The following is a 115,343-nucleotide window of genomic DNA, read 5'->3' as shown; positions in this document are numbered from 1 at the left end:
GGTGTAGTAGGGCGCAGCTTAGTGGAGCGAAGTTAAGGAAAAACACATAACGTTTTAACGGTACTATTGATGTTAGCTTTGGATATTTTGTTTTATATAACCTAAGTTGTAATATGTCTTTTATTGTTATCTAAAGTAGGATAAATAAATGAAGAAAATTTTAATAAAATTAGGAAAATTCTTTATTAAATGGATACTTTTTATTATTTTTTTGCAATTTTCTATGCATTTTGTTATATCTTTTTTTAAATATTTTTTAGGTATTGATTTGGTATGAATCCTTTAATTCCCTATTTGTTATTACAAGCTTTAAGAGGTTCTTTTCTAAATTTCTCTGGGTATATTGTACCTCTTTTTTTAGTTCCTTTTATAATTTCTAAAATTATAGGTGAAAGTGAAGAAAAAGTTTTTTTACGTTTGTATGATAAAAATAAGTATATTAAGTATTTTTTTGGTGCTATGACCCATGAAGAATATGCTGAATATGAAAAATTTCTTAAATCAACTAAAGTTAAAGGTACTCTTGGAACTGCGCTAAAGGACATTTTAGATTATTTAGATAATTTAGATAAATCTGTATTTTCTCTTTTTTCATCTGTTCCTGTTTTTTCTGCGGATGTTGCCGAAAAGGCTTTAGTTCCTTCAGTTCCTCCTGTTACTATTCCTTTTGGGGAAGGTTTACTTTCTTTTCAAGGTTATTCTTTACATGGTGAACCTTCTATAACTCGTCAATATACTAAGGGATATGATTGGGTTAATTCGAAGTTGACTCCTGTTTATGAAACTGTTTCATATGATATTAATGGTTGGAATAAAGGTTATTCTAAGAATTGGTCGGGTTCTTTATTGCCTGTGTCTTATAACCCGATTTCAACTTTATATACTGCTTTACTTAAAGAGTTAGAGTATATTAAGTTATGTCTTGATAATAATGATTTTCCTTATCATGCTTCTAGTTTTTCTTTAGGTTCTAAATCAGTAGGAGTTTATAAAGGAAAATTACTTGTTTTTTCTGGTTTGGTTTCTAATGTTCCTCCTCTTGATCTTTCTATTCCTAAAAATGTTCAAGTTGCAGAATTAAAAAAGATATATTCTTTTTTATACAATTCTTCTTCTGAGAATTGGGTTAAAGTTATTTTTAAGGTTATTGAACCTTCTGAACCTAAGGAAGTTGTTTTTCCTAAAAAACATGTTCCTAAAACAAATTTTATTAGTAAAGGGTCTTTTGTAAAAAAAGCTTTGGAACAATTTTATACCGACCATTCTTATGATACTGTTTATGATGGAGGTAGTAAATTATCTGAGATGGTTTCTAGGCGTGTTTTGTCCGCTACTCGTGAGTATAGTCGCCTTTATGGTTCGTCTTTGGCTTTAGCTTCTGCGGGATTACAAGTTAGAGGAGGGCGACAAAACATTAGGGAAAATACATTAGTTTCTCCTGTTCCTTATATTACGTCGCCTAATATTTCTATTCCTTTGGAATCTGATGTTCCTATTAGTTCTTCTAGATCTTTTTGTCCTCCTATTCCATTTAGTATTCCTTTTTCTATTAATCCCGTTAAACCTGTAACTGTTCCTTTTCCATCTATTACTATTCCACAGTACAAACCGTATAATTTGCCTGCGGAGAAGTATTTTTATTTGGTGCATCCTGTAACGGGTGTTATTACGCCGGTTGTTTCTACTACTGTTGCACATGCTTTAGCAATTCCCGCCCCGCGTATTGTAGAGGGTAAGAATAGAAGTGCATACGGTAGGGCGTATATGGCATATGCTAAGGCTACACGTCTTGTTTTTGGTGTTCATCAAGAAATTGATGAGATTGTTAAGCGTTTTTATGATGCTTTACCTAAAAAACTTACACGTTGGAAAGGTAAAGATGGTAAGTGGAGGAGGCGAGAAATTAGTATTCCTAATATGATTGATGCTGTCGTTAGGGATTTTGACAAGGTTGATTTTGTTAGTGTTTGCGAAAATACTATCAATGATGAGTTTACTGACTGTTTTATTGGTCTTTTTGGAACGATGGCTAAAAAAGTATCTAAAAGTGCGGGTTATACTTTTCCTTTAGGTCTTGATACTGGCAATTATTTTTATAAAAAATTTGCTGGACGTTCTAAACCTTTGAGTTCCGAACATATGATTGAGGAACTTGATAAAGCTTTTAAGGAAACTACTGGTAGTGAAAAGGGTTTTTTGGCATCTGTTAAAGGTTTTTGGAGTAAACAAGCAAAATCTGTAGGTATTTCTGAAATGTTCCGTTCTTTGCTTTATGATAGAGCTGTTAAAGATGTTCGTAGTGAACAAGGGCACATTGTTTTAAAAAAGGGTGATTTTATTGTTGATAATAAACAAGTTTTGAAAAGTGCTTTAAAACAAACGACAAACGGTATTCTTCTTGGATCAGATGGTACTGTTTTTGATGAAGAGATGTTTAATTCTAATTTTAGAGACCGTAAACTTAAAGTTAGTACGTACGGTACTCCGCTTACTATGGAAATTGTAGGACATTAGATTTTTATTCATTGTTATATGTTAATATTTATGTTATGACACATATAAATTTTTAAGTTAAAAATCGCTGAATAAGTATTATGGAACTTCTCAATGATGCGTTCGATACAAGGTATTCCTCGCATTTTTGAAAATAATTTCAATTTTTCCTTGTTCAAACAAGTAATAGTATTATTCACCTTAATAATATCCCAAACAATCCAACAAGCTAATCCAAAATAAAAAGATAAGAATAACCCATAGAAATAATTAATAAACATATTTACTCTCCATATCTAAAGTCAGGTTTTTCTATATAACCAGGAACGTCTTTACGTTTAACACCCTTAGGAACAACAGTAGTACCCTTAGCAGGAAAAGCCCAAAGAGCCCCAGCATAAGGCTTATAAAGCAAAGGATCATACTGAGCATCAAAACCTTTTAACCTATCCTCATAAACCTTCTTTTCATGTCCATCCAACATAATTTCCCCAGCAGTTCCAGTAATAGTCTTTTCAATAGGAGCAACAGTAGCCGAGTCTTTCGGTTTAACCTCATTAGTTGTAGGGTCTATAGAATAATATTTATAATCAAACGATAACCGTTTTTGTTCATCAGAAGATACAACACGAGATTTAAATTGTATATCGGCTAAACCATCATAAAAGAAAGAATGGCCAGAATCCATAAATAAAGAAGCTATATCTTCAGAAGATGCATAAGCACTTTTACCAAAATTCACAGAATTACCCACAAAAGAATAGGGGTCTTTTTCATCAGAAACACTAACAAACTGTTCACCATTCCTATAAAGGTCTGCAAAATCAATCATATATTCAGAATCTCTACCAGAATAAACACCCTTATTTTTTTCAAAAATTCTAACAGAATGATTATAATCAGAACGTAAAACATCAGGTTGAAATAAATTCAAATCACTCATATAAGAAGTGAACGTTCCCAATTGGTCTTTAGCATATACCTTCGGTCTTAAAACCATTAATGACAAAACAAATCCAGGATGATTAAGATATTTACGCTTACGCCGATAACAAAGCATACTATTATAATCAAATTTTAAATTACTGACATATTTACCCGTAGAAATATCGTAATGGTCTCTAGGCATCTGATAAGAACGATGAAAACCTAACAATTCAGGAGGGTAGGGTTCACGTAATTTAACCTTTTCTTCTTTAATACGTTCAATATCAAATCCAAAGTAACGCATATAATCACTAAAAGAAAAAGCCGTTGAACCTTCCGCATAAAGCTTTTCCCAAGTCTTATATTGTTCACTTTCAGCGGTTTCCTCAACAGATTGCTCAATTTCTTCATCAGGTAAAAAATCTTGAATGTATCCTTTACTTTGAACATGGCAAATTGGCAAACCTTTATAAGTATACTTATCCCATGAAACCGCAACATTATTTTCACGGGGTCTAAAATATGTTTCCGTTACGGATTTTAGACAACGCTTAATATAATTAATTCCCGAACGATGATAATAATTAAGTTTTTTCCCAGATTCCACAGATTCGCAATAGCTATCTACATTATTAATAGTTGAGTCTGAAGAAAACTTAGCTAAATCAAGGTACATATCATCAAAAGAAATCAAAGGAATATAAAAACAATAAAATTCATGCCAAAAACCACTTAAAGAGTTTTTTAAACGAGATGAAACAAGTTTCAGATTAACATTAACCTTTTCAACAGTTTCACCACCAAAAACAGGGGCTAAACAAACAGGCTGTAATTGAAAAGGACTAAAAGCACCTCTAATAGGAAACTTAGGATGACGACGATATTTAGCAGAACCCCTAAAGGCATTAACAATACCTCTACTGTTATCCGTTCTAACAGTCTTTTTAACAGTTTCATTTTCAGACATTTATTTACTTTCTGATAAAGAAAAACCAGTATCAAAATCGATAACTTCGCATTTGAAACGTTTCTCAATTCTTGACAACTGGTTTTCGACAACACGTAATCTTTTAGATACAAAATCTAATTCAAGCTTGAATTCGTCTAAAAGGTTCATAAAAGCACGATTATTTTTATCATGACTGATAAATAAATCACTTAAAGTGCGATAAAGATTATGTTCCAAACTTTCATCAGAAGACTTCAAAAAAGTATCAATCTCAGAAGAGAGATTAATAAGATATTTTACGTCTTTCTTGATATTTTTAGATAAAACACGAAGATCCATTACTAAAAAATTCCCTTAAAACCGTGATTTAGTATATTTACGTTTAGAACTAACATTAACAACTTGACTTCCAGCAGGAAGTTGCAAAATAAGACCTTGTTGACCTACATTCTTCTTTCTGTAAACACGGTTTCCACTTCTTACAGAACGGTTTTTAAGAGTTTTAGATTTGTAATAATACCAACGACCGTTTTTCATGAATCCAGTAAAACGATTACGAGGTTTAGCAGAACCAGGGTAATTACCACGAGTGTAATAATTACTACCACCAGAATAATTACTACGACCAAAATTACTACGACCGAAATTACTACGACCGAAATTACTACGGGCGTAAGTTCTTTTTCTTCGAAAAACCATTAGTTTTTTTCCTTTTCTTCAACATGTTCTGTATTTTTTTCTTTTTGGTGATTAATCACCAACCGTTTTGTTTGCAGATGTTCAACAAAACGTTCCCATATGTAGTTTAAGTTTCGTTTATGTCTAATTTCGACATACACGATATAAACTAACGTAACCAAATCAATTAATGTTTGATAACCCATAACAATATATCCAATGTTCCATAATACTTAATACCACTCAATTGATTTTTTTGTTTCTTCACGGAAGCATAGGGGGCTTGTGGTCGGGTGTAAGCCGACAACTGTAAGCCGTCCACAGACCCCTTTAGGATTTCTTTTAATTGTTTTGGGTGTGTTGGAATTGTGCAGATAAAATTAGCGAAGCGAAGTACTTGATATATATATGCACAACTGACACCTTTTTATTTAGGTGTTAATTTTTAATGGAAATTGATTCTCGTTTTTCTAAATTAATGTCTCTTTGGGATTATGGTTATACTTTTAAATATGTTGCACTTGATCACGTTAGTCTTTTTTATGAAGCCATTGAATCTTTGGCGGAAAATATTTTGGTTTCCCCTCCTGATTATGGTGATGATAGTGTTTTAGAACATTGTTATTCTTCTAAATATGGAAATCATGAATTTTCTTATTATTGGATATTTTTAAAAAGAATTTATTATTATTTTTTAAATATTCGTATGAATAAGCGTGAAAATCGGGAATATGTTTCTATCTATGATATGCCTGAATTGTCAACTGTTTTTGTTTATTTTAATTTACCAGAATCATTTTATGAGCCTTTTAATCTTTATTCTAAAGGTTTTTATGGTTATTATCCTTTTCTTAGAATTAATGACCGTCTTATAAAAGAAATTTATGGTGATTCTGTTTGTCGTCGTAGTAATTATAGGTTTATTGATAAAGATTTATTTTTAAAACTTTATGCTAAAATAAAAGTTTCTGATTTTTATAGATATGAAAAAAATCATTCTTGTTTTTGTTTGGATTTTTCTGGTGGTTGTTGTAATCCAGTTGTATTAGTTATGGTTTATACTGATATAGTTGTTATTTTTGATATTGGATATAAATATAATTATTTTTTTTATATTTTGGCTCGTTGTCGTCGTTGTTCTGTTTGTTGTAAGAGTAGGGGCATGTTTTGGCTTCGTCGTGCTCAAACTGAGGTTATGCGTTCTTCTCGGACATGGTTTATTACTTTAACTTTTAGCCCATCAAACCATATAAAAAATTATGCCCTTACTATTGGGCAATATGTTGAAAGTTTATCTATTGAAGACCGTAATTTTTTTTACGGTAAAAAAAAGTATGGAACTATTATTGAAGATATAAGGAGTCTTAATATTTCGGATGTTGATTTAAAGTTTCGTTTACTATGTAAAGGATTCGGTGATAAGATTGTTTTATTTTTAAAGCGTCTTCGAAAGAATACATCTAAAAAATTTCGTTATTTTATTGTTTTTGAAAAACACAAAAGCGGTAATCCTCATGCACATATGCTAATTCATCAGAAATCAGGGGAAGAGTTATTAAAAAAGGCAGAAATTCAAGAAGAATGGATTAGAGAGGGTTTTTCTCATGTTCGTCTTTTAAGAGAGGATTTGAATACTGCCCGTTATGTGTGTAAATATCTTCTGAAAGAAGATTCAAAAGGCATTAGAGTAAGAGCGTCCTTTTGTTACGGTTCTATGAAATAGATTCGTCCTAGGGGCAACCTAGGCTTGTACGGACGGCGTACGTACCGTACTGGACTGGTGTGTAGCCACAACACCAGTTGTCATTGACTTACCCCCAGGGTGTTGGGCGAAGCGTAAAGGAAGTGTAGTGAAGCCAAGTTTAAGTTTGCGAAGCAAGGGGAAACACATAACGTTTTAAAAGGGTGAAAAAACAAATGAAATTTATTAAAAATATTTTTATGGGAATTATTGAAATTATTTTTTTATTTTTATTTGCGGTATTATTGAAAATATAATTCGTGATTTTTTAAAATATTTTTTTAATATTGATTTAGGTTTTGGTTATTTTTTTTGGTTTCCTATTTTTATATTTTCTTCTCTGGGATATTTAGGCAATTTTTTTTCTTTTATAAGGCGTATTTTTTGGAAAATTAGATTTCGTTATGATTTTCTAAAAATGTATTTTATTGTCAGAATGTTTTTTAGAAAACTTCTTTTAGAGCTTAAATATTCTGATGATTTTAACAATCTTTGGAAAATTATTGGTAATTTCCGTTATTATAGTATGCTTGTTTTTTTGTTTTTTTGTTTTTGTTTTTTAATTGGTGTTATGTCATATGAATTCTTCATTTATAAATTTTTTGTCTAAACAAGATAAAAGAAATAAAAATTATGTATATTTCTATTTAGCTTGTGCTGTTTCTGCATATGCGGTTTCTAAAGCTATGGGTTTAGATGAGGGTAAGATTTTTGCACATCTTATATCTGGTGGTAAATCTATTAAGTATTATAATAAGGCTATGACGGAAGAAGATTATGAAAAGCATACTCGTTATATAGAATCATGGGAAGGTAAGGGAGTTATTGATTATTATTTACCTTTATTAATAAAGGATATAATATCTTATTTAGGTAGTTTAGCTAAATTATCATCTGCTTCTACAGATTCTTCTACGGATGTTCCTGAAAAGGATTTAGTTCCTGAAAAGGATTTAGTTCCTGCAATTCCTCCCGTTACTATTCCTTTTGGGGAAGATTTACTTTCTGTTCAAGGCTTTTATTTTCATGGTGAATCTTCTTTGACTAATGAATATATTTATGATTATGTTTGGGTTGGTTCGAAACTGACTCCTGTTTATAAAACTATATCGTATCATATTAATGGTTGGAGTGAGTTTTATGATAAAATGTTTTCGGGTTCTTTGTTTATTGCTTCTTATAATCCGATGACAACTTTATCTACTGCTTTAGTTAAAGCATTAGAATATATTAAGGCATGCCTTGATAAGGATGAATTTCCTTTTGGTGCTCATGGTTTTTCTTTAGGGCAGAAATCATCATTTTGGAAAGATCATATATTAATTTTAGGTGGTTTGCTTCCCTATGTTCCGCCTTATAATTTTTCAATACCTATATCTGAGCAACTTAAAGAAATAAAAAAGAAATATTCTTTTTTATATAGTTCTCCTGCTGATAGTTGGATTAAAGTTATATCTAAGCCTAAGGAAACTATTTTCCCTAAACGATACATACCTAAAACAAAACGTATTAGTAAACAAGCTTTTGTTAATAAAGCTTTAGAGCAATTTTATACCGATCATTCTTATGACACTGTTTATGATGGAGGTAGTAAATTATCTGAAATGGCTTCTAGGCGTGTTTTGTCTGCTAATCGTGAGTATAGCCGCCTTTATGGTGCTTCTTTGGCTTTAGCTTCTGCGGGATTACAAGTTAGAGGAGGGCGACAAAACATTAGGGAAAATACATTAGTTCCTCCTGTTCCTTATATTACGTCGCCTAATATTTCTATTCCTTTGGAATCTGATGTTCCTATTAGTTCTTCTAGATCTCTTTGCTCTCCTATCCCGTCTACAATTCCCTTTTCTATTAATCCTGTTAAACCTGTAACTGTTCCTTTTCCATCTATTACTATTCCACAGTACAAGCCTTATAATTTACCTGCAGAGAAGTATTTTTATTTGGTGCATCCTGTAACGGGTGTTATTACGCCGGTTATTTCTACTACTGTTGCACATGCTTTAGCAATTCCCGCCCCGCGTATTTTAGAGGGTAAGAATAGAAGTGCATACGGTATGGCGTATATGGCATATGCTAAGGCTACACGTCTTGTTTTTGGTGTTCATCAAGAAATTGATGAGATTGTTAAGCGTTTTTATGATGCTTTACCTAAAAAAATTACACGTTGGAAAGGTAAAGATGGTAAGTGGAGGAGGCGAGAGATTAGTATTCCTAATATGATTGATGTTGTCGTTAGGAATTTTGACAAGGTTGATTTTGTTAGTGTTTGCGAAAATACTATCAATGATGAGTTTACTGACCGTTTTATCGGTTTTTTTGGAACGATGGCTAAAAAAGTATCTAAAAGTGCGGGTTATACTTTTCCTTTAGGTCTTGATACTGGCAATTATTTTTATAAAAAATTTGCTGGGCGTTCTAAACCTTTGAGTTCCGAACATATGATTGAGGAACTTGATAGAGCTTTTAAGGGAACTACTGGTAGTGAAAAAGGTTTCTTGGCATCTGTTAAAGATTTTTGGAAGAAACAATCAAAATCTGTTGGTATTTCTGAAATGTTCCGTTCTTTGCTTTATGATAGAGCTGTTAAAGATGTTCGTAGTGAACAAGGACACATTGTTTTAAAAAAGGGTGATTTTATTGTTGATAATAAACAAGTTTTGAAAAGTGCTTTAAAACAAACAACAAGCGGTATTCTTCTTGGTTCTGATGGTACTGTTTTTGATGAAGAGATGTTTAATTCTAATTTTAGAGATCGTAGACTTAAAGTTAGTACGTATGGGACTCCGCTTACTATGGAAATTGTAGGACATTAGATTTTTATTTATTGTTATATGTTAATATTTATGTTATGAGATATATAGATTTTTGGTTTAAAGGTCGCTGAATAAGTATTATGGAACTTCTTAATGACGCATCGGAAATAGGATATTCCTCGAACTTTTGAAAATAATTTCAATCTTTTCTTGTTCAAACAAGTCATAGTATTATTCAGCTTAATGATATCCCAAAGAATCCAACAAGCCAATCCAAGATAACAAAATAAAACTAAACCAGACAAATAACCAATAAACATATTTATTCTCCATATCTAAAGATAGGTTTTTCTATATAACCAGGAACGTCTTTACGTTTAACACCCTTAGGAATAATAGTAGTTCCTTTCTCAGGAAAAGACCAAAGACAACCAATAGTAGGTTTGTAATGAATAGGATTGTACTCAGATTCAAGACCTCTTACCCTTTCTTCATAAACCCTTTTTTCATGTTCCTCCAACATAGTCGCAACGGCAGACTTAGGTTCGTCAGGCTTAGCAACGAAAGGCTTAATAACCAAAGGCTTAGCAACGGAAGAATTAACAGAACTAGTTGCATCTTTAAGTTTAACCTCGCCAGTTGTAGGGTCTAAAGAATGATATTTATAATCAAAAGACAAACGTTTCTGTTCATCAGAAGATACAACACGAGATTTAAATTGTATGTCTGCTAAACCGTCATAATGAAAAGAGTGACCATCATCCATAAATAACGAAGCTATATCTTCAGAAGAAGCATAAGCACTTTTACCAAAATTAACAGCATTACCGACAAAATTATAAGGGTCTTTCTCATCAGAAACACTAACAAACTGTTCCCCGTTCCGATAAAGGTCTGCAAAATCAATCATATATTCCGAATCTCTACCCGAATAAACACCCTTGTTTTTTTCAAAAACTTTAACGGAATGATGATAATCAGAACGCAAAACATCAGGCTGAAATAAATTTAAATCACTCATATAGGAAGTAAGCGTTCCCAATTGGTCTTTAGCATATACCTTTGGTCTTAAAACCATTAATGACAAAACAAATCCAGGATGATTAAGATATTTACGCTTACGACGATAACAAAGCATATGGTTATAATCAAACTTTAAATTACTGACATATTTACCCGTAGAAATATCATAATGATCTCTAGGCATCTGATAAGAACGATGAAAACCTAATAATTCAGGGGGGTAGGGTTCACGCAATTTAATCTTTTCTTCTTTAATACGTTCAATATCAAATCCGAAATAACGCATATAATCGCTAAAAGAAAAAGATGTTGAACCCTCAGCATAAAGCTTTTCCCAAGTCTTATATTGTTCGCTTTCAGCGGTTTCCTCAACAGATTGCTCAATTTCTTCATCAGGTAAAAAATCTTGAATGTATCCTTTACTTTGCACATGGCAAATTGGCAAGCCTCTATAAGTATACTTATCCCATGAAACCGCAACATTATTCTCACGTGGTCTAAAATATGTTTCCGTTACGGATTTCAAACAACGCTTAATATAATTAATCCCAGAACGATGATAATAATTAAGTTTACTACCAGATGATACAGATTCAGAATAGGTATCTACATTATTAATAACCGAATCTGAAGAAAACTTCGCTAAATCAAGGTACATATCATCAAAAGAAATCAAAGGGACATAAAAAACATAGAATTCATGCCAAAAACCACTTAAAGAATTTTTTAAACGAGTTGAAACAAGTTTCAAATTAACAGAAACCTTTTCAACAGTTTCACCACCAAAAACAGGGGCTAAACAAACAGGCTGTAATTGAAAAGGGCTAAAAGCACCTCTAATAGGAAACTTAGGATGACGTCGATATTTAGCAGAACCCCTAAAGGCATGAACAATACCTTTACTGTTATCCGTTCTAACAGTCTTTTTAATAGTCTCATTCTCAGACATTTATTTACTTTCTAATAAAGAAAAACCAGTATCAAAATCGATAACTTCGCATTTGGAACGTTTCTCAATTCTTGATAACTGGTTTTCAACAACACGTAATCTTTTAGATACAAAATCTAATTTAATTTTGAATTCGTCTAAAAGGTTCATAAAAGCACGATGACTTTTATCATGACTGACAAATAAATCATTTAAGGTGCGATAAAGATTATGTTCCAAACTTTCATCAGAAGACTTCAAAAAAGCATCAATCTCAGAAGAGAGATTAACAAGATATTTTACGTCTTTCTTTATGTTTTTAGATAAAACACGAAGATCCATTAATAAAAAACTCCCTTAAAACCGTGATTTAGTGTATTTACGTCTAGTATTAACATTGACAACTTGAGTTCCAGAGGGAAGTTGTAGAACAAGACCTTGTTGACCTACATTTTTCTTTTTATAAACACGGTTTCCACTTCTTACAGAACGATTTTTAAGAGTTTTAGATTTATAATAATACCAACGTCCGTTTTTCATAAATCCAGTAAAACGGTTGCGGGGCTTACTATAACGAGAGTAATTACTACGACCGAAATTACTACGAGCATAAGCATAAGTTCTTTTTCTTCGAAAAACCATTTAGTTTTTTTCCTTTTCTTCAACATGTTTTATTTTTGTAGATTTTTCTTCTTGGTGATTAATGACCAACCGTTTTGTTTGCAGATGTTCAACAAAACGTTCCCATATGTAGTTTAAACTTCGTTTATGTTTAATCTCGACATAAACGATGTAAACTAACGTAACCAAATCAATTAATGTTTGATAACCCATAACAATATATCCAATGTTCCATAATACTTATTATGCGACAAAAGAATATTGGCGATATTCTGTAATATCACTCTCCAATCTCTATCTTTGGAGAAATAATTTCTTTAGCAATTTTCAGACAAAACCTTTTTCAATGTAATATAAACAAATGCAATTGAACAAAATTTATACCTTGATGGTATAAAAAACGTGAGTAAAGTTTACACCTCTCATTAATATAAAAAAGGCGTTTAGCTTCTAATTCCATGCAATGAATTGTTCTTTTGACATTTTCAAGATGCAAATCAGATAGTTTTTCTATATTCGTTCAAAAAGCTAAAATATTTTTTTATAAATTAATCTAGTTTTTATATTGTTCAATTTCACGTATCGCATCTTGAAAAATATGACAACTAATGTCGTCATCTATCTTTTGGGAAATAATCTCTTTGGCATATTCTATAGAAAAATATGCTAATTTAATATAAAAAAGGCGTTTAGCTTCTAATTCCATGCAATGAATTGTTCTTTTGACATTTTCAAGATGCAAATCAGATAGTTTTTCTATATTTTTACAATTATCATCTTTAATAAGCTTTGCCTTTTGTTCAGCGACGACAATAATTTCACGAACATCTGTTCCTATCTTACTATACTTTTCTTTGTACTGCACCAAAACGTTTTCCGCTTCCTCACGTAAACGTCGTGCTTCAAAAAGTTCGTCACGAATGCGATCAGCACGTGCATCTAGAAAATACAATACTTTTGCAGGAACTCGCAAATATATTAATAAGAGGATGAAAGCAACAAGAGACGTAAAAACTAAAAAAGTCTCATCAAAATGCATCTACGCCTTCCCTTCCCTTATTTTAATTTTCTTCATTGCAACATCTATATCTACATCTGATATAGAAATGCCCATCAGCTTGTGAATCAAATCCTTGGTAATCCCTTCTGATACAGATTGCAGTTCCTTTAATGATTTTTCTTGGGTAGATTCTATTTTTCTTTGCGCAACTGATATTTCATGCAATAAATCTTTTTCGAACATTTTTCTTTTGCATTCTAAATTCTGTTCGGCATCAATGATAGCTTTTTGGACAATTTCCTTTGCATTTGTACGGGCAATTGCCAACGCTTCTTCATAAGATGCAGTCATCGAATTTAGTTCCATAACGGCAGCCTCCATTTTACTCTGATCAGATGAGATTTGATTATGACGCAATATCATACCAAAAGCTAATCGAGGCAAAACAAAGCGATGCATTATCCAGTAAAAAATACCAAAAATAACGACAAGCCAAAAGAACTGCGATAAAAATGTACTCGTATCAAAGGGAGGAAATTTACTAGAAAAATCAGAAGATGTAGCCATAGAATGATCTTATTGAACGAATGATAGATAAAAATTATTCAAAGAATACCTCTAATGATCTGATGATTTGCTATCCCTAGCATATAGCCAGAAGACAGCAGATATCAATCAAAAAAATATACCTTTAAATCACAAAAAGAAGAAGTATTACTATGAGAAGTAAAAATATTCCTAATGATTCAGCAACTGCAGCAAAGACTAAAACGCGCGCCTGCTGATCCGCTGCCGCAGATGGATTGCGCAAAGCCCCCGATAAGTAACTAGAAAAAATATTACCAATGGCAAGTGCAACAAATCCCATTCCTAAGCACGCCATACCGATCGCAATATATTTTGCTGCTCCAGAATAATAAGAAATCGCTATACGAGCTGCTTCTGTTTCCATTATTATAGTCTCCTCATGAACCGATTATAGTAAAATATAAATGATTTTTTCAAAATCATTTCCTTAGATTTCAATGCTGATCATCTTGATATACATCACCGATATATAGACACGTCAACATCAGAAAAATATAGGCCTGCATAAATGCAACAAAAAATTCAAGCCCTGTTATAGCAACATTCACAAATACTGGCAAAAGTGAAAAAACCATCCCTAACATACCCAAAGATAGAATAGAAAAATAAAATCCAGCGAATACTTTTAACATAATATGCCCTGCCATGATATTTGAAAATAAACGCAAAGACAAACTAATTGGGCGCGAAAAAAAAGAAGCAATTTCTACAAAACAAACCAGTGGTCGCATGACCATAGGTATTCCAGAAGGAAGAAATAGTTTTAAAAAACCCCAACCATTTACATAAAATCCAGATATGATAACAACCAAAATTACTAAAAGTGCAAAAGTTGTTGTTATAACAATCTGACTTGTAAACGAGAAAAGATACGGAAACATACCCAATAAATTAGCGGTTGTTAAAAAAAGAAAAAGTGAAAAAACAAAAGAAAAAAAACTCTTAGATCGAGGTCCGGCAGAATTACACAAGGTTGACATGACAAACTGATACGTAATTTCTAAAACAGATTGCAAACGCGTAGGACAAATTCGATATTTACGCACAGCCATAAAAGAAAAAGTCAATATAATTAACGAACTAATAAGCATTGAAAGAGAAGAATTTGTGAAAGAAAAATCAATACCACCAATTTCAATCGGAATGATTTTATGCACAACGAATTGACCCATGGGAGATTTAGACATGAACTATATTCTTCCTTAAAGCTATCGTAAAATCAAATCAACGCTAAATTAACATACAATAAAAAATAAGCACAGTTGAGCAAAAAAAATCTATATAAAAAAATATTACTAAGAAAGCTTACCTTCTGCAGGATAAATAAAAAAAACCAAGATGTCTACATAAAATACTTATATCAAACCTTATATTTTGTCATAAAACAAACAACAACACTAATAAATTTACTTTTTTAAATACTTATTTATATTTCATCAAAATCAAGAAATCATACTCTATAAAAAATATTTCATTGTATGTTATACAATAGTTTAAAATCTAAAAAATCCAATCATGTTGCCTTAGGATTCCCTTATAACAAATAATCCAAAAACTTTCATGTTCAGTGGCATCAATATTATGGCTGTGAAAGCCTCCAAAAAGATTCTGATTCATTGGAAAAAATACCCCTATACATAATTTAATCCTAGTCGAAGAAGACCTTATCTTGTTCCAAATATTAAATTCCAAGCAAACAAACAATCAATTTCACCTACAACTATATTTAAGGAAAAAGGTCAAGAGATTAATTGCGTCATAAGTGAAAAAATTAAGAAAAAAAAGATAATTTAAATGTATCATTGTTTATCAATTAAGAGGTAACTATATATTTTTTCAAAATAAAATACTTTTTTTATAGGATAAAACCAACTGCATAATAAAACATTAATCTCTCAGGAAAAAATAAGCAATCATACGCTCCATCCTCAAAAATAAAGCATTTTAGACATTAATCAAAGAGAATCATTTTTCAGTATTTTACAAGATCTCCCTTATCAAAGAGTCTCATCGCTTATCATAAATTTCCAGGGATTTTGTCATAAATAGAGTTTGAATAATTCTTTTAATTTATAAAGAAGAATAGCTGATCACGTTATGCAATGCTTTTAAAAAAGCATCAATATCTTCCTGAGTAGTGGTATCGCCACAAGAAATGCGCAAAGCACCTTGCGATGTATCATAGCCCATCGCCGCTAATACATGATTTTTTTTAAGCTTTCCAGATGAACATGCGGATCCAGCAGAGACAGAAATGCCTTCAAGATCAAGAGCAATTTGTAAAACTTCTGCTTTTAGAAAGGGTATACTAAAACAACAGGTATTCGAAATGCGTTGCTCATCTGCGCCATAGATCATAATATTTGGAATTAAGTCTTTTAAGCCTCTTTCCAAATAATCTCGTAGGGAAGTAATACGAAAAGAACGTTCTTGTATATCTTCGTTCATTTTCTGTGCTGCGGCAGCAAATCCACAAATAGCCGCATAATTTTCTGTTCCTGCACGATGCCCTTTTTCTTGATCCCCTCCCCGTAAAAGAGGAGAAGGTAACAAAATATCTTCTCGAAAAACAAGTGCTCCCGCTCCTATAGGCGCCCCCAGCTTATGTGACGATATAATGAGAAAATCAGCGCCTATTTCTTCTATAGAAAGAGCAATCCGTCCCGCTGCTTGTACGGCATCAACAACTAAAATTCCATCATATTGTTTCACTATTTGTGCAACATCGTGAATCGGCTGAATCACTCCTGTTTCATTGTTAACAAGCATAACAGCAATCATAGGTAGACCACATGCAGAATCTCTCTTATCTAAACAATCAGCCAATGCCTGAATATCAACTATTCCTTTTGATAAAACGGGTATTTCATGAATATGATTAGAAGAAAATTGCCCCCCCGCATAAACAGCAGGATGCTCTATAGCCGACACATAAAGAGAATCTATTTGAATCTTTTGGGATCCCTTGTAAAAGTGGGGTGTTAATACCCAATTCGCCGATTCTGTAGCACTACTTGTAAAAATAACATGATCAGATTTTGCCCCACAAAAATCAGCTATTATACGACGCGATTCTTCAATCTGAAGACGCGTCTTCTGCCCTTCTCTATGAATAGATGAAGGATTACCATGAAAATATAAGGCTTTGATAAAAGATTCTCGCGCAACATCAAGAACAGGCGCTGTGGCATTCCAATCAAGATAAACTCTTTTTAACAATTTTTTCTCTTTTTTGCATAAATATTATTTACAACCAATTGAAAAACAGATATTAGGTACTCTTGTGTCGTTGCTATTACCGTCTTCTATAGTATATAATAAAGAAATTAGTATCAAGTCCAATCGTTTTTTGTTAGCTTTGTTGTTGATTTAATCCTTAAAACGCTATTGGATTGATTTTAGTTCCTAACTTCTTTCTTAGAAAAGTGCTATTACATCATGCCAGAAGTAGTTTTTAATGGCCCATCAGGCCGTTTAGAAGGACGTTATCAACCTTCTACAAATCCACATGCTCCTATTGCATTGATCCTTCATCCTCATCCACGATTCGGTGGATCAATGAATGATAATATCGTTTACCAGTTATTCTATCTCTTCCAAAAAAGAGGATTTGTCTCATTGAGATTTAATTTTCGAGGTATCGGAAGAAGTGAAGGAGAATTCGATTATGGTGACGGAGAATTGTCCGATGCAGCAGCAGCTTTAGATTGGGTTCAATCTCTCAATCCAGAAAGTAAAAGTTGTTGGATTGCCGGTTATTCTTTCGGAGCATGGATTTCTATGCAGCTTTTGATGCGACGCCCCGAAGTCAATGGCTTTATATCTGTATCTCCCCAACCTAGGAACTATGACTTTTCTTTCTTGGCTCCATGTCCCTCTTCCGGCCTTATTATTAATGGAAGCGATGATACGGTTGCAGCAGCCTCTGACATCAAAGAATTAGTAAATAAGATTATGAATCAAAAAGGAATTTCTATAACCCATAAAGTTATTCCGAATGCCAATCATTTTTTTGTCGATAAAATTGATGAATTGATGAGTGAATGCACTCAATATCTTGATCAATCTTTAAACAAAACAATGGCTTTGCAAAAACCTGCTAAGCAACTGCGCTGAAGTAGTCATTTTTTTAAAAAACAAACAATTATTGACAAAGGTGGAAAGCTATCATTTTTTATGAGGGCTGACTAAACAATTTTCTGAATGTCAAAAACTTTCATAATGATTTTTTTCGTACATTGAAGCAATGCAAGACGATTATTTCTAACTTCCTGATCTTCTACATTAACCATTACATTATCAAAAAAGCTTTCAATAGGTTCATGTAAAGAAAACAAGAGATCTCCAATCCGATGATAGGCATTATTATGCATGCTGTCCTTTATATGGAGGTCGAGATCAGAGATCACAGTATACAGCTTTTTTTCAGCCTCTAAAGAAAATTTCTGAGGAGCGATAGGTAATATTTCCCTTCCTTTTTTTTCTTCTATAGCTAAAATCTGGAGAATACGTTTAGCGGAAAAGAGAAAATTTTTTCCTTTTTCACTATTAAAAAACTCATTTAAATACTTGATAAGATCAACAATAACTAAAAGATTGTCATTTTCAGGTTGTAATATTGCTTCGATGAGATCATGACGGATACCGATTTCACGCAAATATAATTTTAAACGAACATGAAAAAATAGAATGAGATTTTGGTCTTCCACAAACTGCGATAGAGGGATATGAATTTTATTCTCTAATATAATACGAATAATACCAAGAGCCGCTCTGCGCAATGCATAAGGATCTTGCGAACCACTAGGCTTTTCATTAATCGCCCAAAAATTGATGAGAGTGTCCAGCTTATCTGCTAAAGATAAAGTAATTGATATTTTATCCGTTGGAACAGTTTCTAGCGGACCACGTGGTTTAAGATGTTCTTCAATAGCTAAAACGATGGTTTCATTTTGTAAATTCGCATATTCTTTACCTATTTTCCCTTGTAATTCTGGGAATTCCCTCACAATATCCGTACAAAGATCTGCTTTTAATAGCACCGCTGCACGATCTACCAAAGCAATATCAACCCCTATTAATTGCGCTATCTTTTTTCCTAATAATCTTATGCGTGATACTCGTTCTCCTTGCGTTCCTATTTTAGCATGGAATACCACATTCAACGCATCAAGTTTTGCCATACGTTGATCTAACGGTTTGGATAAATCAAGATTAAACTTGAGCGCTGATTCTTTTAAAGAATCTATATCAGGCAAATTTTCTTGGTCGCGTTTCCAAAAATGCAAAGCATCTTCTAAACGAGCAGCAACCACCTTGCTATTCCCTTGTACGATTGCTATTCCACCATCAGAAGCTTGAATGTTAGAAACAAGTATAAAACGATTCGCAAGCTTACCCTGACGAGTACGTGTAACAAAACACTTCTGATTGGTCTTAATAGTCAAACGAATCAGTTCCTCTGGAAGACAAAGATACTTTTCATCGAACGAACCAATCAGAACCTGAACCCACTCAACAAGACCTACAATTTCTTCTAAAAGCCCATCATCTTCTACTAACTCTACTCCATTAACAGAGGATAAAAGACGTGCATCACGAAGAATGGTATTGCGACGATGTTCCGGATCAAGCAATACCTTTGCTTTTTCTAAACCACTTATATAGCTATCAAGACATTTAACTTTGATAGGTTGCGGTGCATGGAAACGATGGCCATAAGTAATATTTCCACAAGGTATTCCTTTCAGATTAAGATCAATTATTGTGCTTTTCCCTTCTTTGGAAAAAAGGACACATAAAATGGATTGTAATGGTCTGATCCACGAAAAATCACTGACAGGAGAATTATTGGTACTCCAACGCATTGATTTAGGCCAAGGAACATTTTGAATAGCGATAGGCACTATCTCTTTTATAATATCTTCTGCTAAACGCTTTGGTTTTTTAATAACTGCTAGGTAAAGATCTCCTTTTTTAGGATCTTTTTTAATTTTACAATCAGAAATTTTTTTTAATCCCGTGGAATGTAAAAACCCTTCAATAGCTTTTTGACTTGCCCCAACTCTTGGACCTAATCTTTCTTCAATCTTTTCAGGAGAAGATGGAGTTAAACCTTTAAGGTACACAAATAAACGACGCGGTGTCCAATATTGACGTATACTCTCATAGCTTAAGCCATATTCTTTCAATAAACGGGTAACGTTTTTACCTAAATCCTCAGTAGCTTTGCGCTGCATACGCGCTGGGATTTCTTCAGAATAAATTTCAAGTAAAAAACCAAGCATCATCGATTACTATTCTTTAGGATTACAAATTATTCATACGTTTAAATACACAATATATATCAAACGTTTACAGGATTTCCTATACAGATTTCTTTTATTCTAAAAGTATATGACGATTAAAACAAGGTACAAAAGCAATAGAATCCACTATTCCTTATCATTACATAAATATCTATTTATCTTATTGTAAGATAAGCTCGTTATACTGAAAAATTTGAAATCCACCCCGTCCTAAAGGACGAGGATTCCTACAGTGTTTAGATTATTGCCTAACTCACCTCAGTGGGTTCCTGCTTCACTGGAAAGCTTAATTGTGCTTCCTCCATAGGCAAATACGGCATTGCCCTGCCGCTAAAATGTTACGAGCAGCGTTGATATCAACATTTTTGGTATATCCGCACTCCTGACACACGCTATTAATCCGTTTAATTTTAACATTTAATTTACTCCTAACCTTTTCTTCTCTTAGCTTTAGTTAATTTATACACAGATAGCTCCTCTTAGCGACGGAAGGAGTAACAAATAACAAATTCTGAGTGACAAAAGACTGATACTTAAATAAACTAATACCATATGATTTAATAACTTTATCCCCCAATGGTTTTATGCTTCTATATTTCAAACTCATACAGATGTCTTTTACGTCAGTAACCACGTCCTCTAATTCTCTAGGAGAGGGGTATTTGGTTAACGGACCAATCTGATATTCGGTTTTTACTATTCCATCGGGTTTATTAACCCCCACGACTCGAGGATTAGCAGAAAATACACATCCAGATATAATGCTTGCCGAAAGAAGTACTACTAATACGTTTAATCTTAACATTTAATTTGCTCCTAATATATAAAAATCAACGTAAAAGTGTATCACTATAGTATTAACTTTTTTGAGTCTAGCCCTTAGCGTACATGCCCACTGTTGTATTTAACGCCGTAGCTCCAAGCCCACCATTTATTAGCATCAGCTGCATCCGTATTCTTTTGATACCAATTATACTCTGTGAGAAAACGACTGACGGTTTGTTGTCTTGAAACCCTTTCTCGATTGATATCTTTGTAAACATCCATATACCGCTGTCCTACCTAAATATCAGCAGAGACACCTGACAGACCTGACATCTCCGATTTCATCCGAAACAGTCCTGCTTCTAGTATGCCCTCTCTTTTAGCCCTCTCCATTCTCTCAAGATGCAAAAACCCAGCCCTTTTGACGTTCTCCTCCGCCAATGAGGATCGGTATCTATCCGCTTCTGCCCTTTGTGTTCCCTCTTTGTATTGAGAAATAGCGGTCGTTACGCCTGCGGTAAACTTAGCCCACTTTGCCCAGTCGACCATTCCTTAATCCTCCGTTGCTAGATGAGCTGTTATAGAAGTCAAACAAAACGGTGATGGCGATGTTTGACGTATAGTCAACTCCGAGTCAATACCGCAGGAATCCTGCATGAATACTTCAAATTCTCCGATTTTCGGCGCACCTTGTAACTGCTCCACACAAACCCAAGAATTGTCTTTTCCTATACGAATCTCAAGGTTTGCGGTATTAATAACTCTTAATGAAACCTTAAAGACACGACGCTTCTTGCCACTTAACCCACCGAAAGGTTCTCCGATATCAATACGAGGAATAGTAACATATCTATTCACTGGTAAATCTGTTTTTCTTCCATATTCAGCATGAGGGACGTCTAATCCTGACAGGGCATCTGGTCGACTAGTATCTGAAATTCTACCAGAATAAGAGCCGAAGACCCTCTCTCCTATAAATTTATCTATTTCCTCTCGGGCCGCAGGTCTCGGGGTAGACGGAGAAGCTGTATAAGATGTCCAAATTCAAAAGTGATGGGGGGCAGTCGGTTTGCGTTTTATCCAGCTTTTGGAGTCTTTAAGATCGTCAAATCGTTTTGAAATAGCATCAGGAAGATCATAGCTTGGCTGTTTGTTTTCTTCCTTAGTATAATCTAAGGACAGTGAAGTATCATCCGCCTCTTTTTCTGTAACTTTAGAAATACTTGAAAGCGGTCTAAGCCTTTCAACGTCCTTGAAGACATTGGAAATCCTCTCATCATCAGATAGGGGCGGCTCCTCCCACAAATCAGCGTGTTTGGCTTCCTCCTTTTAGGCTTCTTTTAGTTCTTCATTTTAACCCTTCACCGTCGTCAGGATCGGTCTTTTCGGCATTACGGAGTTCTTCTACTCTTGCCTTGGCCGTCTTTGTAGATTGGGTAAGTGCTTCCTTTTTTTCATTTGTCTCTTATGGACAAGCTCATGAGTTATAGAGTTTTTAAAATCAATTAAAAACATCTCGTATAGCTCAGTGAAACATGGATCTAAAGCCTCAGCACTAATATAGTTCTTCTCTAATCCATCACTAATTACACCGCTTTCTCCTAAAGATTATCCAGCAAAAGAAAGAAAATAGGAAGTCGGAGATAAAAGCCACCCGCTACCCTCAACTGTAGGAAAGGATCGGAAAAAAAGAGAACCGTCATTACTATAATCCCGCCCAATACGATTACGCAATTCGTTATCGTATTGTCTGACTTTGTTATTAATAACGCCTAATTCAGACCGTACAAGATTATTTCTAGTCTCACACTGACTGCGAACGCTATCATCTTTAGGTAATTTGTTAACAAGAACACGAGCTTCAGCAAGGAAATTATTCAGACCTATTGCTTTTTCTCTTTGTGCCCTTACGGCAAGATCAACTGCATGGTCCTTTTTTATGCCATCGCTTTTCTCAACCTTTTTAATCAAATCTTCCGTGCTCTTCGCAAGGTCTCTAAGAGTTATAACAATTTTACGATAAGAAATCTATGATATAAAAATATCAAAACATACTTCCATAAGCTTTTGTATTCGTGCATTAAGATATTTGGTACCCGGTGAGGGACTCGAACCCTCACGCTTTCGCGTTTGGACCTAAACCAAGTGTGTCTACCATTTCCACCAACCGGGCATGAAAAATATTAGTATGCTGTATTCTCATATTCCATTGATAATTTATTGAATAATTAATCACACAATACTTTCATTGAATCGTTTATAATGTATAAGCCTATAATGCTACAATTATGTTTGATCTACAAAGAGGATTTTAGTCTAAAAGTAGATTACTTGTTTTGTCAACGATTGCAATATAAAATAAAAGCTTATGCCTTCATCATTTCTGATAAAGGCCCATAATATTGTTTATATCAATGAAAAATCTAAAATATGGTCGTATCATCAATTATACGATGATCAACAAATTCTCCTAAACGCTTGATCTCCCATTCTAAGACAATTCCTGTTTTTTTTAGAACTTTTTTGCGAACTAATTCGCCAAGATATTCAAGATCATATCCTGTTGCATTGCCTGTGTTTATCATAAAATTACAGTGCAACTCTGATATTTTTGCCCCACCAAATTCTAATCCACGACACTGGGATTCTTCTATTAATTTCCATGCAGAATGGCCCATAGGATTTTTAAAAGTAGATCCTCCGGTTTTCTCTTTGATTGGTTGTACCGTTTGACGATGAACAGATACCGTAGAGATGGCAGATCGAATAACATCTTGAGATTCTGGAAATCCCTTTAAAAAAACATGAGTAATGATATAATCTTTTGGAAGGAGTGAATGACGATACTGGTATCCCATTTTATTTTGCGGGATAATGTGTTGATTGCCCATACGATCCATGGCATGCACTTCTACAACACATTGAGAAGTTTCACAATTATTAGCGCCAGCATTCATATATACTGCACCCCCGATAGATCCTGGGATGCCATAAAAAAAATGCAACCCCCCAATACCATGGTGCATAGCCCAGTTAGCTAGAAATTTTCCTGAACAACTAGCCCCTACAACAATTTCACAATCACTTTTCATTTCAATTTGGCTAAAGCCAGAATGCGACAATCGTAAAACAACGCCTTTAATACCAGCATCACGCACTAAAATATTAGAACCAAGGCCTACGATTGTTATGGTAATATCGTTTGGTAAAAGTGTTAGAAAATATTTTAAATCATGAATATCTTTGGGCTGAAACATGAATTCCGCATTACCACCTGTACGAAACCATGTCACCTGTTTCATTGGAAAATTTTCCTGAAATTTTCCTCTTAATTGTTGAACTCGTTTTCTAAAAGAGACGAGATATTCTTTCATGAGTCACATCATACATACATTTTTTTGTTCGGTAACTAACTCTAGTTCTCCGATCAAAGAAGCTGCCCATTGGGTGATATTTCCCGCCCCGAAGAAGATAATAAAATCACCCGGCTCTACAATATCTAATATTTTGGAAACGAGATGATCAAAAGAATCCAAGTAATATGCTTCAGGATGTCCACTTTCTTTAATTTTTTGCACCAATTCCTGAGAAGAAAACCCTGATATAACTTTTTCTCCAGCAGCATAAACAGGAGAAATCAGTACAGTATCAGAATCAACAAAACATTTGGAAAATTGATCGAAAAGCGTCGAAAGGCGGGTATAACGATGCGGTTGATGAATGGCGATAACCTTGCCAGGACAAATTTGACGAACGGCAGAAAGAACAGCACTAATTTCTACTGGATGATGACCATAATCGTCAAAAATATGCACATCATTCCAAATTCCAATGAGAGTAAACCTTCTCTTGATACCAGAAAATCCCGCCAAACCTTTTGCAATATCTTCAGATGACAAGCCTAATCTATGAGCTATAGCAATAGCAGCAGAAGCATTAGAAATATTGTAATTGCCAATCAATGGTAAAACAAGATCTTTAATTTCTATAGGGGTTGGGGTCAAACTACCCTGAAGAGTAACATCAAAGATCGAACGACCTGAATATTTTCTGATATTAGAATAGCAAACGTCAGCTTGAGGATGTTGACCATATGTAATGATTTTACGATTTTGAATCCGCGCAACAAGAGAAAGAATTTCTGGATGATCTAGACAAACCACTGCGAAACCATAAAAAGGAACATTATCAATAAACTTATAGAAAGCAGCACGAATAGCATCAAAATCGCTATAATAATCCAAGTGCTCTGGATCAATGTTCGTAACGACTACAATATCTGAAGGTAATTTTATAAACGTGCCATCTGATTCATCCGCCTCAACAACAATCCACTCACCTGTTCCTATACGGGCATTGGTTCCGTAAGAATTGACAATCCCCCCGTTAATCACTGTTGGATCTAAATTGCCCTGTTCGAGTAATGCTGCGATTAATGAAGTCGTTGTCGTTTTGCCATGTGTTCCACTCACTGATATAGACTTGCGAGCACGCATGAGTCCTGCAAGCATTTCAGAGCGATATATTATGGGAATATTTCTTTCACGTGCCGCAACACATTCAACATTGTCTTTATCAATCGCCGTAGAAACCACAAGAATTTCGGCATTACCAATGTTTTCTTCTTTATGACCAATGGAAACTTTAATACCTTGTTTATGAAGTCTTTGAACATTAGGGCCAAGGATTACATCTGATCCTTGCACTTGATAGCCTGTATTGTGCAAAACCTCAGCGATACCACTCATCCCTATTCCACCTATCCCTACAAAATGTATAGGACCAACCCCATGTGGAATTAGCATGTGTATTTCCTTCCTAAACTAGATACACTCTCTTTGCGAGCAAGTTGTTCAACCAAATCTGATAGCAATAAAACAGCCTTGTATTTTCCTTTCATAGAAACTTGTTTAGCCATCTGAACTAAACTCTCTGGGTTTTTCATAGCAGAAGAAATCTCATTAGCCAATCGTTCGGGAGAAAGAAAATTTTGTGTTATAACTTTAGCTCCTCCTCCTTCTTGTAAAAACCAAGCATTATGCAATTGATCTTGGTTAATAGAATGTGGATAAGGAATAAGAATTACTGGACGTCCTATAACAGCTATCTCAGACACCGTCAAAGCTCCTGATCGACATATCAACAAATTTGCTTCAAAAATGTATTTTTCTATGTCTTTAAAAAAAGAAGAAATATGTGCTTTCAATCCTAGATCATCATATATTTTTTGTACTATTTCTTTTTCATCTTCTTTCACTTGTTGTGTAATAATGAGTCTTTGACGTTGTTCTTTTGGTATCAGAGCGATGCTCTTAGGAATAATATCTGAAAAAACCTTTGCTCCCTGACTCCCTCCAAATATCAACAAACGAAAAGGTTGATTAGAATAACTTGCCTGATAAGGAATATTAGCCATTTTGATAAATGCATTGCGTACAGGATTTCCTGTTATAATAATTTTATGTGATAACAATCCTTTTTTAGAAGATAACAGACCTCCTGCAATAACTTTAACTCCCCAAGATAAGAGACGATTTGCTCTTCCCATTACAGCATTTTGTTCATGAATCATAGAGGGTATTTGCAATATTATTCCTGCCAACATAGGAGAGAGAGTATGATACCCTCCAAAACCAACAATGACTTTAGGTTTGAGTTTTCTTATCAGACGTAAAGAAACGATGAATCCTTTCCACAACGCCATTAAAGAACGAAAAATTACAACAGGATTAGATAATCTAATCTGAGAAGAAGGAACGACATATATTTCCTCTGGAGAAAAATCTTCAACAAAACATTGAGCACGATGATCTATTGCTAAATAAACAGGATATCCTCTTTTTTTTAATTCATGAGACAATGCTACTGCAGGGAATACATGTCCTCCGGTTCCACCCGCCACTAATAATATGGCATTTTTTTTTGCAAGATTATAATCATATTTTGTCATACTTACGATCCTGCAATATGACTATAATTTTGATCTTTTTGATAAGCGCGCTTTTCGGGACGACGACACATCAATGCCAATAGATAACCCATTGTAACACACATTCCCAAGATAGAAGATCCACCATATGAAATAGCAGGCATTGTCATACCTTTAGTCGGAAGAAGATGTAAGTTAACACCAATATTAATAAAGGCTTGAAGAGCTATCTGCAACGCAAGACCAAATATAGAAATACGAATAAAATCATCTGATTCAGTTAAAGAATAGAGAAATGCACGTATCACCACAAAAGCAAAAATACATAAAATAACAATACAAAATAGTATACCAAATTCTTCAGCAGCTACAGAAAAAACAAAATCCGTATGGCTATCAGGAATAATACGTTTTATAACCCCTTCCCCTGGTCCCTTACCAAACCATCCACCGTTAATGATGGCATCACGTGAACTATCCGATTGAAAAGAATCCCCTATTCCTGTCATAAAATGATTAATACGAATAGAGACATGAGGCATCGTTTGATAGGCCATAAATAAAATGATTGCTCCTACAAAAGCAAATACAATAATCCATAACCATGAAATACCTGTAATAAAAAACATACAAGCCCATATAGAAAATACTAGAACACTTTGACCAAAATCAGGTTGAGCGATTAATAGAGATATCACAATTCCAAATAATATCAGAGAGAAAATATTCCCTGGTATTTCTGGATGGCACATTTGTTCTGCAAAAAACCAAGCACATACGATAATGAAAGAAGGCTTCATCAATTCAGAAGGCTGAATTGATGTTCCTGCAATATATAACCAACGTTTAGCACCTTTAATTTCCATTCCCCAGAACAACGTTAATACCATGGCAATTAATGCCACCAAAAGCAAAATAAATGCTGTGTTCTTTACTTTTTGTGGTGAAAAAAATGAAAAAGATATCATAGTGATGATGGATGGAACAAGAAAAAGAGCGTGTCTTTTGACAAAATAAAAGCTCCCTAATCCCAATTTTTCTGCCACAGCAGGCGATGCCGCAAAAGATAACATCAATCCCAAGCCTAACAAAAGTAAAAATGCCACGAGAGAAAACCAATCTACGATCCAAAACCATTCCGATAGAATTCCTCTTTCAGATCGTTTTACCATGGAAATTTCCTTTCTTCCTCTATATCTACAAGCATTTGTATATTCTTTATCTCAGAAACCTGTGACATAAAAGAAAATCCTCGCTCTTTAAAATTTTTATATTGATCAAAACTTGCACATCCTGGAGAAAATAATACAACCGAAGGAATTGTTGTATTAACTACATCACGAACAACGCTTGTAAGAGCTTGATCAAGGGTTTGAAAAACATCACATTCTACTTTTTCTCTTAGATGATGGGCAAATATAGTCGCAGAATCACCTATAAAATAGGCTTTTGCTACTTTGGACAAAAAAGGAAAAATAATTGAAAAATCATCAGACTTAGATAAACCGCCTCCAATCCAATAAATTACACGTTTTTCATTTAAAAATGCATGCATAACAGAATGCAGATTCGTTGCCTTAGAATCATTAATAAAAATAACCTGTCCTAATTGCGCTATCTTCTGTAAACGATGTGTCAAACCGTTAAATGAAGATATAGCTCTCTTGATCTCATCTATTTTTAAACCTAATCGCATACAAACCGCAATAGATGCGGCTACATTGTGCATATTATATCTCCTGTCTTCTTGAGATAAAGCAAATATAGTTTTTGATGTCGAAGAACATTTAATATGGGATCCATCAATATAAAAATCAGAATCTGATGGCATAGGTTGAGATGATATTCTCGTCATTGAATGTCCTGCAGTAGCCATATCAGATGCGACTGTCTTACATAAATCATCATTCATACAAATGACAGCATGTTGGCTCTTTGCAACGAGCTTTTTTTTAATCCTAGCATAATTTTCCAAAGTATTATGTCGATCAAGATGATCAATAGAAACATTTAAAAGCACCCCAATTGAAGGATCAATCGTTGGAGTTAAATCTATTTGATAAGAAGAACACTCAATCACATAAAAACGATGGGAAGAAAAATCTGCAAGATTTAAAATCGGATTACCAATATTGCCACCTAATTGCACATCATAACCATTTTGGTTCAAAATATGAGAAATCAACATAACAGTAGATGATTTACCATTAGTGCCAGTAACAGCTATAAAAGGAGAATGAAACGTAGAAAAACGCCTTTCACGCACAAATAATTCAATATCTCCAATAATTTCAACATTAAATTGATTGGCTAGTTTAACACACCAATGAGCCTTATCCCCAGTAAGAGGAATACTCGGAGATACAATAAGAGATGAAATCTTTGACCATTGAATAGTTCGAAAATCAACGATTTCTATGCCCATATCTTTTGCTTGTGTCAAAGAATGAGAATGATCATCCCAAGCAATGACATGTGCACCTGAATTCTTCAGAGCGCCGACAACAGATAATCCTGAACGGCCTAATCCTAAAACAGCAATCAAGCGATTTCGAAAATTTTTTAAGTTCATAAAAAAACTAACGCATTTTCAATGTTAATAATCCAACGACCGCTAATATAATAGCAAAAATCCAGAAACGGATAATTATTTGACTTTCAGCCCATCCTTTTTTTTCAAAATGATGATGAATAGGAGCCATTAGAAAAAATCGCCTTCCAGTCATCTTAAAATATAATATTTGAATAATGACAGAGAGTATTTCAACAACGAATACCCCTCCGATGATAATCATAACAACCTCATGTTTAGTCGAAACTGCGATTCCTCCAATTAATGCACCTAAAGCAAGCGAACCCGTATCTCCCATAAAAACAGAAGCTGGTGGAGCATTAAACCATAGAAATCCTAATCCTGCGCCAATTAGAGCGCTGATAATGACAACTAATTCGCCCACTCCCGGAACAAAACTGATCTGTAAATAATGTGAAAAAACAATATTCCCAGCGACATAAGTGATAATAGAAAACGCAGCAGATGCAATCATAACTAGCACAATAGCCAGACTATCAAGGCCATCTGTCAGATTAACAGCATTAGCAGTCGCAACAATAACCAAAGCAGCAAAAGGAATAAAAAACATTCCTATATCCAATATAAAATCCTTAAAAAAAGGAAATGTTATAGAGGTCGTCGTTTCTACATTAAAGAGTGAAGATTTCGAATAAAACAGCAAAGCACAAACAGCAAAAGTAGCAAGAACAAGCTCTACAGCAATCCTTATTTTCCACGATAGTCCCTTTTTATCCCCTGTTTTAATTTTCATATAGTCATCACAAAAGCCGACCAAACCAAAGCCTATAGTTAAGAACAAAATGACTTTGACGTGCAGAGAGGACATATCAGCCCATAAAAGAGATGATCCTATAATGCCAACCAAAATCATTATCCCTCCCATAGTAGGGACACCTATTTTTTTAGCATGTATTGGTAAATCGGAAACTCGAGCAGGCTGCCCTTTTTCTCCTTGGAACGAATGGAGCAAATCAATAATCTTAGGACCAATAGCAAGAACAATAAAAACAGAGCTTAAAAATGCTGCACTTGATCTAAAGGTAATATATTTAAAAATATTGAGAATCACGTGATATTCTGAAAAATCAGCCAATCGGATAAACATTTTAACCCCTTGGGTATCTTTATAAAAATTTGCTTATAAAGGTCTTACTGAATAAGTGTAAATTCCTCAAGCAATAATTCGACAAGAGAATGAAATCCACAAGAATGAGAAGATTTTATAACTATGACATCTCCATCAATAAGCGATGATTGGATGAATAAAAGAAAATCATCTATCCTTTCACGGTAATGAACATGCATATCCTTGGGCAACGCATTTTTTAATGCTAGAACGTGAACACCACTCAACCAAACATGTGAAATATTGTATGAACATAATATTTCTGCAAGGTCAATATGAAAGGATTCCGCTCGTTCTCCCATTTCAGACATATCACCGAGTACAGCAATCCGACGCCCTTTTCCATGCGGAGATATTTGAGACAAAACAGATATTGCTGCCCTCATAGAAGTGGGATTAGCATTATAACTCTCATCAATCAGAGTAAAAAAACCTTCTTTCAATGCACAACGATAACGCTTCCCTCTTCCTTTTTGAGGATAAAAAAGAGAAATGTCCTGTATAGCCTTCTCAATAGAAGCATCAAGAAGTGATACAATGCCTAATGTTGCTAGAATATTTTGAGCCATATGACGTCCAACTGCATGGTGAACAACTTCTGCTGATTTCCCTTGCAATTGCACTCTCATCCTAGATTCTTCAGAACATTGCTCTAAGGTCAGTAGCCGGAAATCAGCATCAATAGATTCGCCAAAAGTATAAACGTTGTATATTCCTAACAAATGAGATTTTTCTTTAAGAAATTCAAAAAAAGAATCATCACGATTGAGAAGGACAGTCCCTGTTTTTTCTAATCCCTCAAAAATTTCTGATTTGGCAGATGCAATTTCTTCTATTCCTGAAAAGTTTCCTAAGTGCGCAGGAGCGATCGTAGTAATCATAGCAATATGAGGACGAACCAAATGCGTTAAAAAACGAATCTCACCTAAATGGCTCATACCTAATTCAAAAATTCCAAATTCAGCATCAGCAGGCATCTGTGCCAATGTTAAGGGAACGCCTATATGATTATTATAGGAAGCAATACTAACATGGATTTTCCCTGCAGAAGACAAAGCTAATTTAAGCATTTCTTTGGCGGTGGTTTTGCCAACAGAGCCAGTAATAGCAATAATTTTTGCCTGAGAGCGAAGACGCGCTGCCGAAGCAAGTTTATTAAGAGCAGATAAAACATCTTCTACTACAAAAACCGGAACAGACAATGGTCCTATAGATGCCATCATCTCTGCATTAATAACCACGAGACACGCGCTCTTTTGAACTGCATGCAATACAAAATCATGGCCATCATAATGATCGCCCTTGATAGCAAAAAACGCTTCTTTCGGAGCAATTGAACGACTATCTATTGAAATACCCTGTACGAAATCTTCGGGAACTTCTCCAAGAGCCTTTCCTTGTATAGCATGGAGTAAATCATGAAATGTCCATAGATTACTCATGGAAATTTTCTCAAAATTTCACGTATTACATCGCAATCAACAGACATTTTTATTTTTCCGTTGTGGATAATTTGCACAGTCTCATGCCCTTTTCCAGCTACGACCAATACATCTTCTTTATTTAACATAGATATAGCAATCCGTATTGCTTCTTGCCGATTTCCTTCTTCAATAAAACCAGGAAAACCATTAATAATTTCAGCGCGAATAGCTTGAGGATTTTCAGAACGTGGATTATCATCAGTAACAATAGATAAATCGGCTAATTCCAAAGCAATTTTCCCCATTATTTTGCGCTTTCCTCGATCACGATCTCCGCCGCAACCAAAAACCACAATAATACGACCTGATGTAATATTGCGAAGATTACGTAAAACCATCTCAAGAGAATTAGGGGTATGAGCATAATCAACATAAATTCTTCCGCCTTTAGAATTATTGCCAATAAATTCAAATCTCCCAGGGATAACATTAACTTTTTCTAAGTACTCAATAACAACGGGAACGTCTATTCCTGTTGCAATACACAATCCTGCAGAAACTAATGCATTAGAGACTTGAAATGCTCCTTGCAAAGGGAAAAGAAAATCAAAATCCTTCCCTTCAACAGATATACTGACTTGTTGTTTGTCATTTATTTGAGTCAGATTTTTAAGACGGATGAATGTTCCTTTATAGCCCACTGATAACACACGACAACCAGCATTGTGAGCACGTTCCATCACTTTATTTGACCAAGAATCATCATCATTATTGCAAATAACTGCTGGAGATCCCTTAGGCAATAATTCTTCGAAAAGACGCATTTTAGCATTAAAATAAGCCTGTTGCGTTTTATGATAATCGATATGATCTCGTCCAAAATTAGTAAAAGATCCTGCAATAAATTTTATACCATCTAACCTATGTTGATCCAACCCATGACTTGATGCCTCAATAGACACATGTGTTGTGCCTTGAGAAGCAAGATATGCTAATGCTTGAGCAATATAAACAGGAGAAGGAGTGGTTAAGCGATTATCTTCTCTTTGAAGGGAGGGCATTAAACTAATTGGACCAATTTGAAAGGATGATAAACCAGCATGTTGACTAATCTGTTGTACAAAAGAAGCGACGGAGGTCTTGCCAGATGTTCCTGTAACAGCAAATATTTTTTCAGGATGTTTTCCATATAATCTCGCTGCTACAAGAGATAAAAATCGTCTTGTATTGTCAACCACAAGGATTGGAATATCCGCCTTCACAACATGTGAAAAATCCTGCGATTGATGCATAGAAGAAACGACAATAACCCCAGCACCTTGCGCTACCGCTTGTGGAATAAAGAAATGGCCGTCTTCTTGATTTCCAACAATTGCAACAAACATCCATCCCACTTGAATATGGCGACTATCCGATGAAATATCATGAATTCTACGTTCTCTTAATTGTATTGGAAAACGCGATAATTGATTTATAAGTTCTGGAAAATCCTTATATATCAGGTCTTGTAATTTCAATAATATCTTCCCTTAAAAAATTGAGATTAAAATAATTTGATCGCTTTTCGGATTATATTATCTAAACTATCATGTCATGGAAGTATTATTTTAAAAAAGTAGGTTTGACACCAAGCATAGAAGCCGACCGACGAATAATATCCCCTACCATAGGAGCAACATTTATGCCAGCCGTAAGCTGATTCTGTTCTTTTATTTTTGGAGAATCCATAAAACTCAACACAACATATTGAGGATTACTCGCAGGAAAAGTAGCAAGAAAGGTATTAAAATTCAATTCATTTGAATAGCGATTTCCGATAACTTTCTGAGCCGTACCAGTTTTCCCCCCAACCTCAAATCCTGGAACAAATGCCCGCTTTCCCGAACCACTCATAACACCTTCACGTAATAAAGAACGCATCGTTTCTACTGTCTTCTTTTTAAGAATTATACGAGATTTTTTCTCCGCCTCTTCACGACTACGAACCATAAAGGTCGGCGGAATCAACTGACCACCGTTAATCAGAGCGGCAGCAGCAACGGCGGTTTGCAAAGGAGTGGTCGAAAGACCATGCCCAAAAGAAATCGTCAATGAATGCACTCTCTTCCATTTTGATGGATAAGAAGGAGCTTTAATTTCAGGCAATTCTGTTTCTAGTTTAGTCAACAAACCTAATTTATGCAAAAAATTTTTATGTTCTTCAATACCAATAGCATCTGCAATTCTAGCAGCTCCAATATTAGAAGAATATCGAAAAATTTCTGCAATAGTGAGCATACGACTGTGCGGATGAAAGTCATTGATAAAATATTTCCCTTGCTGAATAGGATAACGCGTATCAAAACTATCTTTGACGGTAAACAAACCGCTATCAATGGCCATAGCGATAGTAAATGCCTTAAAAATAGATCCCATTTCAAAGATTCCGTAAGAAACACGATTTAACCACCCCTCTTTTCCCCCTTTCACTGCTTCATGCGGATCATGGTCAGGAATAGAAACCATAGAAATAATTTCTCCGGTAGAAACATTGATAATCACTGTTCCAGCAGATTCTGCCTTATATTTTTGCATATTTTCAACTAAGGATTGATGGACTATATTTTGAATACGTAAATCAAGGGATAATCTAATAGGAGGCAGGTTTTTTTCACCCTTCTCTATTGTGGATCTACTCGTCAAACCTTGCATATCAATAAATTTTTCAATACCTGAAATACCATGATTATCAATATCAACATAGCCGACAACATGTAACGTATGAGAAGATGCGGGATAGAAACGACGTTTTTCAATGCGAAAACCTAATCCTGGAAGCCCAAAGTTTAAAATACGCTTCTGCTGTTGAGGGGACAATTGACGACGCAGCCATTGAAATTTTGTTTTAGACAATAATTTACGACGAATTACTTTGATATCAAGATTAGGTAATACCACCTGCAGCTTTTTTATAATTTCATCAGCAGAAATAACCTTATGTGGCTCAGCATAAAGAGAAAAAGTACGTATGTCCGTTGCCAATATTTCTCCATTTCTATCGATAATATCAGGGCGTGATGTTCCATACTCTTCCACATTCGTCAAATGAATGATCGGTTCAAGTTGAAGATTTCCATATTGAATCAAGCGGATTGCAAAAATAATATATATTATAATGCAAAAGACAATAGTTATGCCAATTCGATTTTTGCTTTGCGCAATAACCTTTTTACGTCTTTTATGAAAGCGCCTCTGTCTATTTTCCATATTCTTAATTTGAATATTTTCACCATTAGATGTCGTATTCATAGAAAAAAACGCTTGAAATCGTGATAGTATGATAAAAGGAAAAATCATTCTAAAATTATACAGCTCCTGTATCATGACATCAGAGAAAATGAATTCATTATTTGTGAATGATCTTTTTTTGATATGGCACATTTTTTAATTTATTTTTGGGTAAATTAAAACGATTTTCATTTAAAAAAAATCGTCTTTTCAACTTTGACAAATCATCATAAGAAATCAAATTAACGGGATTAGTAGGTTGTAATTGCAATTCTTTTTGATAAAAAATAACCAAATCTTTGATGTGATCGGGCTGCACTAATAATGCCCATTGAGCTTTAAGTAAATCGATATAATCTTGTTCTAACAATATTTTACTTTCCAAACTTCTGAGAAGTTCTCTTTTGTTCTCCGTTTGCTGTTTGATGGAATATGTCATGGTGATAGAAACAAGAACAATGACGATCATGAATAAATCAAAATTTTTCAACATATCTCCCCCTAAATTGAGAAAGAGCAGGCAAATGAGCTAAATATTCGAAAGAAAGATCTTTCATTGGTTGTGCTGAAGTGCGAATGCCAACACGTAATTTTGCAGAACGTGCTCGTCTGTTTTTCGCAATATCACTTTGAGTTGGTATCACAACTTTCTTGGTTAAAGATTGAAAGACTGCAGGATGTATATGAGAAGGAATCATATGTCGTACAGCAGTTACTTTTCCAGAACGACTAGCAAAAAATTTTTTAACAAGACGATCTTCTAAAGAATGAAAAGAAACAACTATTAGCACCCCCCCATCTTTAAGCGCTTTTTCTGCAGATAATAATCCTTTCTCTAATTCTCTTATCTCATCATTCACAAATATACGAAGCGCTTGAAATGAACGTGTTGCAGGATGAATACGATTATTATTACGTATATATACGGTATTCTGGATCAAAGAAGATAAATCTTCTGTCGTTTGGAAAGGAAGATGTTTACGACGTTTTACAATAGCATGAGCAATACGAGAGGCTTGTTTTTCCTCTCCTAAAATTCCTAAAATACGGATAAGATCTTTGACATCGGCATGATTAACAACATCAGATGCCGATACACCAGAACATGACATACGCATATCTAAAGGTCCATGTTTTTGAAAAGAAAAGCCTCGATCGCCACAATCAATCTGCATAGAAGATACCCCTAGATCAAAGACAATACCATCAACTCCGTTATCAGGGACATAATCTTTTAATCGAGAAAAAGTTGCTTCGAAGAGAGAAATTTTTTTTTTAATATAATCTTTCATGATTTCTTGTCCAGCCGCCACTGCTAACGGATCACGATCCAAGGCAATAACGCTAGATCCCATTTGACAAAAAGAATGGCTATAACCGCCAGCACCAAATGTTGCATCTACGATAATTTTTCCTGGAGATGGCTTAAGCAACGCAATCACTTCTTCTAGAAGAACAGGAATATGACCATTTGTTGTACTGTCAATAGGGGAAGATGTTTCTTTTAAATATCTAGATTTCATCGTATATTCCTTTTTGTCTTTTATTTTTGGGAAAATTGAAGACAGTATTCATTTCTATATTTTTCCTGTAAATTTTTAAAAGTATCCGGATTCCATAATTGAAAATAATTACCTCTTCCCACAAAAGTAACTTCATTTTCAATACCCGTGAAACTACGGATAAAATCTGTCATCATGATTCTTCCTTCTGAGTCCATTTTTAAAAAAACCCCTCCTCCATGGACTAACAAAGATAATTGGTTGTATTGAATTGAAAGAGGATCATATTCTTCTATTTTTCTCTCAAAACGCTCAAGAAAATCACTGTTTCCAACGCTAATAGAAGGAAAGAAAAAATCTTGAAAGCAGTATAAATCACAAATACATCGCTTTGTTAAAATCGTTCGAAAAAACGAAGGGATAGAAACGCGTCCTTTTGAATCAATTTTTTTCGTCGCGTTTGATAAAAAACGGCTCACATACACCATATTTATATACCATTGTTAAAACAATCCAAACTAGCCTGCATATAAAAAAGCCAAGTATGGGATAACATGGGAAAATTTGGGCGTCAATGGGATAATGATGTGCTGTAGACTGAATAACAAAGAGAAAAAACATTATAGTAAAAAAAGTTATAGCACAACTATAACGAATGAATAAGATTGATCCGAAATCGTCTTTATTTGTTCTAGATAAAAAGTTGTTTCTTATTTTGGGGTTAGACTACGGTTTTACGGTCTATCTCTACTAACACTGAAGAAATATGATGCAACTCACTAGTATGCACTATTCAACGTCATCAGCATTGTTAATCATGTGGTAATTTGGTATTGTTAGAATGGATAATTTTTTCAAGTATTTCTTAATTCTTTGATCAGATAAGTCCCCATAGGGTCTTTGAATTTATGGATCTCAAAGTAATATTTTATAAATAAGCGAAATCTCTACGCTTTTTTAAACAATCGCAACAATAAAAATAGTAAATTTTATAAAAACACTAAACTAGTATGAATGGCATAAGAATAACTTTAAAAAAAATAATTCTTATAGATTCGAGTCAAATGCTTTTCATTATCTTTCATTAAAAAGATGAGAAAAGAGAATAAAAAAAATATTATGTTAAAGTTATATAGTCTGCCTATCCCGATGACTAGAGAGGCGTTTGGTTGGATATCAAATTCATCAAGACAGACAGATCGATAATGTTAATAAAGCACAAAACTTGCATGAAGCATGCTTCTCTAAAATATCCTATTCCTCTTTCGTAATATAAAATAACTCCAATAATAATCATTCTCATTACAAATTATTGATGTCATAGGTTTGTATTTTACATTACCAATAAATAATGCGTCTATTATTCATCATAAATACTAAATCCATCGTTCCAAACAGATGATATATTTCTCTCTAACCTATCGATTACCGGTGCAATATCTTTATAGGATTGAATTTCGTAATATCTGTCTGGATGACGAGTACATTGTATTAAATCTCGCTTAGTATCAGGATCTGGAGAAATTCCTAAAGAATATACTGTAATTTCTTCCTGTGGATTTTTACCCATATTTTTACCCATTAAGGTACAACCATGCTTCATCTTAAAATACTCTGCACTATTTTTTCGATCCGAGATCTGATTGCCTGCTGCTATAATAAGCATAAATTTCTTTTGTATTACACCGCGCCTAAAACAGGGATCAGCAGGAGTTAATCTATTAGAATGGAGTTCAGCCCCAGCAAACAAATCCAAAATATAATTGGAAGGTTTCATATCCCATATGGTAGAGTATTGTTTTACATAAATATCCCTAAAACTATATAGGAAAGTAGTACTAAAAGGAAGTTTATAAGAAAAAATTCCCTCGGACCAATATACGATAGCGCTATAATGATAGGGAGCAATGCATAAATTATTCTCTTTAATTTTTGACAAAAACATTTTGAAGAACTGATTTCTTTTATTAAAATATTCTGTCTTCTTGAAATGTTCTGTCTTTAAGTCGCTTGGAAGTAAATCCTGCGAAACCGTGAATTGTGTTGTGAATAATGATGGTGGTATCCACTCACCAGTCCATGTAAACGGAACAACCATGAGAGCAACATTCTTTTTATATAAAGAAGATTTTCTCTGACTAATATTGAAATCCTTTTTAGGATTCATCGCCATATGAAGAATTAAACTTTTTAGCTGAATATTCTTATGCAATTCTATATTGATATGGAATTGTTGGGGATAAAAAGATCTTTCTGTGATCGAGACCGTAGATTGATTAACAATTAATTTTATCTGCTCTTCAGTTAACAAGGTTCCTTTATAGTTTGAATCAAGAAAATATCCAATCCGCTTTTTTATTAACATCTCCCTCTGCTTTATTGTTCCGACAGATAATTCATTTGGATTATTATGAAGCGCATAATCAATAGAGCTTTGCAACATATTGCGGACTCTTATCATGTCCGTATAATCCCTCATAATATCCATGATCGTCAAAAAAGAAGAAAGTAAAACTGCTGAAACAATGAGAAAAGAGCCGTTAGTACAATGATTAAGACGTGAAAAGACTGATAAAAAATTTCTATAATAAAACATGTATTTCCTGAAAAAATAAAAATAAAATAAAAATAAAAATAAAAATAAAATAAAAATAAAAATAAAATAAAAATAAAAATAAAAAATAATACGCCATTACTAATATACTAATTATCATTTAAATTAAATAGCATATGAATAAAAAACGAACTATTATGGGAATTAAAAGAAAACTAATGTGCTATTATGAAAATAACAAAGTAACGGATGTAAATATTATTTCGCGAATGGATTTAATATAATTGGTCGGTGATTATTGAAAAAATAGCCACGCTCTCTGTACAATCCCATTCATTATTGAACAAACTATTTTATCTTCTGACTGTAGATTATAGACTTTGTTATTGTGGTCTCGTAGCGCCAAAATGGCTCTTTTTCTTTTTCTTTTGAGGGGTAAAAAGGTATTTCATATCTTGACAGAACAAATCTTAATGAATACTATTTCGTTCTAGGATCTTTATTCGTTGTTGATCTGATACAGAAGTAGATGCGGTGTTATCTGTAATTTTTCTTGTGATCTTTCTTGCAATTTCGGGTTATTGGTCTTTGGAAAAATTTTGGTTTTGGTTTTGGTTTCGAAAGGAAATAGTTAGTGTCTAATAAGGGTTTGAGGGGTTCAATTAAGTGGTATGATGCTAATAAAGGATACGGTTTTATTACTTCCGCTTCCGCTGGTGAGAAAGATGTTTTTTTGCATAGATCTGCCGTTATGAGTGCTGGATTACCTGATGTAAGAGAAGGACAAGAGGTTATTTATGATTTCGTGGAAAATGAGACTACAGGAAAATTTTCTGCAGAAAACATTAAACTAGTATAACCTTTCCTTTTGGGGATTTTACATAGTTATAGGATTAATGCTTATATCTTCTGTACGGTCGTTTGTACTATCATTGTTTACAATTTATGAGAAAATTCTTTGGTAAAACGGGAATTTTCTCTTTACTATCATTTTTTATATTTTTTATTTAAAAGAGCGCTATCCCCCTTCCTCATAAGAAAAAATTATTTCATACAGTGGTATTTTCTTTGATCATTCCAATATCCCTTTTACTACGGGTACTTTTTGTTAAATGAATGAGCAATATGCGGGCTAATCTAGTTGCGTGTAGCAAAAAAATATATCAAGAATCAAGAACCATTCATTAGTCTTTTTGGATATGCTATTTGATATTTTGTACAATATTATATCAACACAAGATGCTCATGTTACCCTTTATAGATGTTTTTTATTCGTATGAAAAACCATTCCTTCTTGTATTCAGTAAATAGATCTTCTATTGATGATAAGCGATTTTTGTTAAATATAGACCTTAAAAACAATCCATGGATAAATCGAACAAAAGAAAGGGTATGTCGCCAATGCCTTCAAATATAACTTTGACATTCCCTGATGGTTTAATTAAAAATTTCCCTGCCCATACAACAGGATATGATGTTGCCGAATCTATATCTAAGTCTATTGCAAAGAAAGCAATTGCTGTAGCGATCAATGGCACAATTTGCGACTTATCTGATACAATACAAACAGGATCAATTGAGATCATCACTCCTGAAGACCCTAGATCTCTCGTTGTCATACGCCATAGTTGTGCTCATATCATGGCTGAAGCAGTACAAAGCATTTGGCCAAAAACCCAAGTAGCAATCGGTCCCGTAATAGAAAATGGTTTTTATTATGATTTCAATAGAGAAGAACCTTTTAGTTCAGATGATTTTGCTAAAATAGAAAAGAAAATGCATGAGATTGTCACGAGAGATTCTCCTTTCTGTAAAAAACGCTTATCACGCGAACAAGCAAGAAAACTATTCGAATCTAAAAATGAAACCTATAAATTAGAAATTTTAGAAAAGATTCCTGCAGAACAAGATGTTACTATTTATAACCAAGGAGAATGGCTTGACCTCTGTCGTGGACCACACGTACAATCAACGGGACAAATCAAAAAATTTTTTAAATTAATGAAAGTAGCAGGCGCTTATTGGCGCGGAGATAACACCCGCCCTATGTTATCTCGTATTTATGGAACTGCATGGAATTCTCAGCAAGAACTGACACAGTATTTAGATTTTATTGTAGAATCTGAAAAACGTGATCATAGAAAAATAGCACGAGAAATGGATCTTTTTCATACTGCAGAAGATGGATCAGGTGTGATTTTTTGGCACCAGAAAGGCTGGAAAACATTTCAAACCCTTATATCCTATATGCGAAGAAAGATCAAAGATGATTACGAAGAAATCAATACTCCTCAAGTATTAGACCAAAATCTATGGAAACAATCAGGGCATTGGGATTGGTATAGAGCCAACATGTTTGCTGTCCAATGTGCTGACGAAACAATAAAAGATCTTCGTTCATTTGCGCTTAAACCTATGAATTGCCCTGGACATGTCGAAATATTTAAGCATGGATTAAAATCTTACCGTGAACTTCCTGTCCGCTTAGCAGAATTTGGTTCTGTGTACCGCAACGAACCCTCTGGCTCACTGCATGGATTAATGCGTGTACGTGGATTTACACAAGATGATGCACACGTATTCTGCACTAAAGAACAGATGTTTGAAGAATGCCTGAAAATTCATAATCTCATAGTTTCCATTTACAAAGACTTTGGATTTGAGAATATTACAGTCAAACTTTCTACTCGCCCAGAAAAACGTGTTGGATCCGATGCATTATGGGATGATGCAGAGAGTATTATGCAAACTGTTCTTAATACCATTAAGACTTCGTCTCAAAGCAAAATCAATACGGGCATTCTTCCTGGTGAAGGAGCATTTTACGGCCCAAAATTTGAATATATCCTCAAAGATGCTATTGGTCGTGAGTGGCAATGTGGAACGACACAAATTGACTTTAACCTTCCTCATCGATTCAATGCATTTTATATTAACTCTCAATCCGAAAAATGCCATCCCGTTATGATTCATCGGGCTGTATTCGGTTCAATTGAGCGGTTTATTGGTATCATGATTGAAAATTTTAAAGGACATCTACCCTTATGGCTTTCTCCAGTGCAAGCCGTTGTCACAACAATTACTTCTTCTTCCATTGAATATGCACAAGAAGTTACCGCTCTTTTGAAAAGTAATGATTTATCCATTGAAACAGATTTCCGAAATGAAAAAATAAATTATAAAATTCGAGAACATTCTTCCAAAAAAATACCCCTTATCATAATTTGCGGAGATAAGGAAACTCAGGAACGCTCTATAGTAATACGTCGTCTTGGATCAAAAACCTCTCAATCGCTTAACATTTTAGATGCTGTACAAATGATCACACAAGAATCTCTCCCACCGGATATGATAAAAAAATAACACTATAAAATTGACTGTTGTAAAACAAACTCGATTTTTTAAATCAGAATATTTTAGAAAATTTTACCCTTTTCAATTTTTTGGGAGCATTCCTTTTTTAATATCCTTCCCTTTATTCCTTAGTTTAAAGAAAATTTTATATAAAAAATATCAAAATAGAAATCTAGTTATAGTCATTATAAAATTTTAAAAAAATAAGGATTTTCTCTTGTCAATACATCTTAAAATAGCAATAGCACAACTTAATCCCACTGTAGGAGATGTTTCCGGCAATATCGCTAAAGCACGCCAAGCGCGCGAAGAAGCAAATCGTCAAGGAGCAGATCTTATTATATTTACAGAACTCTTTATATCAGGATATCCAGCAGAAGATTTAATTCTCAAAGAATCTTTTATACAAGCATGTTATGATGGAATGCTTACTTTAAAAGATGATACACGTGATAATGGAGCTGGAATCATCATCGGTTTTCCTCGTCAAGATCAAGAAGGAATTTTTAATTCAGTGGCAATCCTTGATGCTGGGAAAATCGTTTCTATTCGAGATAAAATTCATTTGCCAAACTATAATGAATTTCATGAAAAACGTACTTTTATATCAGGGAATACAAATGATATTGTCGTATTCAGAGACAATCCAATAGGCATTCTTATCTGCGAAGACATCTGGAAAAATTCTAATATTTGTAGGCATCTAAAGAAACAAGGTGCAAAAATTCTTTTAACGCTCAATGCCTCTCCTTATTGTCGTAATAAATTAAAAACACGCCATGAAATAATCAGTACACAAATTTCTCACGTGAATATCCCTATAGTTTACGTAAATCAAGTAGGCGGACAAGATGAATTGATATTTGATGGAGCAAGTTTTTGCTTCAATGGTGACCGTCAATTAGCATTTCAAATGAAACATTTTGAAGAACAAAACTTGATTACTCAATGGTATTATGACAAAAAATCCAGCAGTTTGAATTGTATAAGTGATTACAGTCAATCAAAAATATATATTTTCCCTACAGAAGAGGAAACAGACTATAACGCCTGTGTTGTTGGTTTACGTGATTATGTCAAAAAAAATAATTTTCATAAGGTCATCATTGGTCTTTCAGGTGGCATTGATTCTGCTTTATGTGCAACAATAGCAGTTGATGCCTTAGGGAAAGAAAATGTACAAACCATCATGCTTCCCTATAAATATACATCCAATGAAAGCTTAGAAGATGCCGCTGCTTGCGCAAAATCATTAGATTGCCGATATGATGTTCTTCCTATCCATGATCTCGTTGATCATTTTTTTTCTATCATGTCACAATTTTTGCAAGAAGAGCCTAGCGGTATTGTAGCAGAGAACATACAAAGCCGTATCAGGGGCAATATTTTAATGACACTCTCTAATAAATCAGAGGCAATGTTACTCACAACTAATAATAAATCCGAGATATCTATTGGATATGGAACATTATACGGCGATATGAGTGGTGGATTTAATCCACTTAAAGACCTTTATAAAACAAAAGTATATAAATTAGCATATTGGCGTAATGCGCATTGTATCCCTTGTGGTTTAGGACCATTTAAAGAAGTCATCCCTCCTAGAATTTTAGAGAAAGCCCCTTCTGCTGAGTTGCGACCTAACCAAATAGATGAAGATTCCTTACCTCCCTATGCTATTTTAGATAATATTATTGAGGATATAGTTGAAAATAAGGAATCTCTTAAAAATACAAAGAAAAAATACAGTACGGAGACAATACGTTATATAGAAAACCTTTTATATCGCTCTGAATACAAACGTCGACAATCTCCTCCAGGAACTAAAATAACATCCAAAAGTTTTGGTCGCGACCGTCTATATCCTATTAGCAATAAATTTCGTGATCAAAATTATGAATAAATCAAAAATTTGTTATTACCTCAGGCACCTTATTATATAATAATCTTGGATACTAATATTAACTTTCCAATCCAAATTTAATCCTCATCACCTATGGACTTGATTTTATAATAAAAAATAAATAAAATAGCCCGAATAATAATTTTCAATTTATATACGTTCGTCTTCAAACCCCTTTAAATGGACAATCAAAAATATAACTGAGAGATCAATCCTCCTATTCAATATAAAAAAGAAGGATAATTTATATGATTCCTATTAATGAAATAATACAAGATATTGAAATAATAGAGGATGTACAAAATAGATATCATTATTTAATAGAATTAGGTAAAAAACTCCCCTCTTTCCCAAAAGAACATATGATAGAAGAAAACATAGTACGAGGATGTGCAAACACAATCTGGATGACTATAGATCTAAAGAACAAAGAAGATAAGGATCCCTCCATCTTCTTGAATACTGCTTCAGATTCTCATATCGTAAGTGGATTACTCTATATCCTCAAAAGTATTTACGATGGCAAGAAAGTTTCCGAAACAATCACAATAGATTACTTGGAAATATTTCAACGTCTTGGACTTATTGAACATTTATCCCAAAAACGCACAGATGGATTACACGTTATAGTTCAAAAAATAAAAGATTTAACAAAAGAATATTCAAATAATAATTATCAAATGGTTTAATAACGTTTTGTTCAATAATGATTACAGTCTTTTATGTCGAATATCAGCAAAATAATTCCAATAAACGCTATATAAGATATTATTAAATCTTATGAACATTCGTAATCATTTAAAAAAAGGATAAACTTAATTCCTTGACATTATACTTTTAACAACAGTCTCTTTTAAAGACTACATCTCCTTAGAATGTTTTTCATTATAATATTGTTCAAGATCAGCACGTTTTATTTCGACTGATTGCCCACATCCACAAGCAGAAACCTGGTTAGGATTATGAAAAACAAATCCTGAGTGCAATTTTTCTATCTTAAAATCAATTTCCATACCAAGAATATAAAGAAGCGCAGAAGGATCAATCCAAACTTTTACACCATCTTTTTCTACAAGATCATCCTCATTAAAAGGCTCAGTCACTAAATCAACCATATATTCTAAACCAGCACATCCACCTTTTTTAAGAGAAATACGAATCCCTTGAGCTGTTCCCTGGGAATTTTTTACAATATCTTTTACTCGGGATACCGCAGCCTCAGTCATAGTTACTACGTCATTGGATATCATAGCAGTCACCCCTTAAGATCTAAAACGATTTCCTATTTATATTCATCAATAATAACAAACAACATATTGCAATCAATGTTTAATAATAACCTGTCGCAATTTGTGCTTCTTCTGACATTAGATCTGGAGTCCAAGGAGGATCAAAAGTTATCGAAACTTCTACACCTGATATTCCTTCGACTGTACCAACAGCATTTTCAATCCACTTAGGCATATCCCCTGCTACAGGACAAGCAGGCGCAGTAAGAGTCATCAAAATTTTCACCATGTAATCATCCTCAACATCAACCTTATAGATAAGACCAAGTTCAAATATATCACAAGGTATTTCAGGATCATATACTGTTTTTAAAGCCGCAATAATATCATTCGAAATTCTCTCTAACTCTTCTGGAGGAATAGAAGATTCCGCGGTTACTTGGACTGTATCAGAAACAGTTTTTTCAGTATTAGTAGTTTTATTTGTCATAATCATAATTTTTTCAGTATCAGCAGTTTTTTTGTCAATATCAGCAAATGATCAAGAAAAAAATGATTTGCTTTTTTTTAAAGATTCAATAAATACGTCAGATTCTTCGTAAGTATTATACATTGCAAGCGAAGCACGACACAAATAATCCACTCCTAAAAATTTTAATAAAGGATTAGCACAACTCTTCCCCGCACGAGTAGCAATACCTTCTCCATCTAAAAAAAGAGAAAGGTCATGTGGATAAATATTATCTAACTTGAAGGACATAATAGGAGAATCTTCTACCGAATCATTGACTAATTGTAACCCATCTACTTCTTTTAAGCGAGCTCTAGTATATCGCGCAAGTTCTCTTTCATATGAAAAAATAAATTTTCGACCTATTTTTTCTATATAATCTAATGCAATACCCAATGCAATTGCTTGAGCAATAGGCGGAGTCCCTGGCTCAAATCGATAGGGCAAATCAGCATAAGTAACTGTATCCTGCGTGACATCAGAAATCATCTCACCACCACCCATAAAAGGTTCCATTTCATTGAGACGAGACTCTTTGCCATACAATGCCCCTATACCAGAAGGACCATAAAGCTTATGTCCTGTTATAACATACCAATCACAATTGATATCTTGAACATCAACAAAGTTATGAACAGCTCCCTGACTTCCATCAATCAAAACAGGAATATTACGTTCTTGCGCAATACGACAAATCTCTTTGATTGGAACAATTGTACCCAATATGTTCGACATATGCGTAATGGCAATAAGTTTAGTACGTTCTGTCAAACATTTTTTAAATTCATCAATCTTCAAAAATCCTTGGTTATCAATAGGAGCCCATACGAGACGAGCACCACAACGTTGGCGTAAGAAATGCCAAGGAACAATATTCGAATGATGCTCCATCACCGACAAAACAATTTCATCTCCTGCAGAAATATGCTTAAGACCCCATCCATAAGAAACGAGATTAATTGATTCAGTCGCAGATCGTGTAAAAATAATCTCTTTTACAGAAGAAGCATTGATAAAACAACGAACTTTATCTCGCGCTTCCTCATACTTATCTGTCACTACATTAGCCATGTAATGCAGTCCACGGTGTATGTTCGCATACTCATAACTATAAGTATGAATTATAGAATCAATTACATCCTGAGGTTTCTGAGCAGAAGCAGCATTATCAAAATAGATCAAAGGTTTGTTTCTAATATAACGATTTAATATAGGGAAATTTTTTCTGATAAGATTTACATCAAAAGTCATATTATACCTTATTATTAAGAGTTTTTATCTATCCAAAGAAGAACAATAATTAACGTAAGTAGTTTATTTAAAATAACTTTTTGTAAATTTTTTCCTTATCTCCTAATAGAATAGGATCGCGCTTTATATCACATTATAACTAATTTCTCAACAATAGAAAGATTTTAGTCATGGACAATTTATCTTTAGAAAAAGTAAAAACATTCAAGATAACCACATTGCTCCGCTTAAAAAGAATTATGAAAAACTAATCCGTACATTTGATACGGACTTTAAGACAATTAAAGAAAGCATAGCAAATCGAGATGCATAGCCTGATAGTGAAGTATTTGTATCGGCCCAAACCCAATATGGCTACGACTAAAGATGAAGTCACATAGCGCTGAAATTCTGTTCTCTCCTGCTTCTCTACAATAGGTATACAGCTAACGCTTGCTTAATTATTTTTGAGACTTCTTTAAGCAAAAGAGTGTTCGCTTGTTGTGCATAACGATCACCAACCTTGGATACCAAATCACTCGTAAGTATTTTATTTAACTTAAATTTAGGTCATTTTTTATCTTATAATTAATTAGTGAACACAACTTAATACTTAATTTAAGAAAAATCATTATAAATGTTAAAGTAGAAATTAAATAAGATAAAAATCATAAAGATTGAATTATGAATATTTAATGATTAATTTCATCTTTTGTAATCGCAATAGTAGCAACAACTGTAATGTTGAGTAGTTGTAACTCGAATGATCAGAAATCTAATGAAGCTCTTAAGCTCATTAAAGAGGCTACAGCATTAGCTAAATTAATCAAAAAAAATCACTAGCTAAAGGTGATCCAGGACCAATGGAACCTCAAGGAAAAAAAGGGGATAAAGGAGACAAAGGATTTTCATAGATCTAAAGGAAAAAAAGGAGAAAAAAAATCGATTCCAGCATTTACGTTCCCACTCCATTCCGAGAGTTATATCATTCGAAAGCTTAAAGCCCTTTGAGTTTTTACGCCTTATATCCCCGCTCTGAAGCGGAGTTTTACGGCGAATTTCGATACAAATTATAAGGATTAAATGATGCATATTCAAAGATTAAGTTCGTCTTCTGTAATAGCAATGGTAGCAACAACTGTAATGTTGAGTGGTTGTAACTGCAATGATCAGAAATCTAATGAAATTCTTAAGCGCGCTCAAGAGGCTAAAGAATCCGCTGAATTGATCCTAAAAAACCTACCAACTAAAAGTGATCCAGGACCAATGGGGCCTCAAGGAAAGCAAGGGGAAAGAGGACCTAAAGGAGACAAAGGAGACAAAGGAGACAAAGGAGACAAAGGAGACAGAGGAGACAGAGGAGATAGTATATTATAATCGCAAACTTAAAGCCCTTTGAGGTTTTGCGTCTTATCTCCCCACTCTAAAGCGGAGTTTTACGACAAACTTCGATATAAATTATAAGGATTGAATTATGAATATTCAAAGATTAAGTTCGTCTTCTGTAATAGCAATGGTAGCAACAACTGTAATGTTGAGTAGTTGTAACTCGAATGATCAGAAATCTAATGAAGCTCTTACGCTCGCTCAAGAAGCTAAAAAAATCGTTGAATTGGCCCTAAAAAAACTACCACCTAAAGGTGATCCAGGTCCAATGGGGCCTCAAGGAAAAGAAGGGGAAACAGGACCTAAAGGAGACAAAGGAGACAAAGGAGACAAAGGAGACAAAGGATACAAAGGAGACAAAGGATACAAAGGAGAAAAACCATGGAGATCTTAAAGCCCTTTGAGGTTTTGCGCCTTATCTCCCCGCCCTGAAGCGGAGTTTTACGGTGAATTTCAATACAAATCATAAGGATTAAATTATGAATATTTAATGATTAATTTTGTCTTTTGTAATCGCAATAGTAGCAACAACTGTAATGTTGAGTGGTTGTAACTGGAATGATCAGAAATCTAATGAAGCTCTTAAGCTCATTAAAGAGGCTACAGCATTAGCTGAATTAATCAAAAAATCACTAGCTAAAGGTGATCCAGGACCAAGGGGACACAGGACCTCAGGGAACAAATGGGATACCAGGAGGAAAAGGAGAAGTAGGACCTAAGGAAGATAAAGGAGATTCTTCCAATTTTGACGACATGAGCTTTGAACTTTAGCTTATCGGAATATCTGTTTGAGTTGGAACTACGTTGATCCAGCGTTTTAATTGAGATCTTTTCCTATTCAATGAATTGTGCGTGTATTGCTATAATATTCCCTTTGCTACTGTGTCTCAAATACAAAGAGAATAAAGCGAAGAGCAAAGCGGGTTGCAGAAGCTAAAACAAAAGAGCTTATCACTTGTGCAACCAAGTATTCCTGTAATCCTATGCATTCCTCAGAAAATTAGAATCTTGACCAAATTTTCCCCCGTAATCCCATATTCAATCCAAGTCATCGATGAAAATTTGATATTACAAACACTTAGAAATAACACTCCTTAGATCACTGAGTGCATCTCCACGGGTTGAATAACCGGCGTTGAGATGTAATTAGCGTGCGAAAACCTGTATTACGCACCATAGATCATCATACGTAGACGATAAAAAAAACGGTAAAAAAAAAGTGGAATCATATCGCAATCGCCATCCTATCAACACCATGGTAAGATTGGCGTTAGAGTTAATACTGTTTCTTGGATTACGGCGTTCAAATGTAATGGCAGTCGAGAAAAAGCATATTTAAAAACAAAGTTGTATCAGTTCGCACTAAAAAAACAAAGAAGATAATTGATGTCCCTATTTTTGATTATTTGCAAAAAAGATTGGATGTGTAGGAACAGATGGTGATACTTTCTTGACCTCTTCTTACGGCAAACCTTTCTCTTCTGCTGAATCTTTCGGCAATTGGTTTAGAGAAAAATTCTTAAAAGCCAAACTATAAAATGAATGTAAAGCACATGGATTAAAAAAAGCAGGAGCAACAATAGCAGTCAATGCAAGAGAAACTCCTTATGAATTTATGACAATGTATGGATGATCTAAAATAGAAATGGCTGATTTATACACGAAAAAAGTTAACGTGAGAAAAATCGCCTATAAAACTGCTAAAATGATCTCAGATGGCACACAAAAAGGTTAGGCAGTATATTCTTAAGTATTAGATTCTACTTATTTTTATTGTGGCACTAATTTTTTCTAACTTAGGTTAAATAGTTGAATATAATTTATTATTTTTATCCATCCAAGAAGACAAAAGTTTTTCTATAGAAATCTGCAATACTTCATCATTTAAATCTGATATAACTTCAGATATAAAAGCATGAGAAAGCATACTATACGCTTCATTTTTTGGAATATTACGCGTCATAAGATAATACAAATGATCTTGATTAATGTTAGAAACGGTTGCTCCATGACCACATTGTACATCATCTGCAAAAATTTCCAATTCTGGCTTTACAAAAAAATTCCCCTCATTGGAAAATAAAAGAGTATTAGAAGCCATAGTTGCATTACTACCCTGCGATTCGGGGGATACACACACCGCTCCCTGAAAAATACCTGTAGACTTTTCCAAAACAATACTACGAACTATAGATGTAGAACTCGTATTAGGTACTTTGTGACGTAGAAACATCGACAAGTCGCCATGCGTTTGACCCTTTAGTAAATTAATCCCTCGCAACATAAAACGAGATTCTTCACCCTCAACATCTATGGATAATTCTCTTCTAGATAGACCTTGCCCCATATTAATAAAAAAGACTTTTAATAAAGCATTTTGTTCTAGAACAACTCGTAACTGCCCTAAATGAGTATCTTCCACATCTTGATCTAACACAATAATCCATGTAATATCTGCACCTTTGCCAACTTTTATATCTGCAATGGACGATACTAATGATGGTTGATTTGTAAGAGATGTATAACGTTCAATAATCGTTGCCTTAGAGTTAACACCAAAACTAATTGGATAACGCAGATGCCTTTGTTCACCACGCTGTACAGATTGCAATTCAAGAGGTACATCCAATTGACATTCATCCGGAATAACAACCTTATAACCATCCTGAACCAAAATCCCATTAATGTACCCAATGGCATCATGTTCATCAATCGGCTCTAAACAAAGAGATTTCTCATCTTTATCCTCTATATAAGAAAAAGGAAAAACCTTGATACCTTTTTCTTGTAAAGCGCTTAATAATGGCTGAGAACCAATAGATAATTTAATGCTTTCTGCAACAAGACACTCACACTCTTCTTTTATAAGAGAGCTCTCATCCGTATTGACAGGAAATATTTTTAGAAGATTTTTTAAATCAGTATAATGCCAATTTTCAATTTTTTTGTTGGTAAAAGCCCTCGATCACGAAAATCACACAACAAACGCTTTCGAAAAGCGGAAACCGATTGGTTTCGAAAATATTCCTCACAAACCTTCTCACAAGCCTGAAGCAACATAGTCTCTACTGTTGTTATATTACCCATAATTACCCTTTGATATTTGTGCCCGAACGTACCTCTTCTATTAATTTAGCATAACCATTCATTTCAAGATCAAGCACAATACTAAAATCTCCAGTTTTTACAATTCTACCATCATAAAGAACATGAACAGTATCCGGTTTGATATAATCTAAAAGGCGCTGGTAATGCGTGATAATTAAAAAAGAACGATTCTGCGAACGTAAAGAATTCACCCCTTGAGCTGCTACTTTCAAAGCATCAATATCAAGACCTGAATCCGTCTCATCAAGAATACATAAACTGGGTTCTAGAAGATGCATTTGCAAAATTTCAGATATCTTTTTCTCTCCACCAGAAAAACCTAAATTAAGCGGGCGTTTTAACATATCCATGTTAATCCCCAAATCACCTGCTATTTTTCGCACCTTACGAATAAAATCAGGCACTAAAATATCTTCTTCATTACGCGCTTTACGTTGTTCATTTAAGGCGGATTTTAGAAACTGCATCGTGACGATACCAGGTATCTCCACAGGATATTGAAAAGCCAAGAAAATTCCTTTTGAAGCTCTTTCTGAAATACTCCAATCTAAGATACTCTCACCTTTATAAAGAATATCTCCAGCCGTTACCTCATAACTTTTATGCCCTGATACAACATAAGCAAGCGTCGATTTTCCAGATCCATTCGGACCCATAATAGCTACTACCTCACCAGGATCAACTTTTAGATTAAGCCCTCGAATAATCTCAGTATCCGTTTCTATAATTTTTGCATGAAGGTTGATTATTTCAAACATATTTTTTCACTTTACTTAATGATTACCAGACAAAACATCAACATCACACTACAGCTTACCCAACTGATCCTTCTAACGAAATATCTATCAATTTCTGGGCTTCTACAGCAAACTCCATAGGTAACTTTTGCAATACTTCTTTTACAAATCCATTTATAATCAGCGCTATAGCTGCTTCTTCGGGAATACCCCGTTGGAGACAATAAAACAAGTGATCGTCAGATATTTTTGAAGTCGTTGCTTCATGCTCTAAATTACAGGAAGAATTTTTTGCTTCAATATAAGGAACGGTATGAGCCCCACAATTATTGCCAATTAACAAACTATCACACTGCGTAAAATTACGAGAATGCGTAGCACCGCGATGCACCGATACTTTCCCACGATATGTATTGTTAGAAAAACCAGCTGAAATTCCTTTAGAAACAATACGACTCGTCGTATTCTTAGCAAGATGCAACATCTTAGTTCCACTATCTATCTGCTGGAAACCATTAGAAATCGCAATTGAATAAAACTCTCCACAAGAGTACTCACCACGTAACAGACAAGAAGGATACTTCCACGTAATAGCTGAACCAGTCTCCAGCTGAGTCCACGATATCTTAGATCTTATGCCACGACAATCTCCACGTTTGGTCACAAAATTATAAATACCACCTTTTCCTTGTGAATCTCCTGGATACCAATTTTGCACGGTAGAGTATTTAATCTCAGCATCATCAAGCGCAACTAACTCGACAACAGCAGCATGTAATTGATTTTCATCACGTTTCGGCGCTGTGCATCCCTCTAGATAAGAAACATACGAACCCTCATCCGCAATAATCAAAGTGCGCTCAAATTGACCAGTCTCTCTTTCGTTAATACGAAAGTAAGTTGAAAGTTCCATCGGACATCTAATCCCTTTTGGGATATAGACAAAAGAACCATCAGTAAAGACCGCTGAATTTAAGGCAGCATAAAAATTATCTGCTACCGGAACAACCGAACTTAAATATTTTTTAACAAGATCTGAATGCTCATGAATTGCCTCTGAAATTGGCATAAAAATAATCCCAGATTTCTTTAATTCTTCCTTAAAAGTTGTCACAATTGAAACAGAATCAAAAATTGCATCAACAGCCACTTTAGAAGTTTGAACTCCAGCCAACGCTTCTTGTTCATGCAAAGGAATTCCTAATTTATCATACATTCTTAGCAATTCAGGATCAACTTCATCAAGAGATCGCGGTCCAACAAAACTTTTAGGCGAAGAGTAGTAGTACAAACTGTTAAAATCAATGGGAGGATAATGAACACGCGCCCAAGAAGGCTCTTTCATCTTCAACCAACGTCGGTACGCAGATAACCTCCATTCCAACATCCATTCTGGCTCATTCTTCTTTGCTGAAATAAAACGAATGACATCTTCGTTAAGCCCCCTAGGAGATCTTTCAACTTCAATATTTGTCTCAAAACCATACTTATATTGATCAACTTCAATATCGCGTACTTGGTCTATTGTTTTTTGCACTGCTATCACGATGACACCTATACCCGTTTGAGAATATATTTTAATATACAAGGACTGATTTAAAGAAGAATAATCTCTAATACTGGAGTCAGTTATATACTCTATTATTCACTTCATCAACAAGTTAAATAAATTAAGGCTTTTATTTTCTTTAGTCTTAGAATGCATTGTTTATTGATATAAAACCATTTAATAGTCTTTTTATGATTGATAAAACATATAAAGATGCAAAAATATTCTTATAAATCAATAATAAAGAAGAACTATTTCTCATTTTGAAACAAAAAACAGTAGTATTACAATCATTGAGATGTTTTGTTCTTTATCAAAAAAGGAGAAAAAATCTGCTTTATTTGCTTAAATATTTTTTTTAATACCTTCTTCTATCAAATAGCTCGGATGATACATTGTAACCAATTCTTCCGTCGCAGTCGGATGCACTGCCATACACCGATCAAAATCTTCTTTGACACATCCCGATTTTAAACAAATACCTAGCACCTGAATAATTTCACTCGATTCACTCCCAAGTATATGCACTCCCAAAACCTTACGATTATCTGCATTAACAATAATCTTCATTATTGTATGCTCAAAACGCTTTGAAAGAAAAGATTTTATAGGAAAGAATTTCGTCTTATAAATCTCTAATCTAGGAAATTGATGCGTAGCCTCCTCTTCTGTCAATCCAACAGAAGAAATTTCCGGTTGAGAGAAAACTGCAGTCGGAATCAAATCATAGTCGGGAGATGTAGGATTATCTTTAAATACTGTCTCAACAAAACAAGCCGCAGCATGAATAGCAACAGGTGTGAGTTGTGCTTGACCACTAATATCACCAAATGCAAAAATGGAATCAATATTTGTACGAGAATAACGATCGGTGACAATGAAACCATTCGCATCCATTGCTACTCCCAGTTTATCAAGCCCTATATCCATAGTCCGAGGCTTACGACCAACTGCAAGCATTACCTGATCAGTCATTATAATTTCTTCAGATTCTAAAATACTTTTTAAATGTCCCGATTCACTAAAAACACTTTTAGGTGTATTATTGCTAATAATCCGAATGCCCTTAGAATTCATAATCTCCGTCAATCCTTGACGCATATCCACATCAAATCTAGAAAGAATACTATTACCACGCGTTACTAATGTTGTTTTTGATCCTAAAGCATTAAAAATACAAGCAAACTCAACGGCAATATACCCTCCACCTACAATCAAAATAGATTGAGGTAAACTCTCTAAAGAAAAAACTTCCTCTGATGTTATACATAAATTGCAACCTTCAAAATCCATACGATCAGGAGATCCACCAGTTGCAACAACAATGTACTGAGCTGTAATAGTACGATCTACATTTGCAAGATACACTTCATGAGGAGAAGAAAGAATAGCCCTACTCTTTAATATTTCCACTCCTGCAGAATCTAAACGATCATGATAGAACGATTCAAGCCGAGATAATTCTTTATCTTGCTCAGCAATAAGTGATGGCCAATCAAAACTCTGATAACCAACACTCCACCCAAAACCCTTGGAATCTTCAAAGTGGTCGGAATATTGCGATGCATAAAACATCAATTTTTTAGGAACACAACCCCTGATGACACAAGTTCCACCAACACGATATTCCTCGCAAATAGCTACTTTCTTCCCAAGCTGAGCTGCCAAACGAGCAGAACGTACACCTGAAGATCCAGCTCCTATTACAATAAGGTCATATTCATAAAGCACACCAAATATCCTTTAATCCATAATGATACAATTAATGAACGCTACGAATAACAATAGAAAATTCCAAAAACAATAAAAACAGTCTATTGGAAATAATCGTTAATCCTTGTTACATAATAAATATCCTATAATCAGCACATTCTTATACATAACAATATTCATAAACGGAAAAAGAATTCTCTATCTAGAGATAAATAAATATATATAAAATTACGTAAAAAAAAACCATACTGCGATAGTCTTTTTCATTTTTCAAGAACCAAACATTCTCCATTAGACATTCCAATGATTGCACAATCTACCATATCAATGAATAAACCATGCTCCATAACCCCTGGTATGTTACTCAATTCTTCTGATAACAATTGAGGATCTGGAATAAATCCAAAAAACGCATCAACAATATGATGTCCTCCATCACTGACGAATAATTCAGATCCATTTCGACGTAAACGAAAATCTTCTTTTAAGCCTAAACAAGATGCTAATTCCGCAAGAGCAGAAATAGTCGCCCGCATACCAAACGGATCAACCTCTATTGGCAACATTCCTCTTCCTAAAAAATCAACTCTTTTACTTTCATCTCCAATAACAATAACACGAGAAGAGGCATTTGCTATAATCTTTTCCCGCAGAATCGCTCCTCCATATCCTTTGATAAGACGCAATCGAGAATCTATTTCATCAAAACCATCTACACTCAAATCAATAGACGACACATCTTCAATCGATCGCAATAGAATTCCATTTTTTTTACAAAAATTTTCTGTATCTCGCGAAGATGGAACAACCTGAACATGCAAACCATTAGCAATTTTTTCAGCAAGTAAAATCATAAATTCTTTAGAAGTACTTCCTGTTCCCATCCCTAAAGTCATACCATCATCGACATGTTGAATAGCTAGGCGAGCAACATTCTTCTTCATCTGAAGAGCGTCAATTTTATCCTTTACTTCTTTTCTTCTTAAATTCATGAAAATAAATCAAATAAAGGAAAAAAAATTTCCTTTTGTTCTTCCTCTTTTTTGTTACAGATTACAGATGAATTGGTCGATCAAAACAAGCCAGTGCCGCTTCCCTAACGGCTTCTGACATCGTTGGATGAGCATGACAAATACGGGCAAGATCCTCCGAAGATCCTCCAAATTCCATCAAAACAGCCGCCTCATGAATCATTTCTCCAGCACCAACACCTATAATATGCACACCTTCTACCCGATCACTCTTCTGATCCGCTAATATTTTCACAAAACCATCAATAGAATTCATAGAACGCGCTCTACCATTAGCACTAAAAGGAAACTTCCCTACTTTATAAGAGTGACCCTCAGACTTTAATTGTTCTTCTGTCTTGCCTACCGAAGCAATTTCAGGATGAGTATAGACAACACTCGGGATGATCGCATAATTAACATGTCCCTTTTGTCCAGAAATAATCTCAGCAACCGCAATACCTTCATCCTCAGATTTATGAGCCAACATCGGGCCACGCACAACATCTCCAATCGCGTAAATACCCGGAACAGATGTTTGAAAATCTTTTCCTATTTCCACACATCCTCGCTGATCAATGCCGATACCTATTTCTTCAAGGCCAAGACCCTCCGTATATGGTTTACGTCCAGCAGCAATCAAAACAACATCAGATTCAAGATCAATAGACTTATCATCAACAATAGATTGACAAATAACTTGCGCTTTTTGATTAATATTTGTGACAGAAAGAACTTTAGAGCTTAATTGAAAATCCATTCCCTGTTTGGATATAATTTTCAAAAATTGCCCTGCTATTTCTTTGTCCATTCCATTTAAAATGGCATTAGAATACTCAATAACCTTTACACGAGAACCCAAACGCATCCAAACGGATCCTAACTCTAAACCAATCACACCTGCACCGATAATCAATAAATTTTTTGGAACAGAACTAAGCGATAGAGCTCCTGTAGAAGAAACAATAATCTGCTCATCAAAATCAATCGACATACCAGGAATACCAGAAGTTTCCGATCCAGTAGCAATGACTATATTCTTTGCTTCTATAATTTCTTCCGAAGAACCATTCTTAATAGATATTTTATTTGCAGAAATAACCTTTGCTAATCCCTGATAAGCAGTAATTTTATTTTTCTTTAAAAGAAAATCTATTCCTTGAACATTGGATTGAACAACAGATCTTTTATAAGACATCATCTTTTCCAAATCTAATTGCAAAGATGAAACACCTATTCCTAAATGACCTATACCTTTAGAAATATGATTATAAACTTCTGAAGTATACAGCAAAGCCTTTGAAGGAATGCAACCAATATTCAAACAAGTTCCACCATAAGTTTTTTCTTTTTCAACTATAGCGACCTTATTTTTTAATTGAGCAGCCTTTATCGCACATGAATAACCTGCTGGACCTGCCCCTATAACAACAAGATCATAAACCATTACTTTTTCCCGTTTTAAACGAATTATTTCTTTCAATCATTCAATAAAACAATCATAAGACTGAAAATCTAAAAACTTATGACAGAATTACTATAATTTCATCCATTCTTTATAAACTCTTATAACTTAAATATCGCCACTTTTACCAAAAAAATTCAACAGCAGCAATCAAATCATCCATAATAAAAAAAATAAATTGATGCCCCAATCTTTTTTATAGATCCAATATAAAACGCTCAGGATCTTCAAGTAATTCCTTAATGCGAACCAAAAATGTTACAGCTTCTTTACCATCTACGATACGATGATCATATGATAAAGCAAGATACATCATAGGACGAATCACGATTTGTCCGTCTTCTACTATTGGCCTTTCTTGAATCTTATGCATACCCAAAATACCTGATTGCGGCGGATTCAATATTGGAGCAGACAAGAGAGAACCATAAACCCCACCATTCGATATTGTAAATGTACCATCTTGCAAATCACGCATGGAAAGATTTCCTGCACGCGCTTCTTGACCAAGACGAGCTATTTCTCTTTCAATATCCACAAGACTCATCTTCTCTGCATGACGCACAACCGGAACAACAAGACCTTTATCTGTCCCAACTGCTACCCCAATGTGGCAGTAATTCTTATAAACGATATAGTCTCCATCAATCTCTGCATTAACCCCCCTAATTTCCTGAAGAGCCTGACTTACTGCTTTAGTAAAAAAACCCATAAAACCTAATTTGATCCCATGTTTTTTCTCAAAAATCTCTTTATAACAAGAGCGAATAGAAAGAATGCGAGACATGTTTACTTCATTATAAGTACTCAAAATAGCAGCAGTATTTTGAGAATCTTTCAATCGTTTAGCAACAGTATGACGCAAACGAGACATTTTAACCCGCTCTTCACTTTCTTCTCCCGCAATATTAGAGCCGTTATTAGACTGTTTAACTAAAATATTACTTGTATCAACCGAAGATAATCTCGATTTATCAGAAGAGGATACAGTATTAGAAATTGCCGTCTCAACGTCAGACTTTAATATCTGACCTCTTTTTCCCGTCCCCGTAATATCAGACAATGACATACCAGATTCTGCTATTAATTTAGCCGCAGATGGAGATTGAGGCATATGATATCCGACTCGTTCAACTATATCACTAGCAATAGAATGAGAAGATTTCTTCTTTATAGATTTCTGCCCTGAAACTTCTGAAACATATCCCAGAAAACCACCAGCAATCACTATTTCACCCGTAGCAACCGAAATATCGGTCAATTCTCCCGAAACAGGAGAAGGCACCTCAATGCTCACCTTGTCAGTTTCAAGGTCTACTAAAGTTTCACCAATTTCCACAAAATCACCAACTTTTTTAGACCAAGTACCAACCGTTGCTTCGCTGACGGATTCCCCCAAAGAAGGCACCAAAATTTTCGTAGCCATAATCTCTAACTTTCCTACTATTCCAAACGACCAATTTTATCAATAACGGACAATACTTTATTCAAGAGCATCCTTAACCAAAGAAGATAATTGCTCTAAATGCCGAGACATATTACCCACAGCCGTAGAGGCTGATTGCGGACGCCCAACATAACGAACACGGGAACAGCTTGCACTAATAGAACCTAAAACTTTTTCTAAATAAGGCTCTATAAAAGCCCATGCCCCCATATTTTGAGGTTCCTCTTGACACCAAACCATATCAGCTTGAGCAAAACGCAAAAGAATTTTTTTCAAACAATCTTCCGGAAAAGGATATAATTGCTCAATACGTATCAGATAAATATCAACAATATTGCGTATATTACGATTTTCCAAAAGATCATAATACACCTTTCCTGTACAAAGTATAACACGACGAATACGCGAATCTTCTACAAGTTTGATCGAAACCTTTCCAGAACAATCGGCATGATCTGACAATACAGGCTGAAAAGCGGTTTCATCACTCATCTCCGAAAGAGTAGAAACGACCTGCTTATGTCTCAACAAAGACTTCGGAGTCATCATAATTAATGGTTTAGAAGAACGATCGTATATTTGTCGACGCAAAATATGGAAATAATTAGCTGGAGATGTACAATTAGCCACACGCATGTTGTTTTCTGCACACATTTGCAAAAATCTTTCAAGTCGAGCAGAAGAATGTTCTGGCCCCTGTCCCTCATATCCATGTGGCAATAAGCAAACGAGATGAGAAACACGCAACCATTTTTGTTCTCCAGAAGAAACAAATTGATCTAATATAATCTGAGCACCATTAGCAAAATCTCCAAATTGCGCTTCCCAAATAGTCAAAGAATTGGGATTCTCTAAAGAATAACCATATTCAAAACCTAAAACAGCCTGTTCAGACAGCAAAGAATTAACAACCTCATAACGCCCTTGATCTTGCAAAATGTTATTTAGAGGAACATAACGTTTCTCCGTTTCTTGATCATATAAAACCGAATGACGATGGGAAAAAGTACCTCGTTCACAATCCTGTCCCGATAAACGCACTCTATAACCTTCGCAACAAAGAGAACCAAAGGCCAACGCTTCCGCCATAGCCCAATCAATTCCTGCATCCTTTTCTATCATTTCTCTGCGATTTTTCATAAGACGTTCAACAATCTTATGCGCCTTGAAAGAATTTGGAAGACAAGAAATTTTAGAACCTATTTCTTTCAGCATTTTTTGTGAAACAAAACCGTTTTGAACTTCCTTATCATTTTTCCGTACAGATGGGACAGGAAAACAATTAGATAACGCTGACACTTTTTCAGGACGATAGTTCTCACTCTCTTTAAATTCTTTTTCCAAATATGTACGCCAATTGCTCACTAAAGATTGAAATTCTTGTGTAGAAATAACTTTGTCCTGAACAAGAGTATCAGCATATATTTGAAGAACTGATTTATGCGAACGGATTCTTTGATACATTACAGGCTGTGTAAAGGAAGGATCATCGCATTCATTATGCCCAAAACGACGATAACATAATATATCTATTACAACCGATTTATGAAATTTCATACGATATAAAACAGCCATCCTAATAACGCGGACAACAGATTCCGGATCATCTCCATTAACATGAAAAATAGGAATACCAATAGATTTGGCTATATCCGAAGAATAAGGACTAGAACGAGCTGAAGAAGGATTGGTCGTAAAACCAATCTGATTATTGACAATCAGATGTATATTTCCTGCAACTGTATATCCATGCAAACCAGACAAAGCCAAAGTTTCAGAAACTACTCCTTGCCCAATAAAAGCAGCATCCCCGTGGATGATAATAGGCAAAAATTTAGAGCGATCTGATAGAGAAACGCTTTCTTCTCCCGAAACATTAGTCTTAAGATCCTGTCTAGCACGCACACTTCCTATCGCTACAGAATCAACAAATTCAAGATGAGAAGGATTGTTGCATAGCAACAAATCAACATTTTTTCCAGAAATTTGACGACTACAACATGCACCTAGGTGATATTTCACATCTCCTGAATACTCTTTGTCGACGGATCCTTCTCCTTTAAATTCATAAAATATAGAACGAGGCGGTTTATTCATCACCTGAGACAAAACATTCAAACGACCTCGATGAGCCATTCCCAAAATCATCTCAGCTATACCTTGCTGAACTCCCTGTCTAATTATTTCCTCTATAGCTGGAATGATAACTTCGGATCCATCAGCACCAAAACGCTTTGCTCCCTTATATTTAATGTCAATAAACTTTTCAAAACCCTCTGCTTCAACCAACTTCTTTAAGATACTTTTTCTTTCATCGTTTGAAAGCTTGTTCGAAAAATCAGGATTTTCAAATACATCCCGTATCCAATCCCTCTCTTTAGAATTGATAATATGCATAAACTCTACACCTATATTAGAACAATATAGACGAGAAAGAGTTTCTAATATTTCAATAATAGTAGCATATTCAAATCCTAATATACCTTGCATAAAAATTTTACGATTATAATCAGCTTCAGTAAAACCATAAAAGGCAGGAGATAATTCTGCAAAATCTATATGGTGAGAATTAAAGCCTAACGGATCAGTGTGCGCACTGAAGTGCCCATACGAACGATAGGCATCTATCATTTTCATTGCTTGAAAAAAATCTTTTAAAGATTGACTGTTGTCGGAAGAAAAAGAACGCGCATCTTTCTTCTTTTTTTCAGAAACAACAACCTTAGAAACGGATTCTTGTTGCGAAAAAGAAGAAATACAATCCTCTAATTGATCATAATCCTGAGAATTATCATCAAAAAACAAAAATAAACGATGCCAATCTTCACAAACACTGGAAGGATCTGTTTTGTAATGTTTATATAAATCTTCAATATAAGAAAAATTGGCACCATTGAGAAAAGAAGAAAGAGACAATCTCTTATTTAAATCCTGTTGCACTATTTTCTTCCCCTCTCTTTAATCATGCTTAACAATTTAATGTTCTTGTCTTTGTCTAAGTAAAAAATAAGCATAAAATATCATAAACCACCTAATAACTCTACAAGGGTTTTACCCATACGAGCAGGAGAAGATGCAATACGAATACCCGCCTCTTGCATTGCGGCTATTTTATCTTCAGCACTTCCTTGTCCACCATAAATCACTGCACCAGCATGTCCCATAGTCCGACCAGGAGGCGCTGTCTTCCCAGCAACAAATCCAACCACCGGCTTTTTACGCCCACACTTCGCTTCATCTTTTAAGAAATTAGCTGCATCTTCTTCTGCAGATCCTCCAATCTCACCAACCATGATGATTGATTCAGTTTCCTTATCCGCTAAAAACAACTCAAGAATATCAATAAATTCACTGCCCTTAACAGGATCACCACCAATACCAACAGCTGTGCTTTGCCCCAATCCCTCTTGCGATGTTTGAAATACAGCCTCATAAGTTAAAGTACCAGAACGAGATAAAATACCCACAGACCCTTTGCGAAAAATAGAGCCAGGCATAATCCCTATTTTACACTCCTCAGGAGTCAAAACACCGGGACAATTCGGACCAATAAGTCGCGAAGAAGAATTCTCAAGATACGCTTTTACCCGAACCATATCCAAAAATGGTATCCCTTCTGTAATACAAACAATCAAGGGAATCTCTGCTTTGATAGATTCAATGATAGCATCACCAGCTCCACTAGGAGGAACATATATGACAGAAGCATTTGCTCCCGTATGCTCTTTGGCTTCTGCAACAGAAACAAAAACAGGAACATTAACATTCCCACCAACCCAACAGGTACCACCTTTCTTAGGATGTATCCCTCCGACAATCTGTGTCTGACAATAAAGAATAGCTTGCTCCGTATGAAAAGTTCCAGCCTTGCCCGTTAATCCCTGAACAAGAACTTTCGTATTCTTATCAACTAAGATAGACACAATACTCAAACTCCTTTCACTGCACGAACTATTTTCTGAGCAGCATCATCTAAATCAATTGCCGTGATAACATTCAAACCACTCTCTACAATCAATTGATTCCCAATATCTACTTTAGCCCCTTCAAGACGCATAACAAGAGGAATATTGACATTAACGTCCTTAACAGCAGACAAAATCCCTTTGACTAAAACATCACATCTCACAATCCCTCCAAATATATTAATCAATATACCTTTGACAGAAGAATCTAACATAATGATCTTAAAAGCAGCAGCTACTTTATCTTGATCTGTTCCACCCCCAACATCAAGAAAATTAGCAGGCTCTCCTCCGTATAATTTAATGATATCCATGGTCGCCATAGCTAAACCAGCACCATTAACCATACAGCCGATATTACCATCAAGTGTTATATAAGAAAGACCATGCTTTCTAGCCTCTATCTCTCGGACATCCTCCTCTGAATCATCATGTAATTCCTGAATATCTAACTGACGATAGAGCGCATTATCATCAAACGAGACTTTCGAATCTAATACCCTCAAACGACCATTTTGCATAATAATCAATGGATTAATTTCCAAAAGACTCATATCCTTATCACAAAAAGCTTTATAAAGGTTAGGAAAAAGACTTTCAGCATCAATACGAGCCTGCCCTTTTAATTCAAGCATATCACATAAATTACCGATATCTTTAGGTGTCACCCCTACCAAAGAATCAATAGGAAGTTTGAATATCTTCTGAGGATAATCTTTAGCAACTTCTTCAATATCCATGCCTCCTTGAGTAGAAGCAACAAAAGTAATCTTTCCTGATACTCTATCCACCAAGAGAGAAAGATAGAGTTCTTTTAAAATATCAGCTCCATCTTCAATATACAAACAATTTACCTTACTACCTGCAGGACCAGTTTGCTTTGTTACGAGGATAGAACCAAGCATCTCACGAACATCAGACAAAACACCTTCAATAGATTTTTCTAAACGCACCCCACCTCGTGAATTAGCAGGCAATCCTCTGAATCGCCCTTTACCGCGCCCTCCAGCATGAATCTGACTCTTGACGACATACAATCCACCAGGAAGAGTTTTGATTGCAGAATCCGCCTCATGAATAGACGATACAACCACACCCTCGGCAACCGGAATACCATATCTTTTTAACAATGCCTTAGCTTGATATTCATGAATATCCATTACACTACCGTCCTCTTAAAAATTTTACGCCAAAGAAGAAACAAGCCTAGTACAAGCATTGCATAAATCGACTGTAGCTTTGACGGATTTTTTAAAATCATCTTTCTCATCAGAAGAAAGGTCTAGCTCAACAATCTTTTCCACTCCTCCATGCCCAATAATCACTGGCACTCCAACATAAAATCCATTAACATCATATTGTCCTGAAAGATGAGCAGCACAAGGAAATAGATTCTTTTTATTCCTTAAATACGATTCTGCCATTGCTATAGCAGAAGAAGCAGGGGAATAATATGCAGAACCAGATCGAAGTAATCCTACAATTTCCGCACCAGCTTCACGTGTTCTCTTTACAATTTGATCAATTTTTTCTTTTGTGCTCCAACCAAGTTTTACAAGATCAAGAACAGGAATGCCAGACACAGTGGCGTATCTCAACATCGGAATCATAGAATCCCCATGACTGCCTAATACAAGAGCAGTGACAGATTCAACAGAAACACCTAATTCTTGCGCTAAAAAATATCGAAATCGAGCCGAATCCAAAACACCAGCCATACCAACAACCATATGTGACGGTAAACCAGAAAATTTCTGAAGAGCCCATACCATCGCATCAAGAGGATTCGTAATACAAATTACAAATGAATGAGGGGCATACTGACGAATTCCCTCAGCTACCTTTTCAATTGATTTTAAATTATCAGAAAGCAAATCATCCCGACTCATCGAAGGCTTACGTGGAATCCCCGCCGTAACGATACATACATCAGCCCCCGCAATATCCGCATAATCACTCGTCCCACACAACTTGCCATCAAAATCTTCAACTGGAGATGATTGAGCAATATCAAGTGCTTTTCCCCGTGGCATACCATCAACTATATCAAGCAACACCACATCTCCAAGATTCTTTAAAGCAGAAAGATGCGCAAGCGTTCCCCCTATCATTCCAGATCCTATAAGAGCAATTTTATTCGATTTCATTGCGCATCCTTCCCTTAATTTAAATATTTTTTATTTCTATAAAATAATCGACATACCTTTTAAAATAACAATTTATACCTTATTTAATAATAAAAGTTTATATGCATCCATTACAATTTTATGCTTACTGACGTATTGCACGCTAAACATCTCGAATAAACGCGAAATAGTCCTTTGAAATTCAAAATTTTCTGTCCCTAATTGATCATAAAAAAAATTATTTATATCTACTTCAGACGATACAATTAAACAAATTTTATATTCATAAAAAACATCAATTAACATAATAAATCGTCTTATCCAATCTTTTCGATCACCTTTTAAGAATGGAATATTATCTATAAAAACAACATCAAATCGCATAGCAATTTCTACAAAATCATTAGCTGAAAAGGATCTATCACAAAGATCAAAAAAAGAAAAGCGCGATACTCTTTTAAAAGAAGAAGGCACATGAATTTTATACCCTCCTTTGGCAGAAATATTGAGAACAAGAGACTCTTGTCCTTTTCTCATATGATCCCATAATTTGTTCATCAATGTTTCTGTATGCGAATCAAGTGGTGACATATAGAGAGGAAGAATTTTTTCTTTTCTCCTGCGATAGTCTTGGCCAGAATCCAAAGAAATAACTTCAAGTTCTTTCTTCAAAATATTTATAAACGGCATAAAAACATCACGATTAATTTCATCCTTATAAAGATTATCAGGAATAAAATTAGAAGTTACAACCACAACACAACCGCGCAAAAACAATTCAGAAAACAGTCGGGATAAAATAACTGCATCAGCGATATTTGTTACCATAAATTCATCAAAACACAATAGATTTACTTCCGAAGCAATTGAATTTGCCACCAATGGGATGGGATCAGATTCTCGTATTGCACCCGATTCAATCTGCTTGCGGTGAAAAATAATACGACAATGAACATCTTTCATAAATTCATAAAAATGACGCTTGCATTTCTTTTCTGTGGGAGCCAGTTCAAAAAAAAGATTCATGAGCATACTCTTACCTTGACCAACGTCACCATAGAGGTAAATTCCTTTAATAAAGGGAGGTCTCCAAAGTTTTTTCCAAAAAGAAAAAAACCACCTTCAAAAAATTTTTTCGTTTATACAAATCATTGAGAAGGCGATCAAATGACAACGCAACCCTCTCCTGATCGGAATTGTATTTTAATTTTCTATCCCGAATTAAAGATACAATTTTACTGCTGACAAGATAAAAAGATACTGACATATACCAAAATCAAATATTTAAAAAAATAAAAATAGCTCTACTTAACGATAAATGCTAACTATCTCACTCTCTCCATCAAAACTCCCCTCAAAAGACTGCTCACCAGTCTTGCGAAATACAATGATAGTTTTTCCCACCTTATTTTTAAGTTCAAAACTATTTTTATTTACTATATTCCACGAAGACAACAATGCTAACTTACCATAACAACCCCGAGCAGTCCCCCGAAAATCTTTTTTCAATCGAGTCAACGTCAAAGTCAGATTACAAGCAATACCTTGATGAGATGTTTTCCATGAACCTATTATTTCCATCCTTATAGCCGCATTGTCTTTGACGGGAGAAGAAATATTATCTTGATCTAATTCTTCTTCAGAAACGGGTGGAGCAAGATCTTCTGATTCAATAGAAGAAGGGACGGGTTGTGTTTTTTTTGAAAAAAAACTTTTAAAATCTGGAGCTACGCAACCATAGGAAGATAATGCAAGCATGTAAAAAACCATAAAAGCAAAACGATAAGATCGCATCTATTATTTCCCATCACATCCAAAGTTATCATGCACTATCCCCACCTTCTCTTCTAACAATAACTCTTTAAAAAATAAAAAATAAAAAATAAAAAATAAAAGTAATATAAAAAGAAAAACTACACTTTACGATCCACCATCATCATTTTAATTTTTGCAATTGCTTTCGCTGGATTAAGGCCTTTAGGACAACTTTGCGTACAGTTCATAATTGTATGACAACGATATAACCGGAAAGGATCTTCAAGATTATCGAGACGATCTCCCTGCCCTTCATCCCGAGAATCAACTAACCAACGATACGCTTGCAATAATATAGCTGGACCAAGATATCGATCAGAATTCCACCAATAACTTGGACAAGACGTAGAACAACAAGCACACATAACACATTCATAAAGACCATCTATTTTCTGACGATCATCATGACTTTGCAACAATTCTTTAGCAGGCTTCGGAGAAACAGTCTTCAGCCATGGCTCAATCGAACGATGCTGGGCATAAAAATATGACATATCTACAACCAAATCTTTAATCACAGACATGTGAGGAAGCGGATATACCTTTATAATACCTTTGATGTCTTTCATATCTTTTATACAAGCTAAAGTATTGGTACCATCTATGTTCATGCCACAAGAACCACAAATACCTTCTCGACATGAACGACGTAAAGTCAAAGTTGGATCGATTTTATTTTTAATATACAAAAGCCCATCAAGAACCATAGGCCCACAATCATCTAAATCAACGTAATATATATCAATATGCGGGTTATCTTGATCATCTGGATTCCATCGATAAATACGATATTCACGCAAACGCTTGGCTCCAGAAAGAGCATTCCAAGTCTTCCCTTTCTTTACCCGAGATCTCTTTGGTAATAAAATTTCAACCATATCAATACCTATTACTAATAAACACGCGCTTTAGGAGCAATCTTAGCATAATCAATTCCTCCACAAAGCAATTCAGTACGAACGGGACGATAATCAAGCTTTATCTTCCCTGTTTTATGATCAACCCAACAGAGAGAGTGTTTACGCCAATTAACATCATCACGCCCACTAAATGCTCCATCTTTATAATCTTCCCTTGCATGAGATCCCCTGCTTTCCTTGCGAGCCTCTGCAGAGTAAACCGTAGCAATTGCATTGATCATCAAATTTTGAAGCTCAAGAGTCTCTACAAGATCTGAATTCCAAATCAATGAACGATCATAAACTTTCAGATGCGCCATCTCATCCCAAAGAATTGAAAGATTGCGGCATCCCGCAGCTAAAGATTCTTGCGTACGGAAAACAGCTGCATCTAATTGCATTGCTCGTTGCATCTTCTCCCTTAGAACAGCAGTGGAAATATGACCATCTGCATATCTCAAACGATCGAATCTCTCCATAATAGAATCACAAGCCGATACATCCAAACTAGGAATTGGACTGGATTTATCAATTATTTCCGCAGCGCGAATAACAGCCGCTCGACCAAAAACGACCAAATCAATCAATGAATTCGAACCCAGACGATTCGCCCCATGAACCGAAGCACATCCAGCCTCACCAATTGCCATAAGACCCGGAGCAAGACGTTCTGGATTCTTACTATCCGAATCCAAAACCTCTCCCCAATAGTTCGTTGGAATCCCACCCATATTATAATGCACAGTAGGAATAACAGGAATAGGATCACGCGTTACATCAATACCAGCAAAAATTCTTGCCGATTCAGAAATACCTGGTAAACGTTCGTGTAAAATAGCTGGATCAAGGTGATTTAAATACAAATGTATGTGATCTTTATTTTTACCAACACCCCGACCTTCCCTTATTTCTATCATCATACAACGAGAAACAACATCACGAGAAGCAAGATCCTTCGCTGAAGGAGCATACCGTTCCATAAAACGTTCCCCCTCAGAATTGACAAGATAACCACCTTCTCCACGAACACCTTCCGTAATCAGGCATCCCGAACCATAAATACCAGTAGGATGAAACTGAACAAATTCCATATCTTGTAATGGCAGACCTGCACGCGCAATCATACCCGCCCCATCACCAGTACAAGTATGTGCTGATGTAGCAGAAAAGTATGCACGACCATATCCACCAGTAGCTAACACAACTAATTTAGCAGAAAAACGATGAATCTCTCCCGTCTCCAACTGCCAAGCAATAACACCGACACATCGTCCTTCTGCATTCATGATGAGATCAAGCGCAAAATATTCAATAAAAAATTCAGCATCATTCTTTAACGCTTGTCCGTACAACGTATGCAAAATAGCATGACCTGTTCTATCTGCCGCCGCACAAGTCCTCTGTACCGGAGGTCCTTCTCCATAATTTTGCATATGTCCACCAAAGGGACGCTGATAAATCTTCCCTTCTTCATTACGCGAAAAGGGGACACCATAATGTTCTAATTCGTATACAGACTTTGGCGCTTCCATAGCAAGATACTGAATCGCATCCACATCTCCTAACCAATCAGAACCCTTTACAGTATCATATAAATGCCATTGCCAACTATCTGGTGTCATATTAGCAAGCGAAGCTGCAATCCCCCCTTGTGCCGCCACTGTATGCGAACGAGTAGGAAAAACTTTTGTAATACAAGCTGTCTTAAATCCTTTTTCAGCCATACCTAAAGTCGCACGCAAACCGGCGCCTCCAGCACCGACAATGATAACATCATAGGAATGATCTACATACGTATATGAAGATTTGAAGTTAGAAATATCCTTCATTGATTACCCAAAATTGAAATTTTTAAAATAGAAAACAAACAAAAAACCGCCATAAACAAAACAAAAGAACTGTTTAACATAAGAAGCACTATCTTTAATAATTTAGAATGAACATAATCTTCAATAATCACCTGCATACCAAGTTGCATATGAAAAAAAATTGAAACCGCCCCTAATCCCATTATAGATGCTACAAAAAGATTAGAAACAACAGAAACAATCTGTTCATGCGGAGCAGAACCATACCTTATAAAAAATATTATAAAAAAGATAACAAAAGGAATATTGGCAATAGCAGTGAACCTTTGTTTTAAAAAGTGTCCCGTACCATCTTTAGCGGAACCCATCCCTCGTACTTTTCCTAAGCTACTACGCATATTCATCATCCGATCATCATTTTTCCATTAGTAAATATTTTTCACTATCCATATTACCGACACTATGAAAATTGAAGCGATAATATTGATCTTTGCCATTGTAATGGAAACTTTTTTTTCCAATAAAAAACTAGAATCCCACATCAAATATCTTATACCACCTAACATGTGATGGATAGCTGACCAAGTATATAAAAAAAGGAATATGCTAAAAAAGCCACAATCCGTATAGCTTCTCCAAAGTCCTAATGTATATTTCCCCTCTGCTACAGCAAAAAACCACAAAACCAACGCAGGAGTTCCAAAATAAACTGCTGATCCCGTGATACGATGAACAATAGAGATAAGCATAGTGGGAATCAGCTTATAAATCTGTAAATGTGGAGAAAGTGGTCTATTACTCTTAAGATCAGACATAGATTTCAAGTTATCCTTTAAACATATTCATCCGATTAATAATCTTCTTTGATATAAAACAAAACATATAATAATTCTCTTATGATGTTATTTATCATATAATCCATCGAGAAACAAAATTCTATATAATATTCACATTTCATATTCGCTGAGAGGAGGAGAAGAAAGTTTTCCCATACGGCATACCTCCAAATACTCATCAAGCTTAACAGGCTGTACCGAAAGACGCGAAAAAGTAACAAGAGCCATTTTAGAAAGCTGTAAATTACCTTTAATAGCCACCAAACTAACAGGACAAGGCATACTACAAACCGAGCGTATATCGACACATTCCCAGGGCGAATATCCCTCTACTGTAGGATCGGGATACGTACCAGTAATGACTTCAAAAATCCCTACAATTTCACGACCTTTATTAGAATGATAAAAAAAACCTTTATCACCAATACGCATTTTCCTCATATTATTGCGGGCTTGATAATTACGCACTCCTGTCCACGCCTCTCCAATACTGCCCTTATCTTGCTGCATCTTCCAAGACCATACACAAGGTTCAGACTTTACCAACCAATACGCCACCCGATCTTGTCCTTATACTCCAAATGCAAAAAATGAAATGATAGCTTTTTTCAATATCAAAAGATTACCACAATAATCCCATTATCAACATACGTTTAAGAGCGTTATTTCTTTTTCTTAGAAGAGAGATCCAAAAAAATATCCAATGCCTCGTCTACAGTAATACGATTCGCTATAACATCTGATGTTGCTTGAAAAACTGGCAAATCCAAACCCATTTTTATTGCTATATTGATCACGCGCGAAACTGCAATCCCCCCTTCTACAAGATTCATCGTTTTAAAATCATATTGCTGTCCTTTTCCAAGAAAAACACCAAAACAAAAATTACGCGACTGCTCACTTGTCGCAGTTAAGACTAAATCCCCTATACCAGACAAACCTAAAATAGTATCAGATCGACCTCCCATTGCCTTTGTCACTTCTATTATTTCTGATAAGCCCCGCACCATCATCATTGCACGAGCCGAATCTCCATATTCTCTTCCTTTTAAAATACCACTTGCGATGGCAATAATATTTTTTAAAGCCCCTCCAAGCTGAACACCAATGCGATCATCTGAACAATAAACTCGAAATGAATCGCCGGAAAGAATCGCAGAAAGACGGCGTGATATTTCTATCTTTTCCGAGGCTAAAGTCACTCCTACCGGCAATCCTCGGGCGATATCAATGGCAAATCCTGGACCAGAAAGAACCGAAATAGAATGGGAGGGAAGAACCTTTTCTGAGTAATCACTCAGCAACATTCCACTATAATATTCAAAGCCTTTGGAGCAAATAACAACATCTGCCGTATCTTTCAACCACTGCCCATAAAAACCAAGGGCCTGCTCATATCCCTTAGAAGAAGTGGCAAAAAGAACAATATCTGCTTCTCGTAAGAGCCTGTAGTCAGTAGAAAAATGCAAAAGAGAAGAAAGCTTGATATTAGGAAGAGATTTGGCGTTTATTCTTGTAGACTTCAGTTGCTGTATCAGGCTTTCTTGCCGGCCAAGCAATGTAACATTTGCATGTCCACGTGATGCAATAATACTGGAGATCGCTGATCCAAAAGCCCCAGAACCAATAACAAATATCGTAGGATAATTTTTCATGCTTTGGCTCCACGCTTGCCAGATCCTATTTTTGAAAGAGCCTTTTCATCTAATGGCCAACGGGAACGTGGCGATATAGATAAATCATCCGGAGGAAAACCAGCCTCCATTCTTTCCAAAGCAGCCCAAGCAATCATTACTGCGTTATCCGTGCATAAACGAGCTGGAGGAGCGACAAAACAAAAGCCCTTTGACGTACAAAGATCAATAAGAGCAGCGCGAATAAAAGAATTAGACGCAACCCCTCCTGAAACAACTAACACTGGTTTTTTATTTGGAAATTCTTTTTGAAATAAAAGAAATCCTTGCTCTAATTTTTTTCGAAGAATCCGTATTACTGTTACTTGAAAAGACGCACAAATATCGGCAATATCTTGTTTTTCAAGAACATCAAAAGAACGTATTTTTTGCTGAACAGAGGTTTTTAATCCGGAAAAAGAAAAATCACAGCACATTCCTTGCACTGATGGACATGGAAAATTAAAACGCTGACCATTCCCCTTTAACGCTGCCTTTTCTATTGCTGCTCCACCTGGATAAGAAAATCCTAGTGATTTAGCAATTTTATCAAAACACTCTCCAAGGGCATCATCTATTGTCGTTCCCAAACGATCATAACGAGCAACACCTCTTACTAATAATATTTGTGTATGTCCTCCAGACACCAACAAAACAAGATAAGGAAAATTAACCCCATCCGTCAAACGTGCCGTTAAAATATGCCCTTCTAAATGATTGATAGCATAAAAAGGTTTTTGACTAGCATAAGAAATAGCTTTAGCTGTCATCAATCCAACAATCAAACCTCCCATTAACCCTGGGCCCGCCGTCACTGCTATTGAATCTATATCAGAAATTTGCATACTAGCACGTGACAAGGTTTTTTTTATCAAAACATCCAAAGAATCTACATGAGCACGAGCAGCAATTTCCGGAACCACCCCTCCATATTCACCATGTTGATCAATCTGAGACAAAATAACCTCTGCCAGAATCTTGTTCTGAAATCCTTCGCGACGTACCACAGCAACAGCCGTCTCATCACAACTCGTTTCTATACCAATAACCGTTTTTTGCACTTTAAACATTGCTATACTTTATTTTTTTTGGATTAATTCAAAAAACTCATTTTTTTTTACAAGTATCATAGATGAATTAAAATGGAAGAAAAAGATTTTAAAATCGGAACACGTAGAAGCCCATTGGCTTTAGCACATGCTTTCGAAACACGCTCTTATCTTATGAGTGTTCACAAAATTCCCCTAGAAAAAATTTTTGTTGTTCCTTTGTCAACAAAAGGCGATCGAATCACAAATAGAACCTTAACTGAAATAGGAGGGAAAGGACTGTTTACTGAAGAAATTGAAAGAAAATTAATATCAGGTGAAATTGATTTTGCTGTTCATTCCGCCAAGGATATGCCAACAAAATTGCTAAAAGGACTGCGAATTTCAGCATATCTCCCACGCGAAGATGTGCGCGATGTATTTATTAGCCATACCGCACAGTCTCTTAACGATCTTGCTGTTAATAGCATTGTCGGCACATCGTCTTTGCGTCGCAAAGCACTCCTACTTCGATGGCGCGCCGATCTATCTATTATAGATTTTCGAGGGAAAATAGAAACACGCCTTACCAAACTAAAGAACAAGCAAGCCGATGCTATGTTGCTTGCATATGCTGGGATCAAAAGACTTAAAAAAGAAAGCGTCGTAAAGGAAATTCTCAATCTTGAAGATTTTCCTCCATCACCAGGACAAGGAGCTATTTGTATTGAAACACACATGAATAATACCAGAGCTCATGAACTTGCCACTGCTATTAATCATCGAGAAACATGGGATACAGTGAGCTGTGAACGAGCATTTCTTGCTGAACTAGATGGATCTTGCAAAAGCGCCATTGCTGGATTTTCCTATTGTAAAGGGCAATCTCTCTATTTTTACGGAACTATTTTAACGCCCGATGGTAAAATTTTCCATGAAGTATCAAAAAGCGGCAACTGTTGCGATGCCATTCAGATAGGTCGTGATGCTGGTCGACATATACGTCTCATAGCTGATAAAACTATTTTTAACCTATAAAGTGCAATACGACAGCCTAAAAAAATTCATTACTATCTTAAAATCTTGAATGAATATAATGTCAGTAAAACAAGATTTGCAATCTTTATAGTTTTACCAATAAAAAACCATAATCAAACCCTTGATTGTTTCCAAAAAGATCAGTTCAATGAGGACAAAAAATTTTTCTATTCATTGAGCATTTAAAAAATTATCCCCGTAATAAATGTCATTGTTGAGCAATGTAGACCTAAATTATGCACATAATTATCACTAGACCTGTAAAAAAAGCGCTACACACAAAAAAAAAATAAAAAAAATGGGACATACTCCCATTATGATGCCTCTATCCTATTTTACTTATGATAGAGAGGCGGTATCTCTTGCCTTGCAAGAATCCTATGGAGGAATAGCAATAACCAGCAGCGAATCTCTCTCCACATTACCCGATAAATTTTGTCATAATAGCATTCTTTTTTCCATAGGAGAAGCGAGTGCTTCTCTCGCACGAACAAAAGGATTTTCTCAAATATTTTGCGGAAAGAATAACAGTATTAGTCTGGCTCAATTAATTGTCCAAAAAAAAGAATTATTCACCCCTCAAAAGCCCTTGATATACTTAGGAGGGAAAAAAAGAAAGATCCATTTTGAAAATTATCTTTTTCAACACAGAATCCCCTTCAAAACCATTGATTGCTATTATAGTTGGAATATTGTATATTCTAAGAAGGAAGTAGAGCGTATAATTAAAAGCGCAGATGCTGTGCTGTTTTATGCAAGTTCTTCTGTGTCAAATTTTTTCCTTTTGCCCTTACCTATAAAAATATCTGTACGCTTCTTATGTTTAAGCCAAAATATTGCTTCCGAAATTCCCGTCTCATTCACAGATCTAGTTTCAGTGGCAGAGTTTCCAAAAGAATCCTCTTTGCTAGAGCTTCTTCTTTCATTACAATCACAAAAGCCTTGAGCACAGTTAAGACTTTATTTAAATTAATCAATTATGTTGTAAGTTTATTAGGATTATTTTTAAAAATTAAAATATTGATACAGCACTATATATAATAGAACCATAAAAAAAACGGAACATAAACATTTTTTGGTTTGAAAAATTTTAGAATCTATGTATATGGCTAGGAGAAACAGTATGCCCCCCATTTCCGATCACTCTACGGAAAATGATATGAATGATTCCAAAAAATCGCATGAACAAGAAAAGACAATCCATCAATCCCTCGGCACTCAAGAAAAAAAATCAAAGGGCTTTCCGTTCATTAAGAATTGCAAAAACCTAACATTCTTTAAAGCACTATCGATAATCGTTATAGGCATATTACTTATCAGTTTTGTTTTGATATTGCTTTTTTTTATTAAAATAAAAATTTTTTCTAACAACGATCTCTTCTTTGTAAATGCTCTCCCTTCAAAAGGGGTACTTATTCAATCTGACAAAGATTATTCTATACTAGAGTCAGAGAGAAAAAATATTCAGAATACTACTCCAGTTGCAGAAAAAAAAGAAAATGAAAAAAATGCCTCTACACAAGTCCTTATAGAAGAAATAAATTCTTTAAAAAAGATCCTGACAGAACTTAATAATAACTATAATAATCTTCTTACTCGTCTGATAAAAACGGAAAATTTAATTGCTAATCCCTTGAAAAATACTAATATCCAGAGAATAATCTCTCTTCTAATCTTAAAAAATAAAATGGATAAAGGTGAGTACTTTCTATTAAACAAAAAGATTACAGAAGAAGCTTCTGTGTTAGAGCCATGTACAGCCGTATTGCTACAGTTTTCTAATATAAGAATCCCTACATCTATAGAAATTTTTACACAATTTTCAAAAGTATCTGAGGAAATAATTTTTGCTAGTGAAACTCTTGGAAAAGATTCAGGATTTACAAGTTATTTACTCCTACAACTCAATAAATTAATCAAAATACGCCCTTTAGGAGGAGACGTTGAAGGCGATACAATTACTGCTCTAGTCGCTCGTATTGAAAACAATCTTAAAAAAGGTGATTTACGTAGTGCCGCTATTGAATGGGATAAAATCCCAGAAGAAACAAGAAAACCCGGTATATTTTTAAGAAATGCACTTGAAGCGCATATTTGTTCTGATTCAATAATAAAAGAAGAAATGTCTAAAATTTCACAAGATAACTTATCATAGGAATATAATATGCTACGCCTTATATACTATTGTTGCATAATATTCTTCATGATTTGTAGTTTTATAGCAATCTCTTACTATCCAGATGACATATACGTTACTTGGGGCAATCGAATTTATCAAACAAGCCCTTTTGTCATGTTATCTATCGTTTATATTTTAATATTTACATTCATGCTAATATCAAAGATTTCACGGTTTTTTTTATCATGTCCATCTACAATCGCTAATATCTTTCATAAGCGCAACTACGCTAAGGGATATAAAGAGTTATCTGCTGGACTCATATCAATTACGGCCCAAAATATACCATTAGCCCGTAAAATGTTCTCTTATCTCTCTCATCGACATATTTTTCATAACGAATCTCTTTTCCATCTTTTAGAAGCACAAATCGCCCTATCCGAAAAAAAACACCATATTGCGCGTGAAAAATTTGAAATGATGCTACAAATACCTGAAACGAGAGAGTTCGCAATTTATAACTTATATTGTGAATTCTATCGTATAGGCGATTTAAAATCAGCTCAATGTTATGCAAAAAAAGCTCTCAAAATTTCCCCTTATATATCTTGGGGCATTGAAGCAATGTTACAATATTACGCACTAGAGAAAGAATGGTCTAAAGCCATTGATTTTTTAAATAAAAATAAAAAATATGAGAATATTGAAACATATAATCACCATCAGGCCATCCTTCTCACCGCTCGATCTTTAGAAAATGCAGAAAAGGGTGATGTTGTTGCTTCCTATAACGATGCAATGGTAGTATTGAAACTTTGCAAGCATTCCATTATGGCTTCGATATGCGCTGCCAAAGCTTTGATTTTGCAAAATAAAAAAAATAAAGCAGCGGTGGTTTTAGAAAAAATATGGGAGATTAATCCTCATCCTGAAATCGCTTATATTTATACTATAATTTTGTCGAACAACGCAACAGAACGCATGAATAGAGCCCTTAAATTAGAAGCGATCAATAAGAAAAATATAGAATCCCTCATCACCGTTGCTAAAATTTCCCTGGAAACAGGAAATATTCAACAGGCACAAACGAAGGCAATGCTTGCTGCCAAAGCAAATCCTAGGAAGGGAATTTTTTTACTGCTTGCTAAAATAGAACGAGCAAGCTCTAATAATCTAGATAAAATTTTATATTGGACACAAAGAGCGTTATATACAGAACCAGATCCACTTTGGATATCAGATGACGGCTATTGCTCTTCTACATGGCTTCCACTATCACCTACAAGTAAGAAACTCTGTCGTTTTGAATGGAAAGTTCCTGCCAAAATACCAGAATATACTACTAATAAAGATCTCATATCCTATGATGAATCGGAAACATTTATGACACACTTACAGGAAACCAAGAGAAATAAAAATATAAAAAATCCATATCCTAGCATCCATCAAGATTATCATCATCCCAAAAATCGGAACATTCTCTCTCTAGATCCTTCTATACGACAACCAGATGATCCTGGTGTTATAAATAAATCGACAAATCAATGAAAATTAGCATATAATAAAGAAAATCAATAGGTTCAATAACTGTGTCCCATTCTTAAAAAGATTCTTGATTTATCTATTTTTCAAAAGTTGCCGTAAAAATCCGTCGTTCAAGACGGAAATATAAGGCGATTTTGATAAGAAAATAGATCCACTACTCACTACTTATGGAGTATGATCCAAGCTTATCTCAAACAGCATAGAAATGCATAGAAGTAGATTATACGATCAAAAAAACTCTTATCTCAATCGCAGACAGATAAGATCATCAAAGAAGATAAAAACCCATCTATTGCTAAAAGCTAGCATCCAGACGATAATCGTCTACGAGGCATATCAATAGAAAAAGAGAGCGAGATAGTAGGTATAGGACGACGGTCTCCAAAGACGTAGATCGTGGATTCGAATTCCCCTGCTCCCGCAATTAAAGGATATATGTGATTTATTGCTAAAAACTTCAGGATGACGCTTAGAGATCCTCTCCCCTATAATGGGGAGAGGTATCCATTATGAGATACCAAATCTTAATTATTAGCACGTTTCACAACTCATCATCTAGATGCTAGCTTTTAGCACTTTGAGCAATAGATGGCTCTTTATCTTCTTTAATGATCTTGTTTATTTTATCCATTAGAAGCTGAGAGTTAAATTTTGTTCTAACCGTGCAACCCACTTTTACCTCTATGCATTTCCATGCTATTTGAGACAAACCCTGATTTGGATTTGATCTAACAGACCTGATGAATTTTATTTCATACGTTGAGCAAGGAACGTATCGCTAACAATAAGGTAATAACAGATAGATTATATTCATTATAATCAAGAAAAAAAAATGTTATTAAACACTCCAGTAATTCCCTATCAGATGATTCCAAAATACTCAGGTATTTTTTTTTACACTGCTCATATAGGAAAATTTATGGTAAAGTGTTATCAATAACACCCATCAAACATCATCAATATTAAGCGAACTTCAGAATTTTTATTTCTGTAGAATCTTTGATCAAAGGAGTATTCTGGGAAAAATGAAAATTACACAAGCTTTTACATTTGAAGCAGCACATAAACTTCCCTATGTCCCCAAAACCCATAAGTGTTATCGTATGCACGGACATTCTTATCGAGTAGAACTTGTAATGGAAGGAGATGTAGATCCTAAAACTGGATTTGTCGATGATTTTTTTAATATTGAAAAATATTTTGCTCCACTTCTTGAGAAGTTAGATCATCATTGTCTCAACGAAGTTGAAGACTTAGATAATCCTACAGCAGAAAATATCGCTATTTGGATCTGGAAACGTTTGTTTGATTCTCTCCCTATCTTATCATCAGTACGCGTTTATGAGACCCCTATGTCTTGGGTCGAATATCAAGGAATATAATGAATAACAATAGAGAAAAAACATCATCTGCCCTTTTACTCTTTTCTGGAGGACAAGATTCTTCTACCTGTCTTTCTTGGGCACTAGACAAATTTGATAAGGTAGAAACCCTTAGCTTTGATTATGGACAACGTAATAAAGTAGAACTGGAATGTCGCCTGCGATTGCGTGAAAAAATTGTACAACTCACACCTAAATGGAAAGATTCTTTAGGCGCAGACCATATCTTACCACTTGCAACACTTGGAGATATTTCCCATTCATCACTCACAAAAAATATTGAAATAAAGATTCAGGAAAATAATTTACCTAATACTTTTGTTCCTGGTCGTAACATAATTTTTTTGGTTTTTGCCGCTGCATTAGCATATCGACGCGGAATCACAAATATTATCGCTGGCATGTGTGAAATGGATTATTCAGGATATCCAGACTGTCGCAATGAAACGATAAAAGCCCTTGAAATGACCTTGAATTTAGGCATGGAAAGCAATTTTACTATCCATACACCCTTAATGCATCTCAAGAAACATGAAACTTGGAAACTTGTACAGGATATTGGAGGACAAAATTTAGTAGATTTGATTCTTGAAGAAAGTCATACCTGCTACCTTGGAACACGCGATAAGCGTTACGAATGGGGATATGGCTGTAATTCATGTCCATCATGCAATCTAAGGCAGAAAGGATGGGTGGAATTTAAGGAAAAATATCAGCGTACACCAACGTGACATATAAAAAAAAATAATAACATAAAATCAATGGCTTAAATAATTCCAATCCCTCAAATCATAGGAATCTTCATGCATCTTGAGTCAAACTATCACTAATTTTTTAATCTTAACTTTCTTGCTAATGATAATCCATTAATCTCCTCACTTAAATAGATTAAAAGCTATGGCATTATGTAGTAACCATAGTCTTTGAGGATGTAATATTGACGCTCTCTTCCTTTAAAATAACAAGATGCATAGGTAAAAAATCAATGGAAACCATAGAAAAGGAGTTATACGTATCATGCAAAAGATAATATCGACAATCTTTTATATTATCAGAAAGTATCATTTTTATTTAAAATTAAATTTAAATTTACTGTAATTTATACAATAAATTGTAATTTATCTACAAATCATATATGTACGTGTATTAAAAAAATTATTTTATATATATATATTTGGAGTTATTATCATGAATATACCAGAACTTAATAAAAATTATATACAAACGCAGTATAACCAAAGCACTTCCCATACAATAGCAAAAGTAAATCATTCTGATAAAACCGCTGATAGCGCAGGATTAATTAAAGAAGATAGCGCTGTTACCAAAAAAAATGAGATCTATCATTTGGCAAAAGAAGTAGCTATAAGCTCAATTCCTATCTATGGAACTATCCAAGCATTCAAAAAAGGTGAAATCGGATGGGGAATATTTGGAATTGTTACTGACGCACTCTTAATTGTACCAGCCATAGGAGTGGGAGCTAAATTGGCAGTCAACTTTATAGCCAGAAGAAGTAAAATCGCATCAACTACAATGAGATCCACAGCTACAATAGCAACAGCATCTTCTTTCAAAATTCTCCACGAAGCTGCACGACCTAAAAATGTAGCTAATACCGTTGATACAGTAAAAAATGATGTCATCATCAATAAAATGATACCAACAAATGCTACAAAATGAGATCATATAACACAATCCAGCACTATATTGGAAAAACCTAATATAGCGACATCAATTCAAAAAAATTAAAAGTTGATATTTATGAGGGAAGAGATCGGAAGTACTTGAGGAGCAATATAAACATCGACTATATCAATCATTATCGCCATACCCTTTATAACTGACTAGCCCTAGATCCCGTTATAAAGGGTATGGCGATAATGCTATTGAAAATAGTTATCTGAAATGCTCTGGTGAATTATGGGATTTTTCTATATTTTTATGTGCATCAGTTGCCCAATTAAGCCTAAACCCAAAAGATAAGACTGTAAAAATGAGAATACTCCTTCACGCAGAGGACTGGAATAATTCCTTGAAGAAATATTAGCTTGATATGAGTAACAAAAAGATTGAGATCTCAGAAAGTTAACAAAAGTATTAAAACCCTGACCTGTTAAGATTATAAAAGCTTTTTTTTTAACTTGCACTAATATCACAAATAGCGATGATACTTGTGAATTATGGAAGGTACAAGGCAGAGATAATACTTTTGCTATGAAAAAAAAAATTTAAATATTAGAAAAATATTCGTAAAAATATATTTTTCTTTGACTTTTATTCACATTTCAAGATATCATTACACGGTGAGTAAGCCCTTGTAGCTCAGCTGGTAGAGCGCCTGATTTGTAATCAGGAGGTAATAGGTTCGAGTCCTGTCGGGGGCACCATTTTTACAAAGCAAGTTATTTATTTTAACGTTATTTTATTTTGAATCTGGTTGTTCTTTTTTTATAGGTAAGAATTTTGATTAAGTGATCATTTTTCTTTAGTTGTCTTCTCAAGAAATGATAGCGGATTATATCTCAATGATAAGCCCATACGATTTATAAACAATTTATTATAATTATAATGTGGTCGTATCTTGATACAAACGATTTATTTTAAGTAGTTTATGCGATTTATCAAAGGTATCAAAAATAGCATAAGCAATTGATTTAATTTTGTTATTTTAGCATTTTAGGAACAATTTTTTTTAGTACTTTTCCCTTAATTATCAACAACGCTAGAGTTTTTTTTTCAAAGTCTAACTAAAAGGAAAATATATATTATTATTATAGTATGAGAAAAAAATGTCTTATTCAAGTAGAAGTATTCTAACTATTATTGTTATCATTTGTCTATTACAGGGTTGTTTCTATCCACCAAGAATTCATTCTTTGGGCGGAAGCAAGGCAGATGGGATAGTCACCTTTGGATATCAATCGGATATTTTCACTGCTAAATTAATTCCTGAACAATTAGAAGTAACCAAACAATCAGCAATAAAACGATGTCAACTATGGGGATATAAAAATGCCGAACCATTCACTGGATTAACATCTCAATGTGAAAACAGGAATCAGGATGGATATTGCATCGAAAGTAGTACGAAAATTAATTTTCAGTGTTATGATAAATAAAATACATCAAACCAATAATCTCAATATTAGGAATGGAGCAAAAAATAACTTCCAACGTTCTAATCCTAAATCAGAAAATTCTTAATTTACTGATTTTTCATATAATTCCTGTGTTTTTTAAATAGAAATTATCATGAACAATTCCGATCAATCTTTCGTTGTAGTAAAAAATCTTTCAATTGCTCTTTCCCAGCAAAAACTTATTTTGTGCATTCAAAATAATTACTCTTCGAATTATCCGGATAAACACGTTATCGAAGAGTGCTATTGCGGATTATACAATTAATAACAACCCCCTCAATTGGAGACAATGCTACTGCAAGAAATACATGTCCTTCGGTTCCATCCGATACTAATAAATATGGTAAGATTATAATCTTATTTTGTCATATTTACGATCCTGAAACAGAAATAATACGTTTCACAACCCCTTTCCCTGTTCCCTTACCAAACCCATCTACCGTTAATGATGGCATCACGTGAACTATTCAATTAAGCTGATATGCTGTTTTTACTAGCTAATTCAAGCAACGGAAAGAGTATGAAAACTTCATTTAAATACTTCAAATAATCTTGCTTAAAAATTTATCGGATTGTTATTCAATAATAATAAAATCTTTAAAAAATATCATTTCCAGTATGACAATGTATACATTGATTCAAATAATTGACTGAATAATTTATTTTAAATACAAACGTACATATTAAATATATTTTTAAAAAATAATAAAAAATAGGATTTCAATTATGCATATTAAAAAATCAAGCTTAGTCTCTATCGCTGCAATGGTAGCAATAACTATACCGTTAAGTAGTTGTGTGGAGAATAATGTCGATATGTCAAAAATATTAGAAGCTATGCAAAAAGACCCAATATTTGAAAAATTTAGAGGACCAGCAGGACCACGAGGACCACGAGGACCACGAGGACTACAAGGACTACAAGGACCAGAAGGACCAACAGGACCACAAGGAAAACGAGGACCAGGACCAGAAGGACCAACAGGACCACAAGAACTAGAAGGAGGAGAAAAAGAAAAAACCTCAACAACTCCAAATAATATAGAAGAAAATACGCAACTTCCAAATGAATTAACGGACCAAAATTCCACTTAGACAAAAAAAAATAAACAGGAAACTAATCAACTACAAACCTAAAATTCATAGACAGTATAAATAAAGAAAGGGACTAAAATCACGATTACACGAAGAAATAACCTATACTTAAAGGTGTGTTATAGTAATAAAATTGCTAGTTCCTTTTTTTTTCTTCTTCCGCTTCTATTTAATTTTTTCATTTGCATCCTAGAATGCAAGCGATAAGTTGTTGGCAAAAGGTGCGAATACTGTTAAATGGATAGGAAAAACAGAGGAATATAAAGACCTTGAATAACCCTGCCCTATGATCGATCCATAGGGCATTGATTTTTCAATTTTTTTAACGCCTTACTATTAAATCCCTCATTAATTCCGCCTCCATCTCTCCTCCTCAATATCAACCTTCTAATCTTTTTACCCCCCGCATAAATCCATCTTGTGCATTGGTAGAGAGGATTCTTCCACTCTTCTGCATCAACGCATCTTCAAAGGATGGAGTATTTGTATCGATCAGCTCCAAAATTAAAAATGAATCATATATAGCTGAAAGTCTATCCTCTCCCGCTGGGCATTGGTACGCCTGCAATCTTAACCCCCCAAGGTTTTGATTAGAGTGGTGAGTGTTTTTACAATTTAGTTCTCTTTCTTCACTACTCCATCGCTGAACCAGAAACCTAGAACACTGGAAATGATGTCTTGTCCATACTCAAGGATCGTTACAAGGAGCGTTGCTATCGTCTTTTGGTCAAATAGCTCACTTTCAATTCCTTGCCATATAAAATGGATATCCAATGATGATGATGCATGTAAGCGTTAGCCGAAACAGAATGTTAAAGCGGTCGATCCATTATGTGGAGACATCAACCTACTCAAAATACGGAGAAATCATTGTCGGATGGAAGAATATAGTGATTACTATGGGTCGATCTTATGACTTTCATGATGGAGCGAAATTATCATTTTTCGTGAAATTTAGAGCGGGGGATTCATTATCAGAGATTGGAAAGAAGAAATCTTTTCTGACTTAAGGAATTGTTATTTAAATGGGCATTGAAGCACGGGTACCTAGCGGAAATACGATTGGAAAGCTGTATCTCAACCAGAGTATACACCAAAGGAGCAGATAGAGTACTTTGGGAATTAAAAATTCTCGCCTTATAGCCTCTAAAATAAGCGATAATCCCTTCCTTAAAAGATAAAGTGAGGAATTGTAAAAAAATAATTGAAATATCAACTATTTAAATACATATAATTCTATCCAAATTAGAAAAATTTGTACAAAAAATATCTAACCTTTAATCCCTGCTCTTTATTTAAACAAAAGAGACGATAACATAGCATCACGAAGAATATTTTTTGATGATTCCGTCTCATATTCTCAAAACGTTGACTATAAAAAAACTATTTTTATATCCATAAAACTATACATCTTGTCGCATAAAAAAAATAAGAAAAGTTAAAAATAAACAAGAACAATAATACTTCTCAAACAAAAAAAACAATAATAACCGTGATAAAGAAAAATATTGAAACAAAATAATAAAGTATAGATGTTTTTTAAAAATAGATAATAGATAAAAAGTATATATAAAATTTAATTTATCAAAAAATATAATTCTTTACTGTATTTATTATATAAAAAATTTATTAAATGAATATTTTTTTAATTAATTTATTACATATTCATATTATATTTGTTAAAAATTGTAGTAGAAAAGGAAATAAATGATGAATATAATCAAAATAGGGACGATATTTATGCTTACACTTAGTCCTCTGTTGACAAGTTGTACATCTAAAGAAAATACTACTAGTAAAAAAAAGACAGTTAATAAATCTCAGAAACCTACTGCTAAACCTGCATATCGCTCTGGAAAAAGATAAATGATTTAGGCTAAAAATAATAGTTATAAGGATATATAAAATATCTGTTCTGCTATTAGAATAATCTGTTTTTTCCTTAGTTATAGAAATACTTTCACTTTTTCTTCTTGTTTGGTTTTTTGAATTTGATGAGGAACGAAATAAAAACATTATTTCTTCCTTGTTGTTTAAAAAGGATTTGAAAATAGTTGCGGGATTATTAGATTAAATCAATCAAAAATTCAAAGAAGTTGAATGATGTTATTTTGCAAGGTTGCCTCATATTGTTTGAAAATTCTACCTATTTGTATAACTAGGCAGAAATATTCTAAACATTAAAATTTTGCAATAAATTTTCTACTATTACCAACGGCATAATGTAACTTATGAGTACTGAGTACAATGAAAACTATACGGGACAATAAAAAATTCTAAATGCTACATAAAATAAAATATCAGGTCTATACATTTATTAATGTCACTTACGAGATCAAAATAGTGAGGACTTAAAAATAAAAATTGCCTTTGATGTTAAAACCATGCAAAGATGAGGGTTTAAGAAATATCTTAAATCCTCGATCTTTTTAAGATAAGCTTTTGCTTATCCCTATTTTTATTCCTCAGATCAAAAAGTATTTTTCTCAGCAATATAGCAACAAAAGCTATGATTGATCCCCTGCTATGAAAAAATTTATACTTTATAAAATAATACATAGGGAGTAGAAACAGTAATATTGATCGATAGTAAATATAGAATAATTTTGCCAAGTTAGTTTTATCAATATTTATTTAATTATCCACAATTCTTCATGATGAAGTGAAGAAATGTTCCTATTAAGAAACTTAATTCATTTATCACACGAATCATAAGCTAGCAAAAGGATAACAACTGTTGATGATTGTATTTTTTCTTTTATCATTATTGATCCTCTTGTCTTTCCTATCTTGCTCCCGTAAACCTATCAAAAATAGGATCTTTTAGGTCTATTAATATTGATCTTGTGCATTGGTTCCGGCTTAATTCCCGCAATATTACTAAAGAATTTACAGTTTCCTTATCAAACACCTTTATCATCTCCTCAATGGGAAAAAGAGGGTAATATTATTGTTTTACTCGGCAATGGCACAGAAAAAATACCTACATTGCCTACAGTGGGTATTGAACTTCTATTCAATCTTATGCTAGGATTTTTGAGACAATACGGCTCTATAAATTATGCAAAAAGCACAGCACACACTGTACTATTCTAATTACTGGAAGAGATCCACAAAAAAATGGTCTTGCGGAAGCAACCGTCTATAGCCAAAAACTATTAAAACTAGATGTCGAAAGAGATGATATCAAACTAGAAACACAATCATTTAATACCTTTCAAAATGCTCAATTCACTTCATCTAATATAAAAGGGAGAAATGTAATGTTAGTATCGTCTGCATATCATTTAAAACGCAGTCAATTATACTTTCAATATTTTGGAATCAAAACACTAACATCCAGATCTGATTATATTAATCGGTATTATCGTTTGTTCAAAAAAATCTTCTCTTAATTATACCAAAAGATCTCGATATCTCTGTAAAATAGTAAAATAATATTTAGAGATAGGTATGTGAATATTAACATTGACATAGAAAGAAATTTAACATGTCTGTATTTAAATCTGATTTTCTAAATATTCTCTCAGAAAGAGGATTTATCCATCAAATCTCCAATCCTCAAGAGCTAGATAAATTATGCTATAACAGTACCATCACAGCTTATATCGGCTACGATCCTACTGCTTCTTCCTTACACGTAGGTCATTTAACACAATTAATGATGTTGTTCTGGCTACAAAAAACAGGTCATAGACCTATCTCTCTTATGGGCGGGGGAACAGGTATGATTGGAGATCCTTCTTTCATAAGTGAAGCCAGAAGAATGATAGGAGTTCAAGAAATTCAGAAAAATATCAAAAGTATTAAAGATATATTTTCTGCTTTTATAAGATATGGAACTGGTAAAAATGATGCTTTGATGCTCAATAATGATGCATGGCTATCACCTATTAAGTACATAGATTTTTTGCGCGAAGTTGGAAGCTGTTTTTCCGTAAATCGAATGCTCTCGTTTGACTCTGTACGATCACGTTTACAACGTGAGCAATCTCTTTCTTTTCTTGAATTCAACTATATGATTTTACAGGCTTATGACTTTGTAGAACTATCGAAAAACTATGATTGTCGTCTCCAAATGGGAGGATCAGATCAATGGGGAAATATGATTTGTGGAATTGAGCTCGGGGGGCGTTTAAAAACTCCACAATTATTTGCCCTGACCTCGCCACTTCTTACTACTTCCTCTGGTGCCAAAATGGGAAAAACAGCTGCGGGAGCTATTTGGCTTAATAAAGAAATGACTTCTCCGTATGATTTCTGGCAATATTGGCGCAATATCGATGATGCCGATGTTGTGAATTTTGCAAAAAGATTGACAACTCTTCCAATATCTGAAATTCATCGCATAGAAAAATTGCAAGAAAAAGAACTTAATGAAGCTAAAAAAATCATAGCAACCGAAATTACAACAATGGTACATGGAAAAGCCGAGGCAGAAAAAGCCGCAACCGCTGCGATGGAATGCTTCGATATGAATATGTACTCAGAAAATATGCCAACTATATCAATTTCAAAGGCTGAAATAAATCAGGGAATAGGTATTTTGACGCTTATCGTCAAAGCAGGATTTGCTGTTTCAACAAGTGAAGCACGTCGGCATATACAAAGTAATGCTATCAAAGTAAATGATAATGTGATCTCAAATGAAAAAGCACATATTGAATTGAAAGATTTTGACTCAGCTGGAGTTATAAAACTTTCTTTTGGGAAAAAACGTCATATTATTTGTCAAGTTTGTGATTGATGCCTTAATTATCATGCCACCATTATGAGCGAAAAAGCCACATAATACCGTAAAATAAATCATTTAAATTTTTGATACCCCGGAAAGGTTCGGGGTATCACTATCTTTAACGACCAGTATATGCTTATTTGACGAACAGGATACCTCCTTAGTTCCTACTATTATTTACAAAAATTTCATGCTCAAAAGGACTCAAGATTGATATTCAATCCTTCATTGAGCTAATTTTACTTTTAACCTTTCTCTCTACTCACAACTATACTTAATGCAGAGCAATGTTCTCTGCACAAAAGTTTAAAGTAATTCTATCAATTTATTTAAAAAATTTATTCGAAGACTATTGCAATGAATAATATTATGTTGAAAAGCGTATTTATCTAAAAAATAGCCCGTCAACCGAAAAGCATTTCTGAGAGAATCTGCATCTATATTTTGTTGTTCTTTCCAAAGAAACAACGGCAATACAAGCATTTTACTTGCATAAGGAAGCCCTAATGAATGACAAATAGCACCACCAGATTTAGGAGAAACCCAGCTAAGATCGTGACTGACACCTGTCACAACACATTTTGTAATTTCAAGACCAAATCCAATATTTTTCAAAAGAATAAGTTCAATTTGAATAAAAATTTTTCCTAAAATAGATGAGATTTTATGGCTATTAATAAAAAGATTTAACAGATCATAAAGATCTGGACAGGGATCTCGTTCAGGCAAGAATCGAAAAATAGGGATCATTGATTGTAATCCATAAAGAGAAATAGCAGAAGAAAGAAGTTTAGAACAACGATATTCAATAATCTCAAGACGAAATTCTCCTAAATCTTGTTCTAACCTAGATCTCCAATTAACTCTTACTAAATTTCCAACTTGTAAAACGGGTTGTATACGGCGCGATTGTCCGTAACGTACGAATCCTAAATGACGCCCATAATGGCGAGTCATAACTTCTAAAATAATGTTTTTCTCACCATAAGAACGGACTCCAAGAACTATTGCATCATCTTGCCAGTGCACATTCCAAACCTATCGCTATAATATTAAACAAAATATCACGTATCATACTTATTGTTATCATTTCACTTTAAGTGACGCTGAATCATTTTTATCACATTTTTGTATATCAACATCTATAAGTTTGATCAACTGACTAAGAATATGTTTTGCCTCTATAAATCGCTTATTGATAGTTGGTAATAAACAATCAAAAAAAAGACTCTGATCAGGACGAATAATGATCTTCCCTTTTTGTTGCATAATATACTGTAAAAGTTTTTCTGGATTATGAAATTTTTTATTACGGAACTGTACGATAATACCTTTTGGACCTATATCCATCTTTTCTATATTGGCTATTCGACAAAGCAATTTAAGAAATAGTACTTTTAAGAGATGAACGACCTCTATAGGCAATGAACCAAAACGATCAACCATTTCTTCTTTAAAACGATTAATATCAGTATGATCTGTAATATTTCCAAGACGACGATATAAAGAAAGACGTAAATTAACATCAGAGACATAACTATCAGGAATCATGACCGATGCTTCTATCATGATTTGCGGAGACCAATCACTATCGACTAATTCTCTTTTTCCTTTAATCGACGCAACAGTTTCTCCTAGCATTTTTTGATATAGTTCAAAACCTACTTCCTTAATATGTCCGGATTGCTCTTCTCCTAAAAGATTTCCTGTACCACGAATATCAAGATCATGACTAGCAAGCTGGAAACCTGCCCCTAAAGTATTCAAGGACTGTAAAATTCTCAAACGTTTTTGAGCAGAAGAAGTTAAAGGTTTGTTTTCTGGAAGCAAAAACAAAGCAAATGATGAAATTTTTGATCGACCAACTCGTCCACGCAATTGATATAACTGAGCTAAGCCAAACATATCAGCTCGTTGAATAATAATTGTATTGGCATTTGGCAAATCTAATCCAGATTCAACAATAGAGGTAGAAAGCAAAATATCATATTTCCTCTCATAGAAGCCATTCATTGTTTCTTCAAGATTTTTAGGAGACATTTGTCCATGTGCCATCGCAACTTTAAGCTCTGGAACTTCTGATTGCAAAAAATCATAACATTTATCTAAATCTAACAAACGGGGACATACATAAAAACTTTGACCACCCCGATAATATTCACGCATTAAGGTTTCCCGAATCAATAACGGATCAAAGATTGAAATAGAAGTTCGACAAGCAATACGATTAATCGGCGGCATACTAATCAATGACAATTCTCGTACGCCTGTTATTGCTAGTTGTAAAGTACGCGGGATAGGTGTCGCAGAAAGAGTTAATACATGTACGCCAGTATGGGTTTCCTTTAATGCTTCCTTATGTTTGACACCAAAATGCTGTTCTTCATCAACAATAATTAATCCGAGATTGGAAAAAGTAATTTTTGGATCCAACAAAGCGTGAGTTCCAATCACAATATCTACCTGACCTTCTGCAATGGCTTTTTTATGAAGAGCCACTTCTTTTGGTTTGACAAAACGTGAAACACTCACTATCCGCACCGGGAAATCTTGAAAACGTTCCGAAAACAAACGAAAGTGCTGTCGTACCAGAAGCGTTGTAGGGGCAATAACTGCTACTTGTAATCCATTCATGACTGCAATAAAAGCAGCACGCAATGCAATCTCTGTTTTCCCAAATCCTACATCACCGCAAATTAATCTATCCATAAGATGACCACTAGTAAAATCTTGAATCACAGCATCAACGGCTTTTTCTTGATCTTCAGTTTCTACATGAGGAAATTTTTTGACAAATTGGCTATAAAGATCTTGCGAAACTGTCAGGGCAGGCACATTGTGAATCAATCTTTTAGCTGCAATATCAACAAGTTTTTGTGCCAAATCTTCAAGACGCTTTTTTAAATTAGATTTGCGTGATTGCCAAGAAGATCCTCCCAACTTATCCAGCATAATCGTCTCATTTTCTGTGCTATACTGAGAGATCAAATCAATGTTTTCTACAGGCACAAATAATTTAGCATTATCAGCATAATGCAATTCGAGGCAATCATGTGATGTTCCAGAAACCTCAATACTACTTAAACGTATAAAACGACCTATTCCATGCTCCGCATGAACAATAATAGAACCTTCTTCTATATTTGAAGATTCAAAAAAAGAATTAGCTAGAGAACTTTTGCGAACAGTACGACGTATAATTCTTTTTCCTAAAAGATCTTTTTCAGTAACAAGGATCATATTTCCTGTTTCAAATCCTTGATCAATAGGCAGGACTGCTGCTGCTATTTCTTCTTTAGCCAGAGAATGTATTTCGTTGAAACAATCGATCTTTTTTATTTTATTTAAGCCATCACTTTCCATCAGGTGTATTAAATGTTGTAATGCCCCTTTGGAGGATGCAGCAATGAAGGCTTTTTTTCCTTTTTGAAATTGCTGAGCAACATAGCTAAGAAATCGATCAAATCTATTCATTGATTCCCAATTTTCTTGCGATTCAATTTTTTGCACAGCTGATGGTACCCAAGATTTTCCCGGACGTACATTCAAACACACAACACAACTATGAGAGGTTTCCTGTTGGCTAAAGGGAGTCATCTGAATTAATTTATTAGAACTTTCTAGCATTGCCTCAAATTGCTGATAAGTAAGATAAAGTTTTTCTGGTAAAATGGGCTTGTAAATAGAATAATTTTTTTTGTCGGAAGAATGCTGACATCTAGCCTCATAATAATCTTGAATCAATTGAGAACGTTTGTGCGCTGTATCCTTGACAGCAGAATCTGTCACTATACAAAAGTCAGCTAAGTATGAAAAAATTGTTTCCATCTTTTGATAGAAAAAAGGCAACCAATGCTCCATTCCTGGATATCGATTGCCTTGAGAAACAGTAACATAGAGTAAATCTTTTTGCGTTGCTGCACCAAAATTTAAAAGATAATTTTTACGAAAAAGACTGATATTTTCAGAGGTTAAAACAACCTCACTCAAAGTATTAATTGTAAAAGTAGAAATTTCTCTGATCGTACGCTGGCTAGCATAATCAAAAAGACGAAGGCTTTCTATCGTATCTCCGAAAAAGTCTAAACGAACAGGATATTTTTCAGAAGGTCCATAGACATCAAGAATACCTCCGCGTACAGCATATTCACCTACTTTATACACCGTATTGACCCGTTGAAAACCGTTTTTTTCTAATTTTTCTATAACCTTTGCCATACTAATCTGATCTTTAGATTGTATTGAAAACTTACAATCTTTTATCGACATAAAATTGACAGAACGGCACATCACCGCACTCACTGTTGTAAGTATAATGCTTGTTTTTTTAGATGGATTACAAGAAATCAAATGTGAAAAACAAGCAAGACGATCTGTTACAACACGAGGAGAAGCTGATATACGATCATATGGAAGGCAATCCCAAGCTGGAAAAATAATAACATCAATATCAGGGACAATAAATGCAAGGGTTTTCTTGATATTAACTAAAGCACGTTCATCAGAACCGATATAAACAAGAGATAATCCAGAACGCGCTATTTCTGCTAAAACGAATGGTTCTGTACCAGGAAAAACTTGAGAAAGTGTGATTTTTTTGCAGGGTTTTTCATTAATTTTATTGATATAATCCCCAAAAATCATTGTAGACTTCCTAGAATATTTTTATGATTTAAATTGATTGAATAATAATCACAGATCTTTTTAAAAATAGGTGTACAAAGATGTTCTGGCACTTTTTCTATTCCTGTGAACCATTTAAAAAGATTGGAATCATCTTCTTCTATAATAGATTCGAGCATATCCAATTCGATTGGACTCAGATCTAAAATAAATTGATCGACGAATGATCCTAGAATAAAATCCATTTCACGTGTACCCCTGTGCCAACAACGGTATACAATTCTTCGACAATGAACATTCATAATTTTTCTCATTTAATGACTCTACTTATTGTTAACATATTGCTATAATTCTTTATGAAATCATCGTTTTCATCATTGATTGTAATCATTAAAGTATGCGCCCTTCCTTACTCAATCCTCTTTTTGCCCCTTTATCGTCTCTTCGTGGCGTCGGGGAAAAAAATGTTTTGCTTTTTTCCAAAATTATAGATTTTGGAAATGCGAATGAATCCCGTTTCATAGACCTTTTATTTTATTATCCTTCATCCTTTATTGATCGTAGATACCATCCAAAAATTTCAGAAATTTCAGAAGAAAGAGTTGTAACGATAACTGGTCATATCGCCTCTCTCCCCTCTGTAAGATCCCCTAAAAAAATACCTTATCAAATTCTACTAAATGATGGAACTGGTGAAATAAGCTTATTATTTTTTCACAAAAAAACCGAGTGGTTGAAAAATATTTTTTTTAAAGGAAGGAAAATTACGGTTACAGGACAAATAAAAAAATTCAAAAACCGCCTCACCATGATTCATCCTCATTATTTTTTTTACGATTCTCAAGATGTAATATTACCTCTTATTGAACCAATTTATTCTCTTCCCACGGGCTTATCAGCCGATTTTTTTAAAAAAATTGTAGACGAAGCACTATCACGATTACCAACATTACCTGAGTGGTTAGAAAACGATTTATTACAAGAAAAATCCTTTCCTTCCATGAAAGAAGCATTCAAAATTATTCACAATCCTCGTGATGTAAAAGATTTTGAATGGACATCTCCTGCAAGAGAAAGATTAGCTTATGATGAATTTTTAGCTGGACAAATTGCGTTGTTACTGGTTCGAAAGAAATTCAAAGAAGAATTAGGAATTCCAATCCAAGTTGAAGGAAAAATAGCTCAAAAAATTGTACAAAGCCTTCCTTTTTCTCCAACAAAAAGTCAAAACCTCGCCATCAGAGATATTCTCCAAGATATGTCGCAAAAAAATAGAATGCTTCGTATTCTACAAGGAGACGTAGGGTCTGGAAAAACACTCGTTGCTTTAATTGCCATGGCAACAGCAGTAGAAGCGGGAGGACAAGCTGTTATCATGGCTCCTATCGGTATTTTAGCGCAACAACACTATGAATTCATCAAAAAATACACGCAAGATTCTCAAATTGGTATCGAAATTATTACAGGGAATATGCCCAAATCACAAAGAAAAATAGCCTTAAAACGTATTGCCAATGGTCAAGCACAAATTATCATTGGCACTCACGCCCTTTTTCAAGATTCCATTCAATATCATAAACTCATTTTAATTGTTGTAGATGAACAACATCGTTTTGGAGTTCAACAACGTCTTAAATTGACTCAAAAAGGCAATTCTCCTCATGTCTTATTGATGACAGCAACTCCTATTCCTCGCACACTTATTCTCACCGCTTTTGGTGACATTAATGTTTCCAAAATAACGGAAAAACCTGCAGGCAGAAAACCTATTAAAACCGTTATTATTCCTATTAGTAGAATAAATGAAGTTGTTGAAAGACTGAAAGTAGTTGTGTCCGAAAATAAAAAAGCCTATTGGATTTGTCCTCAAATCGAAGAAAAAGAAGAATCGCATTTTTGTTCAGTGATAGAACGCTTTAAAAGCCTGCAAGAACAGTTTGGATCAGATATCGCTATCATTCACGGACGCATGTCTGATACTGACAAGGAATCAATCATGAATTCTTTTAAAAATGGAACATATAAATTGTTAATTGCAACAACCGTTATTGAAGTCGGAGTAGATGTTATTGATGCTTCTATTATAATAATAGAACATGCAGAACATTTTGGACTTGCGCAACTCCATCAATTAAGAGGAAGGGTTGGGCGTGGCGAAGAAGTATCAAGTTGTATTTTACTATACCACCCTCCTCTAAGTAGAGTTAGTTATACAAGATTATCTATACTCAGAAATACAGAAGATGGGTTTCTTATTGCTGAAGAAGATTTAAAGCAACGTGGAGAAGGAGAAATTCTTGGCATAAAGCAATCTGGAATGCCAAAATTTCTCATTGCTCAACCTGAATTACATAGTACACTATTAGAAATAGCACGCAAAGATGCCATCAATATTATCAAACAAGATCCAAATCTGACCAGTGTTCGAGGACGATCTCTACGCATACTTTTATACCTCTATCGATATAATGAAGCATTTCAATTTATTAAAGCAGGATAATTAAATCGAGTTACCAATGCATATCTTGCCAATTATGTGAAAAAGTTGGCAAATCAATTTCAAAGTTGCTTTAAACACTTCAAAGCATCTCGCTTAAGGAGATTGTTGACTTATTGTTCCGTGATAATCAAACCATTTCTCGTATGTTAGAAAATAATAGTATAAGTATAAGATAGAAAAAATAGAAATAATAAGTTATTAAAATATTTTTATTAAATAAATTAAATAATAATAATATATTTATTTTATTAAAAACATCTATTATACTTTGAAATATATTTAATATATTGAAATATAGTACTATTATATTAAAAAAATAATTATATTATCAGTTAATATAAAATAATTGAGAAGAAAAAGTATATGAATAAAATAAACATAATCCCTATTATAAGGAATATTATCACTACTCAATGGTTGTGATTCTCATAAATCCAAGCACCACGCAAAAGCCATAAAAGCTATAGAATTACCTCCACAAGGAAGTGATGTGAATCAAAGAAAAACCTTGAAATCCATAGATCACCTCCAAAAATAGTATGTTCAAAAGAATAAAAAATATAATAACTGGATCCTATCACAACTCCATACAAAAAGATCCACAAACAGCAGAAGGAAAATAAATTCTCCAACAATTGCGTATTGCGCGTAAAAGGAAGAGAGAAGCTGATCATGACTTGCTATTTCCAATGCTTTCTCCCTTAAAATGTAGAAAACAAAGAGGAATTAATATAAAATTTCTTTTAAAGAGAATTTCAATTTAATATAAATCTAAATTTCAATTCAATTTTTCCCATTTTTACTAAAATTCGCCTTCAATCCTCGTCGTTCAAGACGGGGATAAAAAGAGAAAAATAATCATTTTTTTTCAGCTATAGATTCATCTTCTTGACTATATGTTGCAGAATCCGATTTATATTCTTTTCTACATTTTACATTTTCAGGTATAAGAAGTCCGCCAGATATGAGCATTTTTGCAGAATCCTCAGCAGTCATATCAAGCATAATCACCTTTTCTCTAGGAACAAAAACAAGCATTCCAGCCGTTGGTAACGGTGTTGGCGGTATAAAAACAGTCACCATATCTGGGTTTCCTCGATCTAAAAATTTTTCTTGTAACTCTCCTTTGACATCTGTCGTTAAGAAGCATAAAGACCAAAAACCAGAACTAGGATATTCTACAAGACATGCATGTTTAAAAGAGTTGGAATTCTTTTTAAGGATAGTGCGAATGATTTGTTGAGTGCCTTTATAAAGATGTCGAACAATAGGGGTATTACTTAAGATAGCTTCTCCCATGAAAAAGAAAAATCTTCCTAGTAAATTTCTTCCAAGAAATCCAACAATATTAATACCAATAATAACGATTAAAAGCCCGAATCCAGGAACAGGGAAATCAACATAATATCCAGGATTATATCGATTAGGAATATAGGGTACAATAAAGCTATCAAACCATTGGATTAAAGACAAGGTAAACCAGATCGTTATTGCAGCTGGCGCACATATAATAAGTCCAGCAAAAAAGTTATTTCGAATCTTTGCGGAAATAGATGAATGTAATGACTTTTTATACATAACAAGGATTCTCCAGTTTAATCACTGAATAGGTTCATAAAAATAAGACAAAAAGTACTTATTCTACAGTTACTGATTTTGCTAGATTACGAGGTTGGTCAACATCTGTCCCCATAAAAACAGCCGTGCAATAAGCTATCATCTGGATTGGCAAGGAAAAAATAATTGGAGAAATTATCTCATTTGTATTAGGAAGAACAATTGTTTCTAAAGATGGAAAATCTTGTCTTTTTGCGCCTTCCTCATCTGTGATGAAAACAATCCGACCTCCACGCGCTACGATCTCTTGTACATTAGACAAATTTTTTGAAAAAAATCGATCATAAGGAGCTATAACAATGACAGGAGTATCCTGAGAAATCAAAGCAATCGGACCATGCTTTAGCTCACCCGCCGCGTAACCTTCGGCATGAATATAAGAAATCTCTTTTATTTTTAAAGCACCCTCCAACGCTAAAGGATAACTAGATCCCCTTCCAATATACAATATATTATGACATTTTGATAACAAACAACATAATTTTTCTACCTGTGAATAAATATTTTGAAGAATATTAAACATCTTACGAGGAACTTCAATCAAGGATTCAATTAATTCTTTTTCCTGATCTGCATGAATATGCCCTCTTATTTTTCCGGCATATATTGCCATAATTAAAAGAACAGAAAGCTGACAACTAAATGCTTTAGTAGAAGCCACCCCTATTTCTGGACCTGCTTTAATGGGAAATACTAAATCAGATTCTCTAGCAATACTTGATTCCAAAACATTGACCAAAGATCCAATCATCAAACCGTTAGAACGCATATAACGCAGCGATGCCAATGTATCTGCTGTTTCTCCTGATTGAGAAATAAACAAGGAAGCCCATTCCGAAGAATAAACGAAATCTCGATAACGAAATTCAGACGAAACATCAATTTCAACTTTTAATCCGGCTAAACGTTCAAACCAAAATTTTCCTATTAATCCCGCCAGATAAGAAGTTCCACAAGAAGAAACGAGCAGACCAGATATTTTAGCAAAATCATAATTAAAAATAGTAGGAACGATTGTATGATCCGAGAGGTGAAGATAATGGCTAAGAACTCGAGAAATAGCTTCTGGCTGCTCATAAATTTCTTTTTCCATGAAGTGGCGATATTGTCCTTTTCCGACAAGAAAAGGAGCAACCTGCACTATCTGACTGGCACGCTCTACTTCATTGTTTTTTGAATCGTAAATCGTTAATCCAGAACTGTGCACTACGGCCCAATCACCATCTTCAATATATGTGACCTTATCGGTCAATAAAGCAAGCGCTGTTACATCTGATCCAATAAACATCTCTCCTTCCCCATGACCAATAATCAAAGGAGCCCCCTTGCGAGCAACAATAATAGTATTAGGATCATCTTCAAAAATGACAGCTATAGCATACGATCCTATCAAACAGTGCATAATTTTTTGCATACATTCTTTTTTACTCAAACCATCTCTGATAAATTTTGCTAAGAGACAGGCAATAACTTCTGTATCAGTTTCGGTTTGAAAAACTGATCGAAAAGAAACAAGTTCTTTTTTGAGACAGGAAAAATTTTCAATAATACCATTATGGATAACAGCTATTCCATCAATGCAGTGTGGATGAGCATTTTCTTTACTAGGCATACCATGCGTTGCCCAACGAGTATGAGCAATACCGATATTTCCTTTCAATGGATTTTTTTTCAATTCTTGATCTAATGCAGAAAGTTTTCCTTGTGCACGTATACACTGAATTTTTCCATCATAAATCGTTGCCATTCCAGAAGAATCATATCCTCGATATTCAAGACGTTTCAGTGCTTCAAAAAGACGTTTCTCTACCTTTTTTTTTCCAACAATTCCAACGATACCACACATTCAACCACCTTTACTTAGCTAAAAACTTTTTGATCTTATTCCATCATAAACATTAAAATAATTTTATAAGTAAAAATCCATTATTTGACAAAATTTATAAAATATTACTTTCTTTTTCTTATTAACAAAGCCTTTTTTTCTTTTACAATTTGCCGAGATCTAGCAAGAACGAGCGAATTTTCAGGAGTATCTTGAGTAATAACACTGCCAGACGCCACATAAGAACCACTCCCAATAGTCACAGGAGCAATCAAAGAAGAATTGGATCCAATAAAAGCATTATCACATATATGTGTCTCATGTTTATTAATACCATCATAATTACAGGTAACAACACCAGCTCCTATATTGACGCTTTCCCCCACAAAACTATCCCCAACATAACTAAGATGATTGATTTTACTACCTTCCCCAATAACAGTGTTTTTGATCTCACAAAAATTTCCTATCCGTACATTTTGCTCTATTGTTGTTCCTGGTCTTAAACGAGCAAAAGGCCCAATAACGGCATTTTTACCGACATGCACCCCTTCTAAATACGAAAATGCACGTATATGCGCAGCACTTTCAACGACAACACCATATCCAAAAAAAACATGAGGTTCAATTACTGTATCTGGATCAATAATAGTATCATGCGATAGAAAAACAGTTTCTGGAGAGATCATGGCAACACCCGACATCATCATACGACGACGACGATTTACTTGCCAGATACTCTCAACTATAGAAAGTTCATGGCGATTATTACACCCATAAACTTCTTGTTCCATAGCATCGACACTTGCAATAGTTTTTCCAGCAAATTGCGCTATTGCAACAATATCTGTTAAATAATACTCTTGCGATTTGTTTTCTTTATTAATTTTTAAAAGCCAATCGAGAATATGCACACCGTCTATGGCCATTAGTCCGCTATTACAATACTTTATCTTTTTTTCCGCATCACTCGCATCTTTTTCTTCACGAATAGCTACCAATTCATTATTGTTTATCAACAAACGTCCATATCCCTCAGGATTATCGGTGTTAAATCCGATAACTGCAATAGAATATCCTTGGACTATTTTATCCATTGCTTCTTTTAAAGTATGAGCAGGAACAAGCGGCACATCACCATACATGATAATAATATCATCATAGCCTCGTTTTATAGCATCTTGAGCCGATAAAACAGCATGGGCAGTTCCTTGTTGGGAATCTTGAATAAAATATTCTACTGATAATTCTGCCGGAAAATCAATCTTTGAAACCGCTTCTGCACCATGGCCTAGAACTAAAGCAACATCTCTAATACCTGCTGCTGATATCGTTTCCATAACATGACAAATCATTGGTTTACCAGCAATTTTCTGCAACACCTTCGGAAAAGAAGACTTCATACGCTGTCCACTACCCGCAGCAAGAACAATAGCAAGACACTTACGTTTCATCAAAACCTCATCAACATATAAAAATATTCAAAAATCTATCAAGAAAAATGCTATTATTCTATTAATGACATTTTAACTACTTTCATAAAGGGACGCCATAAAATATCGTCTTTATAATTCCATTCCTATCTGTGACAAATATTTTGGATCATTGCCCCAATTTTTTTGCACTTTTACAAAAATAACCAGATGAACAACTTGTTCTAGTATTTCTGCTATCTCTCTTCTCGCTTCTAAAGAAATTATTTTGATATTTTGTCCATTCTTACCAAGAATAATCTTCTTCTGATTAGAACGCTCTATATAAATTACTTGTCGTATTAACAGCGAACCATCTTTTCTTTCTTCCCACTTTTCAGTTTTAACATGAGAAGAATACGGTATTTCTTGATGAAGATGTAAAAACAACTTCTCACGCGTAATTTCTGCAGCAAAATGAAACATAGGAAGATCAGAAACCTGATCTGGAGAATAAATCCAAGGACCTACAGGTAATGTAGAATATAAATAATTTAAAACATCCTGACAACCATGGCCTTTTAGCGCAGATACCATGAAAGTTTTTTCTACACACACTAATTTATTTATTATTTCAGCTTGTTCAAGTAAGCGCTCTGGCTTAACACAATCGATCTTATTCAAAATCAAAACCAACCGACCTGAACGTTTTCCAATTTCTTTTAAAATATCATGTACATCAGGTTGTAATCCACGATTACTATCTATAACAAGAAAAACAATATCCGCATGTTTGACAGTACTCCAAGACAAACGAATCATCATCTTATGATATGAATCTTTCGCTTTAAAAATCCCTGGAGTATCCAAAAACACTACTTGCACATCTTTTTCTGAAACAATACCTCGCACTATCGAACGCGTTGTTTGTACTTTGTGAGTAACAATGGAAACTTTTGCCCCAACAAATTTATTAACAAGTGTAGATTTTCCAGCATTAGTAGCTCCAACTAATGCAACGCAACCCGAACGAGTTTTATACTCAACAAGACCATTATGCTCATTAGAAAAAACAATCTCACTCATAATGCATATTCTATATTGATCAACTCCAAATTCCCTCACGCCTCAGAATTTCTGCAGCAGCCATTTGTTCTGCAGAACGTTTTGAACAATCGATTCCTTTGCCAGAATAAAGACCCAAAACATCAACCATCACTGTGAAGCGTGGATCATGATCTGGTCCTGAACGCAACATAATTTTATATGTTGGAGTAACTCTAAATTTTGCATGTGCCCACTCTTGTAATTCAGTCTTAGCATCACGACGAAATTCTCCATTTTTAAGAACGCGCTTTTTCCAGTATTTTGTTACAAAAGAACTGGCAGATTCAATTCCACCATCAAGATACAACGCAGCGATCAAACTTTCTACAACATCAGCTTGAATGCCTTTTACAAATTTACAAACCTCCATCCTCAGATCAGAACTCACATATATAAAAGAATCCAACTCTAGTTCCTTTGCAACTTGAGAACAAGTTTCTGCACTCACAAGGGAATTAAAGCGAATAGAAAGCTCTCCTTCTTTAGCAGAATCAAAATAATCAAATAATAGTTTTGATATTAAAATACCAAGAACGCGATCACCAAGAAATTCTAATCTTTCATAATTTTCTTGCGGAGAATGACAAATGCTTGAATGAGTCAATGCCTTTTTCAACAAATACTTGTTCGAAAAAGTATAACCTATTCGTCTTTCTAAAGCTGAAAGTTTTAATGATAAATTCACAAAATTTTGCACAATCTATTCCAACGTATATTGGGAATCCAAAGCCATATTTTACTAAATGGAATATTATCTCCAATAGAAAAAAGAACTAAACTGGCCCGACCAATTAAATTTTCTTCCGGAACAAAACCAACCTCAATCCAACGACTATCCTTTGATTTGTCACGATTATCTCCCATCATAAAGTAGTGACCCTTAGGAACAAAAAAATCAGGGATATTACTACTCGGTGCGAAAGAATTCTGCGAAAGAACTTTATAAGACATGCCATTACTCAACTCTTCTCTAAAAAGAGGAATATCATGACCCCAATCTTCCTTATAGTGATAAGAAAACATCCCTTCTAAATGACGCGTTACCGGAACATCATTAATGTATATTACGCTCTTTTTAAGAGATATTCTATCTCCAGGAAGACCAATTACCCTTTTAACATAATCAACCGAATCTTTCGTAAAACGAAAAACAACAACATCTCCTCGCTGAGGCGATCCAGCAAAAATACGCCCCTTAAACAAATTAAACGAAAAAGGAAAAGAGTATTTAGAATAACCATAAGAAAACTTATTAATGATAATATAATCCCCAACCAAAAGTGTTGGTATCATAGATCCACTTGGAATAACCGATGGCTGAATGAGAAAAGTTCGAAATAAAACAGCAAGCAATAAAGCTTGCAAAATTGATTTCAACATATCATTGATGAGTATGCTACTTTGCCATTTCTTTTTTATCCACATCCAACTTACTCTCCAAATGCGTGCATTCTAGTATTAAAATACAAGATTACAATATAACAAATCCCCTTTAAATCATTTTAGTCGCAAACGAGCTTCTATAACCACAAATGCCTGAGCAAAAGGAAAATCATCACTTATTGTCAAATGAATAATCGGTTCATATCCTATCGGAATCAGAGCAAAAAGATTATCAGAAGCACAACCTAATACCGAAATACATGGCTTGCCTCCAGGCAAATTAGAAACGACTATATCTTTCCAAGAAATACCACGAGCTATTCCAGTACCTAAAGCTTTAGAAAATGCTTCTTTAGATGCAAAACGCTTTGCATACGAACTAGCACGATGGGAAGAAAAATTGCAGTCATCTTGTTCCGAAGAAGAAAAACAGCGTAATTCAAACTTTTTATTAAAATTCTGCAATAATCTCTGAATACGCTCAATATTAACAATATCACTACCTATACCTATAATCATACTGATTTTTTTCTCCAATAGCAGAACTCTCTTAAAGCAAAAAAAGATCAAAGAAAAATACCCATATAACGTAATATACAGAAAAAAAAACCATTACGAAAACAAGATAGGAGAAATAAAAAAACATTCCCCAAAAAAAATTATTAACCGCTACATAGCCAACGATCTAAATAAATTAAATCAAAAAAACCACACGCCCGACAAGCGCTCTCTTGCATATGAACCAAATCACCTAATAAGCTGACTGAGATCAAATCAGTGTTCAGTCAAAATACACAGAGCTCTATCAACTTTGACTTCTAAAACACAAGATCAAGCTTTACATAAAAAAGCCAATGCAAAAAATACACGTTCAAGCAAAATCATACTGAAGATTAAAAAATATGCTTAGATATGCTAACAAATCCTAAAAAATGTAAAAGATATCAGGTATCATCCCTTTTGTCTGGAACAACAATATTATCAATTCCTTCCAAAAGATCCCCTTCTGACATTTGTCTAAAAGACAAAGACTCGGGCTTATTCCATGGGAAATCACGATTGAGATCAGAATCCTCAACAGGAGTGTCAGGCTCATCAACCTCAACATGCCTCTGAAGAGAATGAATAAAGTCTTCTTCAAGATCATCTGGAGACAAGGCACCACTTGCAATCTCTCGCAAAGAAATGACCGTATTCTTATCATTACCAACTTCAACTGTTGGAGGAGATCCCTGAGATATATGCCTTGCACGATAGCTCGCCAGAAGAACAAGCTCGAATCTATTCTCCACTTTATCAATACAATCTTCTACAGTAATCCTCACGATTAAAACCTCAAAAAAAAAAAAAAAAAAAAAAAAAATACACTTATCAGTTTAGTACAATAAAATAATGCTTATTTCAAGTTTTTAATGGGAAAATGTTGCGTATATCTCTTGCATCATGCTAATATTTTTAATAAACAATTTGAATGAATACTATTTTAAGGCGAATAAAAATGTTTTTATGCAGATAAATATTTATTAAAGACCATTATTTTTGGTTTTAATACAATACTACAATTATATTCAACCAACACATAAGTAAACGATTAAAAATAGGTAAATAGTTTAAAATGTTTGATCCTCGTGAAAAAATTGCTCTTTTTATTGACGGCGCCAATCTTTATGCTGCTTCTAAAGCACTAGGATTTGATATTGATTATAGAAAACTTCTCAAAGCATTTAAGGCACGTGCTAGAGTATTAAGAGCTTACTACTATACTACTGTTCTTGGAGATTCAGATCAGCAGTATTCACCATTACATCCTTTACTTGACTGGTTGCACTACAATGGATTCAAAGTGGTTTCAAAAGTAGCCAAAGAGTTTACAGAAAGCTGTGGACGTAAAAAGATAAAGGCAAGCATGGATGTAGAATTAGCTGTGGATGCTTTCGAACAATCCGAAGGTATTGATCATCTCGTGATATTTTCAGGAGATGGAGATTTTGCAACCTTAGTAGAAGCCCTTCAAAGAAAGTCAAAAAAAGTTACTATTGTTTCAACAGTACTATCAAATCCTTCAATGGTCTCTGATCAATTACGCCGTCAAGCAGATCACTTTATAGACCTTGCTTATCTTAAGAATGAAATTCAACGTGAATCATGCGAAAGCGATTTAGAGGAAAAAAATGATCCAGAATATAAAAAAATCTTCCTAACCAATCTTAGGAAGAACACAACAACGAATTAGAACCTGAAAAATAATTCTTTTTCAAGGAATCTATTATCGCTGTTTGTTTAATAAATCACTAAGCTTTAAAAAAAAGCCTCGACAATTTAATCAGATAAATATTTTGCCTATCTCTGATCAAAAAATCGTTTACTTCATTGTAATAAAATACAATATCTTTTTTTGCTATTTTATAGCAATGCAATGATTCACCCTTATAGCATAGGGTGGTTTCAAATCCATACACAAGAAATTTATGCCTAAATTAGCAGCTCTCCCTATATAAAGTTTTCTGTCGCAGAATAATCTAGCCATGAATCTGGCTCCTCATCCTTGCAACCAACCACCAATCCTTTAACCTTAGAACTTCTACATCTCCTTATTATAATTGCGATGGAATTGGAACTGGAGATGAAAATGGCTTTAAAGATGAAGATCGAGATGGAGGTGGTGGAGATGGAGATGGAGATGGAGATGGAGATGGAATTGGAACTCGATGCGAAGATGAACTTCGAGATGGAGATGGATTTATTCTTGATTTTTTAGACTGAAAATTCTCGGTAGGAATAGGAATAGCTGTTTTTTTCCCCAAAGATATATCATTCTGCCTTCGCAAACTATTATCATCACAGTTACTCAACGAAACAGTTTGACGACGTGTTAATAAATAAGGAATCTTAACAATTTCTTCAACATACTGACACCCTAAAGGCAAACTCATTTTTTGTGTATAAGATCCTATCATAGACTTGAGATATCCTTGATCTGTGCCACTTAAAGATGCCATTCCAAGATATTGCACGTGTACTTTTGCTATCCCTCTTTCCTCAATATGAAGAATTTTTGCCGCTGCATTAGATAGATCTATAAGACGGTTATCATGATATGGACCTCTATCATTCACCCGAACAACAAGAGATATCCCATTTTCTAGATTAGTTACACGTACGTAACTAGGTAAGGGCAGAGTTGGATGAGCCGCAGTAATATATTCAGTTCCATAAATTTCACCATTAGCAGTCAAACGTCCATGAAACGCTTTGCCATACCAAGAAGCCATACCAATTGCAGCATACGAAATATATTGTCTAGGAATATACTGCCTCCCTTTAATCTGATAGGGCTTACCTAAAAGATAACGCCCTCCTCCTCTAGGAACACGTTTTCCAAAAACAATACGATCACTCGCACTTACGCCATATTTACTCTCAGGAAAATATTCATAGTTATTTTTTATACTATCCGACGAAAAAAAACAGGAACTCATCCCTAAAGAAGTGATAGAAATGATACCCATCCTCCAAAAAAAAGAAAAAGAAAATCTAGCCAACAGTTTTTCACCTAACGCAATTACTAATTCTTATTACCTCTACAATAATTCGTATTATATTAGCATAAGATAAATATTAGCAAATAAAATTGATCAATTATAATAAAAAATCCAATACAATATTCGCGCGGAAAAAAATTAATTACTTCAATACATTATACTTGCATTCGCAGGCCGTTGTTTTTCTCCTATTTTTCTGAATATTTTTCAATATTTAAAGACAAGAACTTTTTTATGACAACAACTATCTAAAAAATAATCTAATATCTGAATCGTTTATCTGATCATGCAGTAATTCATTTCTCAACTGTCAAAAAAAAATAATAGCCTATATGAATCCTAAAATACATATAATAAGCAATTGATGTCTGTAAAATTAAAAAACAAGATCTTACTTCCTCTTATCGAACATATTTTATATATTCATCCTTCATAACATCTTTTCCAATTAAACTATATGCCTGCACCAGACTTTGTGCATCATCCGCAGCATACACATTACCTGAACTAGAACAACCCTGAAGCACCTCTTTGTTATCTACTGCAAGGGCGATTGAATAAATGACGGCCTTCTTTTTTTTCATATCATTGCACAATTCAATGGTTTTTCTAGTAGCATTAATGATCATATTCTCCCCATCTGTTAAAAATATGACAATTTTTTTACGATCTTTAGTATCCTGCGGATTTCCGTATAGTTGTTCCCAAGCATATTTCATTCCTACATATGAATTTGTGGATCCAAAAGCTCGATATTTCTTTATATCATTATAAATACGTTTTAGACCTCTTTTTAAAGGCATTGGGAATTGAACCATATCATTAAATCCAACAGATCCAGTTCGAAAAACATTAGCATAATTCGGCACCTTTCTAAAATCCTCCAACATTTTACGGATAGATTTTTTTGCCACCTCTAATCTACTACATGGTGCCTCTTCGGGTTTCATAAAATTGTCATCCATTGAGCTAGAAACATCTAAAACGATCATCAGATCAATATCAGAACCTTCATTACGTCCAATTTTCATAGAACTCAATACCGGTACTGTCACATATTTATTCTTCGGACACAATAAATGAATATTACAAATTTTAAATGGCATTTTATATTGAGATATTGCCGTAATAGAAAGGGTTTTAAAGTTAGAATCTGACTCCAATTTCATAGATGTATCGTCTATCACATTTTGCACATCGGAAGAAAAGTCACTATGTTCTAATTCGTACTTGAGATTCTTTGTCCAAATAGTATTGACTGGGCCTACATTCTTAACCACATCTTCTATATTTTTAAGCTTTATCATTGTCACTGTATCTAAAAGAGCGCGATCTATGACAGCTTGTAATCTTTCTTTCTCCAAATATATATTTGACATTTCAAATACAATTGCCATCAAAATAATAATAAGAGGAAAGATAATTGCACTTGTTATCGTTATAATACCCCTCTTATTCTGAAAAAAATTCCTTATTTTTATGCAATACATCTTAATCCACTCCATATCCAATTGTTATGGATAATGGTACAGTGAATAGAATGATAATTTATAAGTATAAGCAATAAATTTAATTGTATATAATAATTAAATTTATCTATATATAAATTTAATTATATATAACTATTTAATTTTAATATATATATATTATAATATTAATTTATATAATAGTATATTTTAATATTATAATAAAATATAATTATTTTTTAAAAAATAATATTCAAAATAAAATTTTACAATAATAGTATTGTCATACCATATAGTAATTAAAATGATAAATATGCATCATGCTGTGGTTAAGATTATAGTAACTTTTATCTACTAGTTTTAAAGACGTGATAGATTACTGTTCACCTATTTTTGTGATCCCATTCATTATCTTAAAATGAGATCGCAATCGCTTGTTAAAAAGTGGACTTTACTTAATACAATTTTTTTCAAAAAATAAATTTAATTAAAAAATAATCTAGCCGGACTATAAAATGGACAATATATTAAAAGAAGAAATTGACGAAATCTCTGAAATACCCTTACCATTTTTAGAGGATAAAATGACAATTGACGAGGATCATTTAGAAAGATTAATCAGTGAATCACTCGATCGTTGTTTAAAAACACAAATACGCTGATAATAAATAGTTCCAGTATCTACAGAACTGCGATATATTACTTGAAAAGAAAATAACATAGTAAAATCAGTTACTTAATTCACTCTAACCCTGAATCTATAGGGTGTTGATTCTACTATGTTTTCTTTATACCAACCCCGCATCTTTTGACTATCAGATTATCGCTAATTTTCCAACAATAACTCTGCCTCAATCTCTCTTCGAGCCACAAGACCTTTCAACTTCTTTCCACCAGCAAAAACCCATCTTTTGCATTCATGAGATGCACTCTTCCAATCTTCAGCATCTACACATTTCCTTAAAGTGCTTGCCCGATATCTTCCAATTCCAAGATTAAAAACAAAATCCCCGATAGCCGATATACGGTTTTCGCCAGCATGAATAAGAATCGGGGAAACGGTAAATACTTGGCTTAAGCACTTCGAAATATCCCGTTTAAGAAGATCATCTGCTTGTTGTTCAGTTATGGCCAAGTCCTCAAAAACATCATTTCCAGTATGGCCATAACCGATAGTCCAAATACCAGCAGGACAACGGTAGGCTGTTGGCGAAGCCCTTCAAATCTTTTTATTAAATCAATTAAAAGTTGTATCATGATATTGAATCACGCAATTTATAGGTGTTAGTTGATATTAATTTGCATTAAATAAAATTAAAATACGAACGGTGATGTTGCGTATATATGGAGGACAACATGAATATGAAAAAGCTAAGTTTAATTTCTACAGTTGCAATTCTATCAACAGCCGTTTCCTTAGGTGGTTGTAATAATACGAAACCTAAAGCAAAAGAATCGGCAGATAAAGTAGCTAAATTAGCTAAAGAAGTAGCTACACCAAATAAAGAAGATCAAAAAGATAAAGAAGTTACCGAAACTAAAGAAGATAAACCAACTGAAGCACCTAACGCAGAAAATGATGATAAATCATCTGAAATAGCTGGAATACAACAAGTGAATAACTCTAACTAACTCCGCTTCTTCTGAACGATTTTATCAGTGTACCAAAAACCAAGGATACAAGCGATAATATCTTGTTCAAATGGGCTTAAGATCGAAAGGGGGCTTCTATCAAAGACGCCCTCTTTTACACACACAATCCCCCAGACCAATAACGGATAAATAATGATCCAAAAAAAGGTTGTGAGAGGACGGATTAAGGCATTAAAGCCATCAATCCATTTGATACCACTCTTGAACTTTTGAGCTTTTATTCTTGCTAATCTGATTGGCTGATCAACTTTAAGCTCTTCAATTGCGTATTTGATATCTGCAAGATCTAGCTGAGTAGAGCCCCGTGCCAACTCAAGCTTCGTCTTATCATATTCAATCGATTGCTTCTGCATCAGATATATACTAGTTTTACTTTGACAAGATCAATGATTGGACAGTTATTATTCTATGGTAAATCTGGCTAATACGTTTCTTCTATGGTCACTACCTTGTCCCATTCTTCCAATGAGTCCATTTTTTCCTTTGGAGTAAAATAAAACATCATTCTTACTACTTGGCATAGAAATGGATGACTTAATCAAATCAGATATCTCGAAAAAAGTTGATATCAAAGGTATAGCAAACTATAAAATAGACAATAGAATATTGAAAAAATGTAAAGCAAAATTTAACAAATAAAGATTTGAGTATACTTTGATTATAAAAGATAGATTGAATATTCAATAGCAAGCATTAATTGATAAATACAATTGATATTATGAATCACATACCTTAGCAACACAAAAAAATATAAGATTAAGATAAGAATATAGTCATTCTATAGATCTTCTCAATAATATTTTATTTTCATACCCTATGATTGATCTTCTTTTTAATAAATTTTATTTTTGATTATTGATTGTGTTCTTTAAATGAATTTCTTTCATATACAGCAAAAAAATATGTAATCTATATAAGAGATTTAAAATGCATACCATCAAAAGCAGGAACAACACGCGAAGGAGTACTTCTGAATACCTTATCATAATCTAAATCAACATGCATATGCGTTAAAATGGCATTCTTAGGATTAATAAGATCAATTTTTTTCAAGGACTCGGATAAAGAAAAATGACTACCATGCAAACCATTTCTGAGAGCATCAATAATTAAAAAGTCTAAGTTTTGCAATTTCTCCAAGCTTTCATCTGGAAATGAATTGACATCCGTACAATAAGCAACATTACTAAAACGAAAACCTAACGAAGAAATCTTTCCATGTCGTTGCAATATAGGAATAGCCTCAATGACTCCCCCAGCACCTTTTACACTTATAGGAACATCCTTTTCTATAATGCGAGGATTAGCAATAGGTAAATAAGAACTCCCTTCAGGAGCCTTAAAACAATATCCAAAAGAATTAACGAGGTTTTCCATACAATCCGGAGCAGCATAAACATCTATAGGATGTTTCTGCTGAAGAAAATATCCCCTGAGTCCGTCTATTCCGTGGACATGATCTGCGTGTTCATGAGTATATAACACTGCATCAATAGAAAGAACCTTTTCCCGCAACATCTGCATATAAAAATCAGGCCCAGTATCAATGATTACAGTTGTATCACCACCTCGTTCCGACACTCTAGAAACCTTTAAAGATGAACGAGTACGACGATTTTTAGGATTTTTAGGATCACAAAGACCCCAATCACCCGTAATGCGAGGAACACCTGGCGAAGCAGAGCATCCTAAAATAGTAAAATAATAAAAATCTTTCATCAAAAAACACACTTAGACATTTTTGAAAACAACCTAAAAGCATTCTCAGTTGTTTTTTCCATTAACTCTTCGTAAGAAATACCCTTCTCCCTAGCAAGAACCTTAGCCGTATTAACAACATAAGACGGCTCATTACGCCTTCCCGAACACGGAACAGGAACAATATAAGGGGAATCTGTTTCAACAAGCAATCGATCCATTGGAATGCTTTGTGCAATAACCCTCAAACCATCATACTTAGGAAAGGTGATCATACCTGAAAAAGATATATATCCTCCTAATTCCAAACAAATATCTGCTAATTTCTGACTAGATGAAAAACAGTGAATAACAAAGGAAAAAGGTCCTTTTTTTATTTGTTCTTGTAACAAGGCAATCATATCTTCATCTGCAGAACGGCTATGTATTACTAAGGGAATACCCGTTATACGAGCCGCTTCTATATGACGCAAAAAAACGGTTTTCTGATCTTCTATTGTATCAGCGTTATGATAACGATCTAGACCCGTCTCACCAATAGCAACGACCCTCGGATGCGAAGCCAAACATACTAATTCATCAACCAATACCTCAAGCTCTTCATGAGCATGACACGGATGAGTTCCGATTGAACAAAAAACCGAAGAAGGGTAATCTTGACACAGCGTAATTAGAGGGACAAAATCCTTTACCTTGATCGCAATAGCAATCATTTTCAGAACACCTGCCTTATGAGATCGCATGATAACATCATGACGATCTCCATCAAAGTCAGGCAAAGCCAAATGGCAATGTGTATCTATCAACATCATGAAACCACTACAAGAAACGAGGGAAGAGTGGCATAAAGTCTTTATCTATCACCAATCCTACCTTTAATCTTTGATCTAAATGCGCAAAAGAACGATTTTCATCCGCAATAGACAAAATATCAAAAATCTTATTTGCCATACCAGGAACAAAAGGTTGCAACAGAATAGCTAGTTGGCGCACGACATCTACTGTAACATATAAAACAGTAGCTGCACGATCACGATCTGTTTTCACCAAATCCCATGGCTTCTGTGTTGCAAAATACCGATCTACTTCCGATACAATAGATATGACTTGCGCCACTGCTCTATGAATTAATTGACCGTCCATATGTTCACGAATCTCCTGAATATTTTGGGAACAAGCATATAAAATCTCTTTATCAAACTCAACAAATACACCAGGATTTGGCATGACTCCGCCATAGTTTTTCACAATCATAGAAATGGAACGACTAACCAAATTACCGATACCATTAGCAAGATCAGCATTAACACGGTTTTTTACAGTATTGATATCATAGAAACCATCTTTTCCACAAGCAATGTCCCGTATGAGAAAGTAACGTAAGGCATCAACTCCTATTTCCTTTATTACTTCCATAGGATCAATCACATTACCTAATGATTTCGATATCTTTTCTCCCTTGTTGAGAATAAACCCATGTGAAAAAATTGTTTTTGGCAGAGGTAAATTTGCAGACAATAGAAAAGCAGGCCAATAAACTGCATGAAATCGCACAATATCCTTTCCTATAACATGCAAATCAGCAGGCCAAAACTTTGCCTTTTCTCCATTTGGATGAGGCAAAAGCCCCGTTGCCGTCAGATAATTAGTCAAAGCATCAATCCAAACATACATAATGTACTGAGGATCGTTAGGAATTTTTATTCCCCAATCAAAAGTTTTTCGAGAAATAGAAAGGTCTTTAAGCCCTGATTTTACGAAGGAAACAATCTCATTGCGTCTTTCTAAGGGTAAAATAAATTCTGGATGAGAATCATAATAAGCAAGCAACTTGTCCTGATAAGCAGATAAACGGAAAAAATAACCCTCTTCTTCCATCCATTGAACAGGATTTTTCTGAGCATTATAGTGCTGACCATCTTCTCCTTTATAAACTTCATCATCGCCACAATACATCTCATCACGCAACGAATACCATCCTGAATAAAACCCCTTATATATATCTCCTTTATCTAATATTTTTTGCCATAATATCCTGCAAGTATCATGATGACGCTTTTCCGTTGTGCGAATAAAATCATCGTACGAAATACCGAAAACATCAGCCATTTGGCGAAAATCAGCACTATTTTGATCAACAAAAATTTTTGTTTCTATACCAGCATTTTGCGCTGATTTGGCAATTTTTTGTCCATATTCATCGGTTCCTGTCGTAAACAAGACATCTAAACCATCTAAACGATGAAAACGTGCCAAAACATCTGCTATAATCATTTCATAAGCGTGTCCAATATGTGGTTTAGCATTTGGATAGGCAATAGCTGTACTGATATAAAATTTTTCACGCCCTTTTGTCAACTTTTATACCCCTAATTGAACTACACCATCTTTAAAAACCTAAGCTAACATAAAATAGCATATTACTCAAATAGCATAAAAAATACGCTCATATATAATATTACAATCCCTTGCTTTTTCAAGGAGATAGAAAATAATCTGTCTACGATCTAAATTATAAATATAAAAAGAATCAACTTTTTTCTTAACAGAAGAATAAATTTGCACAATTTGATCTGCCTCTTCAAGTTTACCGGATAAAGCCGCTTCCTTAGCTCCTTTAAACATCTCTTTCATAATAAATTCTACAAAAAAATCAAAAGCTATCTTTTTATCTTGAGGCGACAATTCATCAGAAATTTGTTGCATTTTGTACAACAAAGACTTTTCCTCTTGCGCATGCATTAGATCAATGTAAGAAGCAATGATTTTATCACAACCATAGTTTAAAATCTTTATTGCCCTAGAAACACTACCATAAGATGCAATGTTTATAAGATCTATTTTTGAGTGTAGATCTACAATCTTTAAGTTCTCAAGAGCTTTATACAAATTTTTTTCAGAAAGAGTCTTAAACTTTACCGACAAACAACGTGAGCGTATTGTTGGTAAAATAACGCGAGAAGCATGTGATATAAGGATAAAAACAACTTTTTTAGGAGGTTCTTCCAAAGATTTTAGCAGGGCATTGGCAGCATTATTGTTCATTCCATCCACAGGATCAATTATAATAACGCGCCAATAGCCTTTATCGGCGGTAAGAGATAAAAAATGCCGAATACGCCGAATTTCATCAACAGTAATAACTGTACGTAATTTTCCCGTCTTTACATTTAATGGATATGATAAATACAAAAAATTATGCAATGCGCGAGAAGCCATCTGTTTAACAAAGGGTGAATTGGGATCGGGGCTACACATCTGAGAAGGAGCATTTCTAAAGTCAGGATTTTGCAAAACATGACGCGCATAATGAAATCCTAAAGTAGCCTTACCAATTCCTTCTTCTCCTTCAAAAAGAAAGGCATGGTGCATCTTGCCAGAAGAATAATACTGTGACAAGAATTCTTCTATTTCTTCATGACCAAACAACTTCCTATTGTAGATGGGATCAAGTATACCATCTATCATCGACTTCTATCTCCCTTTGGAGGGCGAGGGAAAGAACGTTTCTGCATCA

General features: G+C 34.3%; 103 protein-coding genes, 2 tRNA genes and 1 pseudogene (1 of these 106 cut by a window edge). 29 read left to right on the top strand and 77 right to left on the bottom strand.

Features of this window, described 5'->3' with window-relative positions:
• Nucleotides 1-273: 273 nt before the first annotated feature.
• Nucleotides 274-2,514 carry a hypothetical protein gene (locus CKC_RS03410; protein ID WP_013462105.1) on the top strand — a complete coding sequence of 747 codons (2,241 nt, stop codon included), beginning with the start codon at nucleotides 274-276 and terminating at the stop codon, nucleotides 2,512-2,514.
• Between the two features lie 262 nt (nucleotides 2,515-2,776).
• On the opposite strand, the gene CKC_RS03400 is transcribed toward CKC_RS03410, so the two are convergent.
• From CKC_RS03400 to CKC_RS03390, 3 genes are read right to left on the bottom strand one after another with little or no spacing between them, the layout of a single operon-like run.
• Nucleotides 2,777-4,387 (bottom strand): hypothetical protein, encoded by a 1,611-nt coding sequence (locus tag CKC_RS03400; RefSeq protein WP_013462103.1) that lies wholly within the window; start codon nucleotides 4,385-4,387, stop codon nucleotides 2,777-2,779.
• On the bottom strand, nucleotides 4,388-4,708 hold the full coding sequence (locus CKC_RS03395) for a hypothetical protein (RefSeq protein ID WP_013462102.1): 321 nt from the start codon (nucleotides 4,706-4,708) through the stop codon (nucleotides 4,388-4,390).
• 15 nt (nucleotides 4,709-4,723) lie between these two features.
• Nucleotides 4,724-5,068 carry a hypothetical protein gene (locus tag CKC_RS03390; protein WP_013462101.1) on the bottom strand — a complete coding sequence of 115 codons (345 nt, stop codon included), beginning with the start codon at nucleotides 5,066-5,068 and terminating at the stop codon, nucleotides 4,724-4,726.
• Nucleotides 5,069-5,495: 427 nt separating this feature from the next.
• Here CKC_RS03390 and CKC_RS03380 point away from each other — a divergent pair, with 427 nt between their 5' ends.
• Both CKC_RS03380 and CKC_RS03370 read left to right on the top strand, forming a co-directional pair.
• Nucleotides 5,496-6,770 (top strand): rolling circle replication-associated protein, encoded by a 1,275-nt coding sequence (locus CKC_RS03380; RefSeq protein ID WP_013462099.1) that lies wholly within the window; start codon nucleotides 5,496-5,498, stop codon nucleotides 6,768-6,770.
• Between the two features lie 596 nt (nucleotides 6,771-7,366).
• The gene (locus CKC_RS03370) at nucleotides 7,367-9,601 is read left to right on the top strand and encodes a hypothetical protein (RefSeq protein WP_013462097.1); all 2,235 of its coding nucleotides are present in this window, start codon (nucleotides 7,367-7,369) and stop codon (nucleotides 9,599-9,601) included.
• Nucleotides 9,602-9,863: 262 nt separating this feature from the next.
• Here CKC_RS03370 and CKC_RS03365 read toward each other — a convergent pair whose 3' ends face one another.
• From CKC_RS03365 to CKC_RS03325, 8 genes are all read right to left on the bottom strand, one after another.
• On the bottom strand, nucleotides 9,864-11,513 hold the full coding sequence (locus tag CKC_RS03365; protein ID WP_013462096.1) for a hypothetical protein: 1,650 nt from the start codon (nucleotides 11,511-11,513) through the stop codon (nucleotides 9,864-9,866).
• Entirely contained in the window at nucleotides 11,514-11,834 is a 321-nt protein-coding gene (locus CKC_RS03360) for a hypothetical protein (RefSeq protein WP_013462095.1), read from the bottom strand.
• 15 nt (nucleotides 11,835-11,849) lie between these two features.
• Complete coding sequence (locus CKC_RS03355; RefSeq protein ID WP_013462094.1) at nucleotides 11,850-12,134, bottom strand: hypothetical protein; 285 nt, start codon at nucleotides 12,132-12,134, stop codon at nucleotides 11,850-11,852.
• A 532-nt stretch (nucleotides 12,135-12,666) separates the two neighbouring features.
• Nucleotides 12,667-13,152 (bottom strand): F0F1 ATP synthase subunit B family protein, encoded by a 486-nt coding sequence (locus tag CKC_RS03345; RefSeq protein ID WP_013462092.1) that lies wholly within the window; start codon nucleotides 13,150-13,152, stop codon nucleotides 12,667-12,669.
• Entirely contained in the window at nucleotides 13,153-13,680 is a 528-nt protein-coding gene (locus CKC_RS03340; protein WP_013462091.1) for a F0F1 ATP synthase subunit B family protein, read from the bottom strand.
• 124 nt (nucleotides 13,681-13,804) lie between these two features.
• A complete protein-coding gene (locus CKC_RS03335) occupies nucleotides 13,805-14,065 on the bottom strand; it encodes a F0F1 ATP synthase subunit C (protein WP_013462090.1) in 261 nt (86 codons plus the stop codon).
• 70 nt (nucleotides 14,066-14,135) lie between these two features.
• The gene (locus tag CKC_RS03330; protein ID WP_013462089.1) at nucleotides 14,136-14,888 is read right to left on the bottom strand and encodes a F0F1 ATP synthase subunit A; all 753 of its coding nucleotides are present in this window, start codon (nucleotides 14,886-14,888) and stop codon (nucleotides 14,136-14,138) included.
• An 883-nt stretch (nucleotides 14,889-15,771) separates the two neighbouring features.
• Nucleotides 15,772-16,920 carry a cysteine desulfurase family protein gene (locus CKC_RS03325; protein WP_013462087.1) on the bottom strand — a complete coding sequence of 383 codons (1,149 nt, stop codon included), beginning with the start codon at nucleotides 16,918-16,920 and terminating at the stop codon, nucleotides 15,772-15,774.
• Nucleotides 16,921-17,139: 219 nt separating this feature from the next.
• Here CKC_RS03325 and CKC_RS03320 point away from each other — a divergent pair, with 219 nt between their 5' ends.
• Complete coding sequence (locus CKC_RS03320; RefSeq protein ID WP_013462086.1) at nucleotides 17,140-17,817, top strand: alpha/beta hydrolase; 678 nt, start codon at nucleotides 17,140-17,142, stop codon at nucleotides 17,815-17,817.
• Nucleotides 17,818-17,888: 71 nt separating this feature from the next.
• Here CKC_RS03320 and glyS read toward each other — a convergent pair whose 3' ends face one another.
• The 20 genes from glyS to CKC_RS03220 all read right to left on the bottom strand — a co-directional run bounded on the left by glyS (nucleotide 17,889) and on the right by CKC_RS03220 (nucleotide 39,193).
• Complete coding sequence (gene glyS, locus CKC_RS03315) at nucleotides 17,889-19,988, bottom strand: glycine--tRNA ligase subunit beta (protein ID WP_044054313.1); 2,100 nt, start codon at nucleotides 19,986-19,988, stop codon at nucleotides 17,889-17,891.
• Between the two features lie 475 nt (nucleotides 19,989-20,463).
• Nucleotides 20,464-20,814, bottom strand: coding sequence for a hypothetical protein (locus CKC_RS03310; protein ID WP_013462084.1), 351 nt, complete (start codon nucleotides 20,812-20,814; stop codon nucleotides 20,464-20,466).
• Between the two features lie 257 nt (nucleotides 20,815-21,071).
• Complete coding sequence (locus CKC_RS05815) at nucleotides 21,072-21,323, bottom strand: hypothetical protein (RefSeq protein ID WP_013462082.1); 252 nt, start codon at nucleotides 21,321-21,323, stop codon at nucleotides 21,072-21,074.
• Nucleotides 21,324-21,326: 3 nt separating this feature from the next.
• Complete coding sequence (locus tag CKC_RS03300; protein ID WP_013462081.1) at nucleotides 21,327-21,632, bottom strand: hypothetical protein; 306 nt, start codon at nucleotides 21,630-21,632, stop codon at nucleotides 21,327-21,329.
• 186 nt (nucleotides 21,633-21,818) lie between these two features.
• Entirely contained in the window at nucleotides 21,819-22,079 is a 261-nt protein-coding gene (locus CKC_RS03295) for a hypothetical protein (RefSeq protein ID WP_013462080.1), read from the bottom strand.
• Between the two features lie 303 nt (nucleotides 22,080-22,382).
• Entirely contained in the window at nucleotides 22,383-22,745 is a 363-nt protein-coding gene (locus CKC_RS03290; RefSeq protein ID WP_013462079.1) for a hypothetical protein, read from the bottom strand.
• 119 nt (nucleotides 22,746-22,864) lie between these two features.
• Nucleotides 22,865-22,947 (bottom strand) — tRNA-Leu (locus tag CKC_RS03285).
• A 250-nt stretch (nucleotides 22,948-23,197) separates the two neighbouring features.
• Nucleotides 23,198-24,148: a UDP-N-acetylmuramate dehydrogenase gene (gene murB, locus CKC_RS03280; RefSeq protein WP_013462078.1), complete on the bottom strand. Its 951-nt coding sequence runs from the start codon at nucleotides 24,146-24,148 to the stop codon at nucleotides 23,198-23,200.
• 3 nt (nucleotides 24,149-24,151) lie between these two features.
• Entirely contained in the window at nucleotides 24,152-25,579 is a 1,428-nt protein-coding gene (gene murC / locus CKC_RS03275) for a UDP-N-acetylmuramate--L-alanine ligase (RefSeq protein ID WP_013462077.1), read from the bottom strand.
• The gene (murG, locus tag CKC_RS03270; protein WP_013462076.1) at nucleotides 25,573-26,724 is read right to left on the bottom strand and encodes an undecaprenyldiphospho-muramoylpentapeptide beta-N-acetylglucosaminyltransferase; all 1,152 of its coding nucleotides are present in this window, start codon (nucleotides 26,722-26,724) and stop codon (nucleotides 25,573-25,575) included. The genes murC and murG overlap by 7 nt, the downstream gene beginning before the upstream one ends.
• A 2-nt stretch (nucleotides 26,725-26,726) precedes the next feature.
• Nucleotides 26,727-27,875: an FtsW/RodA/SpoVE family cell cycle protein gene (locus CKC_RS03265; protein ID WP_013462075.1), complete on the bottom strand. Its 1,149-nt coding sequence runs from the start codon at nucleotides 27,873-27,875 to the stop codon at nucleotides 26,727-26,729.
• On the bottom strand, nucleotides 27,869-29,275 hold the full coding sequence (gene murD, locus CKC_RS03260) for a UDP-N-acetylmuramoyl-L-alanine--D-glutamate ligase (RefSeq protein WP_013462074.1): 1,407 nt from the start codon (nucleotides 29,273-29,275) through the stop codon (nucleotides 27,869-27,871). The genes CKC_RS03265 and murD overlap by 7 nt, the downstream gene beginning before the upstream one ends.
• A 7-nt stretch (nucleotides 29,276-29,282) precedes the next feature.
• The gene (gene mraY, locus CKC_RS03255) at nucleotides 29,283-30,383 is read right to left on the bottom strand and encodes a phospho-N-acetylmuramoyl-pentapeptide-transferase (RefSeq protein ID WP_013462073.1); all 1,101 of its coding nucleotides are present in this window, start codon (nucleotides 30,381-30,383) and stop codon (nucleotides 29,283-29,285) included.
• A gap of 44 nt (nucleotides 30,384-30,427) precedes the next feature.
• Nucleotides 30,428-31,846 (bottom strand): UDP-N-acetylmuramoyl-tripeptide--D-alanyl-D-alanine ligase, encoded by a 1,419-nt coding sequence (locus CKC_RS03250; RefSeq protein ID WP_013462072.1) that lies wholly within the window; start codon nucleotides 31,844-31,846, stop codon nucleotides 30,428-30,430.
• Nucleotides 31,843-33,345 (bottom strand): UDP-N-acetylmuramoyl-L-alanyl-D-glutamate--2,6-diaminopimelate ligase, encoded by a 1,503-nt coding sequence (locus CKC_RS03245; RefSeq protein ID WP_013462071.1) that lies wholly within the window; start codon nucleotides 33,343-33,345, stop codon nucleotides 31,843-31,845. The genes CKC_RS03250 and CKC_RS03245 overlap by 4 nt, the downstream gene beginning before the upstream one ends.
• Nucleotides 33,346-33,430: 85 nt before the next feature.
• Nucleotides 33,431-35,164 (bottom strand): peptidoglycan D,D-transpeptidase FtsI family protein, encoded by a 1,734-nt coding sequence (locus CKC_RS03240; RefSeq protein WP_013462070.1) that lies wholly within the window; start codon nucleotides 35,162-35,164, stop codon nucleotides 33,431-33,433.
• A 49-nt stretch (nucleotides 35,165-35,213) separates the two neighbouring features.
• Entirely contained in the window at nucleotides 35,214-35,588 is a 375-nt protein-coding gene (gene ftsL, locus CKC_RS03235) for a cell division protein FtsL (protein WP_013462069.1), read from the bottom strand.
• Nucleotides 35,572-36,618, bottom strand: coding sequence for a 16S rRNA (cytosine(1402)-N(4))-methyltransferase RsmH (gene rsmH, locus CKC_RS03230; protein WP_013462068.1), 1,047 nt, complete (start codon nucleotides 36,616-36,618; stop codon nucleotides 35,572-35,574). The genes ftsL and rsmH overlap by 17 nt, the downstream gene beginning before the upstream one ends.
• A gap of 20 nt (nucleotides 36,619-36,638) precedes the next feature.
• The gene (mraZ, locus tag CKC_RS03225) at nucleotides 36,639-37,076 is read right to left on the bottom strand and encodes a division/cell wall cluster transcriptional repressor MraZ (protein WP_044054308.1); all 438 of its coding nucleotides are present in this window, start codon (nucleotides 37,074-37,076) and stop codon (nucleotides 36,639-36,641) included.
• Nucleotides 37,077-37,957: 881 nt separating this feature from the next.
• The gene (locus tag CKC_RS03220; RefSeq protein ID WP_013462066.1) at nucleotides 37,958-39,193 is read right to left on the bottom strand and encodes a CLIBASIA_04065 family virulence factor; all 1,236 of its coding nucleotides are present in this window, start codon (nucleotides 39,191-39,193) and stop codon (nucleotides 37,958-37,960) included.
• A gap of 592 nt (nucleotides 39,194-39,785) precedes the next feature.
• Here CKC_RS03220 and CKC_RS03215 point away from each other — a divergent pair.
• From CKC_RS03215 to CKC_RS03200, 4 genes are all read left to right on the top strand, one after another.
• On the top strand, nucleotides 39,786-40,010 hold the full coding sequence (locus CKC_RS03215) for a cold-shock protein (RefSeq protein WP_013462065.1): 225 nt from the start codon (nucleotides 39,786-39,788) through the stop codon (nucleotides 40,008-40,010).
• Between the two features lie 542 nt (nucleotides 40,011-40,552).
• The gene (thrS, locus tag CKC_RS03210) at nucleotides 40,553-42,514 is read left to right on the top strand and encodes a threonine--tRNA ligase (RefSeq protein WP_013462064.1); all 1,962 of its coding nucleotides are present in this window, start codon (nucleotides 40,553-40,555) and stop codon (nucleotides 42,512-42,514) included.
• Nucleotides 42,515-42,722: 208 nt separating this feature from the next.
• Nucleotides 42,723-44,408, top strand: coding sequence for an NAD+ synthase (locus CKC_RS03205; protein WP_013462063.1), 1,686 nt, complete (start codon nucleotides 42,723-42,725; stop codon nucleotides 44,406-44,408).
• A 248-nt stretch (nucleotides 44,409-44,656) separates the two neighbouring features.
• A complete protein-coding gene (locus CKC_RS03200; RefSeq protein WP_013462062.1) occupies nucleotides 44,657-45,097 on the top strand; it encodes a SufE family protein in 441 nt (146 codons plus the stop codon).
• Between the two features lie 171 nt (nucleotides 45,098-45,268).
• Here the strand turns inward: CKC_RS03200 and sufA are convergent, their stop codons facing one another.
• The 3 genes from sufA to CKC_RS03185 form a co-directional block, all read right to left on the bottom strand.
• Complete coding sequence (sufA, locus tag CKC_RS03195; RefSeq protein WP_013462061.1) at nucleotides 45,269-45,658, bottom strand: Fe-S cluster assembly scaffold SufA; 390 nt, start codon at nucleotides 45,656-45,658, stop codon at nucleotides 45,269-45,271.
• Between the two features lie 79 nt (nucleotides 45,659-45,737).
• The gene (locus CKC_RS03190) at nucleotides 45,738-46,127 is read right to left on the bottom strand and encodes a DUF59 domain-containing protein (protein ID WP_013462060.1); all 390 of its coding nucleotides are present in this window, start codon (nucleotides 46,125-46,127) and stop codon (nucleotides 45,738-45,740) included.
• Between the two features lie 51 nt (nucleotides 46,128-46,178).
• Nucleotides 46,179-47,399, bottom strand: a complete 1,221-nt coding sequence (locus CKC_RS03185) for a SufS family cysteine desulfurase (protein ID WP_013462059.1) — start codon at nucleotides 47,397-47,399, stop codon at nucleotides 46,179-46,181.
• A gap of 1,065 nt (nucleotides 47,400-48,464) precedes the next feature.
• Between CKC_RS03185 and CKC_RS03180 the strand changes: the two genes are divergently transcribed.
• Nucleotides 48,465-48,755 (top strand): hypothetical protein, encoded by a 291-nt coding sequence (locus CKC_RS03180; RefSeq protein ID WP_013462058.1) that lies wholly within the window; start codon nucleotides 48,465-48,467, stop codon nucleotides 48,753-48,755.
• A 97-nt stretch (nucleotides 48,756-48,852) separates the two neighbouring features.
• Nucleotides 48,853-49,158, top strand: a complete 306-nt coding sequence (locus tag CKC_RS06135) for a hypothetical protein (protein ID WP_013462057.1) — start codon at nucleotides 48,853-48,855, stop codon at nucleotides 49,156-49,158.
• Nucleotides 49,159-50,225: 1,067 nt separating this feature from the next.
• On the opposite strand, the gene CKC_RS06405 is transcribed toward CKC_RS06135, so the two are convergent.
• The 22 genes from CKC_RS06405 to tsaD all read right to left on the bottom strand — a co-directional run bounded on the left by CKC_RS06405 (nucleotide 50,226) and on the right by tsaD (nucleotide 73,985).
• Entirely contained in the window at nucleotides 50,226-50,354 is a 129-nt protein-coding gene (locus CKC_RS06405; protein ID WP_013462055.1) for a hypothetical protein, read from the bottom strand.
• A 211-nt stretch (nucleotides 50,355-50,565) separates the two neighbouring features.
• Nucleotides 50,566-51,438 (bottom strand): Fe-S cluster assembly protein SufD, encoded by an 873-nt coding sequence (sufD, locus tag CKC_RS03170; RefSeq protein ID WP_013462054.1) that lies wholly within the window; start codon nucleotides 51,436-51,438, stop codon nucleotides 50,566-50,568.
• Between the two features lie 239 nt (nucleotides 51,439-51,677).
• Complete coding sequence (locus tag CKC_RS06305) at nucleotides 51,678-51,851, bottom strand: hypothetical protein (RefSeq protein ID WP_013462053.1); 174 nt, start codon at nucleotides 51,849-51,851, stop codon at nucleotides 51,678-51,680.
• A 2-nt stretch (nucleotides 51,852-51,853) separates the two neighbouring features.
• Nucleotides 51,854-52,630, bottom strand: a complete 777-nt coding sequence (gene sufC, locus CKC_RS03165; RefSeq protein WP_013462052.1) for a Fe-S cluster assembly ATPase SufC — start codon at nucleotides 52,628-52,630, stop codon at nucleotides 51,854-51,856.
• A 55-nt stretch (nucleotides 52,631-52,685) separates the two neighbouring features.
• Nucleotides 52,686-54,155 (bottom strand): Fe-S cluster assembly protein SufB, encoded by a 1,470-nt coding sequence (gene sufB, locus CKC_RS03160; RefSeq protein ID WP_013462051.1) that lies wholly within the window; start codon nucleotides 54,153-54,155, stop codon nucleotides 52,686-52,688.
• 348 nt (nucleotides 54,156-54,503) lie between these two features.
• Entirely contained in the window at nucleotides 54,504-55,889 is a 1,386-nt protein-coding gene (gene gorA, locus CKC_RS03155) for a glutathione-disulfide reductase (RefSeq protein WP_013462050.1), read from the bottom strand.
• 245 nt (nucleotides 55,890-56,134) lie between these two features.
• Nucleotides 56,135-56,830, bottom strand: coding sequence for a ribose-5-phosphate isomerase RpiA (gene rpiA / locus CKC_RS03150; RefSeq protein ID WP_044054306.1), 696 nt, complete (start codon nucleotides 56,828-56,830; stop codon nucleotides 56,135-56,137).
• A gap of 94 nt (nucleotides 56,831-56,924) precedes the next feature.
• On the bottom strand, nucleotides 56,925-58,328 hold the full coding sequence (lpdA, locus tag CKC_RS03145; protein ID WP_013462048.1) for a dihydrolipoyl dehydrogenase: 1,404 nt from the start codon (nucleotides 58,326-58,328) through the stop codon (nucleotides 56,925-56,927).
• A gap of 214 nt (nucleotides 58,329-58,542) precedes the next feature.
• The gene (odhB, locus tag CKC_RS03140; RefSeq protein ID WP_013462047.1) at nucleotides 58,543-59,772 is read right to left on the bottom strand and encodes a 2-oxoglutarate dehydrogenase complex dihydrolipoyllysine-residue succinyltransferase; all 1,230 of its coding nucleotides are present in this window, start codon (nucleotides 59,770-59,772) and stop codon (nucleotides 58,543-58,545) included.
• Nucleotides 59,773-59,829: 57 nt separating this feature from the next.
• Nucleotides 59,830-62,736, bottom strand: coding sequence for a 2-oxoglutarate dehydrogenase E1 component (locus tag CKC_RS03135; protein WP_044054105.1), 2,907 nt, complete (start codon nucleotides 62,734-62,736; stop codon nucleotides 59,830-59,832).
• Nucleotides 62,737-62,813: 77 nt separating this feature from the next.
• Entirely contained in the window at nucleotides 62,814-63,716 is a 903-nt protein-coding gene (sucD, locus tag CKC_RS03130; protein ID WP_013462045.1) for a succinate--CoA ligase subunit alpha, read from the bottom strand.
• A 5-nt stretch (nucleotides 63,717-63,721) separates the two neighbouring features.
• Nucleotides 63,722-64,918: an ADP-forming succinate--CoA ligase subunit beta gene (sucC, locus tag CKC_RS03125; protein ID WP_013462044.1), complete on the bottom strand. Its 1,197-nt coding sequence runs from the start codon at nucleotides 64,916-64,918 to the stop codon at nucleotides 63,722-63,724.
• Nucleotides 64,919-64,942: 24 nt separating this feature from the next.
• Entirely contained in the window at nucleotides 64,943-65,905 is a 963-nt protein-coding gene (gene mdh / locus CKC_RS03120) for a malate dehydrogenase (protein ID WP_013462043.1), read from the bottom strand.
• 72 nt (nucleotides 65,906-65,977) lie between these two features.
• Nucleotides 65,978-66,952: a cell division protein ZapE gene (gene zapE / locus CKC_RS03115; RefSeq protein WP_244392000.1), complete on the bottom strand. Its 975-nt coding sequence runs from the start codon at nucleotides 66,950-66,952 to the stop codon at nucleotides 65,978-65,980.
• A gap of 240 nt (nucleotides 66,953-67,192) precedes the next feature.
• Nucleotides 67,193-67,678: an AprI/Inh family metalloprotease inhibitor gene (locus CKC_RS03110; protein WP_013462041.1), complete on the bottom strand. Its 486-nt coding sequence runs from the start codon at nucleotides 67,676-67,678 to the stop codon at nucleotides 67,193-67,195.
• 119 nt (nucleotides 67,679-67,797) lie between these two features.
• A complete protein-coding gene (locus tag CKC_RS03105) occupies nucleotides 67,798-68,577 on the bottom strand; it encodes a succinate dehydrogenase iron-sulfur subunit (protein ID WP_013462040.1) in 780 nt (259 codons plus the stop codon).
• Nucleotides 68,578-68,591: 14 nt separating this feature from the next.
• Nucleotides 68,592-70,427, bottom strand: a complete 1,836-nt coding sequence (gene sdhA, locus CKC_RS03100; RefSeq protein ID WP_013462039.1) for a succinate dehydrogenase flavoprotein subunit — start codon at nucleotides 70,425-70,427, stop codon at nucleotides 68,592-68,594.
• Nucleotides 70,424-70,810 (bottom strand): succinate dehydrogenase, hydrophobic membrane anchor protein, encoded by a 387-nt coding sequence (gene sdhD, locus CKC_RS03095; protein WP_013462038.1) that lies wholly within the window; start codon nucleotides 70,808-70,810, stop codon nucleotides 70,424-70,426. The genes sdhA and sdhD overlap by 4 nt, the downstream gene beginning before the upstream one ends.
• 21 nt (nucleotides 70,811-70,831) lie before the next feature.
• Nucleotides 70,832-71,221: a succinate dehydrogenase, cytochrome b556 subunit gene (gene sdhC / locus CKC_RS03090; RefSeq protein WP_013462037.1), complete on the bottom strand. Its 390-nt coding sequence runs from the start codon at nucleotides 71,219-71,221 to the stop codon at nucleotides 70,832-70,834.
• A gap of 132 nt (nucleotides 71,222-71,353) precedes the next feature.
• Entirely contained in the window at nucleotides 71,354-71,800 is a 447-nt protein-coding gene (locus CKC_RS03085; protein WP_013462036.1) for an EVE domain-containing protein, read from the bottom strand.
• A gap of 104 nt (nucleotides 71,801-71,904) precedes the next feature.
• Nucleotides 71,905-72,897 (bottom strand): NAD(P)H-dependent glycerol-3-phosphate dehydrogenase, encoded by a 993-nt coding sequence (locus CKC_RS03080; RefSeq protein WP_013462035.1) that lies wholly within the window; start codon nucleotides 72,895-72,897, stop codon nucleotides 71,905-71,907.
• Nucleotides 72,894-73,985 carry a tRNA (adenosine(37)-N6)-threonylcarbamoyltransferase complex transferase subunit TsaD gene (gene tsaD, locus CKC_RS03075; protein ID WP_013462034.1) on the bottom strand — a complete coding sequence of 364 codons (1,092 nt, stop codon included), beginning with the start codon at nucleotides 73,983-73,985 and terminating at the stop codon, nucleotides 72,894-72,896. Before tsaD ends, CKC_RS03080 begins: the two co-directional genes overlap by 4 nt.
• A 72-nt stretch (nucleotides 73,986-74,057) precedes the next feature.
• Between tsaD and hemC the strand changes: the two genes are divergently transcribed.
• The 16 genes from hemC to tyrS all read left to right on the top strand — a co-directional run bounded on the left by hemC (nucleotide 74,058) and on the right by tyrS (nucleotide 89,012).
• Nucleotides 74,058-74,981, top strand: coding sequence for a hydroxymethylbilane synthase (gene hemC / locus CKC_RS03070; RefSeq protein ID WP_013462033.1), 924 nt, complete (start codon nucleotides 74,058-74,060; stop codon nucleotides 74,979-74,981).
• 298 nt (nucleotides 74,982-75,279) lie between these two features.
• Entirely contained in the window at nucleotides 75,280-75,927 is a 648-nt protein-coding gene (locus tag CKC_RS03065) for a uroporphyrinogen-III synthase (protein WP_080550992.1), read from the top strand.
• 213 nt (nucleotides 75,928-76,140) lie between these two features.
• On the top strand, nucleotides 76,141-77,136 hold the full coding sequence (locus CKC_RS03060; protein ID WP_244391935.1) for a COG4223 family protein: 996 nt from the start codon (nucleotides 76,141-76,143) through the stop codon (nucleotides 77,134-77,136).
• 9 nt (nucleotides 77,137-77,145) lie between these two features.
• Nucleotides 77,146-78,648 carry a heme biosynthesis protein HemY gene (locus CKC_RS03055; RefSeq protein WP_044054103.1) on the top strand — a complete coding sequence of 501 codons (1,503 nt, stop codon included), beginning with the start codon at nucleotides 77,146-77,148 and terminating at the stop codon, nucleotides 78,646-78,648.
• A gap of 1,022 nt (nucleotides 78,649-79,670) precedes the next feature.
• Entirely contained in the window at nucleotides 79,671-80,027 is a 357-nt protein-coding gene (queD, locus tag CKC_RS03050) for a 6-carboxytetrahydropterin synthase QueD (RefSeq protein WP_013462029.1), read from the top strand.
• Nucleotides 80,027-80,758 (top strand): 7-cyano-7-deazaguanine synthase QueC, encoded by a 732-nt coding sequence (gene queC, locus CKC_RS03045; RefSeq protein ID WP_013462028.1) that lies wholly within the window; start codon nucleotides 80,027-80,029, stop codon nucleotides 80,756-80,758. Before queD ends, queC begins: the two co-directional genes overlap by 1 nt.
• A 457-nt stretch (nucleotides 80,759-81,215) precedes the next feature.
• On the top strand, nucleotides 81,216-81,710 hold the full coding sequence (locus CKC_RS03040) for a hypothetical protein (protein WP_044054101.1): 495 nt from the start codon (nucleotides 81,216-81,218) through the stop codon (nucleotides 81,708-81,710).
• 631 nt (nucleotides 81,711-82,341) lie between these two features.
• Nucleotides 82,342-82,417 (top strand) — tRNA-Thr (locus CKC_RS03035).
• Between the two features lie 402 nt (nucleotides 82,418-82,819).
• A complete protein-coding gene (gene yecR, locus CKC_RS03030) occupies nucleotides 82,820-83,149 on the top strand; it encodes a YecR family lipoprotein (RefSeq protein ID WP_050780888.1) in 330 nt (109 codons plus the stop codon).
• Nucleotides 83,150-83,416: 267 nt separating this feature from the next.
• Nucleotides 83,417-83,632, top strand: coding sequence for a hypothetical protein (locus CKC_RS06060; protein WP_143827767.1), 216 nt, complete (start codon nucleotides 83,417-83,419; stop codon nucleotides 83,630-83,632).
• Between the two features lie 264 nt (nucleotides 83,633-83,896).
• The gene (locus CKC_RS06195) at nucleotides 83,897-84,265 is read left to right on the top strand and encodes a hypothetical protein (protein ID WP_013462025.1); all 369 of its coding nucleotides are present in this window, start codon (nucleotides 83,897-83,899) and stop codon (nucleotides 84,263-84,265) included.
• A gap of 773 nt (nucleotides 84,266-85,038) precedes the next feature.
• Nucleotides 85,039-85,275 (top strand): hypothetical protein, encoded by a 237-nt coding sequence (locus CKC_RS03015; protein WP_013462022.1) that lies wholly within the window; start codon nucleotides 85,039-85,041, stop codon nucleotides 85,273-85,275.
• Nucleotides 85,276-85,975: 700 nt separating this feature from the next.
• Nucleotides 85,976-86,131: a hypothetical protein gene (locus CKC_RS06130; protein WP_013462021.1), complete on the top strand. Its 156-nt coding sequence runs from the start codon at nucleotides 85,976-85,978 to the stop codon at nucleotides 86,129-86,131.
• 978 nt (nucleotides 86,132-87,109) lie between these two features.
• The gene (locus CKC_RS06300) at nucleotides 87,110-87,361 is read left to right on the top strand and encodes a hypothetical protein (protein WP_050780886.1); all 252 of its coding nucleotides are present in this window, start codon (nucleotides 87,110-87,112) and stop codon (nucleotides 87,359-87,361) included.
• On the top strand, nucleotides 87,280-87,660 hold the full coding sequence (locus CKC_RS06295; RefSeq protein WP_338028868.1) for a YdcF family protein: 381 nt from the start codon (nucleotides 87,280-87,282) through the stop codon (nucleotides 87,658-87,660). Before CKC_RS06300 ends, CKC_RS06295 begins: the two co-directional genes overlap by 82 nt.
• Nucleotides 87,661-87,755: 95 nt before the next feature.
• Nucleotides 87,756-89,012 (top strand): tyrosine--tRNA ligase, encoded by a 1,257-nt coding sequence (gene tyrS / locus CKC_RS03005; RefSeq protein WP_013462019.1) that lies wholly within the window; start codon nucleotides 87,756-87,758, stop codon nucleotides 89,010-89,012.
• Nucleotides 89,013-89,306: 294 nt separating this feature from the next.
• On the opposite strand, the gene recO is transcribed toward tyrS, so the two are convergent.
• The 3 genes from recO to CKC_RS02990 are packed head-to-tail and all read right to left on the bottom strand — an operon-like array spanning nucleotide 89,307 to nucleotide 93,937.
• A complete protein-coding gene (recO, locus tag CKC_RS03000; RefSeq protein WP_013462018.1) occupies nucleotides 89,307-90,029 on the bottom strand; it encodes a DNA repair protein RecO in 723 nt (240 codons plus the stop codon).
• 57 nt (nucleotides 90,030-90,086) lie between these two features.
• Nucleotides 90,087-93,644, bottom strand: a complete 3,558-nt coding sequence (gene mfd, locus CKC_RS02995; protein WP_013462017.1) for a transcription-repair coupling factor — start codon at nucleotides 93,642-93,644, stop codon at nucleotides 90,087-90,089.
• Nucleotides 93,641-93,937 carry a succinate dehydrogenase assembly factor 2 gene (locus tag CKC_RS02990; RefSeq protein WP_044054096.1) on the bottom strand — a complete coding sequence of 99 codons (297 nt, stop codon included), beginning with the start codon at nucleotides 93,935-93,937 and terminating at the stop codon, nucleotides 93,641-93,643. The genes mfd and CKC_RS02990 overlap by 4 nt, the downstream gene beginning before the upstream one ends.
• Nucleotides 93,938-94,020: 83 nt before the next feature.
• On the opposite strand from CKC_RS02990, the gene recG reads away from it, so the two are divergent.
• Entirely contained in the window at nucleotides 94,021-96,123 is a 2,103-nt protein-coding gene (recG, locus tag CKC_RS02985; protein WP_013462015.1) for an ATP-dependent DNA helicase RecG, read from the top strand.
• A gap of 858 nt (nucleotides 96,124-96,981) precedes the next feature.
• Here recG and CKC_RS02980 read toward each other — a convergent pair.
• From CKC_RS02980 to rpoZ, 8 genes are all read right to left on the bottom strand, one after another.
• Nucleotides 96,982-97,701: a DUF502 domain-containing protein gene (locus CKC_RS02980; RefSeq protein ID WP_013462014.1), complete on the bottom strand. Its 720-nt coding sequence runs from the start codon at nucleotides 97,699-97,701 to the stop codon at nucleotides 96,982-96,984.
• 58 nt (nucleotides 97,702-97,759) lie between these two features.
• The gene (glmS, locus tag CKC_RS02975) at nucleotides 97,760-99,586 is read right to left on the bottom strand and encodes a glutamine--fructose-6-phosphate transaminase (isomerizing) (protein WP_013462013.1); all 1,827 of its coding nucleotides are present in this window, start codon (nucleotides 99,584-99,586) and stop codon (nucleotides 97,760-97,762) included.
• 104 nt (nucleotides 99,587-99,690) lie between these two features.
• Entirely contained in the window at nucleotides 99,691-101,019 is a 1,329-nt protein-coding gene (glmU, locus tag CKC_RS02970) for a bifunctional UDP-N-acetylglucosamine diphosphorylase/glucosamine-1-phosphate N-acetyltransferase GlmU (RefSeq protein ID WP_013462012.1), read from the bottom strand.
• A gap of 111 nt (nucleotides 101,020-101,130) precedes the next feature.
• Nucleotides 101,131-102,063, bottom strand: coding sequence for a GTPase Era (gene era, locus CKC_RS02965; RefSeq protein WP_013462011.1), 933 nt, complete (start codon nucleotides 102,061-102,063; stop codon nucleotides 101,131-101,133).
• Nucleotides 102,064-102,082: 19 nt separating this feature from the next.
• Complete coding sequence (rnc, locus tag CKC_RS02960; RefSeq protein WP_013462010.1) at nucleotides 102,083-102,781, bottom strand: ribonuclease III; 699 nt, start codon at nucleotides 102,779-102,781, stop codon at nucleotides 102,083-102,085.
• Nucleotides 102,766-103,509: a signal peptidase I gene (gene lepB, locus CKC_RS02955; RefSeq protein ID WP_013462009.1), complete on the bottom strand. Its 744-nt coding sequence runs from the start codon at nucleotides 103,507-103,509 to the stop codon at nucleotides 102,766-102,768. Before lepB ends, rnc begins: the two co-directional genes overlap by 16 nt.
• 72 nt (nucleotides 103,510-103,581) lie before the next feature.
• Nucleotides 103,582-103,986, bottom strand: coding sequence for a holo-ACP synthase (gene acpS / locus CKC_RS02950; protein ID WP_013462008.1), 405 nt, complete (start codon nucleotides 103,984-103,986; stop codon nucleotides 103,582-103,584).
• 425 nt (nucleotides 103,987-104,411) lie between these two features.
• A complete protein-coding gene (gene rpoZ, locus CKC_RS02945) occupies nucleotides 104,412-104,795 on the bottom strand; it encodes a DNA-directed RNA polymerase subunit omega (RefSeq protein ID WP_044054095.1) in 384 nt (127 codons plus the stop codon).
• 287 nt (nucleotides 104,796-105,082) lie between these two features.
• On the opposite strand from rpoZ, the gene CKC_RS02940 reads away from it, so the two are divergent.
• On the top strand, nucleotides 105,083-105,700 hold the full coding sequence (locus CKC_RS02940) for a LabA-like NYN domain-containing protein (protein WP_013462006.1): 618 nt from the start codon (nucleotides 105,083-105,085) through the stop codon (nucleotides 105,698-105,700).
• A 361-nt stretch (nucleotides 105,701-106,061) separates the two neighbouring features.
• Here the strand turns inward: CKC_RS02940 and CKC_RS06400 are convergent, their stop codons facing one another.
• The 4 genes from CKC_RS06400 to CKC_RS06395 form a co-directional block, all read right to left on the bottom strand.
• Entirely contained in the window at nucleotides 106,062-107,009 is a 948-nt protein-coding gene (locus CKC_RS06400; RefSeq protein WP_013462005.1) for a septal ring lytic transglycosylase RlpA family protein, read from the bottom strand.
• 401 nt (nucleotides 107,010-107,410) lie between these two features.
• Nucleotides 107,411-108,406: a vWA domain-containing protein gene (locus CKC_RS02930; RefSeq protein ID WP_338028867.1), complete on the bottom strand. Its 996-nt coding sequence runs from the start codon at nucleotides 108,404-108,406 to the stop codon at nucleotides 107,411-107,413.
• Between the two features lie 895 nt (nucleotides 108,407-109,301).
• On the bottom strand, nucleotides 109,302-109,649 hold the full coding sequence (locus CKC_RS02925) for a lysozyme (RefSeq protein ID WP_080550990.1): 348 nt from the start codon (nucleotides 109,647-109,649) through the stop codon (nucleotides 109,302-109,304).
• Nucleotides 109,601-109,732 carry a hypothetical protein gene (locus tag CKC_RS06395; RefSeq protein ID WP_275450003.1) on the bottom strand — a complete coding sequence of 44 codons (132 nt, stop codon included), beginning with the start codon at nucleotides 109,730-109,732 and terminating at the stop codon, nucleotides 109,601-109,603. Before CKC_RS06395 ends, CKC_RS02925 begins: the two co-directional genes overlap by 49 nt.
• A 99-nt stretch (nucleotides 109,733-109,831) precedes the next feature.
• Between CKC_RS06395 and CKC_RS02920 the strand changes: the two genes are divergently transcribed.
• Nucleotides 109,832-110,107, top strand: coding sequence for a small effector proten (locus CKC_RS02920; protein ID WP_013462002.1), 276 nt, complete (start codon nucleotides 109,832-109,834; stop codon nucleotides 110,105-110,107).
• Here the strand turns inward: CKC_RS02920 and CKC_RS02915 are convergent.
• The 6 genes and pseudogenes from CKC_RS02915 to tmk form a co-directional block, all read right to left on the bottom strand.
• Nucleotides 110,104-110,493, bottom strand: a pseudogene (locus CKC_RS02915) (hypothetical protein); the annotation flags it as partial. The gene CKC_RS02920 and the pseudogene CKC_RS02915 sit on opposite strands and share 4 nt — an antisense overlap.
• Nucleotides 110,494-111,037: 544 nt before the next feature.
• Nucleotides 111,038-111,847 carry an MBL fold metallo-hydrolase gene (locus CKC_RS02910; protein WP_013462000.1) on the bottom strand — a complete coding sequence of 270 codons (810 nt, stop codon included), beginning with the start codon at nucleotides 111,845-111,847 and terminating at the stop codon, nucleotides 111,038-111,040.
• A complete protein-coding gene (locus tag CKC_RS02905; protein WP_013461999.1) occupies nucleotides 111,847-112,635 on the bottom strand; it encodes a TatD family hydrolase in 789 nt (262 codons plus the stop codon). Before CKC_RS02905 ends, CKC_RS02910 begins: the two co-directional genes overlap by 1 nt.
• Nucleotides 112,636-112,645: 10 nt before the next feature.
• The gene (gene metG / locus CKC_RS02900) at nucleotides 112,646-114,184 is read right to left on the bottom strand and encodes a methionine--tRNA ligase (RefSeq protein WP_013461998.1); all 1,539 of its coding nucleotides are present in this window, start codon (nucleotides 114,182-114,184) and stop codon (nucleotides 112,646-112,648) included.
• A gap of 66 nt (nucleotides 114,185-114,250) precedes the next feature.
• Nucleotides 114,251-115,294, bottom strand: a complete 1,044-nt coding sequence (locus CKC_RS02895; RefSeq protein ID WP_013461997.1) for a DNA polymerase III subunit delta' — start codon at nucleotides 115,292-115,294, stop codon at nucleotides 114,251-114,253.
• Nucleotides 115,291-115,343, bottom strand: the 3' portion of a protein-coding gene (tmk, locus tag CKC_RS02890) for a dTMP kinase (RefSeq protein ID WP_013461996.1). 631 nt of this gene lie beyond the right edge of the window; 53 of the gene's 684 nt are visible here — the last part of the coding sequence; the start codon falls outside the window, past its right edge; its stop codon occupies nucleotides 115,291-115,293. The genes CKC_RS02895 and tmk overlap by 4 nt, the downstream gene beginning before the upstream one ends.

The organism is Candidatus Liberibacter solanacearum CLso-ZC1 (assembly GCF_000183665.1).
Lineage (GTDB): Bacteria > Pseudomonadota > Alphaproteobacteria > Rhizobiales > Rhizobiaceae > Liberibacter > Liberibacter solanacearum.
This window is presented reverse-complemented; position numbering and strand designations above follow the sequence as displayed.

Bases quoted from the DNA above. Each gene is read 5' to 3' on its own strand.
- CKC_RS03410 (WP_013462105.1), top strand. From the start codon at position 274: ATGAATCCTTTAATTCCCTATTTGTTATTACAAGCTTTAAGAGGTTCT.
- CKC_RS03400 (WP_013462103.1), bottom strand. From the start codon at position 4,387: ATGTCTGAAAATGAAACTGTTAAAAAGACTGTTAGAACGGATAACAGT.
- CKC_RS03395 (WP_013462102.1), bottom strand. From the start codon at position 4,708: ATGGATCTTCGTGTTTTATCTAAAAATATCAAGAAAGACGTAAAATAT.
- CKC_RS03390 (WP_013462101.1), bottom strand. From the start codon at position 5,068: ATGGTTTTTCGAAGAAAAAGAACTTACGCCCGTAGTAATTTCGGTCGT.
- CKC_RS03380 (WP_013462099.1), top strand. From the start codon at position 5,496: ATGGAAATTGATTCTCGTTTTTCTAAATTAATGTCTCTTTGGGATTAT.
- CKC_RS03370 (WP_013462097.1), top strand. From the start codon at position 7,367: ATGAATTCTTCATTTATAAATTTTTTGTCTAAACAAGATAAAAGAAAT.
- CKC_RS03365 (WP_013462096.1), bottom strand. From the start codon at position 11,513: ATGTCTGAGAATGAGACTATTAAAAAGACTGTTAGAACGGATAACAGT.
- CKC_RS03360 (WP_013462095.1), bottom strand. From the start codon at position 11,834: ATGGATCTTCGTGTTTTATCTAAAAACATAAAGAAAGACGTAAAATAT.
- CKC_RS03355 (WP_013462094.1), bottom strand. From the start codon at position 12,134: ATGGTTTTTCGAAGAAAAAGAACTTATGCTTATGCTCGTAGTAATTTC.
- CKC_RS03345 (WP_013462092.1), bottom strand. From the start codon at position 13,152: ATGCATTTTGATGAGACTTTTTTAGTTTTTACGTCTCTTGTTGCTTTC.
- CKC_RS03340 (WP_013462091.1), bottom strand. From the start codon at position 13,680: ATGGCTACATCTTCTGATTTTTCTAGTAAATTTCCTCCCTTTGATACG.
- CKC_RS03335 (WP_013462090.1), bottom strand. From the start codon at position 14,065: ATGGAAACAGAAGCAGCTCGTATAGCGATTTCTTATTATTCTGGAGCA.
- CKC_RS03330 (WP_013462089.1), bottom strand. From the start codon at position 14,888: ATGTCTAAATCTCCCATGGGTCAATTCGTTGTGCATAAAATCATTCCG.
- CKC_RS03320 (WP_013462086.1), top strand. From the start codon at position 17,140: ATGCCAGAAGTAGTTTTTAATGGCCCATCAGGCCGTTTAGAAGGACGT.
- glyS (WP_044054313.1), bottom strand. From the start codon at position 19,988: ATGCTTGGTTTTTTACTTGAAATTTATTCTGAAGAAATCCCAGCGCGT.
- CKC_RS03310 (WP_013462084.1), bottom strand. From the start codon at position 20,814: ATGTTAAGATTAAACGTATTAGTAGTACTTCTTTCGGCAAGCATTATA.
- CKC_RS05815 (WP_013462082.1), bottom strand. From the start codon at position 21,323: ATGGTCGACTGGGCAAAGTGGGCTAAGTTTACCGCAGGCGTAACGACC.
- murB (WP_013462078.1), bottom strand. From the start codon at position 24,148: ATGAAAGAATATCTCGTCTCTTTTAGAAAACGAGTTCAACAATTAAGA.
- murC (WP_013462077.1), bottom strand. From the start codon at position 25,579: ATGCTAATTCCACATGGGGTTGGTCCTATACATTTTGTAGGGATAGGT.
- murG (WP_013462076.1), bottom strand. From the start codon at position 26,724: ATGACAAAATATGATTATAATCTTGCAAAAAAAAATGCCATATTATTA.
- CKC_RS03265 (WP_013462075.1), bottom strand. From the start codon at position 27,875: ATGGTAAAACGATCTGAAAGAGGAATTCTATCGGAATGGTTTTGGATC.
- murD (WP_013462074.1), bottom strand. From the start codon at position 29,275: ATGAACTTAAAAAATTTTCGAAATCGCTTGATTGCTGTTTTAGGATTA.
- mraY (WP_013462073.1), bottom strand. From the start codon at position 30,383: ATGTTTATCCGATTGGCTGATTTTTCAGAATATCACGTGATTCTCAAT.
- CKC_RS03250 (WP_013462072.1), bottom strand. From the start codon at position 31,846: ATGAGTAATCTATGGACATTTCATGATTTACTCCATGCTATACAAGGA.
- CKC_RS03240 (WP_013462070.1), bottom strand. From the start codon at position 35,164: ATGATTTTTCCTTTTATCATACTATCACGATTTCAAGCGTTTTTTTCT.
- ftsL (WP_013462069.1), bottom strand. From the start codon at position 35,588: ATGTTGAAAAATTTTGATTTATTCATGATCGTCATTGTTCTTGTTTCT.
- rsmH (WP_013462068.1), bottom strand. From the start codon at position 36,618: ATGAAATCTAGATATTTAAAAGAAACATCTTCCCCTATTGACAGTACA.
- CKC_RS03220 (WP_013462066.1), bottom strand. From the start codon at position 39,193: ATGTTTTATTATAGAAATTTTTTATCAGTCTTTTCACGTCTTAATCAT.
- thrS (WP_013462064.1), top strand. From the start codon at position 40,553: ATGCCTTCAAATATAACTTTGACATTCCCTGATGGTTTAATTAAAAAT.
- CKC_RS03200 (WP_013462062.1), top strand. From the start codon at position 44,657: ATGATTCCTATTAATGAAATAATACAAGATATTGAAATAATAGAGGAT.
- sufA (WP_013462061.1), bottom strand. From the start codon at position 45,658: ATGATATCCAATGACGTAGTAACTATGACTGAGGCTGCGGTATCCCGA.
- CKC_RS03190 (WP_013462060.1), bottom strand. From the start codon at position 46,127: ATGACAAATAAAACTACTAATACTGAAAAAACTGTTTCTGATACAGTC.
- CKC_RS03185 (WP_013462059.1), bottom strand. From the start codon at position 47,399: ATGACTTTTGATGTAAATCTTATCAGAAAAAATTTCCCTATATTAAAT.
- CKC_RS03180 (WP_013462058.1), top strand. From the start codon at position 48,465: ATGCATATTCAAAGATTAAGTTCGTCTTCTGTAATAGCAATGGTAGCA.
- CKC_RS06135 (WP_013462057.1), top strand. From the start codon at position 48,853: ATGAATATTCAAAGATTAAGTTCGTCTTCTGTAATAGCAATGGTAGCA.
- CKC_RS06305 (WP_013462053.1), bottom strand. From the start codon at position 51,851: ATGGGTAATATAACAACAGTAGAGACTATGTTGCTTCAGGCTTGTGAG.
- sufC (WP_013462052.1), bottom strand. From the start codon at position 52,630: ATGTTTGAAATAATCAACCTTCATGCAAAAATTATAGAAACGGATACT.
- lpdA (WP_013462048.1), bottom strand. From the start codon at position 58,328: ATGGTTTATGATCTTGTTGTTATAGGGGCAGGTCCAGCAGGTTATTCA.
- odhB (WP_013462047.1), bottom strand. From the start codon at position 59,772: ATGGCTACGAAAATTTTGGTGCCTTCTTTGGGGGAATCCGTCAGCGAA.
- sucC (WP_013462044.1), bottom strand. From the start codon at position 64,918: ATGGATATTCATGAATATCAAGCTAAGGCATTGTTAAAAAGATATGGT.
- mdh (WP_013462043.1), bottom strand. From the start codon at position 65,905: ATGAAATCGAATAAAATTGCTCTTATAGGATCTGGAATGATAGGGGGA.
- CKC_RS03110 (WP_013462041.1), bottom strand. From the start codon at position 67,678: ATGCGATCTTATCGTTTTGCTTTTATGGTTTTTTACATGCTTGCATTA.
- CKC_RS03105 (WP_013462040.1), bottom strand. From the start codon at position 68,577: ATGGTTGAAATTTTATTACCAAAGAGATCTCGGGTAAAGAAAGGGAAG.
- sdhA (WP_013462039.1), bottom strand. From the start codon at position 70,427: ATGAAGGATATTTCTAACTTCAAATCTTCATATACGTATGTAGATCAT.
- sdhD (WP_013462038.1), bottom strand. From the start codon at position 70,810: ATGAATATGCGTAGTAGCTTAGGAAAAGTACGAGGGATGGGTTCCGCT.
- sdhC (WP_013462037.1), bottom strand. From the start codon at position 71,221: ATGTCTGATCTTAAGAGTAATAGACCACTTTCTCCACATTTACAGATT.
- CKC_RS03080 (WP_013462035.1), bottom strand. From the start codon at position 72,897: ATGAAAAATTATCCTACGATATTTGTTATTGGTTCTGGGGCTTTTGGA.
- tsaD (WP_013462034.1), bottom strand. From the start codon at position 73,985: ATGTTTAAAGTGCAAAAAACGGTTATTGGTATAGAAACGAGTTGTGAT.
- hemC (WP_013462033.1), top strand. From the start codon at position 74,058: ATGGAAGAAAAAGATTTTAAAATCGGAACACGTAGAAGCCCATTGGCT.
- CKC_RS03065 (WP_080550992.1), top strand. From the start codon at position 75,280: ATGGGACATACTCCCATTATGATGCCTCTATCCTATTTTACTTATGAT.
- CKC_RS03060 (WP_244391935.1), top strand. From the start codon at position 76,141: ATGAATGATTCCAAAAAATCGCATGAACAAGAAAAGACAATCCATCAA.
- CKC_RS03055 (WP_044054103.1), top strand. From the start codon at position 77,146: ATGCTACGCCTTATATACTATTGTTGCATAATATTCTTCATGATTTGT.
- queD (WP_013462029.1), top strand. From the start codon at position 79,671: ATGAAAATTACACAAGCTTTTACATTTGAAGCAGCACATAAACTTCCC.
- queC (WP_013462028.1), top strand. From the start codon at position 80,027: ATGAATAACAATAGAGAAAAAACATCATCTGCCCTTTTACTCTTTTCT.
- CKC_RS03040 (WP_044054101.1), top strand. From the start codon at position 81,216: ATGAATATACCAGAACTTAATAAAAATTATATACAAACGCAGTATAAC.
- yecR (WP_050780888.1), top strand. From the start codon at position 82,820: ATGTCTTATTCAAGTAGAAGTATTCTAACTATTATTGTTATCATTTGT.
- CKC_RS06195 (WP_013462025.1), top strand. From the start codon at position 83,897: ATGCATATTAAAAAATCAAGCTTAGTCTCTATCGCTGCAATGGTAGCA.
- CKC_RS03015 (WP_013462022.1), top strand. From the start codon at position 85,039: ATGATGATGATGCATGTAAGCGTTAGCCGAAACAGAATGTTAAAGCGG.
- CKC_RS06130 (WP_013462021.1), top strand. From the start codon at position 85,976: ATGAATATAATCAAAATAGGGACGATATTTATGCTTACACTTAGTCCT.
- tyrS (WP_013462019.1), top strand. From the start codon at position 87,756: ATGTCTGTATTTAAATCTGATTTTCTAAATATTCTCTCAGAAAGAGGA.
- mfd (WP_013462017.1), bottom strand. From the start codon at position 93,644: ATGATTTTTGGGGATTATATCAATAAAATTAATGAAAAACCCTGCAAA.
- CKC_RS02990 (WP_044054096.1), bottom strand. From the start codon at position 93,937: ATGAGAAAAATTATGAATGTTCATTGTCGAAGAATTGTATACCGTTGT.
- recG (WP_013462015.1), top strand. From the start codon at position 94,021: ATGCGCCCTTCCTTACTCAATCCTCTTTTTGCCCCTTTATCGTCTCTT.
- CKC_RS02980 (WP_013462014.1), bottom strand. From the start codon at position 97,701: ATGTATAAAAAGTCATTACATTCATCTATTTCCGCAAAGATTCGAAAT.
- glmS (WP_013462013.1), bottom strand. From the start codon at position 99,586: ATGTGTGGTATCGTTGGAATTGTTGGAAAAAAAAAGGTAGAGAAACGT.
- glmU (WP_013462012.1), bottom strand. From the start codon at position 101,019: ATGAAACGTAAGTGTCTTGCTATTGTTCTTGCTGCGGGTAGTGGACAG.
- era (WP_013462011.1), bottom strand. From the start codon at position 102,063: ATGAGTGAGATTGTTTTTTCTAATGAGCATAATGGTCTTGTTGAGTAT.
- lepB (WP_013462009.1), bottom strand. From the start codon at position 103,509: ATGTGGATAAAAAAGAAATGGCAAAGTAGCATACTCATCAATGATATG.
- acpS (WP_013462008.1), bottom strand. From the start codon at position 103,986: ATGATTATAGGTATAGGTAGTGATATTGTTAATATTGAGCGTATTCAG.
- CKC_RS02940 (WP_013462006.1), top strand. From the start codon at position 105,083: ATGTTTGATCCTCGTGAAAAAATTGCTCTTTTTATTGACGGCGCCAAT.
- CKC_RS02930 (WP_338028867.1), bottom strand. From the start codon at position 108,406: ATGGCAATTGTATTTGAAATGTCAAATATATATTTGGAGAAAGAAAGA.
- CKC_RS06395 (WP_275450003.1), bottom strand. From the start codon at position 109,732: ATGATACAACTTTTAATTGATTTAATAAAAAGATTTGAAGGGCTTCGC.
- CKC_RS02920 (WP_013462002.1), top strand. From the start codon at position 109,832: ATGAATATGAAAAAGCTAAGTTTAATTTCTACAGTTGCAATTCTATCA.
- CKC_RS02910 (WP_013462000.1), bottom strand. From the start codon at position 111,847: ATGAAAGATTTTTATTATTTTACTATTTTAGGATGCTCTGCTTCGCCA.
- CKC_RS02905 (WP_013461999.1), bottom strand. From the start codon at position 112,635: ATGTTGATAGATACACATTGCCATTTGGCTTTGCCTGACTTTGATGGA.
- CKC_RS02895 (WP_013461997.1), bottom strand. From the start codon at position 115,294: ATGATAGATGGTATACTTGATCCCATCTACAATAGGAAGTTGTTTGGT.